66 protein-coding genes and 1 riboswitch are annotated in these 97,553 nt (G+C 71.7%); of the genes, 23 read left to right on the top strand and 43 right to left on the bottom strand.

Going from position 1 to position 97,553, the window contains the following annotated elements:
- The 15 genes from ACZ6S6_RS34860 to ACZ6S6_RS34790 all read right to left on the bottom strand — a co-directional run.
- Nucleotides 1-101, bottom strand: a 101-nt coding sequence (locus ACZ6S6_RS34860) for a hypothetical protein (RefSeq protein WP_362967579.1), incomplete at its 3' end; no start/stop codon positions are given.
- Between the two features lie 64 nt (nt 102-165).
- A complete protein-coding gene (ilvN, locus tag ACZ6S6_RS34855) occupies nt 166-738 on the bottom strand; it encodes an acetolactate synthase small subunit (RefSeq protein WP_469708997.1) in 573 nt (190 codons plus the stop codon).
- Between the two features lie 14 nt (nt 739-752).
- Entirely contained in the window at nt 753-2,642 is a 1,890-nt protein-coding gene (locus ACZ6S6_RS34850; protein ID WP_469708995.1) for an acetolactate synthase large subunit, read from the bottom strand.
- A gap of 133 nt (nt 2,643-2,775) precedes the next feature.
- A complete protein-coding gene (locus tag ACZ6S6_RS34845; protein ID WP_362961808.1) occupies nt 2,776-3,552 on the bottom strand; it encodes a 4'-phosphopantetheinyl transferase family protein in 777 nt (258 codons plus the stop codon).
- A gap of 43 nt (nt 3,553-3,595) precedes the next feature.
- Entirely contained in the window at nt 3,596-4,888 is a 1,293-nt protein-coding gene (locus ACZ6S6_RS34840) for an MFS transporter (protein ID WP_469708993.1), read from the bottom strand.
- On the bottom strand, nt 4,885-6,351 hold the full coding sequence (gene argH / locus ACZ6S6_RS34835; RefSeq protein ID WP_469708991.1) for an argininosuccinate lyase: 1,467 nt from the start codon (nt 6,349-6,351) through the stop codon (nt 4,885-4,887). The genes ACZ6S6_RS34840 and argH overlap by 4 nt, the downstream gene beginning before the upstream one ends.
- A complete protein-coding gene (locus ACZ6S6_RS34830) occupies nt 6,348-7,613 on the bottom strand; it encodes an ATP-grasp domain-containing protein (RefSeq protein ID WP_469708989.1) in 1,266 nt (421 codons plus the stop codon). Before ACZ6S6_RS34830 ends, argH begins: the two co-directional genes overlap by 4 nt.
- Complete coding sequence (locus ACZ6S6_RS34825; RefSeq protein ID WP_469708988.1) at nt 7,610-8,656, bottom strand: PLP-dependent cysteine synthase family protein; 1,047 nt, start codon at nt 8,654-8,656, stop codon at nt 7,610-7,612. Before ACZ6S6_RS34825 ends, ACZ6S6_RS34830 begins: the two co-directional genes overlap by 4 nt.
- Nucleotide 8,657: 1 nt before the next feature.
- Nucleotides 8,658-9,575: a GHMP family kinase ATP-binding protein gene (locus ACZ6S6_RS34820; RefSeq protein WP_469708986.1), complete on the bottom strand. Its 918-nt coding sequence runs from the start codon at nt 9,573-9,575 to the stop codon at nt 8,658-8,660.
- Nucleotides 9,576-9,764: 189 nt separating this feature from the next.
- Complete coding sequence (locus tag ACZ6S6_RS34815) at nt 9,765-16,853, bottom strand: amino acid adenylation domain-containing protein (protein WP_469708984.1); 7,089 nt, start codon at nt 16,851-16,853, stop codon at nt 9,765-9,767.
- Nucleotides 16,850-28,207 carry a non-ribosomal peptide synthetase gene (locus tag ACZ6S6_RS34810; protein ID WP_469708982.1) on the bottom strand — a complete coding sequence of 3,786 codons (11,358 nt, stop codon included), beginning with the start codon at nt 28,205-28,207 and terminating at the stop codon, nt 16,850-16,852. The genes ACZ6S6_RS34815 and ACZ6S6_RS34810 overlap by 4 nt, the downstream gene beginning before the upstream one ends.
- Nucleotides 28,208-28,320: 113 nt before the next feature.
- Nucleotides 28,321-29,586: a glutamate synthase-related protein gene (locus ACZ6S6_RS34805; protein ID WP_469708980.1), complete on the bottom strand. Its 1,266-nt coding sequence runs from the start codon at nt 29,584-29,586 to the stop codon at nt 28,321-28,323.
- Complete coding sequence (locus ACZ6S6_RS34800; protein ID WP_362961826.1) at nt 29,583-30,599, bottom strand: asparagine synthetase A; 1,017 nt, start codon at nt 30,597-30,599, stop codon at nt 29,583-29,585. The genes ACZ6S6_RS34805 and ACZ6S6_RS34800 overlap by 4 nt, the downstream gene beginning before the upstream one ends.
- Nucleotides 30,596-31,984: a methylaspartate mutase gene (locus ACZ6S6_RS34795; RefSeq protein WP_362961828.1), complete on the bottom strand. Its 1,389-nt coding sequence runs from the start codon at nt 31,982-31,984 to the stop codon at nt 30,596-30,598. Before ACZ6S6_RS34795 ends, ACZ6S6_RS34800 begins: the two co-directional genes overlap by 4 nt.
- Complete coding sequence (locus tag ACZ6S6_RS34790; RefSeq protein WP_469708978.1) at nt 31,981-32,433, bottom strand: cobalamin B12-binding domain-containing protein; 453 nt, start codon at nt 32,431-32,433, stop codon at nt 31,981-31,983. Before ACZ6S6_RS34790 ends, ACZ6S6_RS34795 begins: the two co-directional genes overlap by 4 nt.
- Before the next feature lie 262 nt (nt 32,434-32,695).
- Between ACZ6S6_RS34790 and ACZ6S6_RS34785 the strand changes: the two genes are divergently transcribed.
- Both ACZ6S6_RS34785 and ACZ6S6_RS34780 read left to right on the top strand, forming a co-directional pair.
- The gene (locus ACZ6S6_RS34785) at nt 32,696-32,977 is read left to right on the top strand and encodes a hypothetical protein (protein ID WP_362961832.1); all 282 of its coding nucleotides are present in this window, start codon (nt 32,696-32,698) and stop codon (nt 32,975-32,977) included.
- Nucleotides 32,978-33,120: 143 nt separating this feature from the next.
- Nucleotides 33,121-33,333, top strand: a complete 213-nt coding sequence (locus ACZ6S6_RS34780) for an MbtH family protein (RefSeq protein ID WP_362961834.1) — start codon at nt 33,121-33,123, stop codon at nt 33,331-33,333.
- Between the two features lie 205 nt (nt 33,334-33,538).
- Here the strand turns inward: ACZ6S6_RS34780 and ACZ6S6_RS34775 are convergent, their stop codons facing one another.
- Both ACZ6S6_RS34775 and ACZ6S6_RS34770 read right to left on the bottom strand, forming a co-directional pair.
- A complete protein-coding gene (locus ACZ6S6_RS34775; protein WP_362961836.1) occupies nt 33,539-34,465 on the bottom strand; it encodes an ornithine carbamoyltransferase in 927 nt (308 codons plus the stop codon).
- Nucleotides 34,466-34,588: 123 nt separating this feature from the next.
- Nucleotides 34,589-35,950: an AAA family ATPase gene (locus tag ACZ6S6_RS34770; protein ID WP_469708975.1), complete on the bottom strand. Its 1,362-nt coding sequence runs from the start codon at nt 35,948-35,950 to the stop codon at nt 34,589-34,591.
- Between the two features lie 591 nt (nt 35,951-36,541).
- Here ACZ6S6_RS34770 and ACZ6S6_RS34765 point away from each other — a divergent pair.
- Nucleotides 36,542-39,232: a BTAD domain-containing putative transcriptional regulator gene (locus ACZ6S6_RS34765; protein WP_362961840.1), complete on the top strand. Its 2,691-nt coding sequence runs from the start codon at nt 36,542-36,544 to the stop codon at nt 39,230-39,232.
- A gap of 112 nt (nt 39,233-39,344) precedes the next feature.
- On the opposite strand, the gene ACZ6S6_RS34760 is transcribed toward ACZ6S6_RS34765, so the two are convergent.
- Together ACZ6S6_RS34760 and ACZ6S6_RS34755 are read right to left on the bottom strand one after the other, a co-directional pair.
- Nucleotides 39,345-39,695, bottom strand: a complete 351-nt coding sequence (locus ACZ6S6_RS34760) for a hypothetical protein (protein WP_362961842.1) — start codon at nt 39,693-39,695, stop codon at nt 39,345-39,347.
- Between the two features lie 170 nt (nt 39,696-39,865).
- Nucleotides 39,866-40,252: a hypothetical protein gene (locus ACZ6S6_RS34755; protein WP_362961844.1), complete on the bottom strand. Its 387-nt coding sequence runs from the start codon at nt 40,250-40,252 to the stop codon at nt 39,866-39,868.
- 321 nt (nt 40,253-40,573) lie between these two features.
- Here ACZ6S6_RS34755 and ACZ6S6_RS34750 point away from each other — a divergent pair, with 321 nt between their 5' ends.
- Genes ACZ6S6_RS34750 through ACZ6S6_RS34720 form a run of 7 tightly spaced genes read left to right on the top strand, consistent with a single transcriptional unit; the run spans nt 40,574 to nt 60,498 of the window.
- A complete protein-coding gene (locus ACZ6S6_RS34750; RefSeq protein ID WP_469708973.1) occupies nt 40,574-41,920 on the top strand; it encodes an MFS transporter in 1,347 nt (448 codons plus the stop codon).
- A complete protein-coding gene (locus tag ACZ6S6_RS34745) occupies nt 41,904-45,443 on the top strand; it encodes an amino acid adenylation domain-containing protein (protein WP_469708971.1) in 3,540 nt (1,179 codons plus the stop codon). The genes ACZ6S6_RS34750 and ACZ6S6_RS34745 overlap by 17 nt, the downstream gene beginning before the upstream one ends.
- On the top strand, nt 45,428-46,480 hold the full coding sequence (locus tag ACZ6S6_RS34740; protein WP_362961850.1) for a MupA/Atu3671 family FMN-dependent luciferase-like monooxygenase: 1,053 nt from the start codon (nt 45,428-45,430) through the stop codon (nt 46,478-46,480). The genes ACZ6S6_RS34745 and ACZ6S6_RS34740 overlap by 16 nt, the downstream gene beginning before the upstream one ends.
- On the top strand, nt 46,480-51,177 hold the full coding sequence (locus tag ACZ6S6_RS34735; RefSeq protein ID WP_469708969.1) for an amino acid adenylation domain-containing protein: 4,698 nt from the start codon (nt 46,480-46,482) through the stop codon (nt 51,175-51,177). The genes ACZ6S6_RS34740 and ACZ6S6_RS34735 overlap by 1 nt, the downstream gene beginning before the upstream one ends.
- Entirely contained in the window at nt 51,174-55,172 is a 3,999-nt protein-coding gene (locus ACZ6S6_RS34730) for a non-ribosomal peptide synthetase (RefSeq protein WP_469708968.1), read from the top strand. The genes ACZ6S6_RS34735 and ACZ6S6_RS34730 overlap by 4 nt, the downstream gene beginning before the upstream one ends.
- Nucleotides 55,173-55,177: 5 nt before the next feature.
- Nucleotides 55,178-58,471 carry a non-ribosomal peptide synthetase gene (locus tag ACZ6S6_RS34725; protein ID WP_362961856.1) on the top strand — a complete coding sequence of 1,098 codons (3,294 nt, stop codon included), beginning with the start codon at nt 55,178-55,180 and terminating at the stop codon, nt 58,469-58,471.
- Entirely contained in the window at nt 58,468-60,498 is a 2,031-nt protein-coding gene (locus ACZ6S6_RS34720; RefSeq protein WP_469708965.1) for a beta-ketoacyl synthase N-terminal-like domain-containing protein, read from the top strand. Before ACZ6S6_RS34725 ends, ACZ6S6_RS34720 begins: the two co-directional genes overlap by 4 nt.
- Nucleotides 60,499-60,567: 69 nt before the next feature.
- On the opposite strand, the gene ACZ6S6_RS34715 is transcribed toward ACZ6S6_RS34720, so the two are convergent.
- From ACZ6S6_RS34715 to ACZ6S6_RS34705, 3 genes are read right to left on the bottom strand one after another with little or no spacing between them, the layout of a single operon-like run.
- A complete protein-coding gene (locus tag ACZ6S6_RS34715) occupies nt 60,568-61,320 on the bottom strand; it encodes a thioesterase II family protein (protein ID WP_469708963.1) in 753 nt (250 codons plus the stop codon).
- Between the two features lie 58 nt (nt 61,321-61,378).
- A complete protein-coding gene (locus tag ACZ6S6_RS34710) occupies nt 61,379-61,867 on the bottom strand; it encodes a hypothetical protein (protein WP_362961862.1) in 489 nt (162 codons plus the stop codon).
- 19 nt (nt 61,868-61,886) lie between these two features.
- Complete coding sequence (locus ACZ6S6_RS34705) at nt 61,887-62,114, bottom strand: hypothetical protein (RefSeq protein ID WP_362961864.1); 228 nt, start codon at nt 62,112-62,114, stop codon at nt 61,887-61,889.
- 206 nt (nt 62,115-62,320) lie between these two features.
- On the opposite strand from ACZ6S6_RS34705, the gene ACZ6S6_RS34700 reads away from it, so the two are divergent.
- Nucleotides 62,321-64,486, top strand: coding sequence for a prolyl oligopeptidase family serine peptidase (locus tag ACZ6S6_RS34700; RefSeq protein ID WP_469708961.1), 2,166 nt, complete (start codon nt 62,321-62,323; stop codon nt 64,484-64,486).
- A gap of 73 nt (nt 64,487-64,559) precedes the next feature.
- Nucleotides 64,560-65,009 carry a Rieske (2Fe-2S) protein gene (locus ACZ6S6_RS34695; protein ID WP_362961868.1) on the top strand — a complete coding sequence of 150 codons (450 nt, stop codon included), beginning with the start codon at nt 64,560-64,562 and terminating at the stop codon, nt 65,007-65,009.
- Here the strand turns inward: ACZ6S6_RS34695 and ACZ6S6_RS34690 are convergent.
- Nucleotides 64,993-65,643, bottom strand: a complete 651-nt coding sequence (locus ACZ6S6_RS34690) for a cysteine hydrolase family protein (protein WP_469708959.1) — start codon at nt 65,641-65,643, stop codon at nt 64,993-64,995. The two genes, ACZ6S6_RS34695 and ACZ6S6_RS34690, sit on opposite strands and share 17 nt — an antisense overlap.
- A gap of 112 nt (nt 65,644-65,755) precedes the next feature.
- Here ACZ6S6_RS34690 and ACZ6S6_RS34685 point away from each other — a divergent pair, with 112 nt between their 5' ends.
- The gene (locus ACZ6S6_RS34685; protein ID WP_469708958.1) at nt 65,756-66,232 is read left to right on the top strand and encodes a pyridoxamine 5'-phosphate oxidase family protein; all 477 of its coding nucleotides are present in this window, start codon (nt 65,756-65,758) and stop codon (nt 66,230-66,232) included.
- Nucleotides 66,233-66,304: 72 nt separating this feature from the next.
- Here the strand turns inward: ACZ6S6_RS34685 and ACZ6S6_RS34680 are convergent, their stop codons facing one another.
- Nucleotides 66,305-67,225 carry a LysR family transcriptional regulator gene (locus ACZ6S6_RS34680; protein WP_362961874.1) on the bottom strand — a complete coding sequence of 307 codons (921 nt, stop codon included), beginning with the start codon at nt 67,223-67,225 and terminating at the stop codon, nt 66,305-66,307.
- Nucleotides 67,226-67,299: 74 nt separating this feature from the next.
- Between ACZ6S6_RS34680 and ACZ6S6_RS34675 the strand changes: the two genes are divergently transcribed.
- Entirely contained in the window at nt 67,300-68,292 is a 993-nt protein-coding gene (locus ACZ6S6_RS34675) for a DMT family transporter (protein ID WP_469708956.1), read from the top strand.
- Here the strand turns inward: ACZ6S6_RS34675 and ACZ6S6_RS34670 are convergent.
- Nucleotides 68,270-69,601, bottom strand: a complete 1,332-nt coding sequence (locus ACZ6S6_RS34670; RefSeq protein WP_362961878.1) for an aminotransferase class I/II-fold pyridoxal phosphate-dependent enzyme — start codon at nt 69,599-69,601, stop codon at nt 68,270-68,272. The two genes, ACZ6S6_RS34675 and ACZ6S6_RS34670, sit on opposite strands and share 23 nt — an antisense overlap.
- 35 nt (nt 69,602-69,636) lie before the next feature.
- On the opposite strand from ACZ6S6_RS34670, the gene ACZ6S6_RS34665 reads away from it, so the two are divergent.
- On the top strand, nt 69,637-70,332 hold the full coding sequence (locus tag ACZ6S6_RS34665) for a pyridoxamine 5'-phosphate oxidase family protein (RefSeq protein WP_469708953.1): 696 nt from the start codon (nt 69,637-69,639) through the stop codon (nt 70,330-70,332).
- A gap of 57 nt (nt 70,333-70,389) precedes the next feature.
- Here the strand turns inward: ACZ6S6_RS34665 and ACZ6S6_RS34660 are convergent, their stop codons facing one another.
- The 3 genes from ACZ6S6_RS34660 to ACZ6S6_RS34650 form a co-directional block, all read right to left on the bottom strand.
- Complete coding sequence (locus ACZ6S6_RS34660; protein WP_469708952.1) at nt 70,390-71,349, bottom strand: DMT family transporter; 960 nt, start codon at nt 71,347-71,349, stop codon at nt 70,390-70,392.
- Between the two features lie 195 nt (nt 71,350-71,544).
- Nucleotides 71,545-72,549 carry an EamA family transporter gene (locus ACZ6S6_RS34655; protein WP_362961884.1) on the bottom strand — a complete coding sequence of 335 codons (1,005 nt, stop codon included), beginning with the start codon at nt 72,547-72,549 and terminating at the stop codon, nt 71,545-71,547.
- 132 nt (nt 72,550-72,681) lie between these two features.
- Entirely contained in the window at nt 72,682-73,224 is a 543-nt protein-coding gene (locus ACZ6S6_RS34650) for a Clp protease N-terminal domain-containing protein (protein WP_362961886.1), read from the bottom strand.
- A gap of 243 nt (nt 73,225-73,467) precedes the next feature.
- On the opposite strand from ACZ6S6_RS34650, the gene ACZ6S6_RS34645 reads away from it, so the two are divergent.
- Complete coding sequence (locus tag ACZ6S6_RS34645; protein ID WP_469708950.1) at nt 73,468-73,680, top strand: hypothetical protein; 213 nt, start codon at nt 73,468-73,470, stop codon at nt 73,678-73,680.
- A 61-nt stretch (nt 73,681-73,741) separates the two neighbouring features.
- Nucleotides 73,742-74,173 (top strand): type II toxin-antitoxin system Rv0910 family toxin, encoded by a 432-nt coding sequence (locus tag ACZ6S6_RS34640; RefSeq protein WP_362961890.1) that lies wholly within the window; start codon nt 73,742-73,744, stop codon nt 74,171-74,173.
- A gap of 110 nt (nt 74,174-74,283) precedes the next feature.
- On the opposite strand, the gene ACZ6S6_RS34635 is transcribed toward ACZ6S6_RS34640, so the two are convergent.
- Nucleotides 74,284-74,904: a PadR family transcriptional regulator gene (locus ACZ6S6_RS34635; protein WP_469708947.1), complete on the bottom strand. Its 621-nt coding sequence runs from the start codon at nt 74,902-74,904 to the stop codon at nt 74,284-74,286.
- Nucleotides 74,905-75,654: 750 nt separating this feature from the next.
- Nucleotides 75,655-75,855 carry a hypothetical protein gene (locus ACZ6S6_RS34630; RefSeq protein ID WP_362961894.1) on the bottom strand — a complete coding sequence of 67 codons (201 nt, stop codon included), beginning with the start codon at nt 75,853-75,855 and terminating at the stop codon, nt 75,655-75,657.
- A gap of 199 nt (nt 75,856-76,054) precedes the next feature.
- On the opposite strand from ACZ6S6_RS34630, the gene ACZ6S6_RS34625 reads away from it, so the two are divergent.
- The gene (locus ACZ6S6_RS34625; RefSeq protein ID WP_469708945.1) at nt 76,055-76,618 is read left to right on the top strand and encodes a DinB family protein; all 564 of its coding nucleotides are present in this window, start codon (nt 76,055-76,057) and stop codon (nt 76,616-76,618) included.
- Between the two features lie 177 nt (nt 76,619-76,795).
- The gene (locus tag ACZ6S6_RS34620; RefSeq protein WP_469708943.1) at nt 76,796-77,617 is read left to right on the top strand and encodes a PhzF family phenazine biosynthesis protein; all 822 of its coding nucleotides are present in this window, start codon (nt 76,796-76,798) and stop codon (nt 77,615-77,617) included.
- 78 nt (nt 77,618-77,695) lie between these two features.
- Here ACZ6S6_RS34620 and ACZ6S6_RS34615 read toward each other — a convergent pair whose 3' ends face one another.
- Nucleotides 77,696-78,475 carry a CPBP family intramembrane glutamic endopeptidase gene (locus ACZ6S6_RS34615; RefSeq protein ID WP_362961900.1) on the bottom strand — a complete coding sequence of 260 codons (780 nt, stop codon included), beginning with the start codon at nt 78,473-78,475 and terminating at the stop codon, nt 77,696-77,698.
- A gap of 184 nt (nt 78,476-78,659) precedes the next feature.
- On the opposite strand from ACZ6S6_RS34615, the gene ACZ6S6_RS34610 reads away from it, so the two are divergent.
- Nucleotides 78,660-80,447: a substrate-binding domain-containing protein gene (locus tag ACZ6S6_RS34610; RefSeq protein ID WP_362961902.1), complete on the top strand. Its 1,788-nt coding sequence runs from the start codon at nt 78,660-78,662 to the stop codon at nt 80,445-80,447.
- 50 nt (nt 80,448-80,497) lie between these two features.
- Here ACZ6S6_RS34610 and ACZ6S6_RS34605 read toward each other — a convergent pair whose 3' ends face one another.
- A complete protein-coding gene (locus ACZ6S6_RS34605) occupies nt 80,498-82,003 on the bottom strand; it encodes a glutamate-cysteine ligase family protein (protein ID WP_362961904.1) in 1,506 nt (501 codons plus the stop codon).
- 482 nt (nt 82,004-82,485) lie between these two features.
- Between ACZ6S6_RS34605 and ACZ6S6_RS34600 the strand changes: the two genes are divergently transcribed.
- Together ACZ6S6_RS34600 and ACZ6S6_RS34595 are read left to right on the top strand one after the other, a co-directional pair.
- A complete protein-coding gene (locus ACZ6S6_RS34600) occupies nt 82,486-83,079 on the top strand; it encodes a hypothetical protein (protein WP_362961906.1) in 594 nt (197 codons plus the stop codon).
- Between the two features lie 316 nt (nt 83,080-83,395).
- Nucleotides 83,396-83,602 carry a DUF5999 family protein gene (locus tag ACZ6S6_RS34595; RefSeq protein WP_123528417.1) on the top strand — a complete coding sequence of 69 codons (207 nt, stop codon included), beginning with the start codon at nt 83,396-83,398 and terminating at the stop codon, nt 83,600-83,602.
- A gap of 119 nt (nt 83,603-83,721) precedes the next feature.
- Here ACZ6S6_RS34595 and gcvP read toward each other — a convergent pair whose 3' ends face one another.
- A complete protein-coding gene (gene gcvP / locus ACZ6S6_RS34590) occupies nt 83,722-86,607 on the bottom strand; it encodes an aminomethyl-transferring glycine dehydrogenase (protein WP_362961908.1) in 2,886 nt (961 codons plus the stop codon).
- A gap of 194 nt (nt 86,608-86,801) precedes the next feature.
- A riboswitch (glycine riboswitch) is annotated at nt 86,802-86,898 on the bottom strand.
- A 113-nt stretch (nt 86,899-87,011) separates the two neighbouring features.
- Between gcvP and ACZ6S6_RS34585 the strand changes: the two genes are divergently transcribed.
- Nucleotides 87,012-87,380, top strand: a complete 369-nt coding sequence (locus ACZ6S6_RS34585) for a PRC-barrel domain-containing protein (RefSeq protein WP_362961910.1) — start codon at nt 87,012-87,014, stop codon at nt 87,378-87,380.
- Here the strand turns inward: ACZ6S6_RS34585 and ACZ6S6_RS34580 are convergent.
- The 10 genes from ACZ6S6_RS34580 to ACZ6S6_RS34535 all read right to left on the bottom strand — a co-directional run bounded on the left by ACZ6S6_RS34580 (nt 87,305) and on the right by ACZ6S6_RS34535 (nt 97,367).
- Complete coding sequence (locus ACZ6S6_RS34580; protein ID WP_469708939.1) at nt 87,305-88,786, bottom strand: DNA polymerase IV; 1,482 nt, start codon at nt 88,784-88,786, stop codon at nt 87,305-87,307. The genes ACZ6S6_RS34585 and ACZ6S6_RS34580 overlap by 76 nt on opposite strands.
- A 93-nt stretch (nt 88,787-88,879) precedes the next feature.
- Nucleotides 88,880-89,497: a MerR family transcriptional regulator gene (locus ACZ6S6_RS34575; RefSeq protein ID WP_362961914.1), complete on the bottom strand. Its 618-nt coding sequence runs from the start codon at nt 89,495-89,497 to the stop codon at nt 88,880-88,882.
- Nucleotides 89,498-89,664: 167 nt separating this feature from the next.
- On the bottom strand, nt 89,665-90,138 hold the full coding sequence (locus ACZ6S6_RS34570; RefSeq protein ID WP_006123076.1) for a bifunctional nuclease family protein: 474 nt from the start codon (nt 90,136-90,138) through the stop codon (nt 89,665-89,667).
- A 53-nt stretch (nt 90,139-90,191) separates the two neighbouring features.
- Complete coding sequence (gene ftsR, locus ACZ6S6_RS34565) at nt 90,192-90,935, bottom strand: transcriptional regulator FtsR (RefSeq protein ID WP_362961916.1); 744 nt, start codon at nt 90,933-90,935, stop codon at nt 90,192-90,194.
- Between the two features lie 41 nt (nt 90,936-90,976).
- On the bottom strand, nt 90,977-91,756 hold the full coding sequence (locus ACZ6S6_RS34560; protein WP_363076964.1) for an FHA domain-containing protein: 780 nt from the start codon (nt 91,754-91,756) through the stop codon (nt 90,977-90,979).
- 190 nt (nt 91,757-91,946) lie between these two features.
- Nucleotides 91,947-92,738 (bottom strand): DUF881 domain-containing protein, encoded by a 792-nt coding sequence (locus ACZ6S6_RS34555; RefSeq protein WP_469708936.1) that lies wholly within the window; start codon nt 92,736-92,738, stop codon nt 91,947-91,949.
- A 5-nt stretch (nt 92,739-92,743) separates the two neighbouring features.
- On the bottom strand, nt 92,744-93,076 hold the full coding sequence (locus ACZ6S6_RS34550) for a small basic family protein (protein WP_003970459.1): 333 nt from the start codon (nt 93,074-93,076) through the stop codon (nt 92,744-92,746).
- Entirely contained in the window at nt 93,073-93,996 is a 924-nt protein-coding gene (locus ACZ6S6_RS34545; protein WP_469708934.1) for a DUF881 domain-containing protein, read from the bottom strand. The genes ACZ6S6_RS34550 and ACZ6S6_RS34545 overlap by 4 nt, the downstream gene beginning before the upstream one ends.
- 153 nt (nt 93,997-94,149) lie before the next feature.
- The gene (locus tag ACZ6S6_RS34540; RefSeq protein ID WP_362961924.1) at nt 94,150-96,645 is read right to left on the bottom strand and encodes a mannose-1-phosphate guanyltransferase; all 2,496 of its coding nucleotides are present in this window, start codon (nt 96,643-96,645) and stop codon (nt 94,150-94,152) included.
- 113 nt (nt 96,646-96,758) lie between these two features.
- Nucleotides 96,759-97,367: a CDP-alcohol phosphatidyltransferase family protein gene (locus ACZ6S6_RS34535; protein ID WP_362961926.1), complete on the bottom strand. Its 609-nt coding sequence runs from the start codon at nt 97,365-97,367 to the stop codon at nt 96,759-96,761.
- Nucleotides 97,368-97,553: the final 186 nt, after the last annotated feature.

The following is a 97,553-nucleotide window of genomic DNA, read 5'->3' as shown; positions in this document are numbered from 1 at the left end:
GCGTGGGCGTGGCCCTGGCTGCCGTAACCAAGGACCGCGACCTTGCGGCCCTGGATGATGGACAGGTCGGCATCGTCGTCGTAGAACAGCTCGGCGGGCATGGGGAGTTCTCCTTGGTTCCTGGGATGTGAGGGTGTGCGGACGGACAAGGGGACGGCGGGCGTGCTACGCGCTCTGCGCGCGTGCCGCCGTGGCGGTGCCGGCCGGGGTCAGGCGGATCGGCCGGGTCTCCCGCGCGGTGCGGTCGGCCAGGGCCCGGGAGCCGCGGCCGATCGCGATCGCGCCGGACTGGACGAGCTCCTTGATACCGAAGGCCGCGAGCATCCTGAGCATCGCGTCGAGCTTGTCGCCGGAGCCGGTCGCCTCAAGGGTGACGGCGTCGGGCGAGACGTCCACGGTCCTGGCCCGGAACAGCTCGGCGATCTGGACGATCTGGGCGCGGGAGCCGTTGTCGGCGCTCACCTTCACCAGGACCAGTTCGCGCTGGACGGCGGAGTCGGCCTCCAGCTCGACGATCTTCAGGACGTTGACCAGCTTGTTGAGCTGCTTGGTCACCTGTTCCAGGGCGAGTTCGTGGTCGACCCTGACGACGATGGTGATGCGGGAGAGATCGGGGTGTTCGGTGGTGCCGACCGCGAGCGAGTCGATGTTGAAGCCGCGGCGGGAGAACAGGGCGGCGACCCGGGCGAGGATGCCGGGGGTGTTCTCGACCAGGACGGAGAGCGTGTGCTGGGACATGTCGGGAGGTCCTCTCAGTCGTCCGCGGAGTCGCCGAAGTCGGGGCGTACGTCGCGTGCGGCCATGATGTCGTCGTTGGAGGTGCCGGCAGGGACCATCGGCCACACCATCGCGTCCTCGTGGACGATGAAGTCCACCACGACGGGGCGGTCGTTGACCGTGTTGGCCTTGTCGATGATCGCGTCGAGCTCGTACGGGTTCTCGCAGCGCAGGCCCACACAGCCCATCGCCTCGGAGAGCTGTACGAAGTCCGGGACCCGGGTGCCGCGGTTGGTGGTGGATCCCACTCCGCGGGTCGAGCCGGTGGTCGCGTTGGTGGCGCCGTCGTGCAGCACCGTGTTGGAGAACCGTGCGCCGTAGAAGAGGCTCTGCCACTGGCGGACCATCCCGAGCGCGCCGTTGTTGATGATCGCGACCTTGATCGGGATGTTGTTGAGCGCGCAGGTGGTGAGCTCCTGATTGGTCATCTGGAAGCAGCCGTCACCGTCGATCGCCCAGACCGTACGGTCCGGCATCCCGGCCTTGGCACCCATCGCCGCCGGCACCGCGTACCCCATCGTCCCCGCGCCGCCGGAGTTGAACCAGGTGCCGGGCTCCTCGTGCGGGAGGAACTGCGCCGCCCACATCTGGTGCTGGCCCACCCCGGATGCGAACAGTGTTCCGTCCGGGGCGAGTTGACCGATGCGTTCGATGACCTGCTGCGGGGAGAGCAGCCCCGGGTCGGCGGGGAGTTCGTAGCCGCGCCGGTAGGTGGCCCGCCAGCGGTCCAGGTCCCGCCACCAGCCGGCGTAGTCGCCGACGTTCCCCTCATCGCGCTCACCGCGCACGGCGGCGGCCAGGGCGGTGAGCACCTCGCGGGCGTCGCCGACGATGGGGACGTCCGCGAGCCGGTTCTTGCCGATCTCCGCCGGGTCGATGTCGGCGTGGACGACCTTGGCGTGCGGGGCGAAGCCGTCCAGCTTCCCGGTGACCCGGTCGTCGAACCGGGCGCCGAGCGCGACGATCAGGTCGGCCTTCTGGAGTGCGGCGACGGCCGCGACGTCGCCGTGCATGCCGGGCATCCCCACGTGCTGGGGGTGGCTGCCGGGGAAGGCACCGAGCGCCATCAGGGTGGTGACGACGGGCGCCCCGGTCAGCTCGGCCAGGGTGCGCAGTTCGTCGGTGGCGCGCGCCTTGAGGACCCCGCCGCCGACGTAGAGGACCGGCCGGCGGGCCGCGGCGATGAGCCGGGCGGCCTCGCGGATCTGCTTGGGGTGCGGCTTGGTGACCGGGCGGTATCCGGACAGTTCCAGCACCGGCGGCCACTGGAAGGTGGTGGCCGCCTGGAGGGCGTCCTTGGTGATGTCGATGAGTACCGGTCCGGGGCGGCCGGTGGAGGCGATGTGGAAGGCCTCGGCGATCGTCCGCGGGATGTCGTCGGCGTTGGTGACCAGGAAGTTGTGCTTGGTGATCGGCATGGTGATGCCGACGATGTCCGCCTCCTGGAACGCGTCCGTGCCGATCGACTTGGAGGGGACCTGGCCGGTGATCGCGATCAGCGGCACGGAGTCCATGTGCGCGTCCGCGATCGGGGTCACCAGATTGGTGGCGCCCGGCCCCGAGGTCGCCATGCACACCCCCACCCTGCCGGTGGCCTGGGCGTATCCGGTGGCCGCGTGACCCGCGCCCTGCTCGTGGCGGACCAGCACATGACGGACCCGGGTCGAGTCCATCAGGGGGTCGTACGCCGGAAGGATGCAGCCGCCCGGGATGCCGAACACGGTGTCCGCGCCGGCCTCCTCGAGAGCGCGGATGAGGGACTGGGCGCCCGTCACCTGCTCGGCGCCGGTGTCCGGCTGCCCGGTGGTACGGGTCCGCACTTGCGGGAGGAGGGCCGCGGGGGCCTGCTGCACAGCGTTTGGCATCGTCAGTTCCAAAAGTCCGTAGGAGTGTTGTCGAGGACGTTTCGGTGATCGGCGGCCGCGGGAGCGGCCGGATGGTACGTGCCCGCCGCCGGGTGATCACCGCAACGGTGCACCCGGCGGACCCCGGACCGGGTCAGGGCGGGGTCCCCGCAGTCCGCAGGGCGTCGCGGGCGTGCCGTACGACGTCGAGGCCGGAGAGCCTCTTGACGAACGGCCCGTCCACGCTCAGCTCGCCGCGCACCGCCACCGCCGCCGCGTAGCCCCGGTCCACCGGGACGTCGAGGAGGGTCCAGCCGGACGGCGGGTACGGGCCCTCGGGGCCGCCCGAGCCGACGTAGTCGAGGGCGGGATCGCGGCCGAGTCCCGTACCGAGGCCCTTGAGGTAGGCCTCCTTGCGCGTCCACAGCCGGGCCAGTGCCCGGGGCCGTTCCGCGGGGCCGAGCGCGGCCAGTTCGGCCTGCTCGTCCACGTGCAGCATCGAGGCGAGTTCCGCGGTGCCGTCCTCGTCGCCCACCAGCTCCACGTCGACCCCTATGGGGGCCGCCGCGGTGCCGACGACGGCGAGGTCGCCGCGGTGGGACAGGGAGAAGAACAGCCGGTCGTCGGCGTCGACCACGGTGGGCCGGCCGTGCGGTCCGCCGCAGCAGGGGCAGGTGTCCCGGCCGAAGTGGACCTCCTCGGGGCGCAGGCTCAGGTACGAGCCGAGCAGCCGGCGAAGGGCGACATGCGCGGCCGTGAACCGGGTTCGGTCGGCGGCGTGCATGAGGGTGGCGGCACGTTGACGCTCGGTCGCGTCGAGTACCTGTTCGTCCAGGATGCCGATGGGGACATCCGAGACCCTCAGGAGCCAGAGGTCCAGTGAGCCGGGGGGTGGCAGCTCACGAACGACCCACGGCAGGGTTTGTTCCACGGGGTCTCTCCTGTTCGTACGAGAGTGACAGGCGAGCCGGGTCTCACGGCGTGGCCGGGGCGACCGGCAGGTCGCGCCTTCCGCGCAGCGGCCCGATCAGGAGGAGCAGCGGGGTCAGGGCGAGTCCGGCGGTGAGCAGCCACAGGGTGGGCCGCATACCGAGGACGGTGCCGAGGGTTCCGCCGAGCAGTGAACCGATGGGAATGGCACCGAAGTTCGCGACCGAGATGCTGGCCGAGACGCGGCCGAGCAGCTGGGGCGGACAGTAGCGCTGGCGGAACGCTCCCTGGATCACGTTGGCGAGCACGACGCCGAGCGAGAGCACGGCGCTCCCGACCACCAGGGCGGACAGGGTCCAGTTCTTGTTGGTCAGCGGGATGAGCAGGGCGAACGGGGCGCTGAGGATCGTGGCGACGAGCAGTCCGCGGGCCGAGCCGAACCGTGCGATCAGGCGTTTCGCGTTGGCGGCGCCAAGGATGCCGCCGATGCTGCTCGACGCGAGGAGCCATCCGGTGGCGCCTTCGGGTACCCCGAGCCCACGGAGGATGAAGACGGGCAGGATCGCCGCCTCGGCCGTGAGCAGCAGGTTGGTGGCGGTGCCGTACAGGGTGAGGACTCGGAGGTAGGGGTCCTTGAAGGCGAACCGGAGTCCTTCCTTGATGTCCTGCATCAGGGCCGGCCGTTCGGCGGGTTTCTCCGGGACCGGCTCCTTCTTGCGGATGCCGGACAGGCAGAGCGCGGAGACGAGGAACGTCGCCGAGTTGACGAGGAGTCCGGAGGTGGCGCCGAACACCTGGGCCAGCAGACCGCCCCCGCCGAGCCCCGCGACCTGGGCGACCGATTCGCTGCCCTGGAGCTTGGCGTTGGCCTCCTGGAGGTCCTGGGGTTCGACGATGGTGGGCACGTAGACCTTGTACGAGATTCCGAAGAACACCGCGGCGAACCCGTTGATCAGTGCCACGAGCAGCAGTTGGGTCAGCGTCAGGATGCCGAGCCAGCCGGCGACCGGCACGCTCGCCAGGAGCACGAGCGGGACCAGGTTGCAGATCTGCATGATCGGCCGTCGCCGCATCCGGTCGACCCAGGCGCCGGCGGGCAGGCCGATCAGCAGCCAGGGCAGCCAGGGGGCCGCGGCCAGCAGGCTCACCGAGAAGACGCTCTCCTTGAGCGTCACCGTGGCCACGAGAGGCATGGCGACGGCGGTGATGTTGATGCCGACGCGGTTGGTCGTCTCGCCGATCCACAGCAGCCGGAAATCGCGGTTGGCGCGCAGTCCGCCGCGCGGCGGCGGTTCCTGCTCCGTGTCGGAATCGCGCTCGGTCAGCCGGGCGTTCATGACGTCACCGCCCCGAGTACGGCCTGCGTGAGCAGCGCGCTCCCGTCCGACCAGCGGGTGCGCCGGTCGGTCAGCTCTGCTTTCAGCACGTCCCGCCGGGTGGCGAGTGTACGTATCCCGTCGGCCGTGGAGCCGGGTCCGCCGCCGTGGGCGCACGCCTCGGCCACCCGGTCGGGGGCCAGTCCGCCGTCGTCGACGGCGGTGAAGCGGGCGGCGTCCGCCAGCGGCCGGCCGGAGTCCAGGGCGCCGAGCACGGTCTCGCCGACCAGATGGTGTGCGGCCCGGAACGGCATCCCGTCCAGCACGAGCCGCTCGGCCAGGTAGGTGGCCGAGGTGAAGCCGTCCACGGCCCGCTCCGTCATGCGTGCGCGCTCCGGTTCGGTGCCGGCGACCACCAGGCTGAGCAGCGTCACCGCGTCGGTGGTGCCGCTGAGGCCGGGCCACAGGTGCCGTACGGCCTCGGTGCCGACCGCGATGGCGTTGGTGTAGCCGCCGGTGGTCATCGCGGTCGCCGCGCCGACGAAGGCGCCCAGGCTCGCACCGGACCGGCCCTGGATGTGTTCGAGGAGGAACGGGTTGCGCTTCTGCGGCATCATCGAGCTGGACCCGACGAGGGTGTCGCCCACCCTCAGCAGCCCGAACTCCTCCGACGTCCAGGTGCTCAGGTCCCGGCCGGCCCGCGCCAGCGCGACGCCGAGGACGGCGGACGCCGACAGCAGGTCCAGGACGAAGTCCCGGGAGGCCACGGCGTCGACCGAGTTGGGCGCGGCGGAGCTGAAGCCGAGCAGTTCGGCGGTGCGCCGGGGGTCGATGGGGACGGAGGTCCCGCCGATCGCGCCGGCTCCCAGCGGGTTGACGTCGAGCTGGCGTCCGGCGTCCAGCAGCGCCTCGTACGCGCGCAGTACGGCTCCGGCGACGCCGGCGAGGTAGTGGCCGTAGCTGATCGGCACGGCGGGCTGGCCGTGGGTGTAGGCGGGCATGACCACGTCCCGGTACTCCTCGGCCCTGTCCAGGAGCACCCCCGCGAGCCGGTCGACCGCGTCGAGCAGCGCCAGGTAGGGGCCGCGGGTCTTGAGCCGGGTGGTGGTGGCGTTGAGGTCGTTGCGCGAGCGGCCGGTGTGCAGGATGCCGCCGGTCCGGTCGCCCAGCCGCTCGATGAGGTGCCCCTCGTAGGCGAGATAGACGCCGCGCGGCATCGGCCTGGAGCGGACCGGTGCGAAGTCCTGCCCGCGCAGTTCCTCGATGGCGCGCAGCAGGGCCGCGGCCCGTTCCGCGTCGACGATCCCGCGTTCGGTGAGCATGATCAGGTGGGCCCGGTCGACCTCGCTGATGGAGCGCAGTTCCTCGCCGAGCCCGTCGGCGGTGTCCGGCAGGTACTGGTCGTAGACGATGCGGTGCGCCTCGGCGTCGAGCGCGGCCTTGAGCCGGCCGGTGTCGACGCCGTGCGCGGGCGCTGTGGTCATGCGTATGCCTCCTCTGTGTGCAGATCCGCGTAGGACACGGCCTCGCCGAGCAGGGCGACGGCCCGGTCGGCGGCTTCGGCGGCCCGTCCCGAGCGGTCGGCCACGGCGATGACGTGGCCGATGCGGCCCCGGAAGTCCTCGGCGGGGCCGACCGGTTCGCCCGGGGCGCGGTAGAGCAGCGCCTCGACGGTGCCCGGTACGGTCCTGGCCCGGTGCACGGCTTCGTCCAGTGCGGCGGACCGCGCCAGGATGCCGTCCCGCGCACAGGTGAGGAACCGGATCGAGGCGCGGGCGTAGCCGCCGCGCTCCAGTGCGGGAGCGGCGCCGAGGGCGGCCAGCACCTGGGCTCGTACGAGGTCGATCCCGCAGGCCCTGCGGACGAGTTCGGGGATCATGCCGCCGGCCAGCCGGGGGTTGACCTCGATGACCTCGGCGGTCCGGGTGCCGGTCAGCCGCAGTTCCACGTGGGCGGCGCCCCAGCCGAGGCCGAGCGCCCGCACCGCGCGTACCGCGGTCTCGCGCAGGGCGATGTCCTGCTCGCCGGGGAGCGCGGCCGGCACGTCGTGCCCGGTCTCGACGAAGGCGGGCAGCGGTCCGACGTGTTTGGCGACGGTGACGACGGCTTCGGTGCCGAACACCTCGACGGAGAACTCCGGCCCGGTCAGGTACTCCTCGACCAGGATCCGGCCCGGTGCGGTGATGCCCCGCTCGTTGACGGTGGCCGACAGCAGTGTCCCGGCGTGCTCGGCGACCTCGTCGAGGTCCGTGCAGAGCCGTACGCCCAGACTCCCCGATCCCTGTACCGGTTTGACCACCACGGGCAGTCCGATGCCGCGGGCCGCGTCGATCGCGCCGGCGACCTCGCGGACGACGGCGAAGTCCGCCGAGCCGACGCCGGCGCCGGTCAGGGTCCGGCGCTGCTCCGCCTTGTCGCGGCAGGCCCGCACGGCTTCGGCCGACGGGCCGGGCAGCCCGAGCCGGTAGGCGAGTGCGGCGGCGGTGGGCACGTAGTACTCGGAGCTGGTCAGGACGCCCGCGACGGTGGCCCCGTTCTCCAGCGCCCGGACGGCCGCCCACAGCGCGGACTCGTCGCAGGTGTCCACGACGACCGTCCGCAGCCGGTCCTCGGCGGCGTACGGGTAGCGGCCCGGATCCGCGCAGAGCAGCACCGGCACCACACCCAGTTCGGCCGCGCGTCGCGCGAACAGCCGTCCCGTACCGGTGGTGTTGCTCTCCACCAGGAGCAGCAGGCGCTCGCTCATGAGCCGACCACCGGCAGCACCACGTCGTCGAAGCCGCGGCGGGCCCACAGCAGCCGGGACCAGGTGGCGGTGGCGTCCAGCGGGTGTTCGACGGTGCGGGGGCCGCCCGCGGCGGGGGCGGGGACGATGCCCTGCTCGTTCAGCCAGGTGTCGTTGTAGACGGTGGACTGGTAGCGGTAGCCCTCGTCGGGGAGCACCATCACGACGGTGCTCTCCGGGTTCTGCTCGGCCCACCAGGACGCCACCTGGAAGGACGCGCCGCTGGTCGGGCCCATGAACAGGCCGTGCGCGCGGTAGAGCTCGTGGGTCGCGTGGAACGCCTCGGGGGCGGTCACCCAGTGGACCTCGTCGTAGGCGTTGTGGCTGACGTTGCCCGGGTGGATGCTGCTGCCGAGTCCGCGCAGTGTGCGCGGTCCGTCCGGGCTGCCGAAGATGATGCTGCCCTGGGTGTCCACGCCGACCAGGTGCAGGGCCGGGCCGGTCTGTCGCAGCGCGGCGGCGAGTCCGCCGGTGGAGCCGCCCGAACCGACCGGGCCCACCAGGCAGTCCACGGCGCCGACGGTGTCCCCGATCAGATCGGCGACGACGCCGTACGCGCCCGGGTTGTCGGGGTTGTCGTACTGGCCGGGGACGAAGGCCTCGGGGTCCTGCCGGCGCAGCTCCTCCACGCGGGCGAGCCGTGCGCCCTGGATGCCGCCGGCCTGGCCGGTGTGCTCGACGATCTCCACGGTCGTACCGAGCATTTCGAGCCGGGTGCGCAGATCGCGGTCGATCGCCGAGTCCCCGACGATGGTCAGCGGGTAGCCGCGCAGCCGGCAGACCATGGCCAGGCCCAGCGCGAAGGTGCCGGAGGAGGTCTCGATGATCCGGGTGCCGGGGGAGATCAGGCCGGCGGCCTCGGCGCGGTCGAGTATGTAGCGGGCGGGCAGCAGCTTCATCAGGCTGAAGGCGGCCGCGTAGAGGTTGTCGCTCACCTTGATGATGCGGGGCAGCTCCGTCGCCTCCACGATCGAGGAGTGAGCCTTGGGCAGAGTCGTCGTCATGTCAGTCACCCGTTGTGTAGTTCCACTGCTCGTGAATTCCGAGCTCTTGCAGGAGGTCCTGGGCCACGTCGGTCCGCGCCTCGACCTCGGGGTCGTCCCGGTCGAAGAGGAGTCCGGCGATGTCCCCGCTGTGCGCCGCCTGTATTCCGACGGCTCCGGTGGTCCGTGCGATGTCACGGATGCGGTCGAGCTCCGGGATCGGCAGATGGCGCTGGTTGATCTCCGTGCTGGCCGTGGCCACCGATCCCAGCAGGGCCACGTCCTTCATCTGGATGGCCTCCCTGAGCATCGCCTGCAGCCGGGTGAAGAGGCCGATCTCGTCCTGCCCGTAGTGGGCCGGCGAGAAGGCCAGCGTGTCCACGCCCCGCCCGCCGCCCTCGGGGCGGGAGCCGAAGCCGAGAATCCGCAGGGCCGGCATCCGGTAGCCGAAGTCCTCGATCACCGTGCCCTCGCGCTGGGCGAACAGGACGGTGGACTCCTCGAACATGAGGGAGTCGGAGGCGGTCTCGGCGCGCACCGCGATCCTGGCGACCTCCTGCGGCGGCAGCGGGCTGACGAACGCGTCCTTGACCGCCCAGATCGCGGCGAGCACATCGCTCGTCGACGAGCCGAAGCCCCGGCACAGCGGTACGTCACCGGTGAGTTCCAGATGGCCGCCCGCCGGCTCGGCGCCCGGCGGTGTCACGGCGCGGACCGCGAGTTCGGCCGCACGCCGTGCCTTGCCCTTCCACTCCGGCGTGACGGTGACCTCGTCGCCGGGGGCGGGGATGAACGTCGCGCGGGTCGCGTGAATGGTGCAGGGAAGAGTGACGAGACCTCGGGTGAGCCCGCTGTCGCCGGTGAAAACGCCTTGCAGGATCTCACCGTGGTGGACGGGGGCTGAAGCTACCCCGACACGCCAGCCGGAATGATCAACCATTTCCTTGACTTTCTGTAGCCGGGAGCCATGGCCTGCGGATGGGTTCACGCTATGCAGGCCAAAACCCGCCGCCCGGCGGCAAGAGCGGCAGCCCGCGGGCAATTTGGGGTGCCGCGGACAGCCGCGGACGCGCGGGTGCCCGGGTCCGCCGTCGTGGCGGTCCCGGGCACCTGGGCCGTGTCGTGAGGATCAGTGACGTACTCCGCGCAACTCCTCGGCCAGCACCTTTCCGATCTCGCGCAGGGGCTCGGCGGTGGTCATGTCCCAGTGCTCGCAGTCGATGTCGTACTCCTCGACCCGGCCCAGGACATGGGGTGCCCAGGAGTCGGCGCCGGTCGTCGCGGCGGGTGTGCGGGCGGCGTTGAAGAACACCGTGTCGCCGCCGTACCGCCGCCGCGGAACGTACCGGTAACGCATCTCCAGGTTCCCGGCCGTGGCGGCGACGACCGCGGCGGCCTGGGCCGGTTCCAGCGCGCCCAGGATCGCGTCCTCGGCGCCCAGTACGGCGGCCAGCTCCGCCGCGTCCGGGGCGCTGTCGGCGCACCGCACGTCGAGTCCGGCGCCGCGGTCCCCGAGCAGGGCGGTCAGGACCTCGCGGCCGGTGACGGCGGGCGGCCGGAACCCGTCGGGCAGCGGGTAGGAGTCGAGCAGCGCCAGGAGCGCCACCTCCTCGCCCTGCTCCTCCAGCCGGGCCGCGATCGCGTGCGCCACGAGTCCGCCGAACGACCAGCCGAGCAGGTGGTACGGGCCGTGGGCCTGGACCGAGCGGATCTCGGCGACATAGCCGTCGGCCATCTCCTCGATGCCGGCCGGCCGGTCCGCCGGGCTCGTCAACTCCCGGGCTTGCAGGCCGATCAGCGGCCGCTGTCCGCCGATGTGCCGGAGCAGTCCGGCGTACGACCAGCTCATCCCGGAGATCGCGTGGACGCAGAACAGCGGGGCCTCGTTGGCGGCGGGGGACGCGGCACGGATCGGCAGCAGCGTCTCCATCGGGTCGCCGCTCGTGTTCGAGGCGATGTGTTCGGCGAGCAGCGCGGGCGTCGGGTACTGGAACAGGTCCCGGATGGTGACGCGGGTCTCCCAGATACCGCGGATCCGGCCGATCAGCCGGGTGGCGAGCAGGGAGTGGCCGCCCAGTTGGAAGAAGTGGTCGTCGATGGTGACCGACCGCACTCCGAGGGTGGCGGCGAAGAGGCCGCACAGGACTTCCTCCGCCGGGGTGCGCGGTGCCCGGCCGCCGCCGGTGTCGGCCTGCGGCGGTTCGGGCAGGGCCCGCCGGTCGAGTTTGCCGTTGACGGTCAGGGGCAGCGCGTCCAGCGGCACGATCGTCGCCGGCACCATGTACTCGGGCAGCGCCGCGACCGCGTGCCGGCGCAGCTCGGAGAGGTCGGGCCGGCCGCTGCCCTCGGTGGGCACCACGTACGCCACCAGGCGCTTGTCACCGGGCCGGTCCTCGCGGATCAGCACCGCCACCTGCGCGAGGGAGGGGTGCCGCAGCAGTGCCGATTCGATCTCACCCGGCTCGATGCGGAAACCCCGCAACTTGATCTGCTGGTCGGCCCGGCCGAAATACTCCAGCGCGCCGTCCTGGCTCCAGCGGGCCAGGTCGCCGGTCCGGTACATCCGGGAGCCGGGCGCACCGTGCGGGTCGGCGACGAAGCGTTCCGCGCTCAGTGCGGGCTGCCCGATGTAGCCGTGGGCGAGGCCGTGCCCGGCGACGTAGAGCTCACCGGGGACGCCCGGCGGCTGCTGCCGGAGGTTCTCGTCGAGGACGTAGGCGTGCTTGCCGGTGATGGGCCGGCCGATCGGGATGGCGGGCGCCGGCCGGGTGAGGACGTGGGCGGTGGTGAAGCCCATGCTCTCGGCCGGTCCGTAGCCGTTGACCAGGTGGAGGTGGGGGTGGTCGGCGAGCGCCTTGGCGGTGTGGGCGGGCGAGGCCGCCTCACCGGCGGTCATCGCCTCCTTGATCCGGGAGAAGACCACCGGGTGCTCGTCGAGCATGTGGTTGAACAGGCTCGCCGACATCTGGAGGGTGGTGACGCCGTGCCGCTCGACCAGCTCCGCGATCTGGTGCGGGTCGGTGTGCTGGCCTGGCTGCAGGACGCAGACGCCGCCGTGCAGGAGCGGCCCGAAGACCTCCAGGGCGAAGGCGTCCCAGGACACCGGCGAGCTCTGCAGATACGTCTGTTCCGGTCCGAAGTCCAGGTAGTCGGGGCCGATGAAGGTGGCGGCCAGCGCCCGGTGCGAGGCGGCGACCCCCTTGGGGAGTCCGGTCGATCCGGAGGTGAACATCACGCACGCGATGGATTCGGGGTGCCCGCCCGTCTCCACGGGTGTTCCGGGCAGGCCGCTGATCGCGGGGATCTCCGCGGTCAGGTCGACGAGGGTGGCCGGGGTCGACAGGGCCGTCAGGTGGGCCTGGGTGACCAGCGCCGCCGGACCGGTCTGCCCGAGCACGGTGTTCAGCCGGTCGGCCGGGAACTGCGGGTCGAGCAGGGTGTATCCGGCCCCGGCCTTAAGGGCGGCGAGCAGGGATGCGATGAGCTGCGGTGAACGCTCCAGGTGGATGGCGACGATGCTGCCCGGGGTGACGCCGCGCGCGGTCAGGTGGCGGGCCAGCCGGTTGGACCAGATGTCCAGCTCCTGGTACGTCACCTGCTGCTCCTCGTGGACCAGCGCCACCGAGTGCGGGGTGCGGGCGGCCTGTTCGGTGAAGAGTCCGTCGAGCCCCAGGGCGGGCGCCGGCGACTGCGCGCCGCTCCACTCGCGCAGCCGGGCCCTGTCTTCCCCGGAGACCGTCTCCAGTTCCGCGAGCGGCAGGTCGGGGCTTGCCACGGCCCCGGTGAGGAGCCGGACCAGGCGGTCCGCCGTGGCCTCGATGGTGCGTGCCTCGTAGAGGTCGGTGGTGTACTCGATCAGGATGTCGAGGCCATCGGGGCGCCCGTCCGCGGTGCGGTGCTCGGCGAAGGCGAAGGTGAGGTCGAACTTCGCCACGGAGACGGGCGGTGCGGCGAACTCGCTCTCCAGCCCGGCGAGCCGGGGGGCCTCGTTGCTGGTGTCCCCGACAGTGAGCATGATCTGGAAGAGGGGGTGCCGGGCGGTGGTGCGCTCGGGGTTGAGCGCTTCGACCAGCCGGTCGAACGGCAGGTCCTGGTGGGCCCATGCGGCGAGGTCGGTCTCCCGGACCCGGGTCAGCAGCTCCCGGAAGCTCGGATCCCCGCTGGTGTCGGTGCGGAGCACGAGTGTGTTGACAAAGAACCCGACGAGGTCGTCGAGCTTCTGGTCGGTGCGTCCGGCCACGGGTGAGCCGAGCGGGATGTCGTGCCCGGCACCGGACCGGGCCAGCAGCGTCGCGACGGCCGCCTGGGCCACCATGAAGAACGTGGTCCCGGTGTCCTGGGCCAGCGACATCAGGGCGGTGTGCATTGCGGCGGGGCAGTGCACGGCGTGGGTGCGGCCCCGGTTGGAGGCGACGGCGGGGCGGGCGTGGTCGGTGGGGAGCGTGGCCTCCTCCGGCAGATCGGCGAGCACCTCGCGCCAGTGGCCGAGCTGGCGGCTCTCGTCGCGTTCCAGGAGGCGTTGCTGCCACAGGGAGTAGTCGGCGTACTGGACCGGCAGCGGCTCCCAGTCGGGGGCGGCGCCCCCGGTGCGGGCCTCGTAGGCGGTGGCCAGGTCGCGAAAGAGCGGACCGTTCGACCAGCCGTCGGAGGCGATGTGGTGGATCACGAGCAGGAGTACGTGGTCCTCGGCGCCGAGCCTCAGCAGTTTCGCCCGGTACGGGGCCTCGGCCGACAGGTCGAAGGTCCGCCCGGCCTCGGCGGCCAGCCGTTCCGTGAGCGCGTCCTCGGTGGTGCTGATCAGGGGCAGGCCGGCGGCGGTCGGGGGCAGGACGTGCTGGTACGGGATGTTCTGGTGGGTGGGGAAGACGGTCCGCAGGCCTTCGTGACGGGTGGTGAGGTCGGTGAGGGCCCGTTCGAGGGCCCGGTGGTCGAGGACGCCCTTGAGCCGCAGGGCCAGGGGGATGTTGTAGGTGGCGGAGGGGCCCTCCATCTGGTCGAGGAACCACAGCCGCTGCTGGGCGGAGGAGAGCGGAACGCGCTCCGGCCGCTCCTCCGGCATCAGCGCCGGCCGCCGCTCCCCGCTGCCCTCGGCCGCGATGCGCTCGGCCAGCTGCGCGACCGTCGCGTACTGGAACAGGTCCCGGATGGTGATCTCGGTGTCCCACACGGCGCGGATGCGGCTGACGAGCCGGGTGGCGAGCAGGGAGTGCCCGCCGCGCCGGAAGAAGTGGTCGTCGATGGTGACCGACGGCAGTCCGAGCACGGCCGCGAAGAGACCGCACAGGACTTCCTCGGCGGGCGTCCTGGGCGGGCGGCCCCCGGCGTCGGCACTCAGCAGGGGTGCGGGCAGGGCGCGTCGGTCGACCTTGCCGTTGGTGGTGAGGGGGATCTCGTCGAGGACGACGAAGGCGGCCGGGACCATGTACTCCGGGAGGGCGACGGAGATCTCGCGGTGCACGGCGTCGGTATCGATCCGGGCGTCTTCGGTGGCGACGAGGTAGGCGGCGAGTCGCTTGTCGCCGGGCCGGTCCTCCCGGACCACGACGGTCGCCTGCCCCACGCTTTCGAGGGCGGCCAACGCCGTCTCGATCTCCCCCAGTTCGATACGGAAACCACGGAGCTTGACCTGCTGATCGGCACGGCCCAGGTACTCGACGGAGCCCTCAAGGTTCCACCGGACCAGGTCGCCCGTCCGGTACATCCGCGTACCGGGCGGACCGAACGGGTCCGCGACGAAGCGCTCCGCCGTCAGCGAGGCCCGGTTGAGATATCCCTGCGCCAGGCCGGCGCCGGCGATGTACAGCTCACCGGGAGCACCGGGGGCGGCGAGCTGAAGGGCGGCGTCGAGGACGTAGACGCGGTGGTTGTCGAGGGGCTCCCCGATGGGGATGGCACCCGCGTAGTCCAGGGGGCGGTGGATACGGTGGGTGGTGGCGAAGGTCGTCGTCTCCGTAGGGCCGTAACCGTTGACGACCGTCAGATCCGGGCAACGGTCCATGACGCGGCGTACCGCCTCCGGCGGAACCACGTCACCGCCCGCCCACACCTCACGCACCCCGGCGAACGCCTCGGGCGCCTCCTCCGCCATCACGCGGAACAGCCCGGCCGTCAGCCAGAGCGAGGTGATCCGGTGCTCGGCCAGCAGCCGCTGGTAGTCCGCCGGGGCGAGATGGCCGCGCGGCGCCACCACGACCGTGCGGCCGTTCAGCCACGGCACCCAGATCTCGTACGTCGAGGCGTCGAAGGCGGCCGGTGAGTGGAACAGCACGCGCCGGTGGCCGCCGTTCGCGTACATGGTCTGCGCCGCGAGGTCCGCGACATTGCGGTGGGTGACCGCGACGCCCTTCGGCACCCCCGTCGAGCCCGAGGTGAACATCGCGTAGACGGGCTGGTCGGGGTGGATGGCGCACGCGGGAGCGGTGGCGGGAAGGTCGCCGAGGTCGGTGGTACCGCCCAGGACGACGACCTGCGCGTCGGCGTCCAGGACGACCTGGTGGTCCGACAGGGCCTGGTCGGTGAGCAGGACCGGCGCCTGTGTGTCGGCGAGGATCCGGACGAGCCGGCTGTCGGGGTCGGTGGTGTTCAGCGGGGCGTACACGGCCCCGGCCTTGACCACGGAGAGCAGAGCGGTGAGCAGGTCGGCCGAGCGCTCCATCAGGACCGCGACCACGTCGTGCTGCCGGATCCCGAGGTTGATGAGGTGGTGGGCCAGCCGGTTGGTGACCTCGTCGAGTTCGGCGAACGTCAGGGCGTGGTCCGCGTCGACCAGGGCTGTCGCGTCCGGGGTACGGGCGGCCTGCGTGGCGAACAGCTCCGCCAGGCTCTTCCCGGACGAGCCGGTGACGGCGCCGCCGCGCTCCTCCAGGAGCAGCCGCCGCTCGTGCTCGCCGAGCAGGTCGAGGACGGACAGCGGGGTGTCGGGCGAGGTGACCACGGCCTCCAGGAGCCGGATCAGCCGTGCCATGAGCGCCTCGATCGTCCGGGCGTCGTAGAGATCGGTGGCGTACTCGATGGTGATGTCCAGGCCGTCCGGCCGGCCGTCGCCGGTGCGGTGCTCGGCGAAGCCGAACGTCAGGTCGAACTTGGCGATCTGCAGGGCGCTGTACTCGGTCCGGGCGTCGAGCCCCGGGAACCCGATGACGTCCGATCCGGCCTCGCCCATGGTCAGCATCACCTGGAAGAGCGGGTGGCGGGAGGCGGAGCGCTCGGGGTTCAGCACCTCGACCAGCCGGTCGAAGGGCAGGTCCTGGTTGTCCCAGGCGGCCAGATCCGTCCTGCGGACCCTGGACAGCAGTTCACGGAAGCTCGGGTCGCCCGTGATGTCCGTACGCAGCACGAGGGTGTTGACGAAGAAGCCGACGAGCCCGTCGAGTGCTTCGTCGATGCGCCCCGACACCGGGGAGCCGATCGCCAGGTCGAGGCCGGCGCCGGAGCGCGAGAGGGCGGTAGCGACGGCGGCCTGGACGGCCATGAACAGCGTGGCGCCGGACTCCCGTGCGAGATGAGTCAGCGCGGTGTGGGCGGTGGCGGACAACCGGGCGTCGCAGGTGGCGCCCACGTACGAGGCCGAGGCGGGGCGCGGACGGTCGGCCGGCAGCGTCCCCTCCTCCGGCAGGTCCGCCAACGCCTGCCGCCAGAAGTCCAGTTGCCGTGCTCCGGCACTCTCCGGGTCGTCGCCCTCACCGAGCAGTTCCTGCTGCCACAGGGTGTAGTCGGCGTACTGGACCGGCAGCGGCTCCCACGCGGGGGCGGCGCCCCTGACCCGCGCCTCGTAGGCGGTGGCGAGGTCCTGGAGCAGGGGCGCGGTCGAACCGCCGTCCGACACGATGTGGTGCATGACGATGAGCAGGACGTGTTCCTGCTCGCCGAGGGCGATCAGGCGGGCCCGGACGGGCAGGTCCACCGCGAGGTGGAAGACCTGGGCGGACTCCTCCGCGAGGACGGCCTGCACCGTCGCGGTGTCGGCCGGGACGACCTCGAGCGGGAGCTCCACCTCGTCCTCGGCGAGGATGCGCTGATACGGGGTGCCGTCCTGGTCGGGGAAGAGGGTGCGCAGGCTCTCGTGCCTGCCGACCAGGTCCAGGAGCGCCGAGTGGAGGGCCAGGCGGTCGAGTTCGCCGTTCAGCCGCACGGCGAGCGGGATGTTGTAGGTGGTCGAGGGCCCTTCCATCTGGGCGATGAACCACAGCCGCTGCTGGGCGAAGGACAAGGGAATCACTTGGTCACTCCCATCCGGCGCATCGGCCGAAGTCTGGGCCGCGCGGCCGCGGCGCCGTCGAGCTTCTCGACGAGCGTGGCCACGATCGGGTTTTCGAAGAGGGTCGCCACGGAGAGCTCGACCCCGAGTACGGTGCGGATCCGGCCCGCGAGCCGGGTGGCGAGGAGCGAGTGCCCGCCGAGGTGGAAGAAGTGGTCGTCGATGGTGACCGAGGTCAGTCCGAGTACCTCCGCGAAGAGACCGCACAGGACTTCTTCCTTGGCGGTGCGCGGTGCGCGCCCGGTGGCGTCGTTGACGATCTGCGGTGCGGGCAGGGCGCGTCGGTCGACCTTGCCGTTGACGGTGAGCGGGATCTCGTCCAGTACGACGAAGGCGGACGGGACCATGTACTCAGGCAGCAGCCCGGACACCTGGCGCTGTACGTCGCCGGGTTCGATCCGGGCGCTGTCAGCGGCGGTGAGGTAGGCGACGAGGCGTTTGTCGCCGGGACGGTCCTCCCGGACGACGACGGTCGCCTGGGCCACGTCCGGCTGTCCGACGAGGACGGTCTCGATCTCGCCCGGTTCGATGCGGAAGCCGCGGAGCTTGACCTGCTGATCGGCGCGGCCGAGGTATTCGAGGGAGCCCTCGTGGTTCCAGCGGACGAGGTCGCCGGTGCGGTACATCCGCGTACCGGAGGGACCGTACGGGTCGGCCACGAAACGGTCGGCGGTCAGCGAGGGGCGGTCGAGGTACCCCTGCGCCAGGCCGGCACCCGCGATATACAACTCGCCGGGCACGCCCGGAGCGACGAGCCGCAGCCCCTCGTCCAGCACGTAGAGCCGGTGGTTGTCGAGGGGCTCCCCGATGGGAATGGCACCCGGATAGTCCAGGGGGCGGTGGATGCGGTGCGTGGTGGCGAAGGTCGTCGTCTCCGTCGGGCCGTACCCGTTGACGACCGTCAGATCCGGGCAACGGTCCATCACCCGGCGAACCGCCTCCGGCGGAACCACATCACCGCCCGCCCACACCTCACGCACCCCGCCGAACGCCTCCGGAACCTCCTCCGCCATGACGCGGAAGAGTCCTGCGGTCAGCCAGAGCGCGGTGATCCGGTGTTCGGCCAGCAGCCGCTGGTAGTCCGCCGGGGCCAGGTGTCCTGCGGGGGCGACGACGAGTGTGCCGCCGTTCAGCCACGGCACCCACATCTCGTACGTCGAGGCATCGAACGCCATCGCCGAGTGAAACAGCACCCGCCCGTGAGCACCGTTCGCGTACATCGTCTGCGCCGCCAGGTCCGCGACATTGCGGTGGGTGACCGCGACGCCCTTCGGCACCCCCGTCGAACCCGACGTGAACATCGCGTACACCGGCTGATCCGCGTGCACCGCAACCAAAGGATCCGACGAGTCGCCCTCACCACCCGACACCGGCCCCAGCACCCGCACCCCCGCCGGCACCACCCACGAACCCGCATCCCGGTCCGTCACCACATGCGACACACCCGACTGGCCGACGATCAACTCCACCCGCTCAGCCGGGTAACGGGTGTCCAGCGGTACGTAGACGGCCCCGGCCTTCACCACGGCCAGCGTCGTGACCACAGCACTCACCGAGCGCTCCAGGAACAACGCCACCCGGCCACCCGGCCGCACACCCTCACCCATCAGCACACGCGCCGCACGGTTGGCCAGCGCATCCACCTCACGGTAGGAGAACTCACGCCCCTCCCCCACCACCGCCACCGCATCCGGCGTCCGCGCCACCTGAGCCGCGAAAAGCTGCGCAAGCCCCGCATCCGGAGAACCGGTGACCTCACCAGCCCACTCCCCCAGCAACACCCCGCGCTCATCCGCCGACAACAGCTCCAACTCACCCACCGGCACATCCGGAGCCGACGCCGCAGCACCCAGCAACCGCACCAGACGCTCACCCGCCAACTCCACCGACCGAGCGTCATACAGATCCGTCGCATACTCGATCGTGATGTCCAGCCCACCCGGCCGACCGTCCGCCCCACGATGCTCCGCGAAGCCGAAGGTCAGATCGAACTTGGCGATCTCCACCTTGGAGAACTCGTACGACGCTTCCAGTCCGGGGAGTTCGGGCGCCTCGGCCGACATGTCGCCGACGGTGAGCATGATCTGGAAGAGGGGGTGCCGGGCGGTGGTGCGCTCGGGGTTGAGCGCTTCGACCAGCCGGTCGAACGGCAGGTCCTGATGGCTCCAGGCGGCGAGGTCGGTCTCCCGGACCCGAGTCAGCAGCTCCCGGAAGCTCGGGTCACCGCTGGTGTCGGTGCGGAGCACGAGTGTGTTGACGAAGAACCCGACGAGGTCGTCGAGGGCCGGGTCGGTGCGGCCGGCGACGGGTGAGCCGAGCGGGATGTCGTGCCCGGCACCGGACCGTGACAGCAGCGTCGACACCGCCGCCTGGGCCACCATGAACAGGGTGCTGCCGGCGTCCTGGGCCAGCGAGGTCAGCGACTCGTGCAGGCCTGCCGGGCAGTGCACGGTGTGCGTGGTGCCCCGGTTGGACGCGGTGGCCGGCCTGGGCCGGTCGGCCGGGAGCGTGGCCTCCTCCGGCAGTTCGGCCAGTACGGTGCGCCAGTAGTCGAGTTGGCGTTCCTCGTCGCTTCCCAGGAGGCGTTGCTGCCAGAGGGAGTAGTCGGCGTACTGGACGGGCAGCGGCTCCCACGCGGGGGCGGCGCCCTCGGTGCGGGCCTCGTAGGCGGTGGCCAGGTCGCGAAAGAGCGGACCGTTCGACCAGCCGTCGGAGGCGATGTGGTGGATGACCACCAGCAGGATGTGCTCCTGCCCGCCGAGCGAGAGCAGATGTGTGCGGACGGGGGGCTGGACGGCCAGATCGAAGGTGGCCGCCGAGAGGTCGGCCAGTTGTGCGGTGAGTGCCTCCTCGGTGGTGCTGATCAGGGGCAGGTCGGTGGTGGTCGGGGGCAGGACGTGCTGGTGGGGGGTGCCCTCGTGGGTGGGGAAGACGGTGCGCAGGCCTTCGTGACGGGTGGTGAGGTCGGTGAGGGCCCGTTCGAGGGCCCGGTGGTCGAGGGCGCCCTTGAGCCGCAGGGCCAGGGGGATGTTGTAGGTGGCGGAGGGGCCCTCCATCTGGTCGAGGAACCACAGCCGCTGCTGGGCGGAGGAGAGCGGAACGCGCTCCGGCCGCTCCTGCGGCATCAGCGCCGGCCGGGGCAGTTCGCCACTGCCCGCGGTGACGCACTCCGAGAGGGCGAGCACGGTCGGGTTGCGGAACAGGTCCTTCACGCCGAGCTGGACGCCGAACGCCCGCCGGATGCGGCTGATCAGCCGGGTGCCGAGCACCGAGTGGCCGCCGCGGTGGAAGAAGTGGTCGTCGATGGTGACCGACTGCAGTCCGAGCACGGCCGCGAAGAGACCACAGAGCACTTCTTCCTGCGGTGTGCGCGGTGCGCGCCCGTTGGTGGCGTGGGCGACCTGGGGTGCGGGCAGGGCGCGTCGGTCGACCTTGCCGTTGACGGTGAGGGGGATCTCGTCCAGTACGACGAAGGCGGACGGGACCATGTACTCGGGCAGGGCGGCCGAGACGTGCCCCCGCAGCTCCGCCACGTCGATCCGGGCGTCTTCGGTGGCGACGAGGTAGGCGGCGAGGCGCTTGTCGCCGGGCCGGTCCTCCCGGACCACGACGGTCGCCTGCCCCACGCTCTCGTGGGCGGCCAACGCCGTCTCGATCTCCCCCAGTTCGATACGGAAACCACGGAGCTTGACCTGCTGATCGGCCCGGCCGAGGTACTCGACGGAGCCCTCAAGGTTCCACCGGACCAGGTCGCCCGTCCGGTACATCCGTGTACCGTGCGGACCGAACGGGTCAGCGACGAAGCGCTCCGCCGTCATGTCCGGCCGGCCGAGGTAGCCACGGGCGAGACCGGCGCCGGCGATGTACAGCTCGCCGGGGGTACCCGGAGGTACGAGCCGCAGGCCCTCGTCCACCACGTAGACGCGGTGGTTGTCGAGGGGCTCCCCGATGGGGACGGCGCCCGCGTAGTCCAGGGGGCGGTGGATGCGGTGGGTGGTGGCGAAGGTCGTCGTCTCCGTAGGGCCGTAACCATTGACGACGGTGAGGTCCGGGCAACGGTCCATGACCCGGCGTACGGCCTCCGGCGGAACCACGTCACCGCCCGCCCACACCTCACGCACCCCGGCGAACGCCTCCGGAGCCTCCTCCGCCATCACCCGGAACAACCCGGCCGTCAGCCACAGCGAGCTGATTCCGCGCTCGGTCAGCAGCCCGCCCAGGGTCCCGGGGTCGAGGTAGCCCGGGGGTGCGACCACGACCGCGCCGCCGTTCAGCCACGGCACCCAGATCTCGTGCGTCGAGGCGTCGAAGGTGTGCGGCGAGTGGAAGAGCACCCGCGTGTGGCTGCCGTTCGCGTACATGGTCTGGGCGGCCAGGTCCGCGACATTGCGGTGCGTGACCGCGACACCCTTCGGCACCCCGGTCGAGCCCGACGTGAACATCACGTACAGCCACTGGTCGGGATGGGCCGGCGCTGCCGGCGGCGTCGACGGGAGGTGGGCGAAGCCCGCGGTGCCGTCGAGCACGACGGTCCGCGCGGTGGTCCGGGCCACGACCGGGTGATCGGCAAGCACCTTGTCGGTGAGCAGGACCGGCGCCCCGGTCTCGGCGATGATCCGCAGCAGCCGGGTGTCGGGGTCCGCGGTGTTGAGCGGGGCGTAGACGCCTCCGGCCTTGACGACCGCGAGGAGCCCGGTGAGCAGGTCCGCCGACCGCTCCATCAGGACGGCGACGACGCTCTCCGGCCGGACGCCGAGGCCCACGAGGTGGCGGGCCAGCCGGTTGGCGTCCGCGTCCAGCTCCGCGTACGTCAGCTCGCGGTCGCCGTCGACCAGGGCGATCGCGTCCGGAGTACGGGCGGCCTGCGCGGCGAAGAGTTCCGCGAGACCCGCGTCGGAGGAACCAGTGACCGTGCCGTTCCAGCCCTCCAGCAGCTGATGTCGCTCGTCCGGGCCCATGAACTCCAGCTCGCCCACGGGGATTTCGGGGCGTTCGACGGCGTCGCCCAGCAGCCTGACCAGCCGGTCGGTGACCGCCTCGACGGTGCCGGCGTCGTACAGGTCGGTGGCGTACTCGACCCTGATGTCCAGACCGTCCGGGCTGCCGTCCGCCGTGCGGTGCTCATGGAAGGAGAAGGTCAGGTCGAACTTGGAGATATCCAGCGACGTGAAGCCCGACTCGGCCGCGATTCCCGGGAGTTCGACGGAGGGGGTAAGTGCCTCCTGGAGGGTGAGGACCACCTGGAAGAGCGGGTGCCGGGCGGTGGAACGCTCGGGATTGAGAGCCTCCACCAGCCGGTCGAAGGGCAGATCCTGATGGGCCCAGGCGGCAAGATCGGCTTCCCGGACCCGGGTCAGCAGTTCACGGAAGCTCGGGTCGCCCGTGAGATCCGTACGCAGCACCAGGGTGTTGACGAAGAAGCCGACCAGGTCGTCGAGGGCCTGCTCGGAGCGGCCCGCGATCGGGGCGCCGATCGGGATGTCCTCCCCGGCGCCGGAGCGGGCCAGCGCGGTGGCGACGGCGGCCTGGGCCACCATGAACAGGGTGCTGCCGGTCTCGCGGGCCAGCCGGGTCAGCCCGGCGTGCAGCGCTGCGGGGACGTGAACGCCGTGGGTGGTGCCGCGGTAGGTGGCCACCGCCGGGCGGGGGCGGTCGGCGGGCAGGGTGGCCTCGTCGGGCAGCCCGTCCAGCGTGCCGCGCCAGAACTCCGCCTGCCTCTCCCCGTCCACCGCGAGCAGCTCCTGCTGCCAGAGGGTGTAGTCGGCGTACTGGACCGGCAGCGGCTCCCACGCGGGGGCGGCGCCCTGGGTGCGCGCCGTGTAGGCGGCCGTGAGGTCACGCAGCAGCGGGGTGGTGGACCAGCCGTCGGAGGCGATGTGGTGCATCACCACCAGCAGGACGTGCTCCTCGGCCCCGATGGCGAACAGGGCTGCGCGGAAGGGCAGTTCGGAGTCGAGATCGAAGCTGCGCGCGGCGTGGTCGCCGAGCTCCGCCTCCAGCGTGTCCCCGGTCGCCGTGATGACGGGCAGTTCCACCCGGACCTCGGCCGCCGGCAGCTGCCACTGGTAGGCGGCGTCGTCCGCCATCCCGAAGAGGGTGCGCAGCGACTCGTGACGTACCACCAGGTCGGTGAGCGCGAGTTGGAGGGCTTCCGTGTCGAGTGCGCCGGTGAGGCGCAGGGACAGCGGGATGTTGTACGTCGCGGACGGCCCCTCCAGGTGGTGGAGGAACCAGAGGCGCTGCTGCGCCGAGGAGAGCGGCACCCGCTCCGGCCGCACGGCCTCCCGCAGGGCGGGGCGCTGCGCGGTCTCCTCCTCGCCGCCCGCTTCGACGTACTCGGCCAGAGCGGCGACTGTCGGGCCCTGGAAGAGGTCCCTGACCGTGATCTGGACGCCGAAGGTCTGCCGGATGCGGCTGATGAGGCGGGTGGCGAGGAGGGAGTGCCCGCCGAGGTGGAAGAAGTGGTCGTCGATGGTGACCGAGGTCAGTCCGAGTACCTCCGCGAAGAGACCGCACAGGACCTCCTCGCCCGGCCCCCGGGGCGCACGGCCGGTGGCCTCGCCGCTCAACTGCGGTGCGGGCAGGGCGCGTCGGTCGACCTTGCCATTGACGGTGAGCGGGATCTCGTCGAGGACGACGAAGACGGACGGGACCATGTACTCGGGGAGGATGCCGGCCATGGCACGGCGCACGGACTCGGGTTCGATCCTGGCGCTGTCGGCGGCGGTGAGGTAGGCGACGAGGCGTTTGTCGCCGGGACGGTCCTCCCGGACGACGACGGTCGCCTGCCCCACGCTCTCGTGGGCGGTCAACGCCGTCTCGATCTCACCGAGTTCGATGCGGAAGCCGCGGAGCTTGACCTGCTGATCGGCGCGGCCGAGGTATTCGAGGGAGCCCTCGTGGTTCCAGCGGACGAGGTCGCCGGTGCGGTACATCCGCGTACCGGAGGGACCGTACGGGTCGGCCACGAAACGGTCCGCAGTGAGCGAGGGGCGGTCGAGGTACCCCTGCGCCAGGCCGGCACCCGCGATGTACAGCTCGCCCGGAACACCCGGAGCAACCAGCCGCAGCCCCTCGTCCAGCACATACGCCCGGTGATTGTCCAAGGGCTCCCCGATGGGGATGGCACCCGCGTAGTCCAGGGGGCGGTGGATGCGGTGGGTGGTGGCGAAGGTCGTCGTCTCCGTAGGGCCGTAACCATTGACGACCGTCAGATCCGGGCAACGGTCCATCACCCGGCGAACCGCCTCCGGCGGAACCACATCACCGCCCGCCCACACCTCACGCACCCCGCCGAACGCCTCCGGAACCTCCTCCGCCATCACCCGGAACAACCCGGCCGTCAGCCAGAGGGCGGTGATCCCGTGCTCGGCGATCAGCCCTTCGTACGCGGCTGCGTCGAGGTGTCCTGCGGGGGCGACGACGAGTGTGCCGCCGTTCAGCCACGGCACCCACATCTCGTACGTCGAGGCATCGAACGCCATCGCCGAGTGAAACAACACCCGGCCGTGAGCACCGTTCGCGTACATCGTCTGCGCCGCCAGGTCCGCGACATTGCGATGCGTGACCGCGACACCCTTCGGCACCCCCGTCGAACCCGACGTGAACATCGCGTACACCGGCTGATCCGCATGCACCGCAACCAAAGGATCCGACGAGTCGCCCCCCTCACCCGACACCGGCCCCAACACCCGCACCCCCGCCGGCACCACCAACGAACCCGCATCCCGATCCGTCACCACATGCGACACACCCGACTGCCCGACGATCAACTCCACCCGCTCAGCCGGATAACGGGTATCCAACGGCACATACACCGCACCCGCCTTCACCACGGCCAGCGTCGTGACCACAGCACTCACCGAACGCTCCAAGAACAACGCCACCCGGCCACCCGGCCGCACACCCTCACCCATCAGCACACGCGCCGCACGGTTGGCCAACGCATCCACCTCACGGTAGGAGAACTCACGCCCCTCCCCCACCACCGCCACCGCATCCGGCGTCCGCGCCACCTGAGCAGCGAAAAGCTGCGCAAGCCCCGCATCCGTCGACCCCGTCACCGCACCGGCCCACTCCCCCAACAACACCCCACGCTCGTCCCCGGACAGCAACTCCAACTCGCCCACCGGCACATCCGGAGCCGACGCCGCAGCACCCAGCAACCGCACCAGACGCTCACCCGCCAACTCCACCGACCGAGCGTCATACAGATCCGTCGCAAACTCGATCGTGATGTCCAGCCCACCCGGCCGACCGTCCGCCCCACGATGCTCCGCGAACGAGAACGTCACGTCGAACTTCGCGAATCGCAGCCAGGTGAACTCCGACTCGGTGTCCAGGTCCCCGGCGACGAGTGTCGGTGTGTCCGCGTCCGTCAGCGTCAGCATCACCTGGAACAGCGGGTGCCGGGCCGCCGAGCGGTCCGGGTTGAGGGCCTCCACCAGCCGGTCGAACGGCAGGTCCTGGTTCCCCCATGCGGCGAGGTCGGTCTCCCGGACCCGGGTCAGCAGCTCCCGGAAGCTCGGGTCACCGCTGGTGTCGGTCCGCAGGACCAGGGTGTTGACGAAGAACCCGACGAGGTCGTCGAGCGCCTGGTCCGTACGGCCGGCGATCGGTGAGCCGAGCGGGATGTCGTGCCCGGCGCCGGACCGCGACAGCAGCGTCGACACCGCCGCCTGGGCCACCATGAACACCGAGGCGCCCGACTCGCTCGCCAGCTCCGCGAGCTGGGCGTGGACGGCCTCGGAGCAGTGCACGGTGTGCGTTGCGCCGCGGTAGGAGGCGACGGCCGGCCGCTGCCGGTCGGCGGGCAGGGTGACTTCCTCCGGGAGCTCGGCCAATGCCTGCTTCCAGTAGTCGAGTTGGCGCGCGGCGACGCTCTCCTGGTCTGCGGGGTCACCGAGTATGCCGCGGTGCCAGAGGGCGTAGTCCGCGTACTGGGCGGGCAGCGGATCCCATGCGGGGCGCTCACCGCGCGAGCGGGTCGCGTACGCGGTGCTCAGGTCGCGCATGAGCGGCTGGTAGGACCAGCCGTCGGAGACGATGTGGTGCATGACCACCAGGAGTACGTACTCGTGCGCGCCGAGGCTGAACAGCCGTGCGCGGAACGGCAGATCGGCTGCCAGGTCGAAGACGCGCTCGGACTCGGAGGTGAGCAGCGCGGCGACGGTGTCCTCGGTGGCCGGGGTGACCGGCAGTGCGACCCGGACGCTGTCGGCCGGCAGGATCCGCTGGTAGGTCTGCCCGTCGGCCTGGCCGAACACGGTGCGCAGGCTCTCATGGCGTCCGGCGACGTCGCTGAACGCCGTTTCCAGTGCTGTTACGTCGAGTTCGCCACGCACCCGGACGGCGAGCGGGATGTTGTACGTCGCCGACGGGCCCTCCAGTTGGTCGAGGAACCACAACCTCTGCTGGGCCGCCGAGAGCGGCAGCGGTTCGGGCCGCTCCTGGGCTGTCAGGGCCGGGCGGGCGGACTCGCCGCCGCCGGTGGCTACGTATTCGGCGAGCAGGGCCACGGTCGGGTAGTCGAAGAACTGCCGCAGGGTCAGCTGGACGTCCAGGACGGTGCGCACCCGGCTCACCAGCCGGGTGGCGAGCAGTGAGTGGCCGCCGACGGCGAAGAAGTCGTCGTCGATGCCGATCGACGGCAGGCCGAGGGAGTGGGCGAACAGCCCGCAGAGGACCTCCTCGACGGGGTTGCGCGGGGCCCGGCCGTTGGGTGTCGCGCCGAGGCGGGGGGCGGGCAGTGCGCGCCGGTCCAGCTTGCCGTTCGGGGTCAGCGGCAGGGTCCCGAGCGGGACGACGGCCGAGGGCACCATGTACTCGACGAGGTGTTCGCCCACGTGGCGCAGGAGTTCGGCCCCGTCCAGGACGCCTGGCTCTGCGGGTACGGCGTAGGCCACCAGGCGCTTGTCGCCGGGCCGGTCCTCGCGGACGATGACCGCGGCCTGGGCGACGGAGGGGTGGCGGACGAGCACGGTCTCGATCTCGCCGAGTTCGATGCGGTTGCCGCGGAGTTTGACCTGCTGGTCGGCGCGGCCCAGGAAGACGATCTCGCCGTGCTCGTTCCACGCGGCCAGGTCGCCGGTGCGGTACATGCGGCTGCCGGCGGGTCCGTACGGGTCGGCGGTGAACCGCTCGGCGGTCATGGCCGGCAGCCGGCTGTAGCCCTGAGCGAGGTGCGGTCCCGCGACGTAGAGTTCACCGGCTTCGCCGGGGGCGGTGTGGCGCAGTTCGGCGTCCAGGACGTACATGGCGGTGTTCGCCATCGGGATGCCGAGGTGGAGCCGGTCGAGGGTGCGCGCCTCGGGGGTGAAGGCCTGGTAGCTGCAGAAGACGGTCGCCTCGGTGGGGCCGTAGACGTGCACGAATGTGGTGTCCGGGCAGTGGTCGAGGGCTCGTTGGAGGGCGACGCCGGACAGGACGTCGCCGCCGGTCCAGATCTCGCGCAGCTGCCTCAGCGCGTCGATCGCCTCGCCGGCCATGGCGTCGAAGAGGGCGGTGGTGAAGTAGGCGGCGGTCACCTCGTGGCGGGTGATGGCCTCGGCCAGTTCACCGATGTCGATCTTCGGGGCGGACAGGATGACGGCGAGTCCGCCGCGCAGCAGGGGAACCCACAGTTCGTAGGTGGAGGAGTCGAAGGGCAGGGGCGAGTAGGCGAGCACCCGCTCGTGGGCGGTGGCGCCGAAGCCCGGGTCCAGGGCCAGTTGGACGACGTTGCGGTGGGTGTTGACGACGCCCTTGGGGGTGCCGCTGGAGCCGGAGGTGAACATGATGTACAGCGGCTGGTCGGGGTGGACCGTGATGTCGGGTGCCGTGGGCGCGCTGCCGGCGGTGGCGCTTCGGTCGTCGAGCCGCAGGACGCGCAGGTCCGCGGCGAAGTCCGTGTCCCCGGCCGCGCGGTCGGTCACCAGGAGGGTGGCGCCGGTGTTGCCGAGGATCCAGCTGAGCCGCTCCTCGGGCTGGCGTGGGTCGAGGGGTACGTAGACACCGCCGCTCTTCAGTACGGCGAGGACCGTGATGACGTAGGCGAACGAGCGGTCGAAGAGGAGGCCGACGGCGTCGCCGGGCTGTACGCCCTCGCTGACGAGCCGGTGTGCGAGTGCGTTGGCCGCACTGTCCAGCTCCCGGTAGGTGAGGCCGCGGTCCTCGCGGACGAGGGCGACTGCCTGCGGGGTGCGGGCGGCCTGCGCGGCGAAGAGCGTGTGCAGTTCACCCTCGGGGAAGTCCTCGGCCGTGTCGTTGTACGTGGCGACGTGCGCGGGGACGCCGACGCCGAGGGTGAGGGCTGGGTCTGCTTGCGGCTGGGGCATCTCGACACCTTCTTGGTAGCTCGGATCTCGTGGTCTCGCGGCGTGCCGGGAGACCGACGGAGCCACGGTGGATGACGTGCGGATGGTGCGAAGTCGTGCGGTGGGGTGGGGAGTCAGCCGGTGCGGGATGCTGTCGCGGCGCCGGCGGGCAGCAGGATGTCGTCCGGTTCCAGGGCGTTCGCGTGGTACTTGCCGACGGAGCTGATCAGCAGCCGGAGTTCGAGGGCGATGCTCTCGGCCAGCCGGACGAGGCCGGCGTCGGCGTCCTCGTCGACGGCGAGGAGCGCGGCCCGGCCGAGGCCGACGGCGCGGGCGCCGAGCGCGAGTGCCTTCGCGGCCCGGCCGCCTTCCCAGATTCGCCCGCTGGCGAGCAGGCAGTGGCCGGTGGGCCCGATGCGGGTGAGGCACTCGCCGAGGGGCAGCCCCACCTGGCCGAGGAAGCCGGTCGGGGCCCAGGCGGTGCCGCCCTCGGCTCCGTCCACCGTGACGGAGTCCGCGCCGGCCGCCCAGGCGGTGGCCGCGGCGAGGGCGATGTCGCGGCCGGGATGCAGCTTCACCCAGACCTTCACGCGGGGGAAGTTGTTCCGCATCAGCCGGATCTGCTGGCGCAGGATCTCCTCGGTGAAGGTGCCGGGGCTGCTGATCCGCAGGACCGAGTCGCTGTCCGCGCCGAACACCTCGTCCAGGGCGTACTGTTCGGCGATCCTGCCGCCGGCCTCGCGGCCCAGGACGGTGAGACCGCCGAGCCCCGGCTTCGCACCCTGGCCGACCTTCAGTTCGAAGGCGAGCCGGCCGGTGGCGAGCAGCGGTTCGGAGACGGGGTCGCTGTAGACCAGGTTCCACACCTCGGCGTCCGCGTCCTCGGTGGACTGCTGGACCACCACCCCGCCGTGGTCGTCGTCGGCGGCGGCGGTGTAGGCGGCGATCCGGCCGAGCAGCGGGGAGGCCGCGGAGTCGGAGGCGGCGCGGTAGCCGTTGACCGGCACCACGTTCTCCCCGATGACCATCGGGATGCCGATCTTTCCGGCCTGCCGTCCGGCCGCCTCGCCCAGGTCGTGGCTGGCGACCCGGGTCGAGCCGAACGCGGACACGTACAGCGGCAGCCGGGAGGCGAACCCGCCGACGGACGTACCGAGTTCGACGTCGGTGTACAGCGGTTCACGGGCCAGGTCGATGAGCTTCTTCAGCCGTTCCGGCATGAACACCGGGGGCACGATCCTGGCACGCTCCAGCACGTCGTACGGGTCGTGGCCGGCCGGGACCGCGCCCAGCAGGCTGCTGCCGTAGGACTCCAGGGCGGGGAAGACCGCCGCCGCTCCGGCCCTGGCCCGGTGCCGCACCCGTTCCTCGGGGAAGCCTTCGGCGCTCAGGACGCTCATGCCGACACCACTCCGGGGAGCTTCGGGTAGGCGCTGGCCTCCCAGGCGGCGGTGCGGCCGGTGATGTACCGGGTGAAGCGCTCCAGGCCGATGCCGAAGCCGGCGCTGGCGGGGATGCCGCGGCGGGCCAGGTCGAGGTACCAGCCGTACTTCGCGGGGTTCTCGCCGGTCTCGCGCATCCGGGTGACCAGGGCCGCGTAGTCGTGTTCGCGCTCGCTGCCGCTGGCCAGCTCGCCGTAGCCCTCGGGGGCGATCAGGTCGAAGTTGCGGAGGATGCCGGGGCGTTCGGTGTCCTCCTGGTCGTAGAAGCCCCGCGAACCCTTGGGGTAGTCGACGACGAAGAACGGGCGGCTGGTCTTCGCGGAGAGGATCTCCTCCCCCTCCCAGTCGATCTCGGCACCCGGGTCCTGCGGGTGGCCGAGCGCCACCAGGTCCGCGGTGGCCTCCTGGTGCGTGGTGCGGGCGAACGCCCCCTGGACCACTTCGCGGAAGGCGTCCCGGTCCCGGCCCAGGAGCTCCAGCTCACCCGGCATCTCGCGGACGACGTGGTCGACGACGTGCGCCACGAGCCGCTCGGCGAGCTCCATCGCGTCCTCGCGGCCGGCGTCGCGGATCTCCACGTCTATCTGGTGGAACTCGGCGAGGTGGCGGTGCGTGACGGCCGTCTCCAGCGGTTCCAGGCGCACGTTGGGAGCGATGTAGAAGATCTTCTCGAAGGCCATCAGCGATGCCTGCTTGTAGAGGATCGCGCTCGTCATCAGCTTGTACTTGTGGCCGTAGAAGTCGATGTCCACCTGCTTGGAGCCCCGGATGCCGGGGTCGGTGACCGGTCCGATGACCGGGGGCAGCAGTTCCTGGAACCCCTGCGCGGTCAGGAAGGAGCGGGTGGCCGCGAGCATGCGGCTCTGCACCCGCAGGGTGGCGCGGGTCGGCTCGGCCATCAGGTGCTGGTCGGGAGAGGCCGGGAACGCGGGCGCGATGCGGCCGTAGGGCTCGGCGATCGTACTGGTCATGGTGCTACCTCCTGGGTGTGCTGCCGATGGGCTGCCGGGCGTCGGGCCGCCGGGGGGAGCGGGGGGCGGGAGACGGACGAGGGAAGGGTGCGGTCGTGCCGGCGCTGGACGAACGACAGGGCGTCGAACAGCCCGGCGGCGGTGAGCCGGCGGCCGCGGTCGCGGACGGGGCCCAGCGGCATCGCCCCGATCTCGGACCAGGCGAGGCGGCCGGACCGGTCGATGAGGCTCCGGGAGCGGCCCGCGTTGTCGGGGTGCAGGCAGAAGGGGACGTCGAGGTATCCGCGGGCGAAGGCCTTCAGCAGGGCCTGGCCCAGGTCGTCGTCGAGGTTCAGCACGGCGTCCACCAGGGCGCGGGCCTCGGCGTAGACCGCGTTGTCCGCCGGGTCGGTGCTCGGGACCGGCACGGCCGCCGCCCGGTGCCGGGACGCGGCCCGCGCGGCGACCCGCAGGGCCTCGACGTTCTCCGTCACGGTCGGGATGCGGTGTGCCTCGGCGGCCGTCTTCACGATCAGCCGGGCCGCCCCGGTCTCCACGGCCAGTTCGGCCGAGCGCTCCAGGAGATCCAGCGAACCGCGCCGGGTCTGCGGGTAGAGACCCATGTAGGTGTAGAGGACGATGTGCCAGTCGGTGTCCGGCAGGAATTCGCCGGCCAGCCGGCGCAGCGCGTGCACCGCGTCGCGGTCCTGCGCCGCGTTGGTCTGCTGGGCGTAGCTGAGCGAGATGCTGCGGAGTCCGGCCCGGTGGAAGAAGAGTGCTTCCAGCGCGCTGATCGCGACGAGGAGTCCGGGCGGGCAGAGCTGGCCGAGCATGCAGCCGCCGAAGGTCTCCAGGTGCGGTTCCGCTCCGGTGCCGCGCAGTCCGGCGAGGAACTCGCAGCTCTCCTGCCAGTTGCGTACGGAGTCCAGGAGCGGGGTGCGCCCGTAGGGCAGGCAGTAGGAGACCGGGCCGCCCTCCGTCGCGTCCAGGCCGAGCCGGGCCAGTGCGGTGACGATGCGCTGGGGGCGGGCAGAACCGTGCCGGATCTGGACCGGGAAGCCGGCGTCCCGGACACCGTCCAGGACCCAGCGCGAGGTGTGGGGGCTGTAGGAGGTGATGGGGAATCCGTTGAGCGGGACGCCGCTGTTCAGCGCGCGGACCGCGGACGCCTCGTCGCTCACCCGGGTGTAGCTGTCGATCGTCATGGTGCCGACGACCGCGTCGGCGGCGCCCTTGGTGGCCAGCAGGCCGGCCCGCATCAGTGCGGGGTCGGAGAAGCCCATGCGGGGCTGCACCACAAGGGTGCCGCGGTCCTGGGCCTCGGCGACGAAGCGGCCGAAGGAGAGCGGGCGCCGGTGCACGGCGGTGCGGCTCTCCGGGCCTGCCGCGAGGACCGGCGGGGTCATCGTTCCACCTCTCTGGGCAGTGAGCCGACGTAGGACTCGAAAGCGGTGAGATCGACGCCGTCCTGGAAGACCGCGTCGAACCCGGCCCTCCTGAGGACATCGGCCTCTCCCTCCCCGCCCCCGGAGACGCCGAGCTTGCCGCCGATGACGGCGGGCAGTCCGGTCAGCTCCCAGCGCGACCGGATGGCCCCGATCAGCGGCTGGGCATCGTTGAAGCCGTGTCCGTTGACGCTGCTGACGACCAGCAGGTCGGGCTGGAACTTGCAGCAGGACTCGACGATCTCGTCCTCGGGCACGCAGGAACCCAGATTGACGACCTTGTGCCCGAGGTCTTCGAGCAGCAATTGGATGTAGATGAGATTCCAGGTGTGCGCATCGGATTGCAGTCCGGTGACAACAACATCCAGCGGCCCGGATCGATGACGAGCCGCCCATTCCGCAGGCTTCATTGTTCGCTTCGTCCACATCATTGGATGACAGGGGGAGAAAGAGGTCCAGGCTTGACCTGAACTTCCTTTCGGCCACCACCGTAGATTCGCCGCTGAGCCGATTCCGGCGTGACCGGCGGCAACTGGGCGGCAGGACGGGAGCAGTTGGCCGACAGCCCTGTGCCGGGCGGGCGGCGGGGCGTGAGACTGGCCGGACTGCGCCCGCAGAATTCACCGCCCGGCCCTGTGCACACCGCCGGCGAAACGACCGAGGAGTCATGACATGGCAGAGACCGGCCACAGTGTCCGTGCGGCGGACGTGCTCGCGGACGTCCTGGCACAGGTGCGGGAGAGGGTCGACCGGGGGGAGGCGCTCGGCGAGGCGCAGATCGCCGTGCTCGAAGCGGCGGTGACCATCGTCCGTGCCGGTCAGACGGGGTTCGAGGTCAGGCCGGCGGAGCGTTCGGAGCTGGTGCGCGAGGCGCTCGGCGCGGTGCGCGCGGCGACCGTGGCCACCGGGGTCGCCCTCACCTACGCGCATCAGACGGCCCGCGTGCTCGCCTGATCCCGCGCTCCGTGGTGCCGCCGATCTGCCTGGGCTTCTGCCCGGCGAACCGGTCCGCGGCTCCTAGCCTTTGATGCAGGCGAAAAGAAATCAGTCAGACCCGACGACCGAATGCATACCTTCGTCAAACCGAGGTGGAGATCATGGCAACCAACCCGTTCGAGGACCCTCAGGGCCGCTATGTGGTGCTGGCCAACGAGGAGGGCCAGTATTCGCTGTGGCCGGCCCGGATCCAGCAGCCGGCGGGCTGGGAACTGGTGAAGGCGGAGGGCAGCAAGCAGGAGTGCGGCGAATACATCGAGGCGAACTGGACCGACATGCGGCCGCGTTCGGTCGTCGCGGCGATGAGTGGCTGAACCGGCTGTTCGTCCCGTGCCGGAAGGGCGGGTGCGCGGCGCTTATCGCGTCTCGCACCCGCCCTTCCCGCGCGTGCGTGGAAAGTCGGCGGGCGTACGCGGAAAGCTCCCGGCAGCCATGGGGTTCCGATGGGGACCCCATGGCTGCCGGGAGCTTCGTGCGTACGCCCGGCCCGGCCCGGCCCGCTGAGCGCGGGTCGGGCGGTCAGTCCTGGGCGCCGACGACGCACCACTCCAGGACCGCCGCGGCGGCGGTCATCTTGTGGTGGGCCTGGCGCCAGGCCAGGCTGGCGGGGCCGTCGAGCACCTCGTCGGTGACCTCCTCGCCCCGGACCGCGGGCAGGTCGTGCAGGAAGACGGTCCGCGGGCCGCCGAAGCGCTCCAGGAAGCCGCGGTTGATCTGGAAGCCGTCGAAGTCGCTGAGCCAGTCGGGGTTCTCCTTCGTCACGCCCATGGTCTGCCACCGGCTGGTGTACACCGCGTCCACCGGGCCCTCGACCTCGTCGGGCGTCACGATCTGGGTCACCAGGGCCTTGCCGCCGTTGAGTTCCGCCGCCAGGTCCAGGATGTCCTTCGGTACTTCGTATCCCTGCGGGCACAGCAGGGTGAGGCGCAGGCCGGGGGTGAGTGCGGCGGCGAGCGCGAGGGCCGCGCCGGAGCTGTTGCCCTCACCGACGGCGAGGAGGTGCAGACCGTCGAGCGAGCCGAACCGCTCGGTGAGCGTGGCGAGATCGGCGATCGCCTGGGTCGGGTGCTCGTCCAGGCTCAGGGCGTTGACGACGGCCAGGTCCTCGCTGCTGCCGAGCCGGCGGATCTCGTCCGCGTCCCCGTTGGTCCGTACGACGAGGGCGTCGAGGTACTGGCCGAGGACCCGGGCGGTGTCCTCCACCGTCTCGCCGGTGGTGAGCTGGAGCTCGTTCGGACCGAAGGTGATCACATCGGCGCCGAGCCGGGTGGCCCCGCTCCAGAAGGATGTACGGGTCCGGGTCGAGGACTTGCGGAAGTAGAGGCCGACCTGGCGTCCGGCCAGCGGCTTCGGCACGATGCCGTCGCGGCCGAACGAGACGGCACGCCGGACGAGGTGGTCCAGCTCGGCGGGCGTGAGATCGGCGAGCGAGAGCAGATTGCGCATGGGTGGGGTGCCTTTCACGAGGACGAGAACGGGGGACGGGACGAGGCCGGGAGCAGGGGGCGGGACGAGACCGAGAGCAGGGGCGGGACGAGACCGAGGGCGCGGGACAACCCAATACAGGCCCTAGTCGACGAGTACCGGGACGAGAGCGGCGGGCGCCGTCTCCCGCTCCGCCGCGAGCACCGCACGGACCAGGTTGAGCACCGTGAAGCCCACCGAGTCGCCCGCCGTGGCGGGCAGCCGGCGGATCAGGCCGCGGACCAGCAGGGCGTGCACATCACGGGCGGTCCCGGCCAGCGAGGTTCCGCAGACGCGTGCGGCGTCGTCCACCGACCACGGGTCCTCCAGGATCGCCAGTGTGCGGAGCAGAGCGGCCGCCTGCGGGGCGAGCCCCGTGACGGCGGCGGTGAGCCGCTCGCTCAGGGTGGGGCCGGCGGCGGGGTCGGCGGGCGTGACGCCGTCGAGCAGGACCAGCGGTGTGGTGCGGGCGATGTCCAGGAGCTGCTGGGGGGAGTACAGCAGCAGCCACGAGGCCGCGGCCTCCAGTGCCTGCGGCATCCCGTCCAGCGCCCGGCAGATGTGGGCCACGGTGGTGACGACGGCGTCCGTGGGGAGGAAGTCGGGGCGCATGTAACTGACATGGGAGAGCGTCAGCTCGACGGCGTGCCGGTCCGCGACGAGGGTGTCGCCGGCCGTCTCGACGGCCAGATCGGCGGCGGACGGCACCGCGAGCGGCGCCAGTGGCAGCAGCCGCCCGCCGGGCAACTGCACCGGCCGGTCGGTGGTGGTGAGTATTTTCAGGCGCTCGCAGACACGCAGCAGACTCAGCAGCCGAGGAGTGACGTCCGGTGACACATCGTGACCGTCCAGCACGATCAGGGTCGCCTTGGATCCGATGAGTGTGGCCAGCTCCTCGAATTCCTCGCCGTCGCGGACGAGTGCGCGCACCCAGCCGGCCACGGTCGACTGCGGGCCGCGGGGGGCCGCTTCGGCGGTCTCGGCCGAGTCGTCCAGGCAGACCCACAGCACGGGAACCCGGTCGCGGGCGTGGATGAGGGAGGCGGCCTCCTGGGCGAGCCGCGACTTCCCCACTCCCGGCAGGCCCACCAGCGTCAGCAGCCGCTCGTGATCCGTGCTCAACCGGGCTGTCAACGCCTCCAGTTCCGGGCGCCGCCCCACCAGTGGACGCAGCGCGGGAGGCGGTGTGGCGAGGTCCGCCCCGTAGATGTCCTGGAAGACCCGGCCCACGGCCTTCGCGTCGACGGCGAGTTCGAGCTCGACGCGTCGCGCGTCACTCAGTCTCATGGCATTGGCGAGGAGCTTCAGCGTTTCCCTGCGCGGGTGCTGGACCCTCCCCAGCTCCAGGTCTCGAATGGCCCGTACGCTCACCGTGGAAAGCCCCGCGAGCTGTTCCTGAGTGAGCCCCGCACGTCTGCGCGCATTCTGCAGCAGAGCGTCAAGCCCGGGTGCAGGCTGGGAATTCATCATTGTCTCCTCGGTCTCCACTTGCTCAGAAAATGCAATAGCCGGTTGCCCGGCCTCCCAGGACTGTCCGGAACGCGCGCCCGGGACCGGGATCTTTCCGGCCCGCTCACGCTCCGTACTCTCCGTGGCAGCGAAGGCCTGCCGTCGATGAACAGCTTCCATCGAGCCATTCCCGAAGTCTTCCCGGTGCAGTACCGCGACTTCCTTCACCCAGGGGCTACGATCGCCTCGCGCCTGGGTAGAGCTGCGGGTGGGCAGAGCTGAGGGGGAGGATGCGTGTCTACAGCGGAAGAGGTTCGTCTGCGTTTCAACATTCTTGGCCCGATAGAGGGGTGGTCGAACGGAACGCGGCTCCGGCTGGGGGGCGTCATCCAGGAGCGAGTTCTGGCCACTCTGCTCCTGGAGCCCGGAAAGGTACTTCCGGTTTCCCGGCTGGTCGAGGCGGCCTGGGACGAAGAACCACCGCCGACAGCGCCCCACCAAGTACGCAAAGCGGTCGCGGATCTCCGAAGGCGGATACCGGGGGGTGCCCACGTCCTGCTCACAGATGGGCCCGGCTATCGCGTCGCCGACGAACAATGCGATATCGACTTGGCTGAATTTGGCCTACTGATCCGGAAAGCGAAGCTGACGGCGTCCGAGGGCCGTACGGCCGAAGCCGCCGAGATATTGCGCGGCGCCCTCGCCCTGTGGCGGGGGCCTGTTCTGTCGGGCGACGGCGGTCCGGTCATCGAGGCCGCGTCGACGTCCATCGAGGAGCGCCGGCTGACCGCGGCGGAACAGCTCTTCGAACTCCACCTGGGACTCGGCGAGGCCTCCGAACTCGTCGTGGAACTGCGGGAACTGGTCCAGCAGAACCCGTTGCGCGAGTCCCTGCGCGGCCAGTTGATGATCGCCCTGTACCGGTCCGGGCGGCAGGCCGAGGCGCTGGAGGAGTACGGCAGGGTGCGCGAGCTCCTCGTGGAGGAACTCGGCATCGATCCCGGCCCCCATCTGACCAAGCTGTACGAGGGCATCCTCCGGGACAGCCCCGAACTGGCCGGGCCCGAGCCGACTGCCGCCCCGGTCGTGTCCGTGGCGCTGCCCGCCGAACCCCCCAGCACCCTCCCGTACGACCTCGCGGACTTCACCGGACGGGACCGGGAACTGGCCGAGATCCTGCGTGCCGCCAAGGACGGCGGTGAGCTGGGCCCGCAGATCGTGGCCATCGACGGCATGGGGGGCTGCGGCAAGACCTCGCTCGCGGTGCGGGCGGCGCACCGGCTCGCGCCGGAGTACCCGGACGGCCAGCTCCACATAGACCTGCGCGGGTACACGCCGGGCGACCAGCCGGTGACCGCGGGCATGGCGCTCGACAGTCTGCTGCGGGCCCTCGGCGTCCCCGGCAACCTCATCCCCGACGACGTACCCGCGCGAACCGCCCTGTGGCGGGCCACCCTGGTCGGCAAGCAGCTGCTGATCCTCTTCGACAACGCGGCGGACGCCGCCGCCATCCGCCCGCTCCTGCCCGCCTCCCCCGGCAGCCTGATCATGGTCACCAGCCGGGCCCGGCTGGTCGATCTGGACGGCGCGCGGTGGATCTCCATCGGGGTGATGCCGCCTCAGGACAGCGCGATGCTGGTCGCCGAGACGCTCGGTGCCCAGCGCGTCGCCGCCGAGCCCGAGGCCGCCGCCGAGCTCGCGCAGCTCTGCGGTCACCTCCCCCTCGCCCTGCGGATCGCCACCGCCCGGCTCCGCAACCGCCCGCGCTGGACCCTCCAGTACCTGGCCGAACGGCTGCGCGACGAGACCCGAAGACTCGACGAGCTCAGCTCGGGCGCCCGCAGCGTCTCCGCCACCCTGCGCCTGTCCTACCAGGCCCTGGACGAGGAGTGCCGGAACGCGTTCTCGACGCTGGCGCTGCACCCGGGCAGCGACATGGACATCCACGCCGCCGGTGCGCTGCTCGGCACGGGCGCCCGGGACGCGGAAGACCTGCTGGAGATGCTGCTCGACGTCCATCTCGTGCAGCAGCCGGAGATCGGCCTCTACACCTTCCACGACCTGGTCCGCAGCTTCGCGCAGAGCCTGCTCGTCGAGTCCCGCGAGGACTCCGGTGCGGTGGAGCGGCTGTTGGGCTACTACCTGACCGCCACCGAAGAGGCGTGCGATCTCCTCTACTCCGGGCGGCGCCGGCGCAGCACCGGCATCCCGCCCTCCACCGCCGAACTGCCCGACCTCGGCACCGCCGAGCGGGCACGCAAGTGGTTCCTGCGCGAGCAGACGGCGCTCCTCGCGGCCGTCACGCTCGCCGAACGCAAGGGCCACGACCGCTACGTGGTGTGCCTGTCGCGCAATCTCGTCTTCCAGCTCAACGACCTCGGTCTCCTGGAGGACTTCGGCGAGCTGAGCCGGGTCGCGGTCGCCGCCGCCGGGCGGCTCCAGGACCTGGCGCTGCTGGGGGTGAGCCTCTCCAACCTGGGCGTCGCCTGCTGGAAACTCGGCCGTCTCACCGAGGGGCTCGAAGCCGCCCGGGAGAGCCGGGACGTCGCGATCCGACTCGGCGACCTGCACACCCAGGCCCACAGCGAGAGCATCCTCGGCCAGTTCAACAGCCTGCTCGGCGACTTCTCCGAGGCCCTGGGCCACATGGAGACGGCGATCGCGCACGAACGCGACCTGGACATGCCGCGCGCGGAGGCCGAGAGCCTGACCATCCTGAGCACGCTCTACGAACAGTGGGGACGGTACGAGGAGGCGCGGGACGCGGCGCTGCGGTCGGCCGAACTGAGCCGGCAGCTGGGGCAGCACGAGGGGCTGCCCGGAGCCATCACCGACCTCGCCTTCGCCCATGTCGGCCTGGGTGCCTACGAGGAGGCCGACCGCTGCCTGGCGGAGGCCCGCGGACTGTACGGGGACGCCGGCAACGAGGTGAACCTCGCCCTGACCCTGGCGCTGTCCGCCGATGTGGAGAACCTGCTGGGCCGGCCGCCCCGGGACCCGGACCAGGCGGAGCGGGCCCTCGACCTGATGCGCACGAACTCCTCGCCCCTGCGCCGGGCCAAGGTGGAGAACGTGGTGGGCCGGCTGCGCCGGCGTCAGGGCGACACGGCGGCGGCGCTCGCGCTGCACACCCACGCCCATGAACTCGCCTCGTCCCTCAGCTACCGCATCGAGGAGGCCTACGCCCTCGCGGGCATGGCCGACGCCCTCGGTGACACGCCGGACGCGGTCCGCCACCGGGCCGAGGCCGAGAAGCTCTTCGCCGGGATGGGTGTGCTGAAGGGTCACCGTCGCGGCTGACGGCCGGCCGCCGTAGCAGCACCCCGCCAGGGCACGTCGTCCCACCGCCCCGGAACAGCACCGCGCCCCGCACCGTGGCTCCGGTGCGGGGCGTGACTGCCGAGGCGCGGCATCACATGGCGGGGGACGTCGGGCCCTTGTCGTCGTTGGTCGTGTCGGTGATGACGGTGGGGCCCTTGTCGTCGTCGGGGGTGGCGACGATGACGGTGGGGCCCTTGTCGTCGGCGAGTACGTGGGTGCCGATCACCGTCGGGCCCTTGTCGTCCTTGGGGGTGACGACGACCGTGGGGCCCTTGTCGTCGGCAAGCGTGTGGGTGCCGATCACCGTCGGGCCCTTGTCGTCGGCCACAACCTGCTGAGTGCTCCGGGGGCTGTGCGACTGACCCGCCTCGACCGTGACGCCGATACCGAAGGCCAGCGTCGCCGCGATGATTCCGGAGAGCCCAGCAAGCTTGTGTCCCATGGTCCCGCCCCTAAGTAGTGTCTGTGGGTTTCTGCGGTGTTCCGCTTCCCGACACCACTGATGTTGCTGACCGGCGTTCCCGGTCCGTTCCTGCCCCGATACCGCCGCTGGGAACTGCCGCGGGAACGGACCGGAAACGCTTGTGCCACGGGACAGCCCTCAGAGCACGACTAGTCCACGTCGAGCTGGCAGGCGGTGACGCGGGGGCCTACGGGCGTGAGCACCACGCGGGTACGGGCGGTTCCCGACTCATGGCCGGCCAGGTCGAGCAGCGATCTCACGAGGGAGCGGAGCACCGCGCGCTCCGCCTCGTCCAGGACGGCCACGCCGGCGTCGTCCCCGGGTGGCCACTCCACGATCCCGGCGACCGTGTGCATGCCGTCCTCGGTTCTGGTCTCGACGCTGAGCTGGGGGCCCTCCAAGGACTCCGGTGCGGCGTACGGGCGGGAATGGACGCCGGACGCGACATGCTCGGCCCACCGCTCCACGGTGGTCAGGTCCGCGAAGGCCTGGCGCAGCTCCGTCCCGTCGGGAGAACGATCCCTGGGGTCCTTCACTTGAGTACTCCTTACTCCAGAAAACTACGCAACGACCCTTGCCGTCCCGGCTCCCGGTTCCCTCCCGATCCGTTCCCGCTTCGTTCCCGTTCCCTCATTCGCCAAGGGAACGCAGCGGTAATCGGTGGCCGCATGATGACCCCGTTCGATTCAGACAGGGATCCGTGGTGATCCGCAGGTGATGCGACATCCGGGAGATTGAGGCGTGGTAACCAAACCATTCGACGGCGGCGGCGCGATGCGCCGGAAGCCGGTACACAGCGGACCCGAATCCTGATGGGCGCCCGGACATCAAACGATATTCCCGGCCGTTTCTCGGGAATGGGCCCCTTTCTCCTTGTCTGGTCGGGTCAGGCGGTATCCCTGGCAGGCAGCGCGGCGGTCCGGTTCGCCTTTATCGTCGAGGTGTGGTCGTCCGGTCAGCGGGCGACCGCCGTCACCATCCTCTCGCTGTGCGCCATGCTGCCGCAGGCCGTATTCAGTCCCATTGCGGGCGCAATCGTCGACCGGATATCCAAGCGCGCCGCGCTTCAGATAGCCGATGCCGGCGGGCTCCTCGTCGTGGGTTCGCTGGCCCTGTCCCACTACCTCGGCGCGTTCCAGGCGTGGCAGGTCTATCCGGCCGCCGTGCTGCTCGGTGTCTGTGCCGCCTTCCAGTTCCCGGCCCTGTCGTCGGCCGTTCCCCTGCTGGTCCGCAAGGACCAACTCGACCGTACCAACGGCCTGTTGGCGGGCGCGAAGAGCGCCGCCGGAATCGGCGGCCCGGCGCTGGGCGGTCTCCTGCTCGCGCTCTTCGGGATCGGCCCGACCCTCCTGGTCGACGTGGCGAGCTACGCGTTCGCCCTCATCGGCGTCCGGATCGTGCGCTTCGCCGGCGACCGGGTGTCGAAGAAGCCCGGCGCACCGCGGCGGCGGATCATGGCCGACTCCGTCGAGGGGCTGCGCTATCTGTTCCGGGTGCCCAGCCTGCGCGACCTGATCATCAACTTCTGTGTCGTCAATCTGGTCATGGTCTTCGGCTTCGCCCTCATCTCGCCGATGGTGCTGCTCCGGGCCGGGAACGGCGCGCTCGCCGCCGTCAACACCTCGGTCGGGGTCGGCGGGGTGGCCGGCGCCCTGCTGATGGCGGCCTGGGGCGGCCCCGCGAACCGGGGCCGGGGCATGATGCTCGGCGTGGTCGGCATGTGTCTCTCCGGCCTGGTGGTGATGGGCCTGATGGGCGGGGTGACCGGCTGGTGCCTGGCCATCCTGGTCGGCGCGCTGCTCATGACCGTGGTCAACGCCTCGATGCAGACGATCGTGCAGACCAAGGTCCCCCATGAATGGCAGGGCCGGGTCTTCGGCGCGGTGATGTTTCTGTCGCAGATCTCCGTACCCGTGGCCATGGCGGTCTCCGGACCGCTCGCCGACCACGTCTTCGAACCGCAGGCCGCCCAGGGTTCCGGCCTCTTCACCGTGCTCGGGCCCCTCGTCGGCGACTCTCCGGGCAGCGGTATGGCGGCCATGTTGTTCCTGGCCGGCATCGGCGGGACCGCGGTCGCCGTCTGGGGGCTCGCCAGCCGTTCGATCAGGGACATCGACACCCTGCTGCCCGATCTCGACGCGCCGCGGGAGCCGGTCGGACAGAGCGACCACCAGGGAGGTGACCGCGATGAGGTGCACGCATGAGCTGTTCGAGGAGCAGGTGGCGCCGGCGCCCGGCGCGACCGCGCTGATCGACGGCGACGAACGGATCACCTACGCCGAACTCGACATACGGGCCGACCGGTTGGCAGCTCTGCTGGTCGCGCGGGGCATCCGGGCCGGTGACACGGTCGGGGTGTACCTGGAGCGCTCCGCCGCGCTCGTCGTGTCGGTGCTCGGCATCCTCAAGGCGGGGGCCGGCTATGTGATGCTCGATCCCGGCTTCCCCGCCGGACGGCTGCGCGCGATGGCCGAGGACGCGGGAACGGCCCTGGTCGTGTCGGCCCGGGGCACGGCGCCCGAGGGGCTCGGCGTGGCACAGGTGCACATCGAGGACGCTCCGGGGGCGCCGCCGCTGCCGCGCGGCACCGTCCAGGTCCGGCCGGACGACATCGCGTGCGTGATGTTCACCTCCGGATCCACCGGGCGGCCGAAGGGCATCGCCGCCTCGCACCACGCGCTCACCTCCACCCTCACCGGACAGGACTTCGCGTCCTTCGGCCCCGGCGCCGTCTGGCTCCAGTGCGCGCCGCTGTCCTGGGACGCGTTCGCCCTGGAACTGTGGGGGCCGCTCATGAACGGCGGGACCTGCGTCCTGCACCCGGGGCGGCGGCCCGAACCCTTCCTGATGGCGCGGCTCGTCGCCGAGCACGGCATCACCTCCATGTACCTGTCCGCCTCCCTCTTCAACGTCGTCGTCGACGAGTACCCGCGGGTACTGGACGGGCTGCGGGAACTCGTGGTGGGCGGCGAGGCACTGTCCGCACCACATGCGGCCCGCGCCCTGGAACACCGCCCGGACCTGCGGCTGAGCAACGGATACGGACCCGTCGAGTGCATGGTCTTCCTGACCGTCCACCCGGTGTCCCTCGCCGGACTCGGCGACGACCCGGTGCCGATCGGCCGTCCACTGGCCGGCAAGCGGCTGTTCGTGCTCGACGAGGAGCTGCGTCCGGTCCCGGACGGCGGGACCGGTGAGATCTACGCCGCCGGGGCGGGCCTCGCCCGTGAGTACCGGGGGCGGCCCGCGCTGACCGCCGAACGCTTCGTCGCCGCCCCGTCCGGCGAGCGCGTCTACCGCACCGGTGACCTGGGGCGGCGACGCGCGGACGGGGTCCTCGAATACCTGGGACGGGCCGACAGCCAGGTGAAGATCCGGGGCTTCCGGGTGGAGCCGGGTGAGGTCGAGAGCGTACTGGCCAGGCATCCCGGCATCGACCGGGCGGCGGTCATCGCCCATGAACACCCGGCGGGCGACCGCCAGCTGACCGCGTACGTCGTGCCGCGCGGCGGCCGACAGGGCTTCCGCGAAGCGGAGTTACGCGCGTACGCGAGCAGCGTGCTGGCCGACTACCTGGTGCCGGCCGTCTTCGTACCGCTGGACGCGCTGCCGCTGACCCCCAGCGGGAAGCTGGACCGGGCCGCCCTGCCGGAGCCCGGAGCCGCGGCGGTCCCGGCCGGGCGGGCGGCGGCGAGCGGGACCGTGGCCGCGCTGTGCGGCCTCTTCGCCCAGGTGCTCCGCGCGGAGGCGGTCGGCCCGGACGACGACTTCTTCTCGCTCGGCGGCCACTCCCTGCTCGCCGCACGGCTGCTGGGCCGGATCCGTACCGTGCTCGGCGCCGAGATCGACATCCGCGTGCTGTTCGAGGCGCCCACCCCGGCGCTGCTCGCCCTGTTCGTCGACACCGCTCCCCCGGCGCCCGTCGCCGCTCCCGCGACCGGCACCGCCTCCGGTGCGCTTCCGGTCTCGCACGCGCAGCACCGGCTGTGGTTCCTGGACCGGATCGGGGCGGGCGCCGCGTACAACCTGCCGATGCTGGTGCGCCTGCGGGGCGCGGTCGACGCGGCCGCGCTGGGTGACGCCCTGGCCGAGGTCGCCGACCGGCACGAAGTGCTCCGGACCGTCTTCGAGGAGGCCGACGGCGCCCCCGTACGGCGGGTGCTGAGCGGGACGGCCGCACGGCCGCCCCTGCGTCATCTGCGCGTCGCCGGGGACTCGGTGGACCGGGAGATCGCGCGGGAGGCCCGCCACCGCTTCGACCTGCGTACCGAACTCCCCTTGCGGGCGACCCTGTTCACCAGCCGGGAGCGGCCTGACGAGCACGCGCTCCTGGTGCTGGTCCATCACATCGCCGGTGACGGGTGGTCCCTGCGGCCGCTCTTCCGCGATCTGTCCCGCGCCTACGCGGCACGGGCCGCTGGCACCGACGCCGGGCTCGCGCCGCTCACCGTCCCGTACGCGGAGCACGCCCGTCAGCAGCTCGACCGGCTCGGCTCGCCGTCCGATCCGCACGCGCTCGCCGCCCGTCAGCTCACGTACTGGCGCAAGGAGCTGGACGGGCTGCCGGCCGGCGGCCCGCTGCTGCCCCGTCGCACCGGGCGGCCCGCCGTACCCGGCCCGGCCGCCGGGACCGTGGTGTGCCGGCTGGACGCGGCGGCCCACGCCCGGGTCGTCGAGTCGGCCCGCGCCCTGGGCGCCACCCTCTTCATGGCGCTGCACGCCGCGCTGGCCACCGTGCTGGTGCGGGCCGGTGCGGACGAGGACCTGGCGGTCGGCGCACCGGTGGCGGGCCGGGCCGGGGACGGCAGCGTCGAGGACGTCGTCGGGTTCTTCGTCAACATGCTGGTGCTGCGCACCGATCTGTCCGGCGACCCCACGGCGGCGGAGCTGCTCGCCCGGGTGCGGGAGACGGACCTGGCCGCGTTCGGCCACCAGGACGTGCCGTTCGAGGACGTGGTCGGGGCCCTCAACCCACCGCGCTCCCCCGGCCGTCAGCCGTTCACCGACGTGGTCCTCGCGCTCCAGAACAACGCACGGGCCGAGGTCACCCTGCCGGGTGCCGAGCACGGCGTCGAGGTCGTGCGCACCGGCGCCGCCCGGTTCGAACTCCTGGTGGACGTCACGGACTCCACCACGGCGGACGGTGCGCCGGACGGGCTGACCCTGACCTTCGAGTACCGCGCCGACGCGCTGGAGGCGGACTTCGTCCAGTGGCTGGCACGCGCCCTCCCCGAGGTCCTGGAGGCGGCCGCGGCCGCTCCCGACGCGCCGCTGTCGCGGCTGGGGATCGACGCGCCGCCCCGGCGGGCCGGCCAGGGCGACCTGATCACCGCGCCGATCCGACGACGGGACAGTGCCGAACGCCCGATGACCGCGCTGGAGCGGGAGACCGCCGCCGTGTGGTGCGAGGTCCTCGGCGTGCCGAGCGCCGGCCCGCACGACGACTTCTTCGCCCTCGGCGGCAACTCCCTGCGCGCGGTACGCGTCGTGGCCCGGCTCGGCGCCGGCCGGCCGGTGACCGTGGCCCAGCTGTTCGCCGCACCCACGGTCGCCGCCTTCGCGGCCGAGCTGGAACGGGCGTCCGCCCTGCCCGGACCGGTCGCCCCCGCCCCGATCCCCCGCCGTCCCCGGGTGCCCCGGCGCCCTGAGACACAGACCCAGACCCAGGCCCAGACGCAGACCCAGCCCAGCAGGAAGCAGGAGGAGCGGCAGTGGACCTCAGTGTGATGTTCTTCGGTGCGGACAGCACCACCGCCGGCGAGGCCCGGCACACCGAGACGTACGAGGACATCCTCGCCGTGGCCCGTACGGCCGACCGGCTCGGGTTCCACGCCGTCTGGACCCCCGAACGCCACTTCCAGCAGGTGGGGCAGGTCTTCCCCAGCCCTCCGGTGCTCAGCGCGGCACTCGCCGTCGCCACCGAGCGGATCGGGATCCGTGCGGGCAGCGTCGTCCTGCCGCTCCACCACCCGCTGCGGGTGGCGGAGGACTGGGCCGTCGTGGACAACCTCTCGCACGGGCGGGTCGGCCTCTCCGTCGCCACCGGCTGGCACTCCAAGGACTTCACGCTGGCCCCCGAGCAGTACGCCGACCGGCGGCGGACCGCCCTGGAGACCATCCCCAGACTGCGGGCGCTCTGGGCGGGCGAGGCCGCCGAGTACCCCGACGGCACCGGCACCCCGGTCTCCGTGACACCCCAGCCCCGCCCCGTGCAGGACACCTTGCCGCTGTGGGTCACCACGTCCGGCAACCCGGAGACCTGGGAGGCGGCCGGCGGGCTGCGCGCCGGAGTGCTCGGCGCGACGGTCGGGCAGAGCCGGGAGGAGCTGGCCGAGAAGATCGCCCGCTACCGCGCCGCCTGCGCCGCGGCCCCCGACCAACGGGGCACCGACGCACACGGCCGGGTCACGCTCATGGCCCACACCTACGTCGGCGCCGACGACGCGGAGGTCCGCCGGATGGCGGGCGCCCCGCTCAAGACCTATCTCGCCTCGTACGTCCGCCAGACGGCCGCCAACCGGTCCGCGGACCCCACGACCGCGCAGCTCACCGAGGAACAGACCGCGATGATGGCCGACTTCGCCTTCGAACGCTATCTGAGCTGGGGCAGTCTGCTCGGCTCTCCCGGCCACTGCGCCAAGATGCTCGCCGATCTGGCCGAGCTGGGCGTCGACGAGGTCGCCTGCTTCATCGACTTCGGTATCGGACGGGACGACGTACTGGCCGGTCTGCACCGGCTGGCCGAACTGAAAGAGAACCTGTGATGAGCGCCCCCACCGTCTCGCGCCCCGTTCCGGGCGCGGCGTCCCCCTCCATGGCCGACCGGTTCGGCGCACTCGGCCGCGAGCAGCGGGTCCGGCTGATGCGCCGCCTCCTGGAGGCGGGGCGGGCCCGTGAGATACCCGCCGTCATACCGCCGCGCGACCCGGCCCGCCGGGTGCCGCTCAGCCCCGCGCAGCACGACCTGTGGGTGTACGACTCGCTGTATCCCGGCACCCCGGCGCTCAATCTGTGCGCCGCCTACCACTTCGAACGGCCCGTCGACCCGGCGCATCTGGAGGCGGCGCTGACCCTGATCCAGCGTCACCACGACATCCTGCGGACCCGGATCGTGACGGACCCGTCGGGCGAGCTGCATGTCGAGTTCCCCGACGACGGGGCCTTCGGCCTGGAGCACGAGGATCTTCGGGGCACCGGCGGGACGATCGACGAGGCCTTCGAGGCCTTCCGCAACCGCCCCTTCGACCTGGGCCGGGACAAGCTGATCCGGGCCCGGTTCGTCCGGGTCGGCGAACGGCGTTCCACCCTGATGCTGAGCCTGCACCACACCATCAGCGACTGGTGGTCGTTCGATGTGCTGCAGAACGAGTTCGCCCAGGCGTACGGCGCCCTGCGCGACGGTCTGGAGCCGCCCCTCACCCGGCCCGGGGTCCAGTACGCCGACTTCTCGTCCTGGCAGAGCGAACTGGTGGAGGCCGGGGTCTTCGGGAGCCGGCTCGACTTCTGGCGCCGCTATCTCGCCGACCCGCCCGGTCCGCTGACCGTGCCGGGTGCCGGCACCGGCACCACCGCCGAGGGCGACGGCATCGCGAACGTCCCCTTCCACATCGACGCGGCGACCACCGCCGCCGTCCGGGCCCTGGCCCGGGAGCGCGGCGCCTCCGTCTACGTCGTCCTCATGGCCGCCTTCGCCGTCCTGGCGCACCGGGTCAGCGGCGCCGACGACCTGGTGATCGGCACCCCGATCGCCAACCGTGCGGCCAAGGGCCTCGACCAGGTCATCGGGTACGTCATGAACGCCGTGCCGACCCGCTGGCAGGTGCGCCCGGACCGGTCGTTCGCGGATGTGCTCGCCGGGTTCGCCGTCGACTTCCCGGATCTGATGGCCAACGCGGACGTGCCGGTCGGCCGGATCGTGTCGGCGGCCGCGCCCGAGCGCAGCGCGGGCCGGGCCCCGCTCTACCAGTGGGTGTTCATGCACCTGACGCAGCAGCCAAGCGTCACGGTGATGAAGGAGTTCGCGGAGCCCGAGCGCATCCACACCGGTGGCGAGCACGACCTCGTCGGTGTGGTGAAGGACAGCGGCGACGGCATGGAGGGCAGCTTCGGTCTGCGTACCGACGTCTTCAGCCCGGCGACGGTGGCCCGCTGGACGCAGTGCTACGTCGAGCTGCTGCGGCAGATCACCGCCGACCCCACGGCGCTCGTCGGGGACATCGACCTGGTGCCCGCGGCCATGCGCGGTGAACTGCTGGCCCATTCCGCCGGGGCCGCCGCTCCCGCCCCCGTCTCACTGCCCGCTCTGGTGACCCGGCAGGCGGCCCGCACGCCGGACGCCCCGGCCGTCGAGTCGGCGGGGCGCACCCTGAGCTACGCCCAGCTGGACGACCGGGTCGCCCGGCTGGCCGGCCGGCTGGTGCGCCTCGGTGCCGGCCCCGGGCGGATCGTGGCGCTCGCCCTCGCCCGCGGCAGCGACTGGCCGGTGGCGGCGCTGGCCGTCCAGCGCGCCGGCGCCGCGTATCTGCCGCTCGACCCCGCCCACCCGGCCGGGCGCACCCGCCGGGTCCTCGACGAGGCCGCGCCCGTGCTCCTGATCACCGGACCGGGCGCCGCGCCCCTGGAGACGGACCTGCCGGCGCTGGTCCTCGACGAGGACTCCTGGTCCGGAGCACCGCTGCCGCCCGGTGGCCCGGAGCCCCACGACGTCGCCCATGTCATCCACACGTCCGGCACCACCGGCACTCCCAAGGGCGTGCTGGTCACCCATGCCGGGGTGGCCGGGCTCACCAGGAGCCTGGTGGACGGCGTCGCGCTGGACGCCGGCAGCCGGGTGCTCCAGCTCGGGCCGCCGTCCTTCGACATCTCCGTCGGCGAGCTGTGCATGGCCTTCGGCTCGGGCGGGACCCTGGTGCTGCCGCCCCCCGGACCGCTCGTGGGCGCGGACCTCGGGCGGGTGCTGACGGAGCGGCGGATCTCCTGCGCGTTCGTCCCGCCGTCCGTGCTCGCGACGGTGCCGGCCGGACCGCACCCGCTGCTGCGCGCGCTCGTCGTCGGCGCGGAGGCCTGCCCGCCTGACCTGGTGGCCCGCTGGGCCGTCGGGGGACGGCGGTTCCACAACGCCTACGGGCCGACCGAATCCACCGTCGTCTCGACCAGCTCCGGGCCGCTGTCCGCCGACGGAACGGCGCCACCCATCGGCACAGCGGTGGCGGGCACCACGGCCTACGTCCTGGACGAGCGGCTGCGGCCGGTCCCGGCCGGGACGGGCGGCGAGCTCTACCTCGCGGGTGACGCGCTGGCCCGCGGCTACCTGGGGCGTGCCGCGCTCACCGCCGAACGGTTCGTCGCCGACCCCTACGGTCCGCCCGGCAGCCGCATGTACCGCACCGGCGACCTCGTCCACCGGGACGACAGCGGCATCACGTACTACCTCGGGCGCGGCGACGAGCAGGTGAAGCTGCGCGGGCTGCGGATCGAGCCGGGCGAGATCGCCGCCGCCCTGGTGGAACACCCCGCCGTGGAGCGGGCGGTGGCCGTCGTACGGCACGACCGGGGCGCCGCGCAGCTCGTCGCGTACGTGGTGCCCGCGCCGGGCGCGCGGAGCGACGAGGAGGCGCTGCTCCTGCACGCCGCCGAGCGCCTGCCCGCGGCGATGGTCCCGGCGGCCGTGGTCACTCTGGACGCACTGCCGCTCTCGTCCCACGGAAAGCTCGACCGGGACGCCCTGCCTGCGCCGGCGAGGCGGACCGGGGACACCGTCCGGCTCCCGGGGTCGGCGCGCGAGGAGATCCTGTGCGGGCTCTTCGCCGAGCTGCTGGATCTCGAACAGGCCGGTGCCGACGACGACTTCTTCCGTCTCGGCGGTGACAGCATCATGGCGATCCAGTTCGCCGCGCGGGCGCGGGCGGCCGGTCTGGTGCTCTCGCCGCACGACGTGTTCACCGTACGCACCCCCGCCCGGCTGGCCGTGCTGGCGCGGACGCCCGACGCCGACGCCCCGGCGGAGGCGGACACCGGAACCGGGCGGCTGCCGCTCACCCCGATGATGCACTGGTGGCGCGAACAGGCCGTGGACACCTCGGTGTTCACCCAGTCCATGCTGTTCCCGCTGGCGCCCGGCACCGGACTCGACGCGGTCGAGGAGGCCGTCGCCGCCCTGACCGAGCGGCACGCCGCGCTGCGCATGCGGCTGGTGCGCGACGGCGACGCCGGCTGGGAGCTGGAGGTGCCCGCCGAGAGCGCTCCGGCCGGGGCGCGAGCCGTCCGGCTGGCCGTCGCGGCGGACACCGATCTGCACTCCCGGGCGACGGAGCTGGCACGCACCGCCACCCTGCGGCCCGAGGACTGCGAGATGGTCCGGGCGGTGTGGCTGGACCCCGGGTCCGGCCGGCCCGGCGCCGTGGTCCTGACCGTGCACCACCTGGCCGTCGACGGGTTCTCCTGGCGGGTGCTCGGCCAGGAACTCGCCGCCGCGCTCGAACGGCGCTCCGGGGACGGGGCGACGCCCGCGAGCATCGCGTCGTTCACCCGGTGGTCCCGGCTGCTGTCCCGGGAAGCCGCCCTGCGCACCGGTGAACTCCCCTGGTGGGAAAGGCAGCTGGCGGACGGTGCGGCTCGGCTCACCGGCGACCGGGAGCCGGGCGGGCGCCGCGAGACGCTCACCTTCGAGCTGGGCCCCGAGCTCTCCCGGAGTGTGCTCGTCACCCTGCCGGCCGACTTCAACTGCCGTCCCGACGCGGTGATGCTGACCGCGCTGACCGCGGCGGCCGTCCGGCGGCGGGGAACCGGATCCGCTCTGCTCGTCCATCTGGAGGGCCATGGACGGGAGGTCATCTCCACCCAGGTCGACGTGTCGGGCACCGTCGGCTGGTTCACCACGCAGTACCCGGTCCGGCTGGACATCGGTGCCGCCTCGATGGAACCCGGCGGCCGGCCGGGAGAGGCCCTGAAGTGCGTCAAGGAGCAGTTGCGGGCGGTGCCCTCCGGCGGGCTCGGCTGGGGACTGCTCCGCCATCTCCACCCGGAGACCGGCCCGGCACTCGCCGCACTGCCCGCACCCGATGTCCGCTTCAACTATCTGGGCCGGTTCACCGCGACCGACGCGGCGGGCGGCCGGCTGCTCGACCTCGGGCCGGACGCCGTGCCGCTCGCGCACACCCTGGAGGTGGACGTGCTGGCCCGCGAGGAGAACGGCGAGCTCCTGGTGGAGGCGAGCTTCTCGTACCCGTCGGGGGTGTTCACGCGGGACGAGGCACGCGCACTGGCCGGGGCGTGGTCCGAGGCGCTCGGCGTCCTCGCGGACCACTGCGGGCCGGACAGCGTATCCGTCCACACCCCGTCCGACTTCCCGCTCGTCGACCTCACCGGGGACCAGCTCGAACTGCTCGCGCAGGACATGGACTTCGGCGACCTCGACGGCCTCGACGCCGCGCACGACGAAGAAGAAGGGGAACGACGATGAACGCGCGCATCGCGGACGTACTGCCGCTCTCCCCGCTCCAGGAGGGCCTGCTCTTCCACGCCGCCCGGCAGACCGCGGGACCCGACCCCTATCTGGTGCAGGCCCGGTTCCGGATCGGCCCGGGAACCGCCGAGGAGACGGTACGGGCCTCGGTCACCGCACTCCTGGACCGGCATCCCAACCTGCGCTCCTGCTTCCGGCACGAGCGCCTGGACCGGCCGGTCCAGGTCGTGCCCAAGGCGGTCACGGTGCCGTGGGCCGACGTGGACCTGAGGGGCCTCGCCCCGGACGAGGCGCGCGTACGGACGGAGGAGGTGCTGCGCGAGGACGCGGCACTCCGCTTCGACCTGGCCCGCCCGCCGCTGGTGCGTGCCACGTTCCTGCGCGGCGACACCGGCGGCGAACTGGTCGTGTCCTTCCACCACATCCTCCTGGACGGCTGGTCGATGCCGGTCATCGAACGGGACCTCGCGGCCCTCGTGGCAGGGCGGCCGCTGCCGCCCGCCGCGCCCTACCGGGACTATCTGGTGTGGCTGGGCGGCCAGGACCGGAACAGGGCCGAGGCCGCGTGGTGCGAGGCATTGGAGGGCCTGGAACGGCCCGCGCTGCTGGCTCCCGCCGGGCCGGACGACACGGCACCCGACCGGTCCCAGGTGTGGCTGACCACTGATCTCACCGCGATGCTGGTCCGGCGGGCCGCCGCCGCGGGCGTCACCCTCAACACCCTGGTGCAGGTCTCCTGGGCCCTGGTGCTGGCCAGACTGACCGGCTCCCGCGACCTGGTCTTCGGCGCGGTCGTCTCGGGGCGCCCGCACGACCTGCCCGGCGTCGAGTCGATGGTGGGCCTGTTCATCAACACCCTGCCGGTACGGGTCCGTCTGCGGGACGGCGAGCGGGTGGACGAGCTGCTGCGCAGGATCCAGGACGAGCAGTCCCGGCTGCTGGCCCACCACCACGCCCGCGCCGCCGAGGTGCAGCGCGCCGTGGGGGTCGGTGAACTCTTCGATTCGATCATCGCCTTCGAGAACTTCCCGCGGACCGACGGGAGCGACGACGCCCCCGGCGCGGTACACCTGGCGAAGGTGTCGGACGCGACGCACTACCCGGTCACGATCGCGGCGGTCGCCGAGGACCGGCTGCTGCTGTCGGTGAGCTGCCGCCGGGGCATCGCGGCGACCGCGGTCACCGGCCGCCTGGCCCATGTACTGGAGCAGCTGGCCCGTTCGCCGCGGACACCCGTGGACGACATCGACGCGCTGCCCGTCGCGGAGCGGCACGAGCTGCTGTCCCTGGCCGACGGCCCGTCCAGGGCGCCCGCCGCGCCCGCCACCGTGACCGGGCGGTTCGCCGCCCAGGCGGCCCGTACCCCGGACGCACCGGCCGTCGACGCGGACGGCGAGATCCTCAGCTACGCCCGGCTCGACGCCGCGTCCGACGAACTGGCGGGCCGGCTCGTCCGGGCCGGTGTGGCGCCGGGGCGGACCGTGGGCCTCCTGCTGCCCCGGTCTGCGTCCATGGTCGTCGCCCAGCTCGCGGTCCTGAAGGCGGGCGCCTGCTGGCTCCCCCTCGACCCGGCGCATCCGCCGGAGCGGCTGGCCCGGCTGCTGGCCGCGGCGGCTCCCGCCCTCGTTCTCACCGCGCGGGCGGACTCCACCGGGACCCGGCTGCCCGCCGGCACCCCGGTGCTGGACGTCACCGAGGAGTCCGGCCCGGAGCCCTTCGACGGGGTCGCCGCCCATCCAGGGGCCGCCGCCTGCGTGATCTACACCTCCGGGTCCACCGGAGAGCCCAAGGGAGTGGTCGTCCCGCAGCGGGCGATCACCGAACTCGCCGCCGACGGCCGCTTCGCGGGCGGCGCCCACCACCGGGTGCTGCTGCACAACCCGTACACGTTCGACGCCTCGACGTACGAGGTGTGGGTCCCGCTCCTGAACGGCGGGACCGTGGTCGTCGCCCCCGCCGAGGCGGTCACGCCCGACCTGCTCAAGCGGGTGGTCCCCGACCGGGGGGTCACCGCGCTCATGCTCACCCCCGAACTGCTGCGCACCGTCGCGGAGATCGCGCCCGACGCGCTCCGCGGGCTCCGCGAGGTGTGGTCCGGCGGCGACGTCCTCGCGCCCGGCACCGTGCGCCGCCTCCACGAGCACTGCCCGGGAACGGTGGTCGTCAACGGGTACGGGCCCACCGAGACGACGGTGTTCGCCACCGCGCACACCGCCACCGAGGAGTCCGCGGGTCAGCCGGGCGGCGTCCCCATCGGGCGCCCCCTGGACAACACCCGCGCCCATGTCCTGGACGACCGGCTGCGCCCCGTCCCGGCGGGCGCCACCGGGGAGCTGTACATCGGCGGCGCCGGGCTCGCGCAGGGCTACCTCGGGCGGCCGGTGTCCACCTCGGAGCGGTTCGTCGCCGATCCCTACGGGCCGCCGGGCAGCCGTATGTACCGCACCGGGGACCTGGTCCGCCGACTGCCCGACGGGGCCCTGGAGTTCGCGGGCCGGGCCGACGACCAGGTCAAGGTGCGTGGCTTCCGCGTGGAACCCGCCGAGGTCGAGACCGTGCTGAACGGCTGCCCCGGCGTCGCGCGGGCCGTGGCCGGCGCCCGGCCGGACGCGGCGGGCGGCAAGCTGCTGGCCGCCTGGCTGGTGCCGGCGAAGGGCGCGCTGGACGGTTCCGGTGCGCTCCCGGACGAGGGGGAGCGGTGGCAGCGCACCCTCGACCGGGCGCGGGCGCACGCCGCGGAGCAGCTGCCCGCGCACCTGGTGCCCTCCCTGTGGGCCCGTATCGAGGAGGTGCCGCTCACCCGCCACGGGAAGGTCGACCGGGCCGCGCTCCCCGACCCCGGGCCCACCGGGGAACCGGCGGGCCACCGCACTGCGCGCACCCCGCGCGAGCGCGAACTGTGCGCCCTGTTCGGCACGGTGCTGGGCGTCCCGGCGGTCGGGCCCGACACCGATTTCTTCCTGGCGGGCGGCCATTCGCTGACCGCGCTGCGCCTGAAGTCGAAGATCGAGACGGTGCTCGGGGTCCGGATCCCGCTCTCCGCCCTGTTCGACGCCCCCACCCCGGCCGCTCTCGCCGCCCGGCTCGACGCGCCGGCGTCCGGGAAGGGCCCGGCTCCGCGGATCGCGCTGCGCCCCGGCCGCAACCGGCCCGCATCCACGTCCACGACAGCGACAGCGACAGCCGGTCCGCAGCACACCGGCCTTGCGCCCGTGCTCACCCTGCGGGCCGGTGGGGACCTCACCCCCCTCATCTGCGTCCACCCGGGGCTCGGCCTCGGCTGGTCGTACGTGAACCTGCTGCCGCACCTCGATCCGGCCCGTCCCGTACACACCCTCCAGAGTCCGGCACTGCTCACCGGCGTGGACCGGCTCCCGCCGTCCATGGGCGAGATGGCGGACCTGTATCTGCCGCGCGTCCGTGAACTCCAGCCGCGCGGACCGTATCTGCTCCTCGGCCGGTCCTTCGGCGGGCCCCTCGCCCACGAGCTGGCGGTACGGCTGCGCCGGGCCGGCGATGAGGTGCGGATGCTCGCCGTGGTGGACGCCATGCCGATGCCGGACGAGATCCTCGGCACTGCGCTGGACCCCGCCGCCGTCGAGGACGAGATGCTGCGCATCCTGCTGCACTCCCACGCGCCCGGCGCACCGGTACCGGACGGGCCGCTGGACCGCGCCACGGTGTTCTCCACCAGCCACGAGGGCGCCTTCGACGGCCTCCCGGAGGCCCGTCTGCACACCCTGGTCGACATCGGCGCGCACCACAGCGCGCTCGTACGGACGTGGCGGCCGTCCGACTACGGGGGCGGCATCACGCTCTTCTCCGCGACGCACGACACCTGGCCGACCACGGCCGAGAAGACCGGCGCCTGGCGGCGCGTGGCCGCCTCGCTCGACGTGCACGAACTGGACTGCGGTCACAGCGACGTACTCAATCCGGGCCCGGCGGCCGAGATCGCCGCGGTCCTCGAATCCGCCCTCCGAAGGGACTGAGACCCATGACCGTCGACACCGTCGATCTCATCGACCTCTATGCCGGGGAGGGCGGCGGGAACGAGGAGTACGAGTTCCCCGCCTCCGACGCCCAGAGCCGCCTGCTGGTCCTGGACCAGCTGAATCCTGGCACCGCCCAGTACAACGTGCCGGTCGCCTTCGCCGTGCACGGGCCCTTCGACACCCTCGCGTTCGGCCGGGCGCTGGACGCGCTCGTCGCCCGCCACGAGGCACTGCGGACGGTCTTCAGGACCGCCGACGACGGCACCCCGGCGCAGCGCGTCTCGGCCGTCGGACGGGTGCGGCCCGCGCTCCACCGGGACGTGCCCGCCGACCGCGCGGACGCCCTGATCCGCGCCGAGGCCGCCCGCCCCTTCGACACCGCCGAGGGGCCGCTGCTGCGCTGCGCCGTGTACGCGGTGGACGACGGCAGCCACCGGGTGCTCCTCGTCGCCCATCACCTGGTCTGTGACGGCTGGTCGCTCGGCCTGATGCTGGAGGGGCTGTCCGAGGGATACCGGCACGAGACCCGGGGCTCGGCGTACCGGCCGGCCGAACTCCCGCTCCAGTTCCCCGACTACGCGGCCTGGCAGCGGGAGCGCACCGCCGACGGCGCGTTCGAGGCGTCCGTGGAGCACTGGGTGGAGCGGCTGCGCGGCGCGCCCACGGCCGTGGAACTGCCGCTGGACCGCCCGCGCCCGCCGGTCCGCACGGCCGCGGGGGGCGCCGAGCGTTTCCTGCTCGGCGCGGAGGTCAGGGCGCGGCTGGCCGAAGTGGCCGCGGCCCAGGGCGCCACCCCGTTCATGACGATGTTCGCGGCGTACACCGCGTTCCTCTCCCGTCTCTCGGGCGGCGAGGACCTGGTCGTCGGCTATCCGGCCTCGGGGCGCGAGCGGCCCGAACTCCAGGAGATGGTCGGGATGCTGACCAACACCCTGGCGCTGCGCGTGGACGTGTCCGGCGATCCGTCGCTCGACGAGCTCACCGGCCGCGTCCGGGCCTCCCTGCTGGCGGCCCAGCCGTACCAGGACGCACCGTTCGAGGCGGTGGTCGACACCCTCGCCCCGGTCCGCGAGACCAGCCACGACCCGGTGGTGCAGGTGGCGCTCAGCTACGAGGACGAGGCCGCGCCCGGTCTGCGGCTGGCCGGTGCCACGACCGAGCGGCTGGCCCTGACACTGGACACCGCCAAGTTCGACTTCCACCTGTTCGTGGAGCGCTGGGACGAGCTGCTGGCCGCCCAGTTCATCTACCGCAGCGACCTGTTCGACGCCGCGACGGTCCGCCGCTGGACGGAGAACTTCCGCACCCTGCTGGCCGGGCTCCTCGCGGACCCGTCCGCCCCGCTGTCCGCCGTGGAGCTGGTGGGGGCCGACGAGCGCCGCCGGACCCTCGACGGCGCCGACCGCCTCGCCGAGGCCGCGCCGCTGGACCGCCTGGTGCCGGACCTGATCGCCGACCGGGCGGCCGAACACCCCGACGCCACGGCCCTGGTCTGCGGCGGACTCCGCCTGAGCTACGCCGAACTGCTCGGCCGGGCGGACGCGCTGGCCGCCCGGCTGCGCGCGGCCGGGGTGCGGCCCGGCTTCCGGGTCGGCCTGCTCCTGCCCCGCTCGGCCGACCAGGGCATCGCGGCCCTCGCCGTCCTGCGCGCCGGCGGCGCCTACGTACCGCTGGACCACGCGCACCCGGAGGCCAGGCTCCGCCACATGCTGGAGAGTTCGGGCACGGGTCTCCTGCTGACCGCCCTGGACACCGCGGCGAAGGGGGCGTGCCTGGAGGTGCCGTGCATCCGGGTCGACCGCCCGGCCGTCACGGACCCCGTCATGCCCGCGCCCGCCCCGGCCGCCGCGCCGACGCCCGGGGATCTCGCCTACGTCCTGTTCACCTCGGGCTCCACCGGCGTCCCCAAGGGCGTCGCCGTCGAGCACCGGGCGCTGGTCAATCTCACCCGGGCGGTCCGGCACTCCTTCCCGGTGAACGCCGAGGACCGGGTGCTGCAGTTCGTCGCGTTCGGCTTCGACGTCGCCGTCTCCGACCTGTTCTTCCCCTGGGTGGCCGGGGCCGAGCTGCACATCCCGCGCGAGGACGAGCGGATCGGCGAAGCGCTGCTGGAGCGGCTGCGGGACTCCCGCATCACCTATGTGTTCCTGCCGCCGTCCGCCGCGATGCTGCTGCCCGACCTCACCGGACAGCTGCCCGACCTGCGGACCGTCGCGGTCGGCGGCGAGGCGTGCCCCGCCGAGCTGGTCGGACGGCTCAGCGCGCCCGGCCGGCGGATCGTGAACGCGTACGGACCCAGCGAGGTGACCGTCTACGCGACCACCGGGGACCTCACCCCCGGTGAGCCCGTGGCGCTCGGCGGCGCCGTGCCAGGGGCCCGTGTCTACGTACTCGACGAGCGCCTCAGGCCGGTCCCCGCGGGGGTCGCCGGTGAGATCTACGTGGCCGGTGCCTCACTGGGGCGGGGCTACATCGGCCGGCCGGGCCTGACCGCCGAACGGTTCGTCGCCGACCCGCACGGCGCACCCGGCACCCGGATGTACCGCACCGGCGACCTCGGCCGGATCGACGCGCACGGCCTCATCCACTACCTCGGACGCACCGACCTCCAGGTCAAGCTGCGCGGTGTGCGCATCGAACTCGGCGAGATCGAGACCCTGCTGGCCGGCGCGCCGGGCGTCGCGCTGGCGGCGGCCACCGTGCGCGGCACGGGCGCCGCGCAGCGGCTCGTGGCGTACGTGGTCGGCCGGGGCGGGGAAGCGCCCCCGGACGCGGAGCTGCGCGCCCATCTCGCCCGGCGGCTGCCCGGGTCGATGGTGCCCGAGGTGTTCGTGCGTCTTGACGAGATGCCGGTCAGCGGCAACGGCAAGCTCGACCGGGCCCGGCTCCCGGAACCCGTCACCGTGCGGTGCCGGCCGGACGGCTCGGCCACCGTCGCGGGCACCGCGACCGAGCAGCTGGTGGCCGGGCTGTGGGCCCGTGTCCTCAACCTCGAACTGGTCGCCGTCACCGACCACTTCTTCGATCTGGGCGGCAATTCGATCCGGCTGCTCAGCGTCCTGTCCGCCCTGCGCGAGCGGGGGACGTACGGCGAGCTCAGCCTCGTCGACCTGTTCCGCCACCCCACCGTCACCTCCCTCGCCGCCCACCTCGACCGGTCGGCCCGCGGGCCTGACGCCGGGGCTCCCGGCACCGGCCCCACCGCCGGGACGGCCGCCGCGCGCGGCGGTGACCGGCACGCACGACGCACCGCCGCCGCCCGACGACTCAGCTACCGGAAAGGCTCCACACGATGACCGAGAACGCAAGCGCCGCCGAGCCCCTCGCCGCCGACTCCGCGATCGCGGTCGTCGGAATGAGCGGCCGCTTCCCCGGCGCCCCCGACCTGGACACCTACTGGCGCAACCTGCTCGGCGGGCTCTGCTCGGTGACCGATTTCACCGAGGAGGAGCTGATCGCCGACGGCGCCGACCCGCAGGAGGTCCGGGGCCGCGACTACATACCGGCCAAGGGCCATCTCGCGGACGCGGACCGCTTCGACGCGGAGCTGTTCGGCTTCAACCGCACCGAGGCGGCGGCCCTCGACCCCCAGCACCGGCTGCTCCTGGAGACGGCCTGGTCCGCGCTGGAGGACGCGGGCCGCAACCCGCTGGGCGGGTCCGCGCGTACCGGCGTGTACGTCGGCGGCGGCTCCACCGAGCACATGCTCGCGGCGCAGACCGACCCGAAGCTCGCCGCGTCCATCGGGGCGCTCCAGGTGCGCATCCTCACCGACCGCGAGTTCCTGGCCCCCTGGGTCTCCTACCGTCTGGGCCTGGAGGGGCCGAGCCTGACGGTGCAGACGGCCTGCTCGACCTCGCTGACGGCGGTGCACCTCGCGGTGCAGTCGCTGCTGCTCGGCGAGTGCGACACCGCGCTGGCCGGCGGCGTCGCCGTGGACACGGTGCACAAGCGGGGCTACGTCCATCACCAGGGCGGCATCTTCTCCCCGGACGGGCGCTGCCGGCCCTTCGACGAGCGGGCCGGCGGCACCGTGCCCGGCAACGGGGTGGGTGTGGTCGTGCTGCGCCGGCTGTCCGACGCGCTCGCCGACAACGACCCGGTCCGGGCGGTCATCCGGGGCAGTGCCGTCACCAACGACGGCGCCACCAAGGTCGGGTTCACCGCGCCCGGCGTCGACCAGCAGACCGCCGCGATCGTGGAGGCCTGGGCAGCGGCCGGTCTCGACCCGGCCGACGCCCAGTATCTGGAGGCGCACGGCACGGCCACCGCGCTCGGTGACCGCATCGAGGCGGCGGCGGCGACCGCCGCGTTCAAGGGCGCGCTCGGCACCGGGCGGATCGGGATCGGCTCGGTGAAGTCGAACATCGGCCACCTGGACGCGGCGGCGGGCGTGGCCGCGCTGATCAAGTCGGTGCTCATGCTGGAGCACGCCACGCTGGTGCCGAACGCCGACGCCGGCCGCCCGCACCCCGAACTCGGCTTCGAGGACTCGCCGTTCCACCTGATCGAGCGGGCAGCGTCCTGGCCGGAGCCCGAACTCGGTCCCCGGCGGGCGGGCGTGAGCTCGGTCGGCATCGGCGGCACGAACGTGCACGTGGCGCTGGAGCAGGCTCCCCCGCGCGACGGTGCCGGGGCGCCGGACGGCCCGCAGGTGCTGCTGCTGTCCGCCCGCACCCGGAAGGATCTCGACGCGCTGGCCGGCCGGCTGGCCACGGCGCTGCGGGCGCCGGACGCCCCGTCCCTCGCCGACGCCGCGTACACCCTGCGCGTGGGCCGTGCGCCGATGGCCGTGCGCGGCTACGTGCGGGCCGGGGACCGTACGGAGGCGGCGGAGCTGCTGGCCGGGCTGGGGGCGGGCGGTGCGGTGAGCCCCGGTGGGCCCGACCCGCTGGGCGAGGCCTGGCTCGCGGGCGAGTCCGTGCCGCCGGCGGACGGTGGCCGGCGGACCGCGCTGCCCTCCTACCCCTTCGCGGGGAGGGGCCACGGCGCGTACCGCCTGTTCCCGGTCGCGCCGGGCGGGGAGCAGCCGGAGCAGGAGGCCCGTTCGGCGGACCTGGAGCAGGACATCCGCGCGCTGCTCGCCGAGGCCCTGGGGCTGACGGACGCCGATGACCCGGAGATGACGTACTTCGCGGCCGGCGGCGACTCCCTGACCGCCGTCCACCTGGTCGGCTGCCTGCGGGACGACTTCGACCTCGACGTCCCCGTCACGCTGTTCCTGGAACAGCTGACGCTGCACGAGATGGCCCGGCGGATCATCGCGGTCCGGGACGGTGACGATTCCCTCGACGCCCTGCTCGCGGAGTTCGAGGCGGAGTGAGTGACCGCGTCGCACAGGGCTTGGGCCCCGACCCGGAAGGGGTCGGGGCCCAAGCCCTGTTGTGCGGTGTCAGCCGGTGGCGCGGACCGCCCGGCCCGGCACGTTCGCGGCGACGAGTTCCGCCACCCGGTCCAGGTGGTCACCGAGGAAGAAGTGACCGCCGGACAGCACGTGCCGCTCGAAGGAGCCCTCGGTCTCCCGCTCCCAGGCCTGCACGCCCTCGACGGAGACCCGGGGGTCCCTGTCACCGGTCAGCGCGACGACCGGGCAGCGCAGCGGCGGCCCGAGGACATGGGTGCGGGCGGAGAGCATGGCGTAGTCGGCGCGCAGCGGCGGCAGTGCGAGCTGGAGGATGTCGGGATCGGTCAGCAGCTCCTCGTCCGTACCGGACAGCAGCCGCATCTCCCCGATCAGGTCCTCGTCGCTCGCGGGGGTGGGCAGCCTTGCCCGTCGCGGCAGTGACGGGGCTTCGCTCCCCGAGACGAACAGCGCCGCGGGCGCCCGCCCTTCGGCCGCGAGCCGCCGCGCGGTCTCGAACGCCAGGAGAGCGCCCATGCTGTGGCCGAACAGCATGAACGGCCGGCCCCCGCTCGCGGGGAGCGAGGCCAGCACCGCGTCCACGACATCGCCGAACCGTTCGGCGAACGGTTCGGCGATGCGGTCGTGCCTCCCGGGGTACTGCACGACCAGTGTCTCCACCGTCCCCGCGACCGCGGTCGACAGCGGATAGTAGCCACTGGCCGAACCACCCGCGTGCGGGAAGCACAGCATCTGGGCTCCGGCGTCGGGGGCCGGGCGGAAACACCGTATCCAGTTGTTCACGACATCCCTTCTCTCGTGCTGGGTCCGGTCCGTGACCGGCCCCGTGAACGATCCCCGCTCATGGAGCGGCGGCGATCCAGTCCTCCAATTGTTCACGGGTGGTGGCCGGGTCCGCGACAAGAACGGCGAGTTCGTTGTCGCGGGGTTGCAGCGTCGTGAGGGCGGGGCAGCGGTGGCAGGCCTCGACGCCGGCCTGGTTCCACCACTTGCAGTGCGGGCGGAGGTGGCACCGCGGCACGGCGACCGGTCCGGTCTCGGCCGGTACGGTCTTGATGCGTTCGATCAGCCCGCAGGCCTCACCGACCCGGTTCGCGCAGTCCGACACGCAGTGCGAGGCGAACCGGAGCACCCGGTTGGGGGAGATCCCCTCCGGGATCGCGCCGAGAACATCGGCGGCCGGTACGGGTTCGGCCAGGTAGACGACCTGGTCGCGGTCCCCGGACCGAACGCCGAGGACAACGGACTCCGGGCGGCTCGCATCGCCGCTCGGACACCATCTGAGAGGACTCTCCTGCCCGTCCTGGGCAAGGTCCGCGGTGCTGTCCACGGTGCTCACCTCCTATTCGTCAGCAGGAACGCGCGGAAGCCGAGGTGAGCACCAGACCGCCGATGACCCCGCCGCTCACGGCGCCGTTCTCCTGTTCGGCGGCCACCGCCTGAGCGATGCTCTTGGCGAGCTGCTCCTGACTGGTGATCCGGTCCGGACGCTCGGCGGCGTTGGCGGTACCGCTCACCGTGACGAGACCGGCGACGAGAGCTGCGGCAGCGGCTGCGGTACGAATGCTGTTGTTCATCCCTGTCCTCCAAGAAGTCGGTTATCTCTTACCGGAGTTGACGGTAGGTTCCGCGTCCGGCCGCGATCGGCAGTTACGGCGGCATCTTCGGCGGCCGATTTCCCGTCGGCACGCGTCCTTCGTGGGCGACGGCGACCGCCGCTACGGCGCTGAGCCGGGTTCTTCCGGCCGCACGCGGAAGGATTTCGACCTGTCATGGTGTCGCCATGGCTCCCACTCCCGGCACACAGGCCGATGCCCTCGCGACCGCGACCGAGCGGTTCCCCGTCCAGTTCGCCCGTACCCGGCGCTTCTCGCTCGGGGTGCCCCGGCATTTCACCGTCTCGCCGGACGGGGAGCGGGTCCTGTTCGTGCGCGGCACGTCGGGTACCGACCCGGTGAGCAGGCTGTGGCTGTACGAGAACGGCGCGGAGCGGATGCTCGCCGATCCCCTCGCGCCGGGCCTCACGGACGAGGCGCCGGGCGAGGTGCCGCCGGCGGAGCGGGCGCGGCGGGAACGGGCCCGGGAGACCTCGTCGGGCGTGGTCTCCTACGCGGCGGACGGGGCCGCGCGGCTGGTGGCCTTCGCCCTTCGGGGCACGCTCTGGGTGGTGCGCACCGATGGCGGGGCGCCGCGGCGGATCGCCACGGCGGGGCCGGTCGTGGACCCGCGCCCCTCGCCCGACGGTTCCCTGATCGCGTACGTGTCCGGCGGCGCGCTGCACACCGTGCGGGCGGACGGGACGGCCGGCCGCGCGCTCGCCGGACCGGACGGCGAGCAGGTGACGTACGGGCTGTCCGACTATGTGTCGCAGGAGTCGATCGGGCGCTCGCGCGGCTACTGGTGGTCGCCGCGCGGCGATGCGCTGCTGGTGGCCCGGGTGGACACCGCCGGGGTCCGGCGCCGGTACATCAGCGATCCGGCGGACCCGGAGCGGCCGCCGCGCGTGGTGCCGTATCCGGCCGCCGGTACACCGAACGCGAAGGTGTCACTGCTTCTGGTCCGGGTGTCCGGGGAACGGACCGGTGTGCGGCTGCCCGAGGCCGCCGGCGAGGACCACCCGGAAGGCACCTGGACCGACCGGGCCTTCGAGTACGTCGTGTCGGCGGACTGGGACGACCGGGGTCCGCTGGTCTCCGTGCAGACGCGTGACCAGCGGTCCGTCCACGTCCTGGAGGTGGACGGGCGCTCGGGCGCGACCCGGACGGTGAGCCGGGCCCACGACCCCGCCTGGGTCGCGCTGCGGCCGGGCACCCCGCTGCGTCTCGCCTCGGGCGCGCTCACCGTCGCCGCCCGTCCGGGCGGCGACACCCAGGGACTGGACATCGGCGGCACCCCGACACCGCCGGGCCTGGAGGTCCGCGAGGTGGTCGGTGCGGCGGGCGGGCGGGTGTACTTCACCGCGGGCGAGGAGCCGACCGAGACGCACGTCTGGTCGTACGCGACCGACGCGCCCGATGAGGGTTTCGTACGGGTCAGCGGCGTACCCGGTGTGCACACGGCATCCGTCGGCGGGCCGACGGTGGTGCTCGACAGCAGGACTCCGGACGGCCACGGCGTGAGGGTGCTGCGGGCCGGCGTCCCGGTGGGCCGGATCGCGGTCCTGGCGGAGGAACCGCTCGTCACCCCGCGGCCGCTGGCCCTGAGTCTCGGCGAGCGGGAGCTGCGCGGCAGACTGTACCTGCCGTCGTGGCACCGGCCGGGCGACGGCCGGCTGCCGGTGCTGCTCAGCCCCTACGCGGGCCACGGGATGCAGGTCGTCCTGAAGGTGCGTACCTGGTGGGTCGCGGTCGCCCAGTGGTTCGCCGAGCAGGGCTTCGCGGTCCTGGTGACCGACGGGCGGGGCACGCCGGGGCGCGGCGAGGCCTGGGAGAAGTCGGTGCGCGGTGACCGTCTCACCGTGGTGCTGGAGGACCAGATCGACGCGTTGCGCGCGGCGGCCGCGCTCCACCCCGAGCTGGACCTGACGCGGGTGGCGATGCGCGGCTGGTCGTTCAGCGGCTATCTGGCGGCGGCCGCCGTGCTGCGTCATCCGGAGGTCTTCCACGCCGCGGTCGCGGGTGCGGCGTCGGTCGACCGGCGGCTCTACGACACCCATTGGGAGGAACGGTTCCTGGGCCACCCGGATGTGTTCGCGCGGGACTACACCCGCAATTCCCTCCTGGACGAGGCCGGGGCCCTGACCCGGCCGCTCATGCTGGTGCACGGTCTTGCCGATGACAATGTGGCCGTGGCTCACACGCTGCGGTTCTCCGCAGCGCTGCTGGCCGCCGGCCGGCCGCATACGGTGCTGCCGCTGTCGGGCGCCGGCCATCTGGTCAGCCGGGAGGAGACGGCGAGCAACCTGTTGCTGCTGGAGCGGGATTTCCTGAGGAAGTCCCTGGGGCTTTGAACACGGGGTGCCGGCTGCGCGTACCCCTGGACGAAGCCTCGGAGCCCAGTACACCGTGGAAGGGAAAGCCAGCATGAGCGCATCGCAGGACCACGAGGGCCGTCCCGGACGCCGGGCCGTCGTCACAGCGGCCGGCGCCGTCTCCGTGGCTGCCGTACTCACCGCGTGCGGCGGCTCGAAGGAAGCTGCCGGTGCCGTCGAGCTGTCCGGTGAGGGCGGGGCCGGCGGCGGGGGCGCCGTCCTCGCGAAGACCGCCGACATCCCGGAGGGCGGCGGCAAGATCTTCAAGGAGCAGGGGGTCGTGGTGACACAGCCCGCGGCCGGTGAGTTCAAGGCGTTCTCGTCGAAGTGCACCCACATGGGCTGCGCGGTGTCGAGCGTCGCGGACGGCACCATCAACTGCCCCTGTCACGGGAGCAAGTTCGACGTGGCGACGGGGAGTGTGAAGGCGGGGCCCGCCACCGAGCCGCTGCCGGCCGCCCCGATCGAGGTCCAGGGCGACTCGATCAGCCTCGCGTCGTAGGGCCGCGGCCCAGCCAGCAGCCGAGCACGTCGTCCGTGGTGGCGACGGTGGCGACCAGGGCCAGGGTGTTACGGATCATCGCGGGGGTGTAGTCGGCGGGCACCCCCGCGATGGCGTCGGACGGCACCACCGCCGTGTAGCCGAGGTTCACGGCGTCGAACACCGCGTTGGGGATCGCCACGTTGGCCGACACCCCGGTGACGACGAGCGTGCGGCAGCCGAGGTTGCGCAGCAGCGCGTCCACGTCGGTGCCGGCGATGGGCGAGAGCCCGTGGAGTCTGCGGACGACGAAGTCCTCGTCCGCCACCTCGATCGGCTCGGCGATCCGTACCGCCGTGGTGCCGGAGTGCTGCTGCACGGGCAGCCGGCCGGCGGCGCGGAAGAGCCGGGCGTTGCGGCTGGCACCGCGGCCGTCGGGGCGGCGTTCGGCCACGGCGTGCAGGACCTGGACACCGGTCTCGTGTGCGGCGGCGACCAGCCGGGCCACGTTGTGCAGCGCCCCCGAGGACCTGGCCTCCTCGGCGAGTTCGGGCAGCGCGCTGCCCGGCCCCACCACTCCCTGCTGGCACTCCACCGTCAGCAGGACGGTGGAGGCCGGATCGATCTGCTCGGCGAGCTGTTCCCTGGACGGCACGGCTGCCCCTCTCGGCGACGGAACGGGCGCGCGAGGCTAACCTCCATTGCGCGATGAGGGAAGAGGCTCCATGATTCCTGACACATAGTCAGCTAACAGGAGGGGGCTTCCCATGGCCGTCATTCAGCGACGGGGCCGCCGGATCATGATGACGGACGAGGAACGCGACACCTACCTCGCCGGACAGCGCACCTGCCGGGTCGCCACCGTCGGCCCGGACGGCCGCCCGCACGTCGGGGCGCTCTGGTTCTGCTGGGACGGCACCTCGCTGTGGCTCTACTCGATCACCCGGAGCCTGCGGTGGTCGCAGCTCGGCCACGACCCGAAGATCGCCGTGGTCGTCGACGACGGGGTGGAGTACGGGGAGCTGCGCGGCATCGAGCTCTGCGGCGACGCGGTGTTCGTCGGCGAGGCACCGCGCACCGGCGAACCCTGCCCGGAACTCGCCGTGCCCGAGCGGTTGTTCGCGGCGAAGTACTTCGGCATGGAGGTGATGCCGCACGACGGCCGGCACGCGTGGCTGCGGCTCACCCCGGAGGCCGTCACATCCTGGGACTTCGCCAAACTCGCCGGTCCGCCCGGCGCCTGACAGTTCACAAGAACCACCGGAGCCGGGTGCGGCGGCAAGCGGCGGGGGCGGCGCACCGTCCCCGCCGTGGCCCTACCTGTCCTCCAGCGGCTCGTCCAGCTCCCGGCCCGCCGCCCGCAGCGCCGCGACCGCCGCCCTGATCGACGGCCGGCGGTCCGCGTCCGCCCGCCAGACGGCATGGACGTGACGCAGCATCCGCTGCCGCACGGGCACCAGCCGCACCCCGTCCGGAACGGGTCCGCGCCCGAGCCTCGGTGCCACACATACCCCCATGCCGGCGGCGATCAGGGCGAGTTGGGTGTGATGCTCGCCCGCGAGGTGGGCGATGCGCGGTTCGATGCCCTTGGAGCGGAGGGTGAACATCAGCCACTCGTAACAGAACTCACCCTCGGGCCAGGACACCCAGTCGTCGTCGGCGAAGTCCTCCAGATCCACCTCGGCCCGGTCCGCGAGCGGATGCCCGGCCGGCATCGCGATGTCCGGGACGTCGTCGAGCAGTTGGGCCGTGGCCAGCCCGCCCGGCACCGGCAGCCGCTTGTTGCTCCAGTCCAGCACCACCGCGAGGTCGATGTCACCCCTGAACACCGCGCGGATTCCGGCCTCGGGCTCCAGCTCGCTGGTACGCACCCGGAGTTCGGGGTGATCCGCGCGCAGGGCGAGCAGGGTGGACGGGAAGAGACCGCGCGCCGCGGTGGGGAACGCGCCCAGCCGGATCTCGCCCACCACCTCGCCCCGCTGCGCCTCGATGTCGGACTGGGCGAGCTCGACCTGGGAGAGAATCCGGGCCGCGTGGTCGGCCAGCAACCGCCCCGCGTCGGTGAGCCGGACCCCGCGGCCGTTCTTGGCGAGCAGTTGCTGCCCCACCTCGCGCTCCAGCTTGGCCAGCTGCTGCGAGACTGCCGACGTCGTGACGTGCAGTCCCTCGGCGGCGCCACTGACCGAACCGAGCCGGGCGAGTGCATCCAGGGTGCGCAGGCGCTCCAGATTCAACATGTAAGCAATGCTACGCCGATGACCACACAAACTCTCACTTGTGCTACGAGATCGAATTCGTCATCGTGGAACCCATGAGCGCACCGCCCGCACCGACCTCCTCCCCCGCCGGCCCGGCCCGCCTTCCGGCTCCGGACTGGCGGCTGCGCTTCGCGGCGCTCTCGCTCATCTGGGGATTCAGCTTTCTCCTGATCAAGGTCGGCACCGACGGGTACGCACCGTTCCAGGTCACCCTCGGGCGGCTGCTTTCGGGCACGGCGGTGCTGGCCGTGGCCATGGCGGTGAAGCGGGAGCGGCTGCCGCGCACCGCCCGCACCTGGGGCCATCTGGCCGTCGCCGCCTTCTTTCTCAACGCGCTGCCGTTCTCGCTCTTCGCGTACGCCGAACTGACCATCCCCTCGACGCTGGCCGGCATCTGCAACGCGACCTCACCGCTGTGGGGCATGGCGCTGTCGCTGGTCGCGCTCTCGGAGGACCGGCCGACCCGGCGGCGGGTCGCCGGCCTCGGGCTCGGCTTCCTCGGGGTGCTGACCGTGCTCGGTGCCTGGCAGGGCTTCTCCGGCCTCGACTTCACCGGTACGGCGATGGCGCTCCTGGCCTCCCTCAGCTATCCGGTCGGCTGGATCTACGTCCGCCGGACGCTGGCGGGCAGCGGTTCGTCGACCCTCGCGCTCACGGGCAGCCAGCTCTTCCTGGGCACCGCGCAACTCGCCGTGGTGACTCCGCTGTTCACCTCGGCCCCGGCAGGATTCCCGCTGCTGCCCACCCTGGCCGTGGTCGCCCTGGGGGCCCTCGGCACGGGACTCGCGGTACTCCTGCAGTACGGGCTGGTCACCGAGGTCGGCCCGACGACCGCACAGATGGTCACCTATTTCATCCCGGTGATCGCCACCGCCGCCGGAGTCACCGTGCTCGGCGAACAGCTGAGCTGGAACACCCCGGTCGGTGCCCTCGTGGTCCTGGCGGGGGCCGCACTGACCCAGAGCAGGCCCCGGACCCCCAGGCCGGCCACCCCACCGGAACCCGCCCCCGCCCGGCGGCGGCTCAGCCGTAGCTCAGGGGCCTGACGGGCCCCACCGCGGCCGCCACCGCGTCCGCCAGCGGCTCGATGTCCGCGTCGCCGAGCGGCGACACGGTGATCCGGATCCCCTGCGGCGCGGACACTCGGAAGCGGGCTCCGGGCGCCACCGCCCAGCCCGTGTGCAGCAGCCGCGTCACGGCCCCGGTCTCGTCGCTCACGGGGACCCACACGTTCATACCGCTGCGGCCGTGCGCCTCGACACCCCTGGCCTCCAGCGCCCGCACCAGGGCGTCGCGGCGACGCGCGTACGACCGGGCCACCGCCCGTGAATCCACGGCGTCCTCGGTCCACAGGTGCACCATCGCCCGTTGCAGCAGCCTGCTGACCCAGCCGGGCCCCAACTGCTGGCGCCCCGACACCCGGTCGGCCGTGACCGCGTCGCCCGTCAGCACGGCGACCCGCAGATCCGGCCCGTACGCCTTGGCCACCGACCGCACGAACGCCCAGCGGTCCGTGGCACCCGCCAGGGGATGCAACGGCAGGTCGACGATGGCGTGCCCGTGGTCGTCCTCGATCAGCAGCACGCCCCGGTGGCCGGCGAGAACCGCCCGCAGTTCGGCCGCGCGGGCGGCGCTGATCGCGGCCCCGGTCGGATTCTGCGCCCGGCCGGTGACGACGACCGCGCGGGCGCCGGCTCTCAGTGCCGCTTCGAGGGCGTCCGGCAGCGGCCCGTCGTCGTCGAGCGCGACGGGGACGGGACGCATCCCCAGCGCCGGCACGAGGTCCAGCAGGCTGCCCCAGCCCGGATCCTCGACGGCGACCGCGTCACCGGGTCTGAGGTGGGCGTTCAGCACCCGTTCGATCGCGTCGAGCGATCCCGAGGTGGCGATCACCGGCCCGGCCGGAACACCGTCGGCGTCGAACCCGCTTCGCGCGAGCGCGGCGAACTCCGGGTCCACGGGCGGCTGCGCGTACATCCCGGGCGCCCGCGCGTACGCCTCGGTGACCGCGGCGAACGCCTCGCCCAGGGCCGGCAGCAGCGCCGGGTCCGGGTTCCCCTTCCCGAGGTCCCGCACTCCGGGCGGCGCCTCGATCCGCAGCGAGCCGCGTGCGGTGCTCGCGGGGCGCGGCCGGATCCGGCTGCCCCTGCGCCCGGCCGTCTCGATCACCCCGCGCTCGCGCAGGGTGCGGTAGGCGGCCGCCACCGTATTGGGATTCACCTCCAGCCGGGCGGCCAACTCCCGCATGGGTGGCAGCACTTGGCCGGGGGCCAGCTCCCCCGAGCCGACCGCCTGCTCCACGCTGGCGGCAATTTCCGATGCGCGCCGCCCGGTGATCCGATACTCTCCTAGCACAAACAAGAGTATGCACTAGTGCAATGGAGTACGCAATGCCGGACACCCCACCGCCGCGGGCCACGGGCCCGGACGCCGCGGCCGCCTACGAACCGACCGGGCGGTCGTACCCGGCCCGCTCCCGCGAACGGGCCGGGTACGACCGCGAACAGATCCATTCGATACTCGACGAGGCCTACGTCTGTCATCTCGGCTTCGTGCGCGACGGAGCCCCCGTCGTCCTGCCGACGCTCTTCGGCCGGGTCGGCGAGCGGCTCTACGTACACGGCTCCACCGGCTCCCGCCCGCTGCGGACGGCGGGCGGAAGCTCCGACGGCCTCGCCGTGTGCCTGACGGTGACGCATGTGGACGGGCTGGTCCTGGCCCGCTCCGCCTTCCACCACTCGCTCAACTACCGTTCCGTGGTGGTCCATGGCATCGCCCACGCGGTGACCGACCCCGAGGAGCGGCGTACCGCGCTCGACGCGATCGTGGAGCAGGTGGTTCCGGGGCGCTCACGGGACTCACGGCCGGCCGACGAGAAGGAACTCGCGGCCACCGCCGTCCTCCGGCTGGATCTGCGGGAGGTGTCCGCCAAGGTCCGCACCGGCGGCCCGAACGACGAGCCCGAGGATCTCGGACTGCCCCACTGGACAGGCGTCGTCCCACTGACACACGGCTTCGCCGAGCCCGTCCCCGCGGCCGACCTCGATCCCGCCATCGCGGTTCCGGACTACCTGAAGGCGCTCTGAACCACTCCTGGGCGGCGGGCCCTCGACGGAGAAGTGGAGCCGCCCGCCACCCGTCGGTCAGGCGTGGGCGGCCGCCTCGCGCCGGGCGTTCGCGGCGCCGCGAGTCTCGGCCACCGCCAGCCCGGCCACCGCGGTGAGCAGCAGCAGGGTCCCGGCGACGGTGGCCGCGGTGAGCTCCTCGTCCAGCAGCACGACGGCGATGACCGCCGCGCTCACCGGTTCGAGGAGCATGATCACCGAGACGGTGGCGGCGCGCACCACCGCGGCCCCCGCGAAGTAGAGCGCGTAGGCGAGTGCGGTCGGGATCGCGGCCACGTACACGAGCAGGATCACCACCTGTGCCGTGTGCGCGGTCTGCGGCACGATGCCCTCACCGGCCGCCATCGGCAGCAGCAGGACCGCCGCGACGGCGAATGCCCAGGCGCTGGTGGCGAGCGCGTCCGCACCGCCCCCGTCACGGCCGAGCCAGCGGGTCAGCAGGGTCATCGCGGCATAGCCGGCCGCGGCGAGCAGCGCCAGCGCGATTCCGGCGGGCCGCACCGTCCCCGCGTCGCCGCCGAGCACCAGTACGGCGAGCCCGGTCAGCGCGCCCGCCACCGCGGCGATCCCGCCGCCGCCAAGCCGCTCGCCCATGGTCAGCCGGGCGCCGACGGCGATGAGGACGGGGCCCGCCCCGAGTGTGACGACGGTCCCGACCGCGAGGCCGGTGACCTGGACCGCGGCGAAGTACGCGGTCTGGAAGACGGTGAGCCCCACACCGGTGCCGACGATGCGCAGCAGCCGGCGACGACGGGGTTCGGCAGCGGCCGCCGCCCGCGCGGGCCGCAGCGCCAGCGCGGCGAGCAGGAGGACGAGGCCGCCCGCGCAGCGCCAGAACGACAGCGCGAGGGGGCCGAGGTCACTGGCCTCGAAGATCAGCGAGGCGGCGGCACCGGCCGTGCCCCAGGCGACTCCGGCGATGATCAGATAGCAAAGGCTCCGCCCGGTGGACAGGCCGGAAGCATGATTCGACGGCACGTGTACTTCTCCAAGGAAGACGGGAGAGGGTCGCTCGGCTCCGCACACGGGCAGCGACGAACCGCCCGGGGACTGCCCGAGTCCGGTCTTCGTCAGATGTGGCCGCCCGCGCACCACGGCCCGTCCGGCGGATCAGGGTCGGACAGGCCCTAAGCGGCGGGAGGCGGAAGTACGGTCGCATGCATGATCGTGACCCTACGTGGCGGCGCGGCCGGCGGACAACTCCCCCTCGGTCCCGGCCTGCTCACCGCCCGGTCCTGAGGCTATGGGCCCGGAGGGCGCCCTCGGTGTCGAGGACTGCGCGATGAAGGCGCCGAACAGCACCAGCGAACCGCCGATGAGCTGGGGGGCGGCCAGATGCTCCCCGAGGAGCACCCAGGCGAGCACGGTCGCGATGACCGCTTCCAGGCAGGCGACGACACCCGCGACGGCGGGGGACAGCAGCCGTACCGAGATCACGCCGGTGACGTACGCGATCACGGTGGCGAGCAGCACGATCCAGACGAGCAGCAGCCAGGCGGGCACATCCGTGCCGTTCATGGCGGTGCTGCCGCCGAGCAGGGACCAGTCCATGCCCCACGGCCGGGCCACCACGGTGAGAACGGCGGTGCCGATCAGCAGCCCGTAGGCGATGACCCCGACCGGGTGCGGAGGTTCGGAGCCCGCCGCCGGCTCGCCGCTGCCCTGGGCGGAGAGGACGAAGTAGCCGACCTGGCAGCAGGCCGCGCCGAGTGCGAGCAGCAGCCCGACGAGGTCGAAGCTCAGCCCGGACCACACCTCGACCACACACGCCAGACCGCCCACGGCCAGGACCACACCCACGGCGGCCGCCCGGGTCACCGGGCGGCGCTGGACGAAGCGCACCCAGCCCAGGACGAGCGCCGGCGCGAGGTATTCGACCAGCAGCGCGACACCGACCGGGATACGGGAGATCGCCGCGAAGTAGCAGGCCTGGACGCCCGCGACGGCGAGCAGGCCGAATCCCAGCAGCAGCACGGGCCGGCTGCGCACCAGAGCGCGGTGGCGCCAGGCCACGGGCAGCATGACGAGCGCGGCACCCGCCACCCGGAGCCACACCACATGGAGCGGGTCGAGTCCCGCCTCGATCAGCGGCTTGGCCGCCACCCCGGAACCGCCGAATGCGAAGGCCGAGGCGAGGGCGAGTCCCAGGCCGGCGCTTCTCCCCTGAGACGCGTGCATCGGCACATCATGACAGCTGCCGTCAGGAGCGTCACCCCGGTGACACCTGACGCGCGTAACACTCCGATGACGCTGTCACCCCTGACAGGTACGGCCACCACTCCCGCTCCGCCGCCGGGCCGAACCCCGCGGTCATCCCTGGTCGGAGGCCTCGACGATCCGGTCCGCGAGCAGCGCCGGGTCGACGCCCGCCCGTGCCAGCACCTCGACAGCCCTGCACTGCCGGTCCGCGGCCAGCGCGGCGAGCAGATCCAGCCCGCCGGCCCGCTCCTGGCCGCGGAGTCCCGCGCGCCGGTGCGCGTCCTGCATCGCGGAGGCCGCGGAGGGCGACCAGCCCTCCACTCCCGTGTCCGGCGCGTCCGGCACCACCTCAATGGCCCCGGAGTCCTCGATCGCGCCCTGCCAGCGCAGCCCGTAGCCGATACTGCGCTGGACGAGGTAGCCGAGCACCCTGGCCAGCTGCGGTCCGCCGTCGAAGGCGGTGCGGACCTCGGGGTCCGACTCGATCAGGGAGTGCAGCAGATGGGCCGTGTCGATCTGCTGGTCGCCGTCGCGGAGCGCGCGGCGGCGCGCGCCCGTCACCACGGCGGCCAGTTCCACGGTGAGCTCCGCCTCGGTCTCGGCACGGTGGTTCGATGCGGGTTGCTGAGGAATCCGCGGTGTCCGGTTCTGCACACTCCCACCTCATCAGCCCGGACGGGCCGGAACGTCCCCGGAGAGGCCCATTGACGCATCCCACCCGAGTTGGGCACAGAAGCGCGACTCCTCCTCCTTACGGATGAGATCACGCCGTTCTGGGATCCGATTCCGGGAATCGGCGCGCGCCGTCTTGCCATGCGCTCCCGGAGCAACCGGAAGCCTCCCCGTACACGTCCCACAGCCCGGAGCACTGTTGCGGCGGCGGGAGGGGTGCCGGAGGTGAGCTGGCTGGTCGCCCTGCCCGCACTCGACGGGCGCGATTACGTCTACCGGGTCCACGCGCCCCGGGACGCGCTGCCCGCGGACCTCTTCTGGGCGGCGTTCCACTGCCACGACGACGGGCCGCACCCGCGCGCCTCCGACCGCTTCGACTCGGCACGGATCTGGCGGACCGGAACGGGCCCAACAGATCTGACAGTTCATCAGTATTGAATGTTCGGGCCACTGAGGCTACGTTCCGCGACACCGTAACCCGTCGAGAAGGGGTGGTCGCATGGCCGAAGTCAGTGCAGAGGCGCGCATCGAGGCACCGGCCGAGAAGGTCTGGGCCCAGCTGACCGACTTCAGCACGTACGGGGAGTGGAACGCCACCCACACCAGCTTCCCCAAGGGCGGTCCGGCCGCGCTGGAACTCGCGGGAACCTATGAGGAGAACATGAAGCTCATGGGGTTCCCGGCCGAGGTGACCTGGACGGTCGCCGAGCTGGAGGACGGCCGCCTGCTGACGACCACCGGGAAGGGCCCGATGGGCGTCAACCTGAAGATGCGCTACGCGCTGACACCGGACGGGGACGCCACGACGGTCCGTATCGACGGCGAGTTCACGGGGGCGGCGGTCTCCCTGATGGCCGGCAAGCTCAAGGATTCGGCCACCGCCGCCCTCATCGAGTCACTGCGCAAACTGGACGGACTCATCGTCGCCTGACGCCTGACACCCGGCGGACCGCCCGTCCGCGCACCGGCACCGAAAAAGCCCCGCGGGACATCCGCGGGGCCCTTCGGCGTACAGCTCCCCAAGTCTTCGCACCGGCCGGCTCAGTGCTCGTCGGCGAGAATCAGGTAGAGCTTCTTGCGGGCGTCGTTGATGACCGCGAGCGCCTTCTCGCGCTGGTCGGCCGACCCGGTCTTCCAGACCTGGCCGAACGCCTCCATCAGGCCGAAGCCGGCCTGCCGGATCTCGTTGACACCCTCCCAGTCGACGCCGCGGCCGGCCTCTTCCCAGGGTGCCTCGGGGCCCGACTCCGCCTCGGTGCGGCCGGTGTCGGTCAGCGTGAACAGCTTCTTGCCGCCCTCACTGGCGCTGACGATCAGGCCCTCGTCCTCCAGGAGCTGGAGGGTCGGGTACACCGAGCCGGGACTGGGCCGCCAGGCCCCGCCGCTGCGCTCGCCGATCTCCTGGATCATCTCGTAGCCGTGCATCGGCCGGTCCTTCAGCAGGGCCAGGATCGAGGCACGTACGTCACCGCGGCGCGCCCTTCCCCGGCCGCCACCCCGGCCGCGTCCGCCCCCGAAGGGGCCACCACCGAAGGGTCCGCCGCCGAACGGCGGACCGAACTGCCCGAAGGCCGCCCGGCGCCCCTCGAAGTCGCCCCGTCCGCGCTCTCCCGGCCCACAGGGGCCGTGTCCGTGTCCATGCTCATGTCCGCGTGAACGCATCACTGCACTCCTTCTATCGTTGATCTGTCGCGATGCGTCAACGATATATCGGAACCGATCGCTTGACAAACCCCTTGCCGGAAATATTCGTGACTGACCTGTGCCGGCGAAGGCCGGTCGCCTGCCACTGAAGTCGAGCCAAATGCAGTTCGTGACAGCGAAGATGCGCCGCTGCGGGTCAAGGTGGGTGCGCCACTCCAGCGGGAGATCGCGGGCGGTGCGCTCCCTGGATATGGAGAACGATTCGACCGGACGTTGCTGACCTCTGGCAGATGATCTTGACTGTTTGCCAGGTGGGTTTGACCGGCTTGCCCAAGGAGTTGGTCTGCCTCAGGCGGGGTTGTCGAGGCGGACGGCGGTGGCGTTCAGACGGCCGGCTCGGCGCAGATATCGGCCTCGGGCAGCTTGTTCGGATTTGAGGTCGAGTGCGGCAGCGATCTCGCGGAAGGCCAACAGGGTCTTGCCGTCGGCTGCTTCTTTCCGGGCGGCGGGCCTCGGCCTGGTCGATGTCTTCGCGTGCGGCGCGGATCAAGGAGAGCGCGTCGAGGACGTCGGTCTCGTCAGCACGGTCGACCGGTTCCCGCCGGAGGTCGGCCTGGGCAGTGATGACGGCTTGGAGGGCGACCGGGACGTTCGCGGTCGCCCTCCGGCGTCGTTCGTCGTCGGGCGTTCCGACGTGGCACTCAAGGACACGGGCCGGCGCAGCGGTCTGCACCTTCGAAGGGTGCCGGAACCAGTAGCCGCGGAACCTCAGGGGGCGGGCTGGAGCCCGCCTTCCACGCTGGTGACGCGCCAGTCACCGCTCTCGTGGGTCAGGTGGACGACCAGAGATACCTTGGAAGATACCTTGGTCTGATTGTTGACGGTCGTCACGAGGGCAGTGTTGTCGCTAGGCAGTTTCGACGATTCTGCCTTCCACGCTCTCGCGGTAGCGAGCTGGTCGTCAGTCATGCAAACTCACCTGGCAATCGGTCCATGATCGCTGTCACAGGACAGTGACCTGTGACTGTGGATGTTGATCGATTGCCGGCGAAGGCCGATCAATCGAATTCTGTGCCGGTCAGGGATGACTGCCTGCGGGACTTGTGACAGTGGAGGATGACCGCAGACGGCGACGATCACTCGCTCGACGGGTCTGTAGTGTGCGGCAATGACAAGAAGCGAGCGGCTCGCGGAGCAGTTGGACTGGTACTGGCGCAAGAACCTGCGGCCACGGCTGGACGGTCTTACCGACGAGGAGTACTTCTGGGAGCCGGTGCGCGGCTGCTGGAGCATCCGCCCACATGGCACGTCGGCCGCACCGGTGTCGGCAGGTTCGGGGAAGTGGACGATGGACTCCGCGTCCCCCGACCCGGTGCCGGCGCCGGTGACCACGATTGCCTGGCGGCTGGCGCACATCACCGTCTCGTGCCTGGGCTATCGGGTCAAATGGCACTTCGGCGGCCAGGACGTCGACTCCCAGACATTCGCCTACGCGGGGACCGCTGACGAGGCGCTGAAACAGCTCGATGAGATGTACGGGAGATGGAACGCGGGGGTCCGCGAGCTCTCGGACGCTGACCTGGACAATCCGCCCAAGGTGGGTCCCGAGCGGTTTCCCATGGAGAACAGGGTCCTGCACGTCAACAGGGAGCTGATCCATCACGGCGCCGAGATCTCCCTGCTGCGCGACCTCTACCGCTGGCAGGACGGAGCCGTACCGCACCGAATATGACTTTCGGTAACCGGCGATCGAGCTTCGGAAACGTACGTGGGATCCGTGACGCTCCATGGCTGCTGCCGCCAGTGGCAACTGAAGGATGATCAAACGATCACTGTCACAGGTCAATTCGGTCCGCCGATCCGGAATTGGCCTTGGCCTGCGGCTCTGCCGGGCACCTACGGTCGGGGCATGAGGATTCGAATCGTCGACGCGTTCACCGACCGCCCCTTCACCGGCAATCCCGCGGGCGTCCTGCTGCTCGGCCCGGACGGCTTCCCCGGCGACAGCCGGCTCCAGCAGATCGCGGCGGAGCTGAACCTGTCCGAGACCGCGTTCGCGCACCCGCTGCCGGCGGGCGGCGCCGCCGACTGGGCGCTGCGCTGGTTCACCCCGGCCACCGAGGTCGACATGTGCGGGCACGCCACGCTCGCCACCGCCCACGTCCTGCACACGACCGGGGCCGCGAGCGGCACGGTGCGCTTCGCCGCGCGGTGCGGGATCCTCACCTCGACCGCGCATCCGGACGGCTCGCTCACGCTCGACTTCCCCACCGCGCCGCTGACCCCCGAGGCCACGCCGGAGGGTCTGGCCGCCGCGCTGGGCGCGGAGCCCGTGTCCGTGCACGACACGGGCCCGTACACCGGTGACCTGCTCGTGGAACTGGCCGACGAGGCGGCCGTACGAGGGCTGGCCCCTGATTTCGCGGCGCTGACCGCCCACTCGCGGCGCGGCGTCATCGCCACCGCCGCGGCCACCGGCCCGGCCACCGGCTACGACTTCGTCTCCCGCGGCTTCTTCCCCGCCGTGGGCATCGACGAGGACCCCGTGACGGGCAGCGCCCACACCGCCCTGGCACCGTTCTGGTCGGCCCGGCTCGGCCGGGACGATCTGACCGGCCTCCAGGCGTCCGCCCGGTCCGGGCTGGTCCGCACCTCACTGCGCGGCGACCGGACACTGCTGACCGGCGACGCGGTGACGGTCCTGGACGGGGAACTGCTCGTCACCCTGTGACGGGAGGGAAGGAAACGCCGGGAGGGGGTGTGCGGATCACCCCGCACGCCCCCTCCCGGAACCCGGCCCCGCCGCTTCTCACGGGGTGGGCAGCCAGCCCACCTTCCCGGCGAGCAGCGCGTATCCGACGAACGCCCCGATGTCGAGCAGGGCATGCGCCGCGACCAGCGGCCCCACGCGCTGCCAGCGGCGGTACAGCAGCACGAAGACGACCCCCATCACCATGTTCCCGATGAATCCGCCGACCCCCTGATACAGGTGGTACGAGCCGCGCAGCACCGAACTGGCCACCAGGGCAGCCATGGGCGTCCACCCCAACTGCCCCAGCCGGCGCAGCAGATATCCGACGACGATCACCTCCTCCAGCACGGAGTTCTGGATCGCCGACAGGATCAGGACCGGGAACTTCCACCACACGTCGGGCAGCGACTCGGGGACGACCGTGAGATTGAACCCGGCGGCCCGGACCACCAGGTAGAAGGCCAGCCCCGCGCTCCCGATGCCCGCCGCCACCAGCGTGCCGCGCCCCAGGTCCGGCCCCGGCCTGGTCCGGTCGAAACCGATCGCCCGCAGGCCCGTCCCCTCCCTGATCAGCAGATGGGCCACGAGCGCGACGGGCACCAGTGCCGTCGTGATGCCGAAGAGCTGCCAGGCGAGATCCAGCCAGGGACGCCCCGGCGCGTACGAGCTGTTCAGCGTCGCCGCCTGATCCTTCAAACCCCCTGGTTTCGTCAGTGATCCGACAAAACTGATCAGGGCAGACACCCCGCTGGCCCCCAGCGAGAGAGCTAGCACCAACACCGTCTCGGACCGCAAGATCCGTCGTGACACGGCCTCCTGAGGATAAGAATCAGCCACGCGCCCAGCCTCCACCTGTACACCTGCCCTGAGTTGTGCATTCACGTCCCATGCCACTCCCCGCCCCGCTAGGGTCTCGAATACAGGTACGAAGATCATGCGCGACAGGCCGGGGGACGAGCACCATTGCCGATGGTGTGGTCCCCCTTTTCCTTGTTCATCCTCAAGGAGGGGCACCACCGACATGGGACGTCACAGCTTGCCCGACGACTACACGGCGGACGGAAGCGGGGACCGTCCGTCGAACCGGCGTCGTACCGTAGCCATCGCCACCACGCTCGTTCTCGCCGTGGCGGCGGGAACCGCGGTAGCGGCCAAAGGCGGCTTGCTGTCGTTCTCGGAGTCCTGCCAGGACTCCGCGGTGCATCTGTCCATGGTGGCCTCCCCCGACATCGCTCCGGCCGTGCGTACCATCGCCGACAAGGCGCACAAGGACGGCCTCAGATCCGACGGCCACTGCGTCGACGTGAAGGTGGTGGCCCGTGACTCGTACAAGGTCGCCGACGCGCTCGCCGACGGCACCAGCACGCCGGACTACCAGATGTGGCTGCCGGATTCCGATCTCTGGCTGGGCCGCGCCAAGGGGACCGGCGACGCCGTGCCGGTCACACCGGGCGACTCCGTGGCCTCCTCCCCCGTGACCCTGGCCACGGTGCCCTCCGCCGCCAAGACCCTCGGCTGGCCGAAGAAGAAATACACCTGGGCCGAGTTGATGGCCTCGGCCATGGAGGCCGACAAGGTACGGCTGGGCTCCGCCGACCCGGCGCGCAGCGCCACCGGCCTGCTGGCGCTCACCAGCATCGGCGCGTCCTCCGACAAGCAGGGCGGGGACAGCGACACCAGGGTCGCGGCCACCGCCAAACTCCTCGCCCAGCGGATGTCCGACAGCGACACCGAGGTGCTCGGGACACTGGCCGGGGACGGCTCGGGCGCCGAGAAGGGCGATCCGGCCCGCAACCATGCGGTGCTGCTCTCCGAGCAGGCCGCGTTCGCCCACAACGCCGAGGCGACCGGGGACGGGAAGCTGGACCTCTTCTACCCCACGGACGGCACCCCACTGCTCGACTACCCGTTCGCCCTGGTCAACGAGAACAAGCTCAGCACCGACGAGAGCCTGGCGGCACTGCGGTTCATGACCCTGCTGACCGAGGAGAGCGCGCAGCGCACGCTGGCGGAGCACGGCTTCCGGACCACCGACGGTACGGCGGGCGAGACGCTGGTCGCGTCGGCCGGCGGCAAGTCGCCCCAGCCGTACGCCACCTCACCCGCCACCGCACCGTCCGACGACACGCTTCAGGAAACGCTCGGCATGTGGACGATCACCGTGCAGAGCGCGCGGCTCACCACGGTCGTCGACGCCTCGGCTTCGATGGCCACGATCGTGCCGGGCCGCGACCAGTCCCGGATGGACGTCACCAAGGCGTCCCTGATCGAGGCCCTCAACCAGTTCACGCCGAATGACGAGATCGGCCTCTGGGAGTTCGCCACCAGGCTCGACGGCGACAAGGACTACCGGCGGCTGGTGGCGACCAGCCGGCTCGGGGAGCAGGCCAAGGGCGGCGGCACCCACCGGCAGAAGCTCGCCGCCGCGTTCTCGGCCCTGCAGCCCGTGCCGGACGGTGCGACCGGGCTGTACGACACCACGCTGGCCGCCTACAAGGAGGCGCAGCGCACCTATGTGAAGGGCAAGTTCAACGCCGTGGTGATCCTCACCGACGGCTCGAACCAGGACGACCGTTCTATCTCGCGCAGCGCCCTGATCGCGGAACTCAGGCGGATCGCCGACCCGGAGCGCCCGGTTCCGCTGCTCGCCATCGCGGTCGGCCCGGACGCCGACCGTGAAGAGGTGAACGAGATGGCCAAGGTGACGGGTGGCGGCGGCTACCAGGTCAATGACCCGGCCGAGATCCAGGCGGTGATTCTGCAGGCCGTCATGACCGCCGGGCAGAGCGGCCGCGCCGCCAAGGAATAGCGCCCGCGCGGCGGGCCGGGGCCGTCCTGTATCGGCCCCGGCCCGCCCGCTCATGTTCCCGGGACGCCCACCGGCCAGCTGTGCACGGGCTCGCCGTCCTGCATCAGTTCGCCGTAGCGGCGGGTCATGGCGGCGAGCGCGGCCCCCCGCCCCAGTCCGGCGTCCCGCGCCCGGTGATAGGTGTCGGCCTGCCAGGACGCCCCGTTCGTCCGCCGCTTGCAGCGCTCCTCGATGATCCCGAGGTAGCGGTCGCGGTCCGCGGGCTCGATGTTCCACGCGTCGAGCCCGGCGGCCGCCAGCGGCAGCAGTTCGTCCCGTACGAGTTTGACGACCGGCACCCGGGTCAGCCCGCCGGAGCGGCCGGGCCGGGGCCAGAGCAGCTCGGCGTCGATGCCCCGGCGGCAGGCGGTGTCGAAGTTCTCGGCCGCGGCGGCGAACGGCATTCTGGTCCACACCGGGCGGGACTCCTCGGCCAGGGCCCGCACGAGCCCGTAGTAGAGCGCGGCGTTGGCTATCACGTCGGCGACGGTCGGCCCCGCGGGCAGCACCCGGTTCTCCACCCGGAGGTGGGGGACGCCGTCCGACAGCCCGTACACCGGCCGGTTCCAACGGTAGACCGTGCCGTTGTGCAGGACCAGTTCCTGGAGCCGGGGCACCCCGCCCTCGTCGAGGACCCGCAGCGGGTCCTCCTCGTCGCAGATGGGCAGGAGCGGGGGAAAGTAGCGCACGTTCTCCTCGAAGAGTTCGTACGCGGAACCGATCCAGCGCTCCCCGAACCAGGTCCTGGGACGCACCCCCTGGTTCTGCAGTTCGGGCGGCCTGGTGTCCGTGGCCTGCTGGAAGAGCGGCGGGCGCGACTCCCGCCACAGCTCCCGGCCGAACAGGAAGGGTGAATTGGCTCCCAGCGCCACCTGGACCGCGGCAACGGCCTGCGCGGCGTTCCACACATCCGCGAACCGTTCCGGGGTCACCTGCAGATGCAGTTGGACCGAGGTGCAGGCCGCCTCCGGCGCGATCGACCCGGAGGTGCAGACCAAACGCTCCACACCTTCGATATCAAGGGAGAAATCCTCGCCGCGCGCCGCCACCATTTGGTCGTTCAGCAGCGCGTAGCGGTCCACGTCGGAGAGGTTCGCGCGGACCATGTCCCCGCTGCCGAGCGTGGGCAGTATTCCGATCATCACGATCCCGGCGTCGACCTCGCCGGCCTTGCGGTCGGCATATCCGAGGCCGGTCCGCAGCTCTTCGGCCAGCTGGTCGAGAACGCGCCCGGCCAGCTGGTGGGGAACAATGTTCACTTCCAGATTGAACATCCCGAGTTCTGTCTGGAAATCCCGGCTCGCGATGCGCTCCAGTACCTGTCCATTCAACATCCTCGGCATGCCGTCGGAGCCCGCCAGATTCAGCTCGATCTCCATGCCCATGAGGTTGCGCGGCCGGTCGAGCCTCCGCTCCGCCAGGAGCCTCCCCAGCCCCTCCAGGCACTGGTGGAGCTTCCGCCGGTACCTCTGCCGATCGGACAGGTCAAAGGCGCCCGCCACGACCTTCTCCCCCATCGAAGTGTCCCTCCTCGAGTGGGCAGCCCGCGGCCCAGGCCGCTCGCGTCACGATCGATAATGCCCAGACGGGGTGATCCATAACGCCCCGCGCAGGGTGTACAGCCGCTAATCTGATGAGCGCAGCCGGGGGCACATTCACTCGGCATGACGCAGTGCGCAGTTTCCACCGTTCGGCCCTCGCGGAATGCACTGACGCGTTTCAGCCTACCGCGTCACAGGAAAAACCCGAGGCGACGGCTGTGCCGCTCGCACCGAATCAGCATAATCTCCGCATAATAAAGTCCGGATACCGTCTTGCCGGCAATAGTCGTGGCGGCTAGTGGAATCACCGCGTGAACACGTGTCGTATAAACTCCGCGGACGAGGCAGAGAGTTGACGCACCGGCTCAGTCACCGGCCTCCTCTGGCCCCGCACGCCGACAGCGCCGTCTGCACCCACCCACGCTCCACCGTGTCTCCGAAGTGAGAGGCGACCCACTATGCCGCTGCATGTTCCTCCGGCTCCCGCGCCCGCGCTGAGAAGCGTACTCGCGGCGCTCGGTTCACCCACCGCGGTCCGCGAGGCCCGTACCCCCGCTCTGCGGTCCGTCCAGGGGCCTCTGAGCCCCGACCACCCACTCCCCGTCCATGTACTGGACCGCATCGGAACGGGCGGGCTCACACCCACCACCCGGCTCGCCGCCTGGCGCTTCCAGATCCGCGGCGCGGAGCGGGCGGTCGCCGCGGCGGACACCATGCTCACCCCCGACGGCTGGACCTTCTCGCACTTCTTCGAGGGCCCCTACATCGCCTCGACCGAACTCGCCCTGCGCCAGGCGGAGGCGGCAAGCACGCACTACCAGCCGAGGCTGCTGTCCATTCCCGAGCTCTACATGCTGGCGCTGTGGCTGCACGAGGACACCGAGGCCGACGCGTCCGGCGGGTCCCCCGCCCCGGCCGATCTGCTGGTTCCGCTGGCTCCCGCCCCACCGGGCATCGCGGCACACCGTCCGCACCGGGTCGCCGATCTGCTTCCTGTGATCACCACCCGCATCACACCCCGCCCCGGCCCCCTGCTCGGCTCCCCCGCCTGAGCCCCGGCCGCCCCCCACTTCACTGTGCCCCGCCGCCGATTCCGGTGGCGGGGCACAGCGCTGCGGGGGCGCATTCGCTCCCCGTCCGGACTAGCCCCATCCGGCCACCCCGAACCACCCGAAGTGACAGGGCAGTTGCGTTGAACCGTCCGGCTGGGTGATGCGTTATGAGGGGAGAAGAAGCGCTGCCGCGAAATCCCTGCGGATTGACGCCCGTGGGGCAACACTGGGACCGGACCGATCGATACGGGGGGCGGCCATGAACACCTCATCAAGCCGCAGGACACTCAACTCAACGCAGCGAAAGAACCCAGCCATGTGTCAGCACCAGCCACCCTGCCCCACAGCCGACTCAGCCGACCGGGAAGCCGCCCGCCTGGTGGCGCACCATCCGGAACAGGGCTGGAGCCTGCTGTGCAACGGCGTCCTGCTCTTCGAGGACACCGGTGAGCTGCTCCCGGACGGGCAGATCATCGCGCCGCACCGGCCGCTGGGAACGGGCCGGGTGATGAAGGCCGCCTGACCGCGGCAGGTACGGACAGGGGCCGGCCCGGAGAGATCTCCGAACCGGCCCCCGACGCAGTTCCGCCCCGCACGGACGCAGTTCCGCCGCGTACGAAGGCGTCCGTGCCGTCGGTTTCGTCAGTTGTCGTACTCGTCCAGCGGCGGGCAGGAGCAGACGAGGTTGCGGTCACCGAACGCACCGTCGATCCGGCGCACCGGCGGCCAGTACTTGTCGGCGGCGGTGACCCCGGCCGGGAAGACCGCCACCTCACGGCTGTAGGCGTGCGCCCAGTCGCCGCCCAGCGCTGCCGCCGTGTGCGGGGCGTTGCCCAGCGGGTTGTCGTCCGCGCCCCACTCGCCGGAGGCCACCTTCTCGATCTCGCCGCGAATGGCGATCATCGTGTCGCAGAAGCGGTCCAGCTCCGCGAGGTCCTCGCTCTCGGTCGGTTCGATCATCAGCGTGCCCGCGACCGGGAACGACATGGTCGGTGAGTGGAAGCCGTAGTCGATGAGCCGCTTGGCCACGTCGTCGATGCTGACGCCGGTCGCCTTGGAGATCGGCCGCAGATCCACGATGCACTCGTGCGCGACCAGACCGGCCGGGCCGTTGTACAGGATCGGGTAGTGCGGCTCCAGCCGCTTGGCGACGTAGTTGGCCGCGAGTACGGCGACCTGCGTCGCACGCTTCAGGCCCTCCCCGCCCATCAGGCGTACGTACGCCCAGGAGATCGGCAGGATGCCCGCCGAGCCCCACGGAGCGGCCGAGATCGGGCCGACCCCGGTCTCCGGACCGGCGGCGGGCTGCAGCGGGTGGTTGGGCAGGTACGGCGCCAGGTGTGCGCGCACACCGACCGGGCCGACGCCGGGGCCGCCGCCGCCGTGCGGGATGCAGAAGGTCTTGTGCAGGTTCAGGTGCGAGACGTCGCCGCCGAAATGGCCCGGCTTGGCGAGACCGACCAGCGCGTTGAGGTTGGCGCCGTCGACGTACACCTGGCCGCCCGCGTCGTGCACCTCGGCGCAGATGTCGGCGACGTGCTCCTCGAAGACACCGTGTGTCGACGGGTAGGTGATCATGAGCACGGCGAGCTCGTCGCGGTACTGCTCGATCTTGGCGCGGAGGTCCTGGATGTCGACCTCACCGTCGTCGGCGGTCCTCACCACGACGACCTTCATGCCGGCCATCACGGCACTGGCCGCGTTGGTGCCGTGTGCGGAGGACGGGATCAGACAGACGGTCCGCCCCTCGTCGCCGTTGGCACGGTGGTACGCACGGACGGCCAGCAGCCCCGCGAACTCGCCCTGCGAGCCGGCGTTCGGCTGGATGGAGACCGCGTCGTAACCGGTGACCTCGGCGAGACGCTCCTCCAGCTCACGGATGAGCGTCAGGAAGCCCTGGGCCTGCTCGGCCGGCGCGAAGGGGTGCAGCGCGCCGAACTCGGGCCAGGTGATCGACTCCATCTCGGCGGTCGCGTTCAGCTTCATGGTGCAGGAGCCGAGCGGGATCATGCCTCGGTCCAGCGCGTAGTCACGGTCGGCGAGCCTGCGCAGGTAGCGCAGCATCGCGGTCTCGGAGCGGTACTGGTGGAAGACCGGGTGGGTCAGCACGGCGTCGGTCCGCAGCAGCTGCTCGGGCAGCGCCTCGGCGGTCGTGGCGTCCAGTGCGTCGATGTCACCGGTGGCGCCGAAGGCCGCCCAGACGGACGCGATCTCCGTACGGGTGGTGGTCTCGTCGCAGGCGAGCGAGACGAGGTCGGCGTCGACGAGCCGCAGGTTCACACCGCGCTCGCGGGCGTCGGCGACGACCTCCGCGGCCCTGCCGGGGACCCGGACGGTGAGCGTGTCGAAGTGGGAGCCGGTCACGACGTCGCCGCCGGCGGCGCGCAGGCCCTCGGCGAGGATCGCGGCGTAGCGGTGGGTACGCCGGGCGATCGTCCGCAGCCCGTCCGGGCCGTGGTAGACGGCGTACATGCCGGCCATCACGGCGAGCAGCACCTGAGCGGTGCAGATGTTGCTGGTGGCCTTCTCGCGGCGGATGTGCTGCTCGCGGGTCTGGAGGGCCAGCCGGTAGGCCTTGTTGCCGTCCGCGTCCACGGAGACGCCGACGAGGCGGCCCGGCAGGCTGCGCGCGAACTTCTCGCGCACGGCCATGAAGCCGGCGTGCGGTCCACCGAAGCCCATCGGCACGCCGAAGCGCTGCGTGGTGCCCACCGCGATGTCCGCGCCCAGCTCGCCGGGCGAGGTGAGCAGGGTGAGCGCCAGCAGATCGGCGGCCACGGTGACGATCGCGCCGAGCTCGTGGGCCTGCTCGATGACGGGCCTGAGGTCGCGTACGGCTCCGGAGGCGCCCGGGTACTGCAGCAGCACGCCGAAGACGCCGCCCTCGGCGATCTCGGCCGGGATGCCGTCGGTGAGGTCGGCGACGACGACCTCGACACCGGTCGGCTCGGCACGGGTCCGGATCACGGCGACGGTCTGCGGGAGGGCGTCCTGGTCGACCAGGAAGACACCCTTCTTGACCTTGCCGACGCGCCGCGCCAGCGCCATCGCCTCGGCGGCGGCGGTGCCCTCGTCGAGCAGCGAGGCGCCGGAGGTGGGCAGCCCGGTCAGGTCGGCGACCATCGTCTGGAAGTTCAGGAGGGCTTCGAGGCGGCCCTGGGAGATCTCCGGCTGGTACGGCGTGTAGGCCGTGTACCAGGCGGGGTTCTCCATCACGTTGCGCAGGATCACCGGCGGGGTGAACGTGCCGTAGTAGCCGAGCCCGATCATCGGGGCCAGCACCTGGTTGCGGTCGGCGAGCGCACGCAGTTCGGCCAGCACCTCGGCCTCGGTACGGGCCGTCGGCAGCTGAAGCGCCTCGGCGCTCCGGATGACATCGGGCACCGCGGCCGCGGTGAGCTCGTCGAGCGAGCCGTAACCGACCTGGGCGAGCATCTTCGCCTGCGCCGCGGCGTCGGGACCGATATGACGCTGCTCGAACGGAATTCCCTGTTCCAGCTGGGAGAGCGAAGTGCGACGGGGGGTCATGGTGGAGGCCTCCTGGTCTGTCACGACCTGCGAGGGGCACCACGGCGCGGGGTGCCCGAACGGCCTCCCCCTCTGTCATCTCAACCTGAGAGCTTCACCGGTGCCCACTGCACGCACCGGTTTTCACCGTCGGTGAGGGAGAGATCCACCTCGGCACACGGCCGTGCGGAACCCGCCCTGCTTTCCAGAGTGACCTCGTCCGTGCGGTACGGGGGCCTGAGAGATTCCGGGGAGGATTTGCTCCTTCGGCGCCTCCGGATTCGTTCCGGAGGACTCTCCCGCACGGGGTAAGCAGCCACTCTCAGCCTACCAGCGGGGTTCCCGGCGGAATTCTCGAGTGGCCAACCCCACGGATCTGCACTTCTGTGGTTCCTGTGGAGTAGCCGCGACCAGTGGGAGGGTCCGTGCAGACCGACATCGATCCGCGCAGCCTGATCGGCCGCAAGGCGTTCGACCGCGAGGGCACCAAGATCGGAACCGTGGACGAGGTGTACCTCGACGACGCGACGGGCGTGCCGGAGTGGGCGGCCGTACGCACCGGACTGTTCAGCCGGGACGCCTTCGTCCCGCTGGAACCCAGCGAATTCGTCGAGGACGTGCTGCGCGTCCCCTTCGACCGCTCACTGATCAAGGACGCACCCGACTTCGGGGTCGGCCGGCATCTCTCGCCGGAACAGGAGCTCCAGCTCTACCGGCACTACGGTCTGGACTCCCCGCCCGAGGAGACCGGCCCGGACCGGGACTTCGGCAGGCTGGCCGGCCAGGACGAGTAGTCGGCCGGGTCCCGCACGAGCGGCAGCGGATCGGCCGGCCGGAGTTCCGGATCGTCGATCCGGAACGTGCGCACCCGGCCGGGCGCCGATTCCGGCTCCTCGAAGCGCACCGTCACCCGGCCGACGCCGCTGCCCTGCACCCAGCCGTGGCCGTGGATGCCGTGCCGTACGTCGTGCCCGGCCGGCCAGCGGCGGGCGGCGAGCTGCTCGGCGCTCTCCTGCTCCTGTTCCGGCCCCTCGGGCTCCGGCCGGCCGTCGCCCGTACCGGCGTCCGCCTCGCTCCCCGCGCTGTCGGCGAGCCCGGCGGCAGCGAGCCCGGCGGCGGTGCGCTCGTCGGCCGCCTGTGCGAACAGGTCCTCCTGGGTGTAGTCGGCGAGCCCGGTGACGCCCACGCCCAGCAGCCGCACTCCCCCGGTGGTGTCCACGGACTCCAGGAGCCGTGCTGCGGCCTCCCGGACCACCGTGGGGTCGTCGGTGGGGCCGCGCAGCGTCTCGGACCGGGTCAGGGTCGAGAAGTCGTACCGCCGCACCTTCAGCACCACGGTCCTGCCCGAGCGCTCCGCCGCCCGCAGCCGCTGGACGCACCGGTCCGCGAGCCGCTCCACCTCGCTCCTGACCCGGACCCGGTCGTGCAGGTCCGTGTCGAACGTGTCCTCGACCGAGACCGATTTCGCGTCGCGCTCGGCGACGACCGGACGGTCGTCATGGCCGGACGCCATCCGGTGCAGTGAGCCGCCGTGCGCCTTGCCCAGCAGCCGCACGAGCTCCGCCTCGCCCGCCTCGACCAGGTCGTTCACCGTGGTCATCCCGGCGCGCCGCAGATGGTCCGCGGTGGCCGGCCCGACCCCGGGCAGCGTGCGGACCGGCATGGGCGCGAGCAGATCCCGCTCGGTGCCCGGCGCTATCAGCAGGATCCCGTCGGGCTTCGCCTCCTCCGAGGCGATCTTGGCCAGCATCTTGGAGCCCGCGAGGCCGACGGAGCCGCTGAGTCCGGTGACCGCCTCGATCGCCTCCCGCAGCTGCTCACCGATCGCCAGCGCGGAAGCCGTGTCGTCCGCGGTGCCGCCGGCCTCCAGGTCGACGAAGGCCTCGTCCAGGCTCAGTGGCTCCACCAGTGGTGACAGCCGGCCCAGCAGCTCCATGACCTGGTCGCTCACGGTCCGGTACAGCGCGAAGCGCGGCGCCAGATAGGCCGCGTTCGGCGCCAGCCACCTGGCCTGCGCCATCGGCATGGCCGAGTGGACCCCGAAACGCCGCGCCTCGTACGAGGCGGTGGCGACGACCCCGCGCGGCCCCAGCCCGCCCACCACCACGGGCTTGCCGCGCAGACTCGGCTTCGCCGCCTGCTCCGCAGAGGCGTAGAAGGCATCCATGTCCAGATGCAGGATGGTCGGCGCGGCTCTCACATCAATCGATGCTGCCCTACGGCACTGACAATCGCCGGGTGGCGACCGCCCGCGGGCCCGGGAAACCCCGGGCCCGGCCGGGCTCCCACCGGCTCAGCCGGCCCGGTTGCGCCGTCGGGCGAGCTCGTCGGCGGGATTGTTCCCGATCAGCGTCTCGCCGGTGTCCACCCGCTCTCCGTGCAGCTGCGACAGCGCGGCGTCGACGTCCCGCCAGACCACCCCCACGGCGATGCCGAAGACGCCCTGACCCCCTTGGAGCAGCTCCACGACCTCGGCGGGCGAGGAGCACTCGTAGACGGTCGCCCCGTCGCTCATCAGCGTCATGCGTTCGAGGTCCTGGAAACCGCGGGCCCGTAGGTGCTGGACCGTGGTGCGGATGTTCTGGAGGGCCACCCCGGTGTCGAGGAAGCGCTTCACGATCTTCAGCAGGACGACGTCCCGGAAGCTGTAGAGCCGCTGTGTGCCCGATCCGTACGCGGGACGGACGCTCGGTTCGACGAGGCCCGTGCGAGCCCAGTAGTCGAGCTGGCGATAGGTGATCCCCGCCGCCGCGCATGCCGTCGGCCCGCGATAGCCGATGTCCTTGGCCGATGCCACGCCGTCCCCCGCCACCGCAGCCGGCACAGCCGGTTGCCTGATGGTCTGGTCGGCTGTACTCCCCTGCTGCGGATACGGCCCACCCACTGCCGCACCGTCGCCGCTGCTTCTCACGCCGACCTCCGTCCTTGACCTGCCCACTCGAAGGTAGGCAGTCACCCGGGGTGCGTCAACGATCGCCACACTCGGCACGCCGAGTGATAATCACCCTGAGGGTGGTTTCCCGTGACTCTCGACCGGGAAAGGCTTCTCGGATGCGCTGACGGCGCCCCCTTGGGACGTCACTGGCTGTTCGTACCGAAGTCCTCCGGCGAGATCTGATCGAGGAACTCCCGGAACTTCTCCACCTCGTCCTCCTGCTCGTCGGGAATCGCGATTCCCGCGTCGTCGAGCACCCCGTCACTGCCGTAGATCGGCGTTCCGGTGCGCAGGGCGAGCGCTATGGCGTCGGACGGCCGCGCACTCACCTCGACTCCGCTCGCGAAGACCAGCTCCGCGTAGAAGACCCCTTCCCGGAGGTCCGTGATCCGGACCTCGGTGAGCTCCTGGCCCACGGCCTCGAGCACATCCTTGAAGAGGTCATGGGTCAGCGGCCTGGCCGGAGCCATGCCCTGCTGAGCGAAGGCGATCGCGGTCGCCTCGCCAGGACCGATCCAAATAGGGAGGTACCGGTCGCCTCCCACTTCACGCAGGAGCACGATCGGTTGGTTGGAGGGCATTTCCACCCGGACACCCACAACGTCGAGCTCGTTCACACAGCAACCCTAGGACGTGCTCGGCAGGTTTGGGTAGTCGGGGCCCACGGCGATCAGTGGAGCCTGATCTGGAGCGCGGTCTGTACGAGGGCCGAGTGCAGCCGTACAGAGAGCTCCGCGAGCTCCTTCGCAGTGGCCTCGGCATGGGCTCTGGTCTGCGGATTCCGGTGCCGGCGCAGTGGTGCGACGACCTGTTCGATGAGTCCGGCCTCCCGGTCGGCGGCCGCTCTCATGGCGCGCAGATGCCGCGGTTCCAGGCCGAATCGGCCCAGATCCGCCACAAGCCTGGCGACGGTGACCGTCTCGGCGTCGTATCCGCCGTCGGCCGTCGGAACGACCAGACCGTAGGACTCCCACGCGTCGAGGTCGCTCTCGGTGACCTCCGCGGCAGCGAGAAGCTCGGCACGGCCGATGCGGGCGGCCGTGGCCCGGCCCGTCCCGCCGGTCCAGCTGCCGTCGGTGAAGTCCCGCTCGCCGTCCGGGGCCGGCAGGGCCACCCGCTCGCCCCGGGCGACGGCGTCCAGGTGCTCGCGGATGACCTTCAGCGGAAGATAGTGGTCCCGCTGCATCCGCAGCACCTGAGCGAGCCGCTCGACGTCGTCGGACCGGAACTTGCGGTAGCCGGAAGGCGTCCGCTGCGGTTCGACGAGTCCCTCCGCCTCCAGGAAGCGGATCTTGGAGATGGTGACTTCGGGAAACTCGTTCCGCAGCTGCAGGAGCACCGTGCCGATGCTCATCGGGCGGTCGTCGGCGGTGGCGGTGCCGTTTCCGGCACCGCCCGTCGGTGTTCTCAGCATGGACCTTCCTGGGGGTCCCCCCGACGGAGTCGGGGGACGGGTCAGATGGCCCGCTGGCTCGCGTAGAAGACCAGCCGGTACTTGCCGATCTGCACTTCGTCGCCGTTGGACAGCGCGACGGAGTCGATGCGCTCACGATTGACGTACGTGCCGTTGAGGCTGCCCACGTCCCCGACCGTGAAGCTGCCGTCGGGGCTCCGGCGGAACTCCACGTGACGGCGCGAAACCGTCACGTCGTCGAGGAAGATATCGCTCTGCGGGTGGCGGCCGGCCGTGGTCAGCTCGCCGTCCAGCAGGAACCGGCTGCCCGAATTCGGACCGCGCCGCACCACCAGGAGCGCCGAGCCGAGCGGCAGGGCGTCCACAGCGGCCTGGGCCTCGGGCGAGAGCGACGGCGCGGACGACTGACCAGTCACCTCCGCCTCGTAGGCCTCAAGGCCCGAGATGGAGATGGTCGACGTCGTCTCCGAGGCCCGCTCGGGAACGCCGCCCCTCAGCGGCGCGCCGCAGTTGGAGCAGAAACGACTGGCTTCGGCATTGCGGTGGCCGCACCTCGTACAGACCGGCATGGACGAACCCTCCTGCCTCGGGGTGAACCCTCCACCCGTACTTGAGGTTGACGGTTCTCCGAAACCTATGCGGCCGGGACCGGCAGGGTCAACAGACGACGCGCCCGAATTGTCACCCCCCGAACCTGCCACCTCATCGCGGAAGAGCGGGCGCTCGGAGCCCTGCTCGTCGGCTTGACCATGGCGTGGCGCGCGATGGCGGGCAGCCTCATCGCGTGCACTCTTGCCGAACAACTTCCCAAACAACTTCACGGGCGATTCCCCTTGACCGAAACAGACCCGCCCGTGGGGCAGGACGAACCCTGACTGAACACACCTGCCGACCCGGACATCTTCACAACGTCCGTATCCACTCGACAGTTTCCACCACGCGCCACGATTACGATGCGGCGACCCCCCGCAACCTTCTGCCCGTGTCCCCCGACGCCCACGCGTCCCGGGTTCACGGGGCCGACGACCGAGCGTAGTCAGGCCGCTCCGCCGGTCGCAAGGCGTCCACGACAATGTCGTCGGCCTGCGACACATGCACAGTGGCCTGTTCCTTCTCCAGCGTCTGCACCACGCCGCCCGGGATGTTCAGCGCCGGCTCCAGATCCTGCGGCTTGCCGATGACCTTGAACACGTACGGAGGCGAGATCTTCCGCCCGTCGACCTTGATGGCGCCGCCGTCGCCGGAGAAGTAGGTATTGGCCACCACCCGCACGCCGTTGACCTCGATCGCCTCGGCGCCGGCTGCCCGAAGCTCCTGAAGCGCGTCGAGGAGCTTGTCGGCCTCCACCGCGCCGCCGGGGTCGTTGATCGTGAGGGTGATCCCGGGGCCGTGCGCGGCCACGGTGCCCGCGAGGATGCCGAGTTGACGCTCCTTCTCGACCGTCTGCTTGCGTGCCTCCTCCGCCTGGTCGGAACTGTTCTCCAGCTCCGTGCGCTGGTCCTCAAGGCGCTGCTTCTCGTCCTCCAGCCGCTGTGAACGGTCGTCCACCTCGTCGAGGATGCGGACCAGGTCCTCCTGGCGCGCGCCGCGCAGGGCGCTGTTGTCGCTGTTGGACCGCACCTGAATGGCAAGCCCCAGACCGAGGACGAACAGCAGCACCGCGACAATGAGTTGGGCGCGGGTGATCCGTGGCGGCCAGAGCCCGGCGACCAGCCGCTGGCGTCCGGTGAGCTCCTTGGGGGCGTCCACGGGCTGCTCGCCGGGCTGCTCCCGGTCGCCGGTGAATTCTTCGTCGTCGCTCATCGGCCTCAGGCCCGGAAGACGTGCCGGCGGATGGCGGCGGCGTTGGAGAAGATCCGGATACCGAGGACGACCACCACACCGGTGGAGAGCTGGGCGCCGACGCCCAGCTTGTCGCCCAGGAAGACGATCAGGGCGGCCACGACCACGTTCGAGAGGAACGAGACCACGAAGACCTTGTCGACGAAGATGCCGTCGAGCATGGCCCGCAGGCCACCGAAGACGGCGTCGAGGGCGGCCACGACGGCGATCGGGAGATAGGGCTCGACCACCGCCGGCACTTCGGGCCGGACCAACAGTCCGACCACGACTCCCACGACGAGGCCCAGTACGGCGATCACGATGTGCCCTTCCCTGTGTCTGCCGCACCACTGCCGGTGTCTGCGGCCTTATAAGGCTCTGCTGTCCGTACGATCAGGCTCGGGGCCGCCGGGAGATTCACCTTCTCCTGGACGGAGATGCTGGTCCTGATGTCGAAGGTGTCCTTCAGCGCTTGCAGATTCTGCCCGTCGGCACTGCTGCGGAAGGCGGCGCTGAGCTTCTTCCCGTCCCCCACCGCGAGCACCGAGTACGGCGGCACGAGCGGTTTGTTGTCGACCAGTATGGCGTCGCCCGCGGCGCGGATCGCCGACAGGGCGGTCAGACGCTGCCCGTTGATGGCGATCGCTTCCGCACCGGACTGCCACAGGCCGTTGACGACCCGTTGCATGTCCCGGTCCCGGACCCGTCCGGTGTCGGAGAAGCCGCTGGTCTCACGCGGTCCGCCGCCGCCCTGGTCGGTGTTCTTCGCGTCGTCGACGACCAGCTTCAGGCCGGGCCCGTGCACGGGCGTCGCCCCGGAGAGCAGAGCCACCAGTTCCGTCTGGTCCCCACCGTGCTTCTCCAGAGCCTTGCGCTGACGCCTGCTGACATCGTCACGGACCTTTTCGACCTGTGCCTCAAGAGTGTCGGTCGCAGCGGTCTCCGAGTCGATCCGGTCGATCAGTTCCTCGCGTTCCTTGGCGAGGACCGGTGCCGCCACCCGTGCCTGCGCGGCACCCAGAGTGACAACGAGCGCGGCCAGCACCAGGCATGCCGCGAAGCCGAGCTTCGCCTTGAGGGTGCGGGGCATACCGGCCCGGCCGTCGGCCTCGCGACGAGCCGATGCCTCGGCGTACCCGTCGTCCAGGCTGTGGTCCATCACATTGGTCAGCAGCGACATGGACGCGTCGGGGCGTGCGGGCGACGAGGCCGTGCGCCGATCGGGGGGCTGCTGCGACATGCCGCACATCGTCGCACGTCGCGGCGGCTACCGCCGAATGGCCCCACCGATGTGCCGGGAGCCGCCGGCCGGCTCGGGCCGGCACGCCGCGGGAAGCCCGGACCGTCCGGCCACCGCGGCGGCGTCTCTCCGCCGGCGCGGTGGCCGGACGCCTCAGTTGCCCGCGCTGTCGACGATCGCCGACCACTCGTCCAGGAGGGCCTGCGCCGAGGCGTCGTCCGGCCCTTCCGCCCACAGATGGGTGACCGCTTCCGCCCGGTCCGGCAGCACCATCACCCAGCGTCCGTCCGCCTCGACGACGCGCACACCGTCCGTCGTATCGACATCGCGCTCTCCGGCGGCCTCGACGACACGGCGCATCACCAGCCCCTTCACGGCCCACGGGGTCGCCAGATCACGGCGCAGGACGTGGGCACGCGGGATGCGTGCATCGATCTGGCTGAGTGTGAGCTGCGTCCTGGCGACCAGCCCGATCAGTCGTACGAACGCGGCCGAGCCGTCGAAGACGCTGCTGAATTCCGGAACGATGAAGCCGCCCCGCCCGTCTCCACCGAAGATGGTGCCTTCCTCGCGTCCGACCCGGGTCAGGTCGTCGGGCGATGTAGTCGTCCACTCGACCTGGGTGCCGTGGTACGCGGCCACCTGCTCGGCGACGCGGGTGGTGGTCACCGGCAGCGCCACCCGCCCGCTGCGCCGCTCGGCGGCGACGAGGTCGAGCATGACCAGCAGGGCCCGGTCGTCCTCAATGATCCGTCCCCGCTCGTCGACCAGGGAGAGCCGTTCGCCGACCGGGTCGAACCGGACTCCGAAGGCCGCCCGCGCCGAGGAGACGATCTCACCGAGCCGCACCAGTCCGGACCGCCGGGTCTCGACGGACTCGGTCGGCCGCGATTCGTCCAGGCCGGGGTTGATGGTCAGCGCGTCCACACCGAGCCGTCCCAGCAGGCTGGGCAGGACAAGTCCCGCGCTGCCGTTGGAGGCGTCGACGACGACCTTCAGCCCGGCGTCGGCGATTCCGGCGGTGTCCACGTTCCGCAGCAGCGATCCGGTGTACGAGTCGAAGACACTGGACGGGAAGTGCAGGTCCCCGATCTCCCCGGGGAAGGCCCGGCGGTATTCCTGCCGGGCGTAGACGCGGTCCAGCTTCCGCTGCTGCGCCTGGGAGAGATCCGCGCCGCTCGCGTCGAAGAACATGATGTCGACGGAGTCGGGGACGCCCGGCGACGTCCGGATCATGATGCCGCCCGCACTGCCGCGTGCGGTCTGCTGGCGCGCCACGGGCAGCGGTACGTTCTCGAGGTCGCGGACATCGATGGCGCTGGCCTGGAGCGCGGAGATCACCGCACGTTTCAGCGCTCGGGCACCACGGGAGTGGTCACGTGCGGTGGTGACCGTCGAGCCCTTCTTCAGGGTCGTGGCGTACGCACCGGCCAGCCTGACCGCCAGCTCCGGCGTGATCTCGACGTTCAGGATCCCGGAGACACCGCGCGCCCCGAAGAGGTGGGCCTGTCCGCGCGACTCCCAGATCACCGAGGTGTTGACGAAGGCGCCGGCCTCAATGGTCTTGAAGGGGTAGACGCGGACGTTGCCCTGGATGATCGATTCCTCGCCGACGAGGCATTCGTCGCCGATGACGGCGCCGTCCTCGATACGGGCGGCACGCATGATGTCGGTGTTCTTGCCAATCACGCAGCCACGCAGATTACTGTGATCGCCGATGTACACGTTGTCGTGCACCACGGCCTTGTGCAGGAACGCCCCGCTCTTCACGACGACGTTCGACCCGATGACCGTGTGTTCACGGATCTCGACACCGGCCTCGACCTTGGCGTAGTCGCCGATGTAGAGGGGCCCCCGGAGTACCGCGTCGGGATGCACCTCCGCGCCTTCGGCCACCCATACACCGGGCGAGATCTCAAAGCCGTCGATCTCCACGTCGACCTTGCGCTCAAGGACGTCGGCCTGCGCCTTGACGTAGCTCTCGTGCGTACCCACGTCCTCCCAGTAGCCCTCGGCGACATAGCCGTAGATGGGCTTGCCTTCCTTCATGAGCTGCGGGAAGACGTCTCCGGACCAGTCCACGGAGACATCGGCCTCGACGTAGTTGAAGACCTCGGGCTCCATCACATAGATGCCCGTGTTGACGGTGTCCGAGAAGACCTGCCCCCAGGTGGGCTTCTCCAGGAACCGCTCGACCTGGCCCGCTTCGTCCACAATCGTGATCCCGAATTCCAGAGGATTCGGTACACGGGTGAGGCAGACCGTGACCAGGCCGCCCTTTTCCTTGTGGAAGGCGATGAGATCGGTGAGGTCGAAGTCGGTGAGCGCGTCACCGGAAATGACGAGGAAGGTGTCGTCCTTCAATGCCTCTTCGGCATTCTTCACGCTGCCCGCGGTGCCGAGCGGTTTCTCCTCGTTGGCATAGCTGAGCTCCATTCCGAGCTCTTCGCCGTCTCCGAAGTAGTTCTTCACCAGAGACGCGAGGAACTGGACGGTCACAACCGTCTCATTGAGCCCGTGCCTCTTCAGCAGCCGAAGCACATGCTCCATGATCGGCCGATTGGCTACGGGCAGGAGCGGCTTGGGCATGCTTGAGGTCATGGGGCGAAGGCGAGTGCCTTCACCACCTGCCATCACGACGGCCTTCATGTCGGAAACGTCCTCCTCGAAGAGACGACGGTCTAGCCGACTTCGCCCGTCAGGGCAGCATCTGTGTCATCAGCCGCGGGCCGGCCACGCTGCGCGGCACCGCATCAACAGGCTCAATCGGCTACTGCATCCGCCTTGACAAGCCGGCGGACCTGAACCACGTAGAGGATCCCTGCCCACCAGTAGAGCGTTGTACCCCATACTGCGAACGCCCAGCCGAAAACAGTGGCCAGTGATGCCAGCCAACCACCTCCGTCGCTGAGCAGCAACAAGGGAAACGCGTACATCAGATTGAACGTGGCCGCCTTGCCCAGGAAGTTCACCTGGGGCGGTGGATAGCCGTGACGGCGCAGGATTCCCACCATCACGAGAAGCATGAGCTCGCGAGCGAGAAGAGCTGCGGTGAGCCAGAGCGGGAGGATCTCCCGCCAGGTCAGTCCGACAAGGGTCGAAAGAATGTAGAGCCGGTCGGCGGCCGGGTCGAGCAGTCGTCCGAGGCTGCTGATCTGGTTCCAACGACGCGCGAGCTTTCCATCAAGGTAGTCGCTGACACCGCTGAACATCAGTACCAGCAACGCCCAGCCGTCGCTCTTGGGCCCGCCGAACTCGGGGCGGAGGATCAGCCACAGGAAGACAGGCACGCCTACCAGGCGAGCCATGCTGAGGATGTTGGGGATGGTGAGTACCCGGTTCGTCTGAACGCGAGTCTCCTGGACCTCCACCCGGGGGCCTCCTGTGAAGAACGTGCCAATGATGCCCCCTGACCCTACCCTCAGCGGTGGCCGGCAGATACATAGGGGTACCGAGAACGCCCCGGAACGCAGAAAAGCCCCGTGCCACAAGGGCACGGGGCTTAACTATAAAAGGAGTTCGGCGGCGTCCTACTCTCCCACAGGGTCCCCCCTGCA

Source organism: Streptomyces sp. NPDC048671, from assembly GCF_055587045.1.
The sequence above is the reverse complement of the archived record's forward strand: the minus strand, read 5'-3'. Positions and strand labels throughout refer to the sequence as shown.

Excerpts from the sequence above, each read along its gene's own strand:
- ACZ6S6_RS34595 (WP_123528417.1), top strand. The coding sequence starts at position 83,396 with ATGTGTCAGCACCAGCCACCCTGCCCCACAGCCGACTCAGCCGACCGG.
- ACZ6S6_RS34665 (WP_469708953.1), top strand. The coding sequence starts at position 69,637 with ATGCCGGACACCCCACCGCCGCGGGCCACGGGCCCGGACGCCGCGGCC.
- ACZ6S6_RS34675 (WP_469708956.1), top strand. The coding sequence starts at position 67,300 with ATGAGCGCACCGCCCGCACCGACCTCCTCCCCCGCCGGCCCGGCCCGC.
- ACZ6S6_RS34540 (WP_362961924.1), bottom strand. The coding sequence starts at position 96,645 with ATGAAGGCCGTCGTGATGGCAGGTGGTGAAGGCACTCGCCTTCGCCCC.
- ACZ6S6_RS34780 (WP_362961834.1), top strand. The coding sequence starts at position 33,121 with ATGGCAACCAACCCGTTCGAGGACCCTCAGGGCCGCTATGTGGTGCTG.
- ACZ6S6_RS34820 (WP_469708986.1), bottom strand. The coding sequence starts at position 9,575 with ATGGTTGATCATTCCGGCTGGCGTGTCGGGGTAGCTTCAGCCCCCGTC.
- ACZ6S6_RS34620 (WP_469708943.1), top strand. The coding sequence starts at position 76,796 with ATGAGGATTCGAATCGTCGACGCGTTCACCGACCGCCCCTTCACCGGC.
- ACZ6S6_RS34680 (WP_362961874.1), bottom strand. The coding sequence starts at position 67,225 with ATGTTGAATCTGGAGCGCCTGCGCACCCTGGATGCACTCGCCCGGCTC.
- ACZ6S6_RS34700 (WP_469708961.1), top strand. The coding sequence starts at position 62,321 with ATGGCTCCCACTCCCGGCACACAGGCCGATGCCCTCGCGACCGCGACC.
- ACZ6S6_RS34630 (WP_362961894.1), bottom strand. The coding sequence starts at position 75,855 with ATGACTGACGACCAGCTCGCTACCGCGAGAGCGTGGAAGGCAGAATCG.
- ACZ6S6_RS34735 (WP_469708969.1), top strand. The coding sequence starts at position 46,480 with ATGAGCGCCCCCACCGTCTCGCGCCCCGTTCCGGGCGCGGCGTCCCCC.
- ACZ6S6_RS34795 (WP_362961828.1), bottom strand. The coding sequence starts at position 31,984 with ATGACCCCGCCGGTCCTCGCGGCAGGCCCGGAGAGCCGCACCGCCGTG.
- ACZ6S6_RS34810 (WP_469708982.1), bottom strand. The coding sequence starts at position 28,207 with ATGCCCCAGCCGCAAGCAGACCCAGCCCTCACCCTCGGCGTCGGCGTC.
- ACZ6S6_RS34555 (WP_469708936.1), bottom strand. The coding sequence starts at position 92,738 with ATGAGCGACGACGAAGAATTCACCGGCGACCGGGAGCAGCCCGGCGAG.
- ACZ6S6_RS34705 (WP_362961864.1), bottom strand. The coding sequence starts at position 62,114 with ATGAACAACAGCATTCGTACCGCAGCCGCTGCCGCAGCTCTCGTCGCC.
- ACZ6S6_RS34600 (WP_362961906.1), top strand. The coding sequence starts at position 82,486 with ATGCCGCTGCATGTTCCTCCGGCTCCCGCGCCCGCGCTGAGAAGCGTA.
- ACZ6S6_RS34545 (WP_469708934.1), bottom strand. The coding sequence starts at position 93,996 with ATGTCGCAGCAGCCCCCCGATCGGCGCACGGCCTCGTCGCCCGCACGC.
- gcvP (WP_362961908.1), bottom strand. The coding sequence starts at position 86,607 with ATGACCCCCCGTCGCACTTCGCTCTCCCAGCTGGAACAGGGAATTCCG.
- ACZ6S6_RS34605 (WP_362961904.1), bottom strand. The coding sequence starts at position 82,003 with ATGGGGGAGAAGGTCGTGGCGGGCGCCTTTGACCTGTCCGATCGGCAG.
- ACZ6S6_RS34745 (WP_469708971.1), top strand. The coding sequence starts at position 41,904 with ATGAGGTGCACGCATGAGCTGTTCGAGGAGCAGGTGGCGCCGGCGCCC.
- ACZ6S6_RS34750 (WP_469708973.1), top strand. The coding sequence starts at position 40,574 with ATGGGCCCCTTTCTCCTTGTCTGGTCGGGTCAGGCGGTATCCCTGGCA.
- ACZ6S6_RS34610 (WP_362961902.1), top strand. The coding sequence starts at position 78,660 with ATGGGACGTCACAGCTTGCCCGACGACTACACGGCGGACGGAAGCGGG.
- ACZ6S6_RS34800 (WP_362961826.1), bottom strand. The coding sequence starts at position 30,599 with ATGACCAGTACGATCGCCGAGCCCTACGGCCGCATCGCGCCCGCGTTC.
- ACZ6S6_RS34805 (WP_469708980.1), bottom strand. The coding sequence starts at position 29,586 with ATGAGCGTCCTGAGCGCCGAAGGCTTCCCCGAGGAACGGGTGCGGCAC.
- ACZ6S6_RS34720 (WP_469708965.1), top strand. The coding sequence starts at position 58,468 with ATGACCGAGAACGCAAGCGCCGCCGAGCCCCTCGCCGCCGACTCCGCG.
- ACZ6S6_RS34775 (WP_362961836.1), bottom strand. The coding sequence starts at position 34,465 with ATGCGCAATCTGCTCTCGCTCGCCGATCTCACGCCCGCCGAGCTGGAC.
- ACZ6S6_RS34695 (WP_362961868.1), top strand. The coding sequence starts at position 64,560 with ATGAGCGCATCGCAGGACCACGAGGGCCGTCCCGGACGCCGGGCCGTC.
- ACZ6S6_RS34730 (WP_469708968.1), top strand. The coding sequence starts at position 51,174 with ATGAACGCGCGCATCGCGGACGTACTGCCGCTCTCCCCGCTCCAGGAG.
- ACZ6S6_RS34655 (WP_362961884.1), bottom strand. The coding sequence starts at position 72,549 with ATGCACGCGTCTCAGGGGAGAAGCGCCGGCCTGGGACTCGCCCTCGCC.
- ilvN (WP_469708997.1), bottom strand. The coding sequence starts at position 738 with ATGTCCCAGCACACGCTCTCCGTCCTGGTCGAGAACACCCCCGGCATC.
- ACZ6S6_RS34830 (WP_469708989.1), bottom strand. The coding sequence starts at position 7,613 with ATGAGCGAGCGCCTGCTGCTCCTGGTGGAGAGCAACACCACCGGTACG.
- ACZ6S6_RS34640 (WP_362961890.1), top strand. The coding sequence starts at position 73,742 with ATGGCCGAAGTCAGTGCAGAGGCGCGCATCGAGGCACCGGCCGAGAAG.
- argH (WP_469708991.1), bottom strand. The coding sequence starts at position 6,351 with ATGACCACAGCGCCCGCGCACGGCGTCGACACCGGCCGGCTCAAGGCC.
- ACZ6S6_RS34770 (WP_469708975.1), bottom strand. The coding sequence starts at position 35,950 with ATGAATTCCCAGCCTGCACCCGGGCTTGACGCTCTGCTGCAGAATGCG.
- ACZ6S6_RS34635 (WP_469708947.1), bottom strand. The coding sequence starts at position 74,904 with ATGCGTTCACGCGGACATGAGCATGGACACGGACACGGCCCCTGTGGG.
- ACZ6S6_RS34685 (WP_469708958.1), top strand. The coding sequence starts at position 65,756 with ATGGCCGTCATTCAGCGACGGGGCCGCCGGATCATGATGACGGACGAG.
- ACZ6S6_RS34790 (WP_469708978.1), bottom strand. The coding sequence starts at position 32,433 with ATGAAGCCTGCGGAATGGGCGGCTCGTCATCGATCCGGGCCGCTGGAT.
- ACZ6S6_RS34850 (WP_469708995.1), bottom strand. The coding sequence starts at position 2,642 with ATGCCAAACGCTGTGCAGCAGGCCCCCGCGGCCCTCCTCCCGCAAGTG.
- ACZ6S6_RS34840 (WP_469708993.1), bottom strand. The coding sequence starts at position 4,888 with ATGAACGCCCGGCTGACCGAGCGCGATTCCGACACGGAGCAGGAACCG.
- ACZ6S6_RS34785 (WP_362961832.1), top strand. The coding sequence starts at position 32,696 with ATGGCAGAGACCGGCCACAGTGTCCGTGCGGCGGACGTGCTCGCGGAC.
- ACZ6S6_RS34725 (WP_362961856.1), top strand. The coding sequence starts at position 55,178 with ATGACCGTCGACACCGTCGATCTCATCGACCTCTATGCCGGGGAGGGC.
- ACZ6S6_RS34760 (WP_362961842.1), bottom strand. The coding sequence starts at position 39,695 with ATGGGACACAAGCTTGCTGGGCTCTCCGGAATCATCGCGGCGACGCTG.
- ACZ6S6_RS34825 (WP_469708988.1), bottom strand. The coding sequence starts at position 8,656 with ATGACGACGACTCTGCCCAAGGCTCACTCCTCGATCGTGGAGGCGACG.
- ftsR (WP_362961916.1), bottom strand. The coding sequence starts at position 90,935 with ATGCTGAGAACACCGACGGGCGGTGCCGGAAACGGCACCGCCACCGCC.
- ACZ6S6_RS34625 (WP_469708945.1), top strand. The coding sequence starts at position 76,055 with ATGACAAGAAGCGAGCGGCTCGCGGAGCAGTTGGACTGGTACTGGCGC.